This window comes from Hymenobacter setariae (assembly GCF_007713685.1).
Classification (GTDB): domain Bacteria; phylum Bacteroidota; class Bacteroidia; order Cytophagales; family Hymenobacteraceae; genus Hymenobacter; species Hymenobacter setariae.
The window spans coordinates 1-115343 of the sequence record NZ_VMRJ01000001.1; the positions used below are offsets into that span (position 1 = coordinate 1).

The window sequence follows — 115343 nt, forward strand, 5'->3', positions numbered from 1 at the left end:
GTTCACCTCTTCCCATTCCGAACAGAGTCGTTAAGCCCCGGTGCGCCTATGGTACTGCCTTCACCGGTGGGAGAGTCGGTCGCCGCCAACTTTACAACAACGAGCCCCCTGCCCCTGCGCTTTGACCAGCGCTCGGCAGGGTTCGTTTTAAATGTTAGTTTATAGTATCGGTTCTGTAGCTCAGCTGGTAGAGCAGTACACTTTTAATGTACGGGTCCTGGGTTCGAATCCCAGCGGAGCCACTAAAGGCCATATCCTTGCTTGGATATGGCCTTTTTCTATATGTTCTTCTTGGTGCTTAAGTACTTATAAATAGCATGCCGTCACAAGTAGGCTATTACAGCCACATTGCAACGGTTAACTATTTGCAATGAGTACTTTACGCCGGTTTCACATGTGATGAGCAGATTTGACAGCCTATTTTATAGGTTACGCCTTACTTACAAAAGATGTATAGGTGATTCTCTTCTATACAAGCCAACTGCAACCTGTAAGGACAGTGGTTGCGCACTGACCAATGGGTACCTAATAATGCATATAGTTTTTGTATAATATATTAATAAAGGGTTATATACTAGTTCAGGCCGTAGGCGTGTAAATAGCATAGAGCGGTAAAGTCCACACCGCGGACACCTAGGCAAACAGATGGAGTGTACTTCTGCCAGCGAAGCACTAGCTTTAGCCGCTCATCTATTCTATCGTCTCGCGTGTCTTTCTTATCCTCTATCGGATGGTGGTTGATAGGAGCATTGGTGGCGGTGCTACCTGCCCGTGCCCAAACTCCTTATGCCCCCACCTGGACTTCGCTCGACCGGCGTCCCATTCCGGCCTGGTTTACCGACGCTAAGTTTGGTATCTTCATTCACTGGGGCGTGTACTCGGTACCCGCCTACAGGCCCGTGAGCCCGCGGCCCTATGAAACCTACGCCGAGTGGTACGGCGCCGATGTGTATGGCAATGCTGCCCTGCGACAAAGCTTTCACGATAAGAATTATGGCCCCACATTCACATACCGCGACTTTGGGCCTCTATTTAGGGTCGAGTTGTTTGACCCCGCCCGCTGGGCTGACTTATTTGCCCGCGCCGGCGCCCGCTATGTGGTGCTGACCGCTAAGCACCACGATGGATACTGCCTGTGGCCCACCACCGCCCCCTACAAGCAGCAGTGGCACAGTGGGGTAGTAGGGCCCAAGCGCGACCTAGCCGGCGAGTTGGCTCAGGCAGTGCGGGCCCGGGGCCTGAAAATGGGGTTTTACTATTCATTATTGGAGTGGGAAAGTACCTCTACGGCTAATCGCCCAAGCGGCTACTACCTTCCCAAAGCCGACATCGAGAAATACCGTATCCCCGACGCGCAGTATGTAGAAAAGAACTCACTGTGGCAGTTGAAGGAGTTGGTTACGACCTATCGCCCCGCCTTACTCTTTGCCGACGGCGAATGGGACCGCTCGGCGGCCTACTGGCGTAGCCCTGAGTTTCTGGCCTGGCTCTACAATGAGGCTCCTAATAAGGACGAAGTAATTGTAAATGACCGCTGGGGGCAGGGCACCCGCGGGCAGCACGGTGGCTATTATACTAGTGAATATGCGAGCGACAACGAAAAAGTAGGCGTGCAACACCCTTGGGAGGAAAGCCGAGGCATGGGGCAGTCCTATGGCTTCAACCGAGCCGAAAATATTGAGAACTACAGCACCTCGGCCCAGCTGGTACACCAGCTTATCGACATCGTTAGCCGAGGTGGCAACCTGCTGCTTAACATTGGGCCGGCGGCCGACGGTACTATTCCCGTCCTCATGCAAGAGCGCCTAGTCGATATCGGGCGCTGGCTGGCCATCAATGGCGAGGCCATTTATGGCACGCGAGCATGGGCACCGGGGGCCGCAAAGGGCGCGCCGCAGTCCCTTTACTACACCGCCAAAGGCCAGGATGTATACGTGCTGACTACAAGCTGGCCTACCGCGCCCTTCGTTGTGGCCGGGGTACCGGCGGCCAGCCACCCCACGGTGACACTGCTAGGCAGTGCGGTGCCCGTCACGTACACAACCCAGCGCGGCCAGCTGCTAGTGCAGCCGCCGGTTCTCACTCTAGCCCAGGCGCCTTGTCAATTTGCGTATGTGTTCAAGGTGCACCGTGCCGACCGGTAGGACCTAGGGCATGGTGGTATGCAAAAGGCCGTTAACATCATCTGCCAAAGCAGATGATGTTAACGGCCTCTATACAAAGAGTTAACTAAGCGTGTAGCTCTCCGGCTAAGCTTTCTTAGATATGGTCAGCAGGTTCTTGCGCATATAGGAGGCGCTTTGAGTGATGCTCTGGAAGGCATCGCCGGCAAAATTCTCCTGCTCCATTACAGGGTGCTTGAGCCCCGCCGTGCCGGCGTAGGTCATGATGTTGCGGTAGTCAATCGACCCATTGCCAACTTCCGTATTCAACTCGCGATTGGCTTTGTCCATGTCCTTCACGTGCCAAAGCGGGAAGCGCTTGGGGTGGTCTTTTATTAGCTTAATGGGGTCTTGCCCAGCCCGCACTACCCAGTAGATATCCATTTCAAAGTCTACCAGCGCTGGGTCAGTTTCCTTCAGTAGCACGTCGTAAACGGTGGTGCCTTCGAGGGGCTTAAATTCAAAATCGTGGTTGTGGTATCCTAGGCGCAGGCCGGCGCTTTTGCACCGGGCACCAGCCTTATTAAATTTTGCCGCCAGGGTCCGGCAGTCGGCTACTGTGGCACGCAGCTTCTCATCTAGGTACGGTACAATGACGTACTGCTGGCCGCACGCTTTGGCCGCCTCAATAGTAGCCATGAGCTGGGCCTTGTCGCCGCTTCGTAGAAAATTGCCTAAGTCGTAGTGGCCGCTGGGGGTGGTTAGGCCATTACCCGCGAGCACGGCTTTGAACTCCGTGGGCTTCATGCCCCAGAAGTGCTTTTCGGGGCTGTAGCCAAACGTTTCGACCTCTTGGTAGCCAGCTTTTGCTACCTTAGCCAGCACGCCTTTAGCATCTTGGCCGATATAATCGCGCAGGGTATACAGCTGCAAGCCAGCCTTGTAGGGCGTAGGGGCGGCGAGCAGTAGCTCGGGCCGCACACAAGAAACAGCAGCCAGTAAGCCAACTTGCTTTACAAAATCTCGGCGGTGGGTCATAAGTGGGGAAAGAAGAGAAAAGTGAGGCTACCCACCAAGGCCCCAGGAGAGGTTAGAAATGGGTAAGCGTCGCAAAGTACAGCTTTTTGAACCGAAGCATTGCGGAAGAGACTCAATAGCTAGAAAATATCGTGCCTCTTATGAATACCGAGATAGAGTGGTGCCACGCGCTTCTATAGATACATCAGACCCTAGCGTACTTATTGGCAGGGCTGTATTGTTCGGGTACGGACCTACTCACTATTAAAGGAAACTCTTGTAACGGCGCGCCGAGCCCGGTAGACCCTAGGGGCTTGTGAATCACCTATTTGCTGTATACGGCCAGCGGCTGACAATCAGTAACTAGTATGAGACTCACATAACGTTTTGACTGCAATTAACGGCCGCTACTAGGAAAGGCCCGCGTATATGGCGTTGGTACGGGCGTGTCGGCGTGTAGTACCGTGGCTGCACGTAGCGGAAAATAGGGGTCGCGCAGCAGCTCGCGCGCCAGCATTATGAGGTCAGCCTGGCCAGTGGCAATGAGTTCATTAGCCTGCTCAGGCGTGGTAATGAGACCCACCGCGCCGGTTAAGATACCTGTATCAGCTTTTATTTTTTCGGCGTAGGGTACCTGATACGAAGGCACAAGCTTGGCGCGGTCGGGCGCGCTAAATACGCCGGCTGAGGCTGTAACCACGTCTACGCCGTGCTGCTGTAACACTGCCACCAGCCGCACCGAATCGGCTAAGTGCCAGGCGTGTTCTTCATCTGAAAAGTCAACGGCTGAAAGCCGCACTAGCAGCGGCATCGCCTCGGGAATAACGGCCCGAATTGCATCGACCACCTCAAGTAGCAGCCGAATGCGATTTTCGAAGCTGCCACCGTAGGCGTCGGAGCGATGGTTGGCGAGTGCTGAGTAAAACTGGTGTAGCAGGTAGCCGTGGCCCGCATGCAGCTCGATGGCATCAAAACCGGCATGTACGGCCCTAGTGGCCGCCTGCGCAAAATCGGCCACTAGGGTAGCTATTTCGGTCATGGTCAGTGCCTCCGCTGTATGCTGTTTATCGAGCGACACGGCCGAAGCGCTTTTGGTAACCCAGCCACCGTCGGTAGGCGGCAGGTAGTGAAAGCCTGCCGTGGGGTGCGCGTGGCTGCCCTTGCCGCCCGCGTGCCACAACTGCACGGCTATTTTGGCCCCCTGGGCCTGCACAAACTGTATGATTGGCTTCCAGGCCTCTACCTGTGCTTCGTTCCACAGGCCGGTGTCAAACAAAGTATTGCGCCCTTCTGGCGATACGGCCGTGGCCTCTGTAATTACCAGGCCTACTCCGCCCACTGCCCGGCTACCTAGGTGCACCAAGTGCCAGGCGCCGACTAGGCCATCGGGGCTAAGGTACTGTTGCATAGGCGACATGACCAGTCGATTTTTTAGTAGCAAACTGCGAACTTGGAGCGGCGAAAAGAGAGGAACGTTCATGTTATTTGAAGAGTAATAGGGGAGGCGCTATATCGGCGAACGAATGCTAACGCTAGCTTTGAGCACACTATTCCGGGGCGCTTTTCCTAGCCAACAGGTAGTCAGCAGCGCGCATACTCTTGCAAACCTAAGGGGGGCTTATGGCTACCTTAGCGGTAAAAAAGCCGGAATAAACGGTACTTTTAAGGCAGGGGAGCTTGCCGTTGGTTGCCCCACCCGGCGTGCGGGCGTATTTCACGGCCTTATGCACTTGCGCGCTTCTTTACTTACCCTAGGCCTGCTGGGAGCGCTACACGCAGCTCAGGCCGAGCCCATGACACCGCTGCTAAAGCCAGCAGAGGCCAATCAGCTACGTACCCGGCTGTGGCATACCCCGGCTGGTCACGCCCGACTGCACCTACTGCTTCAGCTGGCCGACGACCAGGTGGCCCGGCACGACGAGCAGGAAACACCTCTCGACAGCGCGGCTAATTATGGGCAAGAAGCCCTGGCACTGAGCACCCGGCTGGCCGACCCAATTAGTCGCATCCGTAGCCTATATGTGCTAGGTCAGCTGCCTGGCACTAGTGGCGCAGCCGACACTACCGGGCGGGCGTTGCTACGCCAAGGTCTGACACTTAGCCAGCAGGCGCGTAGCCTGGCGCTTGAAGCGACCGGCTGGTTTTACTTAGCCAATAGCTACCCGCGCACCACAGCCGGGCTGCCGCGCAAGCTGGCCGACTATGCTCGCGCCGCCGCCCTATTTGCGCAGGCTAAGCGCCCGCTAGAGCACGCCTACGTGTTGAAAACGATGGCCGATATGCACCTGCTGCAAGGCCACTCGGGGCAAGCTGAGCAAGAGCTGCTGCACGTGCTGGCCCTGTACCGCGCCGCCGGCCACCGCGAGCTGCACTACACCTACGACCTGCTGCGCGGCGCCACTCGGCAGGTGGGCAACTATCAGGCGGCTCTGCGCTACAGCTTGGTTGCCGTAGAAAGCGCCCAGGCCACCGGCGATACCACGCTGCTAGATTACCTATATAGCAACGTAGCCAGTATTTATAATGAGCTGCAACAGCCCACTCAGGCCCTGACCTACTACAAACAGGCCCTGCAACACGCCCGCCAGCGGCAGGTGCCAGCCGGCATCGTGAACACGAGCGCTGCCATCAGCCGCATACTGCTTGGACAACACCGGCCGGCACAGGCGCTACGGTTCTTGCAGACTTCGGCCGGCGCTTACCAGGACGCAAGCCCCGGGGGGTATCTACGCGGCCTCGTGGAGTGCTACGTGGCCATAGGGCAGTACGGGTCGGCCGAGCGCAGTCTGCGCCCATTGCTGGCCCGGGCTGCGCAGCCTGGCGTCAGCGATATGGAGCAAATGCTTGCCCACCTCGCAGCCGGGCGGTTTTACCTGGCCGCGGGGCGCTACGCCGAGGCCCGTCCACATTTGCAGCAGGCGCTGGGGCTATGCCAATCGGCGGGCTTCCTGCTGCAAGCGGCCAGCCTGCACCAATTGCTGTTTCGAGCTGACTCGGCACAGGGGCGGTTTCCGGCGGCCATCGCGCACCTGCAGCAGTACAAGCGCCTGAACGACTCGGTCTTTAATGCTGCTCGCAACCAGCAGCTGGCCAGCCTTCAGATTCAGTACGACACCCGCCAGAAGGAGCAAAACATTGCCCTTCTTACCAAGCAAAGCCTCTTGCAGCAGGCGCGCCTGCACCAGCGCGAGCAGCAGCGCAATGCCCTGCTGGTGGGGGCCGGCCTGCTGCTGCTACTACTGGGGCTGGGCTACAACCGCTACCGCCTCAAGCAGCGTAGCAACCACCTGCTGCGCGCCCAACAAGCCGAGATAGAACGACACAGCCAGGACCTAGCCCGCTTGCTAACCGAGCAGCGCGAGCTGCTGACCGAGAAAGAATGGATGCTGCGCGAGATTCACCACCGGGTCAAGAACAACCTGCAAGTAATTGGTAGCTTGCTGCATACGCAGGCCGATTACTCGGCTGAGCCCGCCACGCTGGCCGCCCTCGAGCAAAGTCAGCATCGGGTGCAGGCCATGGCTCTACTGCACCAGCACCTCTACCAGGCCGACCGCGTAGGCTGGGTGCCGCTGCCCACCTACGTGCAGGAGTTGGCCACGCACCTGCTTGATGCCTTTGATGTGGCGGGCCGTGTGCGCTTGCACCTCGACCTGGCTCCGCTGGCCCTGCCCGTAGCTACCGCCACACCCCTAGGGCTGGCGCTCAACGAGCTACTCATTAATGCGCTGAAACATGCCTTTGCTCCCGGCCAGGCGGGCACGCTCACGCTTACCAGCCAGCAGTCGACGCATAACACCTACCTGCTCAGCGTGGCCGACGATGGCCGGGGCCTGCCGCCCGATTTTGACCCTAGCCATGCCCATACGCTAGGCCTCACGCTGGTGACGGGCCTTAGTCGCCAGCTCGATGGCGAGTTTGCGCTGCTGCCCAACCCTGCCGGGCGGGGCACAGTGGCCCGCTTGCGCTTCAGCCTGCCCGGCCAAGTGGCGGCCGAAGTGAGCTCAGCCGCGGGCTAAGTAAAATCCGCTAAAAGTACCGGTAAAGCCGTTTTTTTTACCGTTTGGCACCCTAGGGGGCCGGGTAGTTTTGCAGTGTCAGAGCTACTGTGCAGTCGGTGGCCTGGCTAGTGTTTCACCTCTCTTACTACGTAGCGCTATGCCTAAACTCACGGTTAAAGACGGCACCGAAATTTACTACAAAGACTGGGGTACGGGCCAGCCTCTGTTCTTTCACCACGGCTGGCCGCTTTCCAGCGACGACTGGGATGCGCAGCTCATGTTTTTCCTGACGAAAGGCTACCGCGTCATTGCCCATGACCGCCGTGGGCACGGCCGCTCATCGCAGGCCCCGAACGGCCACGACATGGACACCTACGTGGCCGATGTAGCCGAGCTGACCGCCCACCTCGACCTGAGGAACGCCGTACACATCGGCCACTCCACGGGCGGCGGCGAGGCCATCCACTACGCAGCCCGCGCCGAGCCCGGCCGCGTAGCCAAGGTGGTGCTCATCAGCGCCGTAACGCCCCTGATGGTGCAAGGTCCCACCAACCCCGACGGTGTACCAATGTCGATATTCGACGAAATTCGCGAGGGCACGGCTACCAACCGCGCGCAGTACTTCACTGATTTTTCCATTCCCTTCTACGGTTTCAACCGCGAGGGCGCCAACGTGAAGCAGGGCCTACGCGACAACTGGTTTCGGCAGGGCATGAGCGGCGGGGCCAACGCCCACTACTACGGTATCGCTGCCTTCTCGGAAACCGACTTCACCGAAGACCTCAAAAGCGTAGATATTCCAGTGCTGGTGTTGCACGGCGAAGACGACCAGATTGTGCCCTTCCAAGTAGCTGCCGCCAAAGCCATCAAGCTGCTGAAGCACGGCAAGCTGATTGCCTACCCCGGCTTCCCCCACGGCATGCCTGCCACCGAGGCCGCCACGATAAATGCTGATTTGCTGGCGTTCATCAAAGACTAGAAAACAAGCCATTGCTAATCGACAAGAGCTGCCTCGTCGCCGGGGCAGCTCTTATGCGTTAGTACAAAGTCCAAGCTACTTCCTAGCGCACGCCTAGCTTTTTCATGCGTGCTTCCAGCGTGGTAGGCTTGATACCAAGCAACATAGCCGCGCCGCCGGGACCTCGCACGCGGCCGCCAGCTTGGGTAAGGGCCGCTACAATGGCTTCACGGGCAGCGTCGGCGAAAGGGCGCACTGAGGCAGCAGCCAGAGGAGCGGGCTCGGTGGGGGCTAGGGCTTCGGCCAAACTCAAGATGGGCGAGCGGGCCATGATGGCCGCCCGCTCCAGCACGTGTTCAAGCTCGCGCACGTTGCCGGGCCAGGAGTAGGCTAGTAATTGCTGAGCGGTATCGGTGGCCAGGCCAGTGAGGGGCTTACCCAGCTTTTTGGCGAAGCGGTGCAGGAAGTGGGTGGCCAGGGGCAAGATGTCTTCGGGGCGCTCGCGCAGGGGCGGCACGGCTAGCGGAAACACGTTAAGGCGGTAGTAAAGGTCGGAGCGGAAGCGGCCGGCAGCTACTTCCTGCTTGAGGTCGCGGTTGGTAGCCGCCACAATGCGCACATCCACTGCGATGGGGCCGCGGCCGCCTACGCGCTCAATCTCGCGCTCTTGCAAGGCGCGCAGCAGCTTGGCTTGCAGCTCTAGCGGCAGTTCGCCGATTTCATCTAGGAAAATGGTGCTGCCATCGGCCAGCTCAAACTTGCCTAGGCGCTTGTCAGTGGCTCCGGTGAAGCTGCCCTTCTCGTGGCCAAATAACTCGCTCTCAATCAAGTGTGGCGGTAGGGCGGCGCAATTCACCTTTACCATGGTGCGGCCAGCCCTAGCCGATAGCTCGTGCACGGCCCGCGCGACTAGCTCCTTGCCGGTGCCGGTTTCGCCGGTTATTAGTACTGTGGCATCGGTGCCTGCCACCAGCCCTAGGCTACTGAACAGCGCCTGCATGGCCGGGCCAGTACCGATGATTTCGCCAATGTTGTAGGTGGTGCGGATTTCCTCGGCCAGATAGGTGTTCTCCAGGGCCAACTGCTGCCCTAGAGTCTTAATGCGCTCGAAGGCTAGCAGGTTTTCGAGGGCCAGCGCTAGCGGGCGGCTCAGCTCTTGCAGCAGGCGCAGGTCGCGGGCGGTGTAGGCGTAGGGCGAGCGGCTGGCCACCACCACGGCCGCCACGGGCCGGCCCTGCACGGCCAGTGGCACATACATCGACGAACGCAGCCCTAGGTGCTCGCCGTAGCGCCGGGCCACGGGGTTGCGGGCGCGGCGGGCCTCGCCGGCTTCGCCCACGTTCAGGGTGGGCTGCTGCATCAGGGCCTCTAGCTCTAGCATGGCTTGCTGCCAGGCCAAGCGGGCGGCGGCATCAGGCAGATGCACAAATTCGGCGGCGGGCAGCAGCCGGAAGCTACCGTCGGGCTGGCGGCTGGCGTGGATGCCGTCTTGCACGGAACCCAGCACGCGGTCGACGCCGTGGAGCGTGAGCAGGTCGAGGGGCAGTACCGGCTGCAAGGCCAGGGCTACGGCTGGGGCAATGGCTTCTAGCTCGCGGCCATTGCGGAAGGCGCTGACCAGGGCTAGTTCGGCTGCTTTCTGGCGGCGGCGGGCTTCGATTTCCTCACAAACCAGCAGGTTGTCGAGGGCTAGGGCCAGCTGCGGCAGCAGTAGCTCTACGGTGGCGTACTGCTCGGGAGTAAAGGCGGCCGGGTCGGGGCTGGCCAGCTGCAAGCTAGTGAATGAGTGGCGCTTAAGCAGCACCGGGAACACAGCCAACGCCCGCGCCCCGAACGCCTCGCGAGCGGCGCGAGCCGTGCGTTGGGTGCGGCACAGCTCCTCGAAGGCAGCCCCAGCGAAGGTGCCCGTTTGCTCGCCTACCTCGTCGGGCGGCTGCTCGGTGAGGCGCTGCAACAGCGCGTCGGGCGCATCAGGACCCAGCAGCCGCAACGGGGGCACTTTCTCGAACACGCCCGCGGCATTCTTGTGCAGCACCACCCAGTAAAAAGCTTGTTCCTCGGGTAGCCCAATGCGCAAACTGAGCAAGGTAAATGGCACTAGTTGGTCGAGTTGCGTGGCAATGGCCTGGCTTAGCTCGTCGCGGTTGTGCAGGCGCGCAATGGCATTGTTGACAGCTACTTGCAATTCGCGCTGCCGACGCAGGCGGGCCTCCTCACCGTGGGCGTGGCGGTAGCGGGCCAGCTCTAGGGCCGCCAGCACGTCTTTCTCGCGAAAGGGCTTGTTGAGGAACCCTAGGGGCTGCGTTATTTGGGCGCCGGCTAGCACCTCGTCGTTAAGATTGGCCGAGAGGAAGACGAATGGAATCTGGCGCTCGTGTAGCCAGCCGGCGAGGTCCAGTCCGCTTTCTGGGCCTTTCAGGAAGATGTCAAGCAACACCACAGCCGGTGGGGCGTCGGCTAATAGCTGCCGGGCTTCGTCGGCAGTAGCAGCTAGCCCCAGCACCGCGTAGCCAGCCTTGGTGAGGCGCCGCTGCAGGTCGTCGGCCACAATAAACTCGTCTTCAACAATGAGCACGGTAGCTAAAGGCTCGGCGGGTGAGGAAGCTGGCGACATAAGTAGAAGGGCTAAAAGACACTGTGTAGCATCCAATAAAGTCCAAAGGTGGCCTCCAATATACTGGACGCTCCAATATAGTGGAGGCTATAACAAGGAGTTACCGTCAAATATTATCAGCATAGTTAATTGGTAATCAATGTAATGAGAAGAGTTTGTTCGATGCATTAGCGAGTTGGCATTGTCCTAGCAACTAGATAGGGCATACATATTCTTTTTATCCCGTGTCTATCTCAGCCATTCCACCTCCCGAGCCGCTACACATTGCGGAATGGGTAGTTACTAGTGGCCCATTGCAGGTCCCACCTCAGAGCTACCTAGCGTTGTTGCTAGCGCTTGATGATGCCGGCACCTGCCACAATCAGGAAGGCTTAACTTATGCGTGCCCAGCCGGTACGCTGCTGTTACTCGGTCCCGCCGACCGCTGGCAGCTCAACTCCCAACAGCCTGCCCGCCTAGCTTGGCTGTGCTTCTCGCTCGATTACCTAGCTAGCCAAATTGCCGGCCATTCTCAGGCGGCCGACTGGCAGCTACTGCAAGCGCACGGGGCGGCCCTAGGGTCGGCCGGCCACCTAGCGGCCTCCAAGGTGCCGCCCGCGCTAGTGGCTCTGCTCACGCTGTTGGTAGACTGCTATGCTGGGCGCCGCGGCGTAGCCCAAGACGCATTGGCTAACCCTCTGGCTGGCACGGTACTGCGGGCCCTGGGTCCACTGCTAGCGCCGGTCCATTCAGAGCCAACCGCTACCCACGCAGCGAGCGTGGTACGGCAAGTGCTAGCCTACATTCGGCGGCATGCAGCGGTGCCGGATAGGCTGCATCTAGGGCACCTGGCCCAAGAGTTTGCTTACTCGCCCTCGCACCTGAGCGCCTTGTTTCGGCAGCATATGCGCGAGCCGCTGCATCAGTACATCGTGCGCCACCGGCTACAACTTGTAGAGAATCAACTACAAGCCAGCGTACTCACCGTGTCGCAAATTGCCGACGAGCTGGGTTTTGTGGACGTGTGCCACCTCAACAAGCAGTTTAAGAAGCGCTACCACCTCACACCTACCGAGTATCGGCGGCAGCGCAGGCGCCCTAGCTCCCTAAGCTACGCGTAAGGTCTTCGCGCAGACCGAGCTAGTCCACTTTCTCTCACGATTCTTCGTCGGCTGCGCGGCCGGCTTCACCTTATGCACGATGCCCCTATCACTGTAGCTGGCCAGCCGCTAGCTACGGCTTCTAAAGCTCTCATTTTGCTGCACGGCCGCGGCGGTAGCGCAGCCGATATCCTATCGCTAGCTCGCTACCTACCAGTGGCCGACTACGCCCTGCTAGCCCCGCAGGTCACTGGCCACACCTGGTATCCACAGTCGTTTCTAGCCCCGCTCGCCTACAACGAGCCCTACCTAACGGCGGCCCTAGGGGCAGCGGGCCGCGCCGTAGCGCTGGCTGGCAGCCACGGCATCAGCCCCGAAAACGTGTACCTGCTGGGCTTCTCGCAGGGTGCCTGCCTCACGCTGGAGTACGCGGCCCGCCACGCTATGCGCTACGGTGGGGTAGTGGCCTTCACGGGCGGTCTTATTGGCGACCGACTATACCTCGACAGTTACACTGGTGACTTTGCGGGTACGCCCTGCCTGCTGGCTAGTGGCGACCCCGATGCGCACGTGCCCGCCGCCCGGGTGCGGGCCTCTACGGCCCTGCTCACTACCCTAGGGGCCGCCGTCACGGAGCAGATTACGCCCGGCATGGGCCACACCGTTACGCCGCAGGAGTTGGTGCTGGCTAACCAACTAATCTTCAAACAGCCTGCTGATTAGGCTGCACTTAATCCCACCTTATTTTCTCTTAGCTCTATGGAACCCCGTATTCTAGGCCTACACCACGTCACGGCCATTGCTGGTAATGCGCCGCGCAACTACGACTTCTACACCCGCGTGCTGGGCCTGCGCATGGTGAAGAAAACCGTCAATTTTGACGACCCTGGCACCTACCATTTTTACTTTGGCGACGAGCACGGCTCGGCCGGCACCATCCTCACATTTTTCCCCTGGGAGCACATCACGGCCGGGCGGCGCGGCACCGGTCAGGCCACTGAAATCGGCTACTCAGTGCCGGCTGGCAGCTTCGATTTTTGGATAAAGCGCTTCGAGGCCAATGGAGTAACTTACAATACACCTAGTGAAAAGCTGGGCGAGCGCTACCTGACTTTCCTCGACCCCGACGGGCTGAAATTTGAATTGATAGAGTCGAAAACGCCCGACACGCGCACACCCTGGACCACGCCCGAGGTGGGTGCCGAGGTAGCCACCAAAGGCTTTCACACCGTCACGCTTACGCTGGCCGACCCCGCCCGCACGGCCGAGATTCTGACCGACGTATTTGGGTACACGCTGCTCGAGCAGCACGTCAACCGCAGTCGCTACGTGACCGACGCGGTGCCGACCGCGCGGTACATCGACCTAGTAGCCGCCCCCGGCGAGGCCCGCGCCATCACGGCAGGCGGCTCGGTGCACCACATTGCCTTTCGGGTGAAAGACGACGAAGCCGAGCTGTATTTCCGCCAAAAGCTGGTAGCCAAAGGCCTGCAGCCCACTCCGCAAATCGACCGCGACTACTTCCACTCGGTGTACTTCCGCGAGCCGGGCGGCGTGCTCTTCGAGCTAGCCACCGATAATCCCGGCTTCACGGTAGATGAGCCGCTGGCCGAACTGGGCACCCACCTCATGCTGCCCACTCAGCACGAGCACCTGCGCGCGCAGCTAGAGCAGCGCCTACCCAAGGTGGGGTAGCCTAGCGCAATCAGTTTTTATCAGTCATTAATTGCCGTGCCCTAGGTGGGCGGCGTACCTCGTAGCTACCGGGTACGCCGGCCCTAGGTGCCGGGCCATACCCTACGTTCACGCCATGTCTTCCACGAATTTTCTACGCATTCTTCTTGCTGGCTTGCTGTTGCGGCTGGCTTGGCCCACCATCGCCGCAGCGCAGTCGGCCGCGCTAGCCAGTGCCCCGCGGCCCCTAGGGCAGTTGCAGCAGCAGTTCGTGGACCTGCGCTTCGGGATGTTCATTCACTTCAACATCCCGACATACATGGACCAGGACTGGCCCGACCCGGAGGCGTTGCCGGCCTTGTTCAACCCCAAAAAGCTCGACGCCAATCAGTGGGCCCGCGCAGCCAAGTCGGCTAACATGAGCTACGGCTGCCTCACCACCAAGCACCACAGCGGCTTCTGCATCTGGGACACCAAGAGCACCGACTACAGCGTGATGCACAGCCCCTACAAGAAGGACGTGGTGCGCCAGTTCACAGACGCCTTTCGGGCCAATGGCCTGAAGGTCATGCTCTACTATTCCATCCTGGACACGCACCACAAGCTGCGGCCCAACCAGATTACGCCCGCCCACATTGCCCTAATTAAAACGCAGCTGACCGAGTTACTGACCAACTACGGTAAGATAGAGGCGCTGATAATCGACGGCTGGGACGCGCCTTGGTCACGCATTTCTTATGACGACGTGCCTTTTGCCGACATCTATACCCTTGTAAAATCGCTGCAGCCCGACTGTTTGGTGATGGACTTGAACGGCGCCAAATACCCCGCCGAGGGGCTGTACTACACCGACATCAAAACCTACGAGATGGGCGCTGGCCAGCGCCTAGCCCCCGGCAGCAAGCGCATGCCCTCGCTAGCCTGTCTGCCCATCAACAGCGCTTGGTTTTGGAAAACTGACTTCCCAGCTGTGCCCGTGCGTGACCCAGCCAAGCTGGTGCAGGAAACGCTGGTGCCGCTCAACGAGAACAGCTGCAACTTCATTTTGAACGTGGCGCCCAACCGCGACGGCCTCATTGATGCCAACGCGCTGGCCGGGCTCAAGGAAATAGGCAGGCTCTGGAAAAACCAGGGCCCCACCACACCGCTCACGCCGCTCGAGCCGCCCATCATTGCCAGCAACCTAGCCAAAAATCAGGCGGCCAACTCTAGCTGGAGCGACGACATGAACATTATGGACTTTGCCAACGACGACGATTACCGCACCAGTTGGCAATCCAACAAAACGGTGGCGCAGCCATGGTACGAAATCGACTTTAAGAACGAGCGCAGCTTCAACACGGTAGTGGTGGCCGAGCCCAAAGCCAATATCACCGGCTATACCCTCGACTACTGGAACGGCGTGGCTTGGCTGCCGCTCTTTGATGGCCGCAACGGTGAGCGCATCAAGCTACACCGCTTTGGCCGGGTGTGGGGCAGCAAGGTGCGCATGCAGATTAAAGCCTACGACCACCAGCCCTCCCTCGCCGAGTTTCAGGTGTTTGATGAACGGCGCTAAGACCAAGTTCAGGCATCGCGGCAACTACTGCTTTGGCTAGCCGTGTAGGGCCTAGAAAGCAAAACCTCCGCTATCTTGTCCAAATCGTGCTTGTTGCATTCAGCTACGGCCGCCTTTTTTATGCGCTTACTTTTGATGTTGGCCAGCTCGGCTACTTTACTGGCTGGTTGCCAGTCGGCTAGCCACTTGGCCCAAACGCCCCAGCACCCGCAGGCCACGGCGCTACTACGTACCTGGCGCCACAGCCAGGAAGAAGACCAGGGAACGATGCAAGTATATCGGCCGGCTACCTACACATTTCCGCCCGCAAGGGGCCGCCAGGGGCTTGTTTTTGAGGCCAATGGCCGCCTAACCAAGCTCGCCATTGCGCCCACCGATGGCGCGCTGCCGCTTGCCGGCCACTGGAGTTGGGATAATGCACACGTGCTACACCTACGGGTAGATGGGCCTCCTCCAGAAGATTATCGGCTCGAAGTAGTAGAGCTAACCCCGGACATGCTGAAAGTTAACTTAGTGGAGCCACGTTGAAGGTGCTGCTAGGCTTCGGGCAGCTGACGCTGAAAGTGCAGTTGAAGAATGGTATTGATTTTTTCTGACGTTAGCGGTTTGCTGGCTAGGCCCGCAATTGGGAGCTCATCGAGGCGCGCTAGGTCTTGCGAGTTCATGCTGGTAGTCAGCACCACAATGATGATGCCTTCCCGATAGGCAGCTGGCAGCCGCTGATAAGCTTCCAGAAATTCCATGCCATTGAGAACGGGCATGTTCACATCGAGCAAAATAAGAGCGGGCTTCGAAGAACTCGGTGGCTCGCGCTGCTTTTCTAGCAGGGTCAGCGCCTCGAGGCCGTCGCGGGCGATGGTAACTTGGTCGGCAACGTTCAGCGAGCGTAACAGCGACTCATTTAGGTAGTTGGTGGTGTCGTCGTCATCGACGAGCAGCACTCCGGAGAGCTTTAGCAAGAGCGGGCGTAGAAATAGAGCAGTCTTCTAAGCCGTTGGCAGGGATGAATGTTCGGGCGGTAGCGAAAAAAGTGAGCATGAGGAGGATGCTCACGCCCACTTGGCTACGCGTTTGTGCGCTCCCTCATACTTTCTGCAGTGCGCTAGGTGGGTGGTTACTGCCCCATTGCGTAGCGCAGGCCACCTAGCAAGTGGCGCTGAAACAGCGAATCGGCGTAGTTCTCTGGTAGGTGGCCGCCCGCCGTATAAAAGGCGCGCCCCCCGCCGTAGGTGTGGTACCAGGCAAAGGGATGCTGCTTGCCATTGATGCCTCCAGTGTAAGACGTTTCGTCTACAGTGGCCAGCACCCGCAGGTCGGGCGCTATATCACGGAAGTTGTACCACTCATCGGTGCGCTGCCAGCGCGCGGGCAAGAAGCGGGTGGCGGGGTGGTTGGTATCGGTGACGAGCACAGTGGCGGGCTGCACCTGGGGGTGGCTCTTGAAGTAGGCGCCCACCAGCTTCCCATACCAAGGCCAGTTGTACTCGGTGTCAGAGGCCGCGTGCACGCCCATAAACCCGTGGCCCTGCCCGATGTAGCGCTCAAATGCCACCTGCTGGGTCGAGTCAAGCACATCGCCGGTGGTGTTGAGGAAGACGACGGCGGCGTAGCGGCGCAGCGTATCGGCCACGAAGCGCGTGGCCTGCAGGGTGGTATCTACGCGGAAGTTGTGCGCGCGCCCCAACTGCTGAAAGGCAGCTAGCCCAGCGGGAATGGACGCGTGGTGGAAGCCCTTGGTTTTGTAAAAGACTAGCACAGCCGGCCGCTGGCTACCCAGCGGCGACTGAGGCAATTGATGAGAGCAGCCGGCAAATAGGCTGGCTAACAGCAGCCAGGAGCAAGAAGAAAGGCGCATAGGGTGGGTAAGGAAGGGTGAAGATTCTAGTGCAATCGAATAGTGGCCTCCTGCATCAGCTGGGCGGCAGTGCTCATGGCTAGTAGAGAGCCAAAGCCCACTCATATAAAGTCCCTAGGTGGCTATTTCAGTAGCCGCACGTCGAAGACGCCCCCGGCCGTGGAGCCAGGGTCTGCGGCAAACTTGACGGTGAGCACCTGGCTGGCGGGGCCGCTGCGCAGAGCAGCAGGCAGCGGGTACTCCACATCGAAGAACGTGCTGCCCTTGCTGGCATCGGAAGTGACTTTTTGCAGCAACTTGCCATTGAGGAAAATGGAGAAAGTGCGGCCTCGGTCGCCGCCGAAATACGTCACGCGCAGGGCGCGCGCTTCGGCCTTGGGGTTGCGCAGGTTGTAGCTAAACCAACCGGTGGCATGCCGGTAGTGGCGGTCCTGAAACACACCCGCCTCGGTGCGCTCGCTGGCAAAGCCGTGGTCGGACTCGGGCTGCTGCTCACCGGGGGCTACGCGGTCTACGGTGCGCGCATCTAAGGCCAGCTTCTCGGCATCCTTCTGGCGAATAGCTTCTTTGCGGGCGGTTAGCCCTTCGGGCGTCGTTACGGGCCAGTACACCATGTAGCGCGTGTCGTGCAGCTGGTAGAAGGGCACCAGCTTGACGTTGCGGTACTTCTCAGCGTCAATCAACGTCGAGGCCGTAAAGGTGAGCGGCTCACCGGCTACGGGCCGAATGCCGGCTGTGAGGTCGGCGGGCTGGCGGCTCACCAGTACTGGGGCATCGTCGAGGGGGTAGAGGCGGCCGTTAGCCACGTGGCCCATGCGGCTGCCCCCGGCGCGCAGGCCAGGCTGGTCGGTCGTGTCGGTGGCGGCGGCCAGCACAATGGGGCCGTGCACAAACGACACCCACGGCGAATGGTCTGGCAGGTACTCGGCGGTGATGTGCATGGGTAGCGCCACCGTCACTACATCGCCCGATTTCCACTTGCGCTCTACCGTGACGTAGCCCGGCGTAGCCGAACTGGTGGCTACTGGCTGGCCATTTACTTGCACGGCTAGCTGGCCGGCCGTTACCCACGCTGGCTGCCGGATGCTGAGGGCAAACTTGCGCGACTTCTTGAGCTTAAGTGCCAGCTCCGTTGTTTCGGCAAATGGAAAGCGCGTGCTTTGGGTGAGGGCGACGCCCGCCTCCTGCCACGCCAGGCGCGAGGGCATAAATAGGTTGACAAGCAGCTGCTCTTTGCCGCGGTGCGCGTAGACCAGTTCGCCATACTTGCCGTGGTTTTCTAGCCCCGAGCCCACGCAGCACCAGAAGCTTTCTTGAGGCTGTGAGTACACACGGTAGTGCCGCGGCCGCATCGACGTGAAATACACAAACCCACCCGTGCCCGGGTGCTGCGACGAAAGAATGTGGTTGTAAGTTGCTCGCTCGTAGTAGTCTAGGTACTTGGTGTCGCCGCTGGCTAGGTACAAGTCCTTGCTGAGCTTGAGCATGTTATACGTGTTGCACGTCTCAGGGCCTTCCTTGCTTTCGAGCATCGACGTAAAGTCGGTGGCCGGGTGAAAGTGCTCGCTCACGCTGTTGCCGCCTATCGATACAGTGCGGTGTTCCACCACCGTTTGCCAAAAGAAGGTGGCCGCGTTGCGCCACGTCGGGTCGCCGCCTACCTGGGCCACGCGCTCATAGCCGATTACCTTAGGTATCTGCGTGTTGGCGTGCAGGCCATTAAGCTTGTCTTGGCCTTGTAGCAGGGGTTGCAGCAGGGCCTGCTGCGAAAACCGCTGGGCCAGCTTCAAGTAGCGGGCATCGCCTGTGATGTCAGCCACGTCGGCAAATACTTCGTTGAGGCCGCCCTGCTCGGCGCGCAGCATGTCCTGAATTTGCGCATCGCTGAGGTTGGCCGTAAGGTCGAGGCACCAATCGCTGAGCTTGATGAGCATGGTTTTGGCCTTCGCGTTGCCAGCCAGCAGGTAGGCGTCGCGCAAGCCGGCGTAGGTCTTGTGCAGGTTATACCAGGGCACCCACTTTTGATTGAGCCCAAAGCTGTTGGCTTGAATATTACCCGCTTTTATTTGCTGCCACATGGCTGGCCCACCGGGGATGCCCCCTAGGTAGCCGTTGCCGCTTTTTTGCTGGCACACCTCTAGCTGGTCAATCATGTAAGTGAGGCGCTGCTGCACCTCCTTATCGCCGGTGGCCGCGTAGAGCAGGGCCAGGGCCGAGAGGTAGTGCCCGCCCACGTGGCCATCGAGGCCGGTATTTTCCCAGTTGCCGTAGCGCTCGGCCTTGGGCTTGAGGCCCGCCGATAACTGAAACGGAGCCAGCAGCCGGTCGGGGTCTAGGGCCATGACGTAGGCGCGGTCGGTTTGCTGGGCTTCGCGAAACGGGCTATCGAGCAGCGCTACCGATGACAGAGGAAAGCTTTGCAGCGGCACCGACTGACGCGCCTGACTGCTAGCAAGGGTGGGGAGTAGGAGGGTAGAGGCGAGGAGAAAGGATTTCATAAAAGGCAATACCCGATTGGGAGCGTGCAATCGGCAACGAGGCTAGATGCACTGAGGTGACTAAGCAAGTGCAAGCTACCAGATGAACCTTGATTCTAAGCTTGCTGCAACAGTATATTCATAGCACTACTAGGTTAGCAAATGGTATTTTCTATTGGCCACTAAGTCGAAGAGAGCAGTATTCTTACCCGCTAGCGGCCAACTGTGTAAGGCGGCTGCAGGTACATCGTTTCAAGCATAGGTCAAAAAAAAGTCCGGTCTAGCACGTAGCCAGACCGGATGATAACTGCGCAACCTAGGGAGGATTTATACTGCTAGTTTGCCCTCGATAGAATCGTCGAGGGTTTGGCCGATGGCCGCGCCAATAGCCGTTTTAACCAGCGCTACGGCATTGCCGTGCTTGTTGTCCCAATAATAGCCATCCTGCACGGCTACCTTAATGACGGTAATGCGTGGGTCATCTTCGCCCTCCGTAAACCACGCCTTCAGAATCGGATTCCACAGTTCGTGGATGCGCGCTTTATCGGTTGAGATAGTAGCCGTGCCCACCACACTCAGAAAATCGGAGTGCGCCGAGCCCTGAAACAGCAGTTGTACTTGGTTATCTTCCTGAAGCTCCTGGTTTTTATTGCTGTCGTTGGCGCTGAGAAACCAGAAATTACCTGCTTCATCGACCTCTTGTACAGCCATGGGCCGGGTGGCCGGCACGGTAGTGGCGCGCAGCCGAGTGCTAAAAAAGCAGGTGTTGGTTTTGCCAGCTAGCTCCTGGATTTTCTTCACCGCGTCGGCTTGGTGCAGGTCCTCGTAGTTGTGCTCAGGTTGTTGTTGATTAATGCTATCCATTGGGCGAATACGTTAAAGAATTATTCCTAGGTCACCCGCGCTGGCACTGCATAGGAGAAGTGGAGCCAGTGCGGGTGACCTGGGTGGCCTAGCTTAGTTGCCCGGCCGCATCGGTCAGCAGCTTACCTAGCTGCTGCACTTTGTCGGCCGTAGCGCCCTCGGCGCTTTTGGCAGCGGCGGTTGTGTGCTTGCCAAGCGATTGCAGTGCTTTTTTCAGCTTAGGGCCATTGATGTCGCCTTCGCCTAAAATGACTTCTAGCTGCTTCAACTCGTCGGCAATAGTTTTCAGTGCAGGCTCGTCGCTCGCGCTCAGCGCGGCGCCCCAGCTGTGGAGGCTACGCACGGCCCCGGTTTTGGCGTGGTCCAAGCCTTGGCCCAGCGAGTCAATGGTGGAAGTTAGGTGAGCGAGGTGGTTGCTTGCATCAGCCATGAGAGTATCGAAAAGGAGAAGTGAAATGAGGAATAAGCGCTTGTAGCAGAGGCTTGGTTGAAAGCCACCGATGCTAATTGCTTACGCGGCATAAGCTATATCGTTGTTTATGAAATTGTTTCTGTACATGAACGCTTAGCCGTGAGCTACTATTGAAATAAGCGAGTGCCCAACGCCAGCGGTGTGCGGTTGGACACTTGCTAAATGCAGCGAGGCCAACTAGCGCTTGCGCGACCTGATGCTGAGCAGGGCAAGAAGCGCCAACCCTGGGAGGCCTAGGCCTAAAATGCGGCCCCGGCTTGTTGCGCCAGGCAACCCCTGCGCACCCAGCGGCATCTCAGCTGGCATCTGCATCGTTGTGTACTCATGAAACGCGTTTTTCCTTATACCCTGATGAGCCTACTAGTGGCAGGAGCCACAGCTTGCCACCAAGTAGACTCACCCCCACGGGCAGGCTTTTTTGTGCAGGCCACCCGCGACGCGGCTCCTTGGCTGGCCTCTGGCACCTGCACCCATAGCAGAGCGCAGCACCAATTCGACCTCGTTGGGCAAAGTGGCGACGCGGCCAAAGCCGAAGTCTTGTCGCTAAGCTTCGTGCTGCCCGCCGCGCCGCAACGCGCGCCCGTGCAGGCGTTGCCGGCTGCCTGGCGGGTTTCCGTTGGCTACGACGCGCTCATTGACAGCTACGCCACGGCAGACGGAGAAGGCCTACCTAGGGTAGAAATCACGCGCCTCGATACAGTAAATAAGGTAGTGGAAGGCCGCTTCGAGGCCACCCTAGCGCGAGAAAAGCAGTGGACTGCGAAGACAGAAACGATGAACCTGGACAAGGGCACCTTCCGTGTGCACTACACCGAGGTGCCTTAAGCTGAAAACTTAGGTTTTCGGGAGCTTGAGGTATGCGGCAGCGCTTGCAAGGATGTTTTGAATAACACGAAAGAACGTGCTGTCTAAAAGGTAGTAGCGAGCAGCACAAACTGAGTAGCCAAGGCTTTATGCGTGGGCTGGGCAGGAAATAAAAGCCCATGCACAGGCAGGCGGTACCTCATTCGGTATCTTCGTCGCGCGTGCACTTTGCGCGCTGCCACACCTGTTTCTGAGCTATCACCTTGCTAATGCTGCCTTCTGACGAACAAAGCGCGGCGCTGCTGCATACGCTGCTAGACGTTTCGCTTACCGGCGTCATTCTTTTCCGGCCCGTCTACGACGCGGCGGGCGCGGCTATTGTAGACTTGGCCTACGAGCACCTCAACCCGGCCGCCCAGCACATGTTGCGGCTGCCCGAGCGCCCAGCCGAGTCGTTTTTGGCCTTGTACCCGAGTGCTGCTGCGCAGGAGGGGGTATTTGCGTTTTACTGCGATACCTTCTTGGGTGGGCACCTAGGGCGGCACCAATTTAACTACCAGCACGATGGGCTAGATGGCTATTTCCTACTCGCAGCTCAGCGCCAGGGGGCGCTGCTGGTTGTCAGCTTCACTGACACCAACGACCAGCCCCGCTCGGCCGTCGAGCAGGCGCTGCGCGAAAGCCAAGCTCGCGAGCAGGCCGCCCGCCACGAAGCTGAGCGCCAGCGCCAGCAACTCTACAATATGTTTGAGCAGGCGCCGGCCATGATTTGCATTCTTGACGGCCCCGCGCACACGTTTCAGTTTGTGAACCCGCCGTACCAAGCGCTGGTAGGCACGCGGCCGCTGGTGGGCCAGCCCATTGCCGAGGCCATGCCGGAGCTAGCCGGCCAGCCAATCTTTGGCCTGCTCGACCGCGTGTACCAAACCGGCGAAACGTTCTACGCCTCGGAGATGCTGGTGCAGCTCGACCATCGCAACGAGGGCCATGCCGACCTAGAGCAGCGCTACTACAACTTTATCTACCAAGCGCGCCATAGCCTGGCGGGTGAAATCGATGGCATTCTGGTATTTGCCTACGAGGTAACGTCCCAGGTGCAGGCACGCCAGCAAGTGCAAGACCTTAATGAGGAGCTGGCGGCTATCAATGAAGAACTGCGCGCCAGCAACGAGGAATATCTGCTGGCCAACACGGCCCTGACCCTAACCCAGCAAGAATTGCAGACCCTCAACCATGAGCTAGAAGCCCGCGTGCAAGAGCGCATCAGGCAGCTAGCCCAGGAGCGCGAGGGCTTCTTCCAAATCCTGACCCAAACAACGGCGGCCGTTTGCATTCTGCGCGGGCCCGAGCACCGGTTCTTATTTTACAACCGGGCCTACGAGCGGCTGTTCCCCGGCCGCACTCTGGTAGGTAGAACCATTGCCGAGGTATTCCCCGAAACCATTGCGCAAGGATTAGGCGAATCGTTAGATGGCGTGTATGCCACGGGCGAGCCGTACTACGGCTACGAAGTGCCCGTCTGGTTAAAACGGCCCGACGGACAATCACAGCTTCTTTACCTCAATTTCGCCTACTCGGCCTACCGCGAAGCCGGCGAAATTGTGGGTATCAGCATCTTCGCCTACGATGTAACGGAGGGCGTAGTGGCCAAGCAGCAGCACGAAGCTCAGCAGGGGCAGCTTCAGGAGCTGTTTGAGCAAGCCCCGGTAGCCATCGCCATTTTCCGCGGCCCGCAGTACGTAATTGAGTTTGCCAATCCTGCCGTATGCGCTATTTGGGGGCGCACCCCAGCGCAGGCCCTAGGTACTCCGCTGTTCAAGCTGCTGCCCGAAGCGGCCGGCCAGGGCTTCGAAGCCTTGCTAGATGGCGTAATGGCCACTGGCGAGCCTTTCGTGGCCCATGAGCTGCCTTCCTACATCAACCGCCAGGGCCGCCGCGACCTTGTGTACTGGAACTTTGTGTACCAGCCACTGCGCGAAGACTCTGCACAGATTACGGCCGTGACGGTGGTGGCTACGGAAGTAACCGACCAAGTGCGCGCCCGCCGCCAGGTGCAGGACCTCAACGAAAAACTGGCCGTTATCAACGAAGAGCTGACGGCTACCAATGTGGAGCTTAGCAAGGCAAACACTCGCCTCACCCATACCAACGCCGACCTCGATACCTTCGTGTACACGGCCTCTCATGACCTCAAGGCCCCGATTACCAATATAGAGTCCATTCTACTAGCTTTGCGCGAGCACCTGCCGTCCGCAGTACAGCAAGAGCCGCTGGTGGGGCAGCTACTGCATCTGCTAGGCACTACGGTCGAGCGCTTCCGCTTCACCATTGCCCAGCTCACCGACCTCACCAAGTTGCAGCTGGTGCACGCCGGCCCCCCCGAGGCCGTGCCCCTGGCGGCCCTGGTGCAGGAGGTGCTGCTAGACCTGCACGCCGAAGCCGCCACCGCCCAGCTCACAGTAGCTATCGACCCAGCCCTAGTGGTGCGGTTTGCCCCCAAGAATGCGCGCAGCATTGTGTATAACCTCCTTAGTAACGCCTTCAAGTACCGCGACCCCGCCCGCCCCTCAGTAGTGCAGGTGCGGGCCGAGCAGGCGCCCCACGCTGTGGTGCTAACGGTGCAGGACTATGGTCTCGGGCTGAGCGCCACGCAGCAAAGGCGGCTTTTTGGCTTGTTTCAGCGCCTGCATACCCACGTCGAAGGTACTGGCGTGGGCCTCTATCTTGTGAAGCGCCTCGTCGAAAATGGGGGCGGTACTATCGCCGTCGAAAGCCAACTCGGCGAGGGCACAACTTTCACTGTGGTATTTCCAGCCTAAACTCATTGAGCTTATCTCGCGGGCCGCCATGCGGCCCGCGCTTTCCATTGCTATGCCTAAACTAGCCAGTGTGTTACTCGTGGACGACGATGCAACCACTAACTTTCTGAACAAGCTATTGCTTCAAACAATGGGTGTTGCTGAGCAGCTGCTAGTGGCTGAAAATGGGATGGAAGCTCTACGCATCTTGCACCAAACCTGCGGCCGTGAGGTGGCCGAGACCTGCCCGCAGCTCATTCTGCTCGACATGAACATGCCCATTATGAATGGGTTGGCTTTTCTCGAAACCTACACCCAACAGGCGCAAGCGCATCACCACTCCCCAGTTATCGTGATGCTGACCACTTCGCTGCACGAGCGCGACTTAGCTCGGGCCCAAGCGTTACCTATTGCCAGCTTTCTCAACAAGCCATTAACGCGCGAGAAAGTAACGGCCATTTTGGAGGAGTACTTCGCCTAGGTACCAAGCTAAGCAAAGCCCTTGGCTAAGTCGCTGTTGTCCTTCAGCAGCACGGCCAGCAGCGCCAATGACTAAAACGTAAGGCGTTATTGTAGAACTAAAATCAGAAAGGGAAATAACATAATCGAAAAATGTGCGAACATTTGGCAAGTTAACTTTGTGTGTATTAGAAATATAAACATGCTATTGCCGAAGTTGGATTTATTACTCTTTTTATTATTCTTTTCCATGCCCTGTTATGATGCCACTTGCCGCCGCCCTAGCCGGTTCCCCCAATGAAGCAGAACGCTTACAAGCACTGCTTCAATATGATGTAATGCCAGCGCAGCAGGAGCCCGTGTTCGACGAACTAGTTCGGCTTGCTGCCCAGCTTTTCAGCCTACCTATTTCCTTGATTGCGCTGGTCGATGCACAGGAAGTAGCTTACAAAGCAAATCAGGGGTTGCCGGGGCTGCAGCAGCAGCCCCGCGAAGAGGCCATCTGCGCTATGGTCGTCAGCCAGCGCATGCCACTGATATTTACTAACCTAACTCGGGCCGACCAGCTGCAACGCCTGACCCCAATGGCATCGGCGGCAGCTCAGGCCAAGAATCTGCAGTTCTACGCTGGGGTACCGCTACGCACACCTATTCGCCATCTCATCGGTACGCTGTGCGTGATAGGCAACGAGCCGCGCAGCTTTAGCGGCGATGAGCGGCAATTGTTGACGCAGCTTGCCGGACTGGTCAGCGAGCTAATTATCATTCGGCATATTTGCCTGACGCACCAAAAAGTGACGGCGCACGACCGCTGGCAGTGGCTTCAAACCTTGTTTGCAGGAGAATTGCAGCAGCTGCACGTGCTAGTACATTACTTGCTGGCCGAATTTGGGACTAAGGCGCCCGTGCCCGCTGGGGTACTAAAGCCCGTGGCCCGTCGCCTCGACGACCTTCACCTGTTGCTACAGCACCATCATCCTGGGCCAATCTGGTATTCGCCCGCGGCAGTGGCCTAGGTAGCTATAAATGCTAGGTGCCGGAGGCTAGCGCTTACGGTGCTTGGGGGCAGCTACCTTAAAGCTGCCCCGCACGCTGCCTTGCTGGCCGGTAGCGGGTGGCAGCGTGCCATAAAATCGGCCCGTAAACCCCCCGCTAGGTAGGCGAGTGAGCTTGCCGCGCAAGTCGAGGGTATAGCTCACGCTAGTGTAGCTGTCGGCCGCCTGGTACGTGTAAGTGAGAAGTGACAAGCGGTAGGCAGCCTCAGGGGCATTGCGTGGCTTCTCGTAACTAGCCAAGAACACGCCCTCGCCGGCATTGAGGGGGCGGCGCCCAATTTCGACATCCAAGCCCTCTAAATGGCTTGGGGTGCCCATGCCGGGTATGGCTCTGGCTGGCACGCAAAAACGTTGGTCTTTCAGAGTATAGCTAGCCAAATTATATGCCTTAGGCGTACAGGCTGCTAGCAAGAGAAAGGCCATTAGCAAGGGGGAGGACTTGCGCATGGAGTAGGAGAAACAGGCAAAAGGAAAGAATAGGGTTGCTAAATAACCACATATAGTAGGATTTTTAACGGGGCCAGCTGCGCAAAAGAAGTATAGTAGTGTTACTGTGACTTGAGTTGTGAGCCTGTTTTCGAGCTATAGCCCCCTAGGCAGATTGATATAAATTAAGAAGGGCTGACACTAAGCGCGCGGATGTTATAAAAATTGTAAAAAAAAGTGAGGGGCTTTAGATAAAATAAGCAAATTGTAAGTTGGACAGTTGCGTTTGAAATTTGCTAAGTTGACCAATGCAGTTTGTAGCGCAAGTGGCATTTACGATAGAGCTTGTAGCATTTTATTAAGCATTAAACTGATTGCAAACTGTATTTTTTCTGTAGAAGCTTGCAATATTTATCAGCAATTATCAAGCGTTTGATAGAGCTAAATAAGTAGGCTATAAAAAGCTTGTAGCAATAGGATTATTTGTATTAATTTGGCTGCCGTAATAGCCTCCTCTCTACTAATTGTTCTGGCCCGTGCAAGCTCTATCTCATCCCACCTCCGCCCAGCCCGACGCTACCGTTTATAAGTTTCGCCTCAATGGCTGTGCTATCGTGCTGGTGTTCCAATGCCTGGTGATGACGCTGCCTACTCTTAAGCTTCTGAAGGTGCCTGTAGTAAGCAATTGGTCGTGGCTTTGGGTGACGCTACCTGTATGGGCACCGAGTGTACTGCTAGCCGTGGTGTTAGTGGGGGAGAAAGTAATGCAATGGGGCAAAGCCAAGGCTGCCAGCCCAGCACGTAACTTGGTAGTAGAACCTAGCCCCATCAATTGCTAATACGAGGTAACTGGCTATTGCTACTAGCCGATAACCCAGGCCCGGGCTTCAATTGGCGACGTGAAGTGCCGGAACTCGTAGTTCAGGCCCGGCACGGCCGTTTGGTACATGCCATTGATAGTAAGGCGGTTTAGAACCTCTTCTGATTCTAGGTGCGCAAAGCGCACTAGCCCTAGTTCAGACAGCGGAACCAGGATAGCTTGGTGCGCCCACTCTAAATCTTTGGGGCGCACGGCTCCTAGGTGGCGGTCGTCGGCTACCCAGCCCGTTATGTGGTGCAGCCGCGCTAACCGCAGCGCCTCTGTGAGAGCACTGCGAATGTCTGCGCTCCCGGCAAAGCCTAGCCACTGGGTTTCTAGCACATTGCGGGTGCTGGTGTGCAGTAAAATGTTCAGAAAAGGATAGGAAGCGAGCGTAGTAGTCATGCGGGAGTAGCCTAAGGAGGCGCTTATTCTTCCCGGTGTACGGTAGCTGGGCTAAAAGCAGGTACACATACCGACCAATATTCGCATTCGGCATCGAAGGGATTAGAATACCGCACCCGGGCGCCAGCCCGAATCAGCAGCGACTCGCCAGCTCCTAGCTCCACTACATCGCCATCAATTTCGAAGCGCTTGCGCCCGCGCACCACAATGGTTATCTCGTCAAACTCGGGGCGCTGGTGCGGCTCGCTCCACTGCGGCGGCGCCACCATGTGGGCCAGGCTATACTGCCCGGTGCCAGTGCTGGCTAAGCCCACGTGCTCCTCGATGAGCTTGCCATCGGTAGTGGGTACGCGAAAAGGTTGCGGATTACGAAAGTAGTTTTTAGGAGTAGACATAAGCGTGGAAGAACTTAGGGGCGGGTGGTAGGGCAGGGGCCCTGCGTGAAGGTGCGTACCCCAGCATTGCGGGCCACGCACGGGTTAGAGTAAGTTTTGCCATCGCAGCCGCATACCGGAGCATAGTCCATCGTGCAAATACCGTTGGGGTTAACGCGGGCTGGGTCGATGCAATCGGCGACGGGCGGCGGAGCCTGAGCCGCTGGGCGCTGGCAGCCAAGGGCTAACAAGGTAGTAGCCAGCAGGCCTAGGGTGCTAGCGCGGAATAAATGTGCCATAAGTGAAGGCAAAGTAATGGCGGAGTAGTGAAATGGCTATTTCCGCCGAAAATTTGCCAGTGCCGCCCAACCCCTCTGGGTTGGCCCCGTATAGCTGCCTACCAACGGGTGCAGGGACCCCTTACCTTGTGCCTCTCAAAACACCTTATCACCTTTTTTAACTTCCCATGTCGTACCGCGAAGAAGATAACAACGCAGGCAAAATTGTTCTCGCCGCCCTAGCTGGTGCTAGCGCCGGTATCCTGGCTGGCATCTTGCTGGCTCCCGATAAAGGTTCGGTAACCCTCGAGAACTGGAAAGGCGCCGCGAAAGACTATAGCAATAAGCTGGGCGACCAGTATAAGCAATACAGCGCAGACCTCGAAACGAAGTTCAAAGGTCTGTCGGAAAAGCTCGAAGACCTCGGCATTCTGGGTGCTGGTGGCAGCCTCAACATCAAAGGCAACTGGGATGACATCAAAGGCAAACTGAAGCAGCAGTACGCACAGCTGACCGATGAGGACCTAACCTATGTTGAAGGCAAAGGCGACGAGCTACTCGGCAAGCTGCAAGACAAGCTGGGCAAAGGCAAAGCTGAAGTAACCAAAATCATCAACGACCTCACGGGTAAAGGTGATGACTTGGCCAGCAAAGCAAAAGATGCCGTGAACGAAGGCGCTGACAAAGCAAAAGACGCTGCCGATAAAGGCGCTGATGCTGCTAAAAATGCCGTTAGCTAAGCCAATAGGCCTTAGTTAGTGATAATATAAAACCCTGTGCCGGTTGGTACAGGGTTTTTTGTGTTATGTCTCAACCTCTGAGGCTTCTTCACCGTTAGCCTGCTACTTTAGCTTTCTCTTCTTACTCACCCTTTTACCTCTTTCACCCATGCCAAAGGACAATGGAAAAGTTATTGTTTCGCTGCTGGCGGGCGCTACGGCCGGCATTGTAGCGGGCCTGCTGCTAGCCCCCGAAACCGGCGAGGATGCCCGCAAAAGCCTACGCGAATCGGCGAGCAAGTGGGGCGGCAGCCTCGGCAAACTCGTGCAAGACACCCTAGGCAAGCTACAAGGCCAGCCCCACACCAACCCCGACGCTGCAGTAAGCGAAGACCGCAATGCAGCCGATGCGCTTTTCAACTCGATGAGCAATCGTGAGCAAGCCGAGCCCGGCGACCTTACTACCTCGGCCACCGGTAATGGCCGCTCGATAGGCGGCGACGATTATACCGCCGATGACAATACCCTGGACTACGATGGCGATGGCAGCGATGGCCGCCACCGAGGTATTGTGTAACAGGTAGTTAGTAAGTGCCTGCGAAAATAATTGAAATATTTTTGCTGTCTTTGTAACCCCACTAGCAGCACGCCGTTAAAGACTATGCAAACGGCTTAAGTTTCAAACCTTAGGACGTTGGTCGTAAAATTGCCGATTATAGGAGCTTCTGCTGGTAAGTGGTTTAACATGCCAGTCGTAAAATCAGATAATCCATCGCAAGCTTCTGCCAACAAGCTTTGGTTTAGATTAGGTTAGCTGTTTCAAAGAAAAGCCCGGTACTCTCACAGTGCCGGGCTTTTCGATTTTTAAGGCAATTTGTACGAAGAGTATTGCCGTTCGCATTTGCACAGCCAGGCAAATGCGAACGGCAATACTCTTTGTGCTACAGGGCTTCAGGCCGCATCTGCGGGAAGAAGAGCACCTCCTGAATAGAAGGCGAGTTAGTCATAATCATGCTTAGGCGGTCGATGCCGATACCTAGGCCGGCCGTAGGCGGCATGCCGTACTCAAGGGCGCGTAGGAAGTCGTCGTCGAGCACCATCGCCTCTGTGTCGCCGCGCTTGCCTAGCTCTAGCTGGTCCTCGAAGCGCTGACGCTGGTCGATAGGGTCATTCAGCTCCGAGAAGGCATTGCAAATTTCTTTGCCATTGCAAATGGCTTCGAAGCGCTCCACGAGGCCGGGGCGGTCGCGGTGCTTTTTGGCCAGCGGCGACATCTCGACGGGGTAGTCGGTGATGAAGGTAGGCTGGATGAGCTTGGGCTCGACGTGCTCGCCAAATATCTCATCAATGATTTTAGCTTTGCCCATGCTGGGGTCGAGCTCTACGTGCAGCTTGGTGGCAGTTTCGCGGAGGGCAGCCTCGTCCATCTCGCCGATGGCCACGCCAGTGTACTTCTCGATGGCCTCGAACATGGTGTAGCGCTGCCAGGGCCGCTGGAAGTTGATGAGGTTATCGCCCACCTGCACCTCGGTTTTGCCGTGCAACTGTAGGGCTACGCGCTCTACCATTTCTTCCACTAGGTCCATCATCCAGGCGTAGTCTTTGTAGGCTACGTAGAGCTCCATCTGCGTGAACTCAGGGTTGTGGAAGCGCGACATGCCTTCGTTGCGGAAGTCCTTCGAGAACTCGTACACGCCATCGAAGCCACCCACGATAAGGCGCTTGAGGTACAGCTCGTTGGCAATGCGCAGGTATAGCGTCATGTCCAGCGTGTTGTGGTGCGTCTTGAAGGGGCGCGCCGCCGCGCCGCCGTACAGGGGCTGCAAGATGGGCGTTTCTACTTCTAGGTAGCCTTTGTCATTCAAGTAATTGCGCATGGCCTGCACCAGCTGCGTGCGCTTGATGAACGTCTCGCGCACGTGCGGGTTCACCACGAGGTCTACGTAGCGCTGGCGGTAGCGCTGCTCGGGGTCCGAGAAGGAGTCATACACGACTTCCTCGCCAGTCACCTCATCTTTCTTAGTTTTAACGACTGGCAGTGGGCGCAGCGACTTGGCTAGCAGTTTCAGCTCGGTCACGTGCACCGAGATTTCGCCTACCTGCGTGGTGAACACGTGGCCTTTCACACCGATGAAGTCGCCTAGGTCGAGTAGCTTCTTGAATACCGTGTTATACAGCGTCTTGTCTTCGCCAGGGCAAATTTCATCGCGGTTGATGTAGAGCTGAATGCGGCCCGACGAGTCCATGAGCTCGGCAAACGAGGCCTTGCCCATTACGCGCGATGACATGAGGCGGCCGGCCAGCGATACTTCCTGGAAGTTGTTGAGCTCGGGGCGATAGTTGTCGAGAATCTCCTGCGCGGAGAAATTCACATCGAACAACTCCGATGGGTATGGCTCAACGCCAAGCTCTTGCAGTTGCGTCAGCTTCTGGCGGCGCAATTGCTCTTGTTCACTAAGATGGTGCATAGGTTGTCTGAACCACGGGTTCGTCAGCTTTTTCGGATGAACCGGGTTTACGACCGATTCTGCCCAAAAACCAGCCTGCTAGCCGCAGGCCGCTCCGTGGTGGAGTTAGTAAAAATGAAGTGCAAAAGTACGGTACGAAAAAAGCCGCTCCGAAGAGGAGCGGCTTACTATTCGGTTACAAAATCAGGTTCATCGGAAAAATCAGATGAATCCGTAGCTCAGGCATTACGCAGCCATCTTAAACTCGCGCTCGGGCTCAGCGCCGAGCAACGTGGGCTGCACCCGCGTACGCAGGCGCTCCTGCACAAAGCCACCTTGCAAGTGCGTGGGTAGCTCGCGCACCAACTGCTCGTAGCGCTCCAGACCTAGGGCCTTAGCCACGTAGGTCTCGTGCACGCCATTGAGGTAGCTCACGATATTAAGCAACGAGCTGTGGAACAGACGGAAGTCGATATCGGCTTCTACGTAACGCTCAATCTCGCGGCTGCTCTGCGAAATGCGCAGGCGACCTAGCAAGTCGAAGATGGTAGTGTAGCCTAGGCGCCAAGTAATCTGCTGCCAATGGGCGGCGGTCCACTTATCGAGCGGGCGGCCAGTCTTCTGGCTGCGGATAGCCGTGTTAGGGTTGGCCTGCACCTGCTGGCGCGTGCTGATGGCCTTCTGCTTGCGCGTGGTGCGCAAGAACTGCCCAATTTGGGCCTGGGCGTCAATCTCCTGCGAGGCGATATGTAGGCCAGCCTTATAGCCAGCCAGCGGCAGGCGGTGAATAGAGAAGTCGCCGTAAGCCCCCGCCGCGTAGAACGATACTGGACGCGGATACGCATTCTTCACAACAAGGCGTCCTACCTCGCGGCGAATAACCTGACCGTTGTTGGAGCGTACGCCGGTAGTATAGAGGAAGGCTTGTAAGCCTGATAGAATGGTATGGTAGGCCTGCGGGAAAGTCCAGTGCAAAGCATTGCGCAGGAAGTTGTCATCGCCGAGCTCGGCGGTGGCACGCAGGGCGTACTCGGTGCTCCAGCAGGTATGCAGCAGCTTGGTGAGCGCCGTCACATCAGTGTCGGTGAGCTCGGCTTGGTGCTGGCGGAAGTAGGGTAGGTGACCTAGGCCACCCAGCGGACCTTCGCCGTCCTGCAAGTGATAGTTGATGGCAAAGAAGTAATTGAGAAACACTTGCGCCGGAATAGAGCGACGCCAGTTTTCGTCGGCAAGGCGTTGCTGCTCCTGCTCTTCGGGCGTGAGCACGGCTTCGGCAGCTGCCACGGTCATCGGAGCCTGGTAAGGCTCGGTGGGGATGAGCGGAATAATGCGGGCTTCGGTTTTCGTAGTCATACCAGATAAACCAATAGCCAAGATTTTTAGTTGCTATTTGCTAAAGTTTTTTGTAATCCCATTAGTTGGTAATTATTGTTGGTAATTAGCTAGTTATGTGTAATGCTTGCAAAAGCTAATAAAAATATTTTTTGACTGCTATTTGCTGCCATGATTAGTAAGGGTTTTTAGTAGGAAGGTTAGTCAAAACAATTAGCTAAAGCCGCAGAAGCTACTAAGTGTAACGACGATGATGCTAGCCTAGATGGGGCATAAAAAAGCCCCTAGGCTACAGCCTAGGGGCTTCCTTAAAACAAAACCAATTGACTTACATCTGGTCCTTCAGTACGTTCACGGCTTCACCTAGGGTGATGTCCTTATTCAGGCCGCGCGTGAAGCGCATCGAGCGGTTGATTTTAACTGAATCGCCAGCCAGGGTCTTCGTGTCAGCCACCAGAGGTTTGATAACGAGCGGAGTAGCCGTTTTCTGGATGGTCTCATACTTGTCCGATACTGCCTTGAGGGCCTGCTGCTCGGCGCGGTAAGAGCTGAGTTTCAGCGATACAATGTTTTCGTCTTTACGCTTGCGCAGGGTCTGCACTAGCTCGGTCATCTGCTTGAAGCTGGGGCTGGCTGCTACACGAGCTTTGCTGTTAGCTTCGAGCTTAGTGTAGTTGGGCTGCTGGTCCCAGGCGCGGAAAGAGGCGGGCTTAATCTCATCCCATTTCAGCGGATAATCAGACTCTTTTTCGCCTTGGTCGAGGTACGAATAAATGTCTGGCAGCACGATATCGGAAGCCACACCCTTAAACTGGGTCGAGGCACCAGTTACGCGGTAAAACTTCTGCATTGTGAACTTGAGCGAGCCGAAGGGCTTGAGCGAGTTCAACTCGGCAGGCAGCGTCTCGTCTAGGTCTACTACACGCTGCACGGTGCCTTTGCCATAAGTGCTGGTGGTGCCCATAATAACACCACGCTTATAGTCCTGGATGGCAGCAGCCAAAATCTCAGAAGCCGAAGCACTGTGCTTATTTACGAGCACTACGAGCGGGCCGCTGTACTGCACGCGAGGGTCTTTATCATTAAGCACCTGGGTCATGCCTTGGCTCGAGTGCACCTGCACCATGGGGCCACTAGGCATGAACAGGCCGGCCATCTCAACGGCATCGGTTAGCGAACCGCCACCGTTTTCGCGCAAGTCAAACACTACACCTTGTACACCCTCAGCATTGAGCTTGGCTAGTTCCTTCTTCACATCGTCGGCCGATGAACGCCCGCCATTGTTGTTGAAGTCAGCGTAGAAGCCGGGCAGACGCAGGTAGCCGATTTTCTTACCGCTCGGGTCGTTAATAACGGCCGACTGAGCATAGGTCTCTTCGTTGACTACCACATCGCGGATGATAGGAATGACCTTAGTCGAGCCGTCGGGCTTTTTCACCGTCAGGCGCACTTCAGTGCCCTTCTTGCCGCGAATAAGTGTTACCGCCTTGTTGGTGTGCCAGCCCTCAATGCTAACGGGTTCGGCCGGGCCCTGCGCTACGCGTAGAATGGCATCACCTTTCTTGAGTTGGCCTTGACGGAACGAAGCCGAACCAGGTACTACCTCCTCAATGTAAATTAAGCCGTCCTTCTCGCGCAGAATAGCCCCGATGCCTTCCATGCGACCCGTGAGCTGGTAATCGAACTCTTCTTTATCCTTGGGCGCGAAGTACTCCGTGTGCGGGTCGTAGGTATTGGCAATAGTGTTGGCGTAGTTGGCCAGCGTCGTATTGGCGTCGGGCAAGTCAGCAAACTGCTCGTCGTAATACTTCTGCACACGTTTGCGGGCCTCTACCTCCATTTGAGCGGGGGTGCGGTCGGGCTCAGCAGTAGCAGGCTCTTTGGCTTGGCTGGCAGTTTTGGCGCGGTCATGACGCTTGTCCTGCTCGTCCATCATTTCGGCCACGCGCGTCATGGTCTCATACTTCAGCAGCTTGCGCCACTGCTCACGCTGGTCGGCAGCATTGAGCGGGAAGGTAGCCTTTTCGAAGTCGGTTTGAAACGTCTCATCGGCGTCGAATGTGAACGGCTGAGCTAGAATCTGGTGCGTGAGCTCCTGCACCTGCTTGGTGCGCTCAGCAATGAGCTTGGTGCTCAAATCCAGAAATCCGTGCGTACCAGCCTTGGTTTCGTCGTCAATCTTGGTTTCGTACTGGCGGAGCTGCGTCACATCGGCTTGCGTCAAGAATTTCTTGCGGTAGTCGATGCGCTTGAGATATAAGTCAAATACCCGCTTGCTGAACGCATCGTCGATGCGCTCGGGCTGGTAGTGGGCCGAAGACAGGCCCTGCACCAGCGTACCCACTAGCACCTGCTCCTTAGTGGGCAGCGCTGTGGGGTCATTGTGCCGGTAAAAGCGGTAGGAGGCCAGTCCAAACACGGCCCCGACCATACCCGCGTACATACCAATTTTAAAACGGGAGGAAAGCATCTAGAAAGAATAATAGTATGAAGAAGCCAAATGTAGGAGGCAGCAACCAACCTAGCACTATGTACGATGAAAACGCCGCCAGAGGCCAGAATAGTGCCGACAAACGACGGGAATAATCCCCTCACTTTAGGGTCAGTAAGCACAGTGCTACGCTAGCCCCGCAACGCGCCAAAAAGCCCCAGCTTATGGCTGCCAATTCCTTCCTTTGTTGAACAATAAACGCGCCATAGTGGCAAACCGTTTTTTATGTCAACAACTCTGTTACCTGCCGCCCGCGCTGCGCTCCTAGGTTTGGCCGTGGGCGATGCCCTAGGGGTGCCCGTCGAATTCATCGGCCGCGAGGCGCGTCGTCGCGACCCCGTAACTGATATGCGCGGCTATGGTACTCACCACCAGCCCCCCGGTACTTGGTCCGACGATTCTTCGCTGACATTCTGCTTGGCCGAAACACTGGCTACAGTTGGCTACGATGTAGCTGACGCAGCTCAGCGCTTTGTGCGCTGGCAGGATGAAGCGTACTGGACTGCGCATGGCCGAGTGTTTGATATTGGCATTGCGACAGCTGAGGCTTTGCAGCGGCTGCGCCGAGGAGCAAACCCACAGCAAGCTGGTGGCACCGATGAGTATAGTAATGGAAATGGCTCTCTGATGCGAATCCTGCCTTTGGCATTCATAATCAAAGACTGGACACTAACTGAACGGTTTAGGGCCACGCGCGAGATGTCGAGTATAACTCACGGGCACATTAGGTCTGTGATAGCCTGCTTTATCTACTTGGAAGTAGCTCGGCAGCTACTACTAGGCCTAGGGAAGCATGAAGCGTATACTGCCATGCAGAAAGAGACAAACAGCTTTTTTAAAACGGCGGGTATTGGCTCAGAATTAGAACTGCGTCAGTTCCATCGAATCTTAGAAAATCCTTACGGCGAGTTTAATATCAAACCACTTACTGCTTATCAAGAAGATGAAATCAAGTCTTCTGGCTACGTAGTGCACACCCTAGAAGCGGCGCTTTGGTGCATGCTCACGCACGACACCTATGCAGCCACCGTGCTAGCCGCCGTGAACCTAGGCGAGGACACCGATACGACCGGCGCAGTGGCCGGTGGCTTAGCTGGGTTGGCTTATGGCGAGGCAGCTATTCCGGCAGAGTGGCTGGGCGTGCTGGCCCGCCGCGCCGATATCGAAGACCTAGCAAGCAGGCTGAGCGGGCCACAGTAGCTTGCCACCCGAAAAAGCAACTCGCTCCAACTCTAACTCCCTTCTAGACTATGCCCCAGTTACCACCCCGCCCGCTGCCCAACTCCTACTGGGCTACGCCTACCTTGCTGGCCTGCGAATACCCCGGTGCCCCCACGCCCGCCGAAGCCATTCCGAAGCTAGATGCCCTGTTGGAAGCCGGTATTCGCGATTTTTATGACCTGACCGAGCCCAGCGAGCTTGTACCCTACGAGGCGTTGCTGCACGAGCGGGCCGCCCACGCCGGGCTCAACCCCGCCGATATTCGCTACCATCGCCTGCCCATTCGCGACCTCGACCTGCCTTCAGCTCAGTGCCTGCAAGATGCATTGGCTGGCCTAGCGGCGAGTGCGGCCGCGGGCCGGCGCGCGGCCGTGCACTGCTGGGGTGGCATTGGGCGCACGGGCACCGTGGTGGGCTGCCACTTGGTGCAGGCCCACGGCCTAAGTGGGGCCGAAGCGCTCGCCTACATCGCCCACGAGTGGCAAACAGTGGCTAAGCGCGACCGCGCCCCGCGCTCGCCCGAAACCGATGCCCAGCTGGCTTTTGTGCGCAGCTACCGGCCAGTCGGGCAGTAGCCCGCCCAGGGAGGCTACTCGCCGCCTACGGCTGCCACGGCCGAGCGGGCCGTTAGGGTCGAGCCGGCACTTGCTATTACTACTAAGCCCACGGCTACCCATTGGCCCGTGGTGAGGCGCTCGTGTAAGAACAGCCAGCCGCACAGCGCAGCGGCAGCTGGCTCGATGCTCATCAGAATGCTGAAGGTGCGCGTGGGTAAGCGCTTAAGGGCCTGCATCTCTAGGGTGAAGGGCAAGGCGCTTGACAGCAAGGCTAGGGCCGCCCCCGCCGCTAGTAGGCCCGGCGTGAGCAGGCGCAGTTGGCCCCCAGCTAGCCCAAACGGCAGCACGGCCACCGTGGCAAACAGCATACCCACGGCTACGGCGGTATTACCAGGCAGCACCTGAGCTACGCGCCCACCCAGTACAATGTACACGGCCCAGCACCCGCCCGCCGCTAGCGCGAAAAGCATGCCTACCAAGTCGATACCCTGCCCGTGCCAAGGCGCAATAAGTGCAATGCCCACCGCAGCGAGCACGGCCCAAGCTACATCGAGTACCCGGCGCGAGCCGGCTAGGGCCACCAGCAGCGGCCCCACAAACTCTAGCGTGACGCCTAGCCCCAGCGGTATCCGTGCCAGTGCGCAGTAGAACAAGCCATTCATGGCACCTAGGGCCACGCCATAGGGTACTACTGCTCGCCACTGTGCCGCACTTAGTTGCCGAAGCTTAGGCCGCACGGTTACAAAGAGCATCACGGCAGCCAGACCAATACGTAGGCTAGCAGTGCCCACCGCGCCCACCACCGGAAAAAGCCCTTTAGCAATAGCTGCACCGGCCTGCACACTTAAAATAGCCAATAAGACCGCCGGCACCGGCGGCATAGAAAAACGAGAAGAATTGGCCACTGGGCGAAGATGAGACAAGAGTAGGGTAAGTAGGGTGGTGGCCTAAATGAGTGCCAAGACCTAGCCTAAGCCATTGGGTAGCGGATAAATGAGTAGCGTCACCTTCATCACTTCCTAGTAGGTGATGTATTGCGCCTGAGGGTAGGGAGTCAGGGATGCGGTGTCCTTTGGGTCTAGCTAGTAAGGAGCTGCGTCTGAGTTAAATGAAAGAATCCTTCGCGCTTGACGATGGGCCGGCCTGCCCTATTAAACTGGCTTCCGATTAGCTGAGAAAAAACAGATTGGAGCCGCGCAGAGTGTCATGATAGCCGGCGTAAAGCGGAGCCTTTTCAGTCCCACATGGTGAGTGATGGGGGCATGGTGACCACGAGCCGTTGGGCCGTGGCCGACTATGCAAGTGCGCAAAACAAGAGAATGACTTTCATAGACGACAACAAAGCAGGCAAAGGCTCTGCAAAATAAAGGCCTGCCCGCTGCCTAAGCTATAATGCTGGCCCAGAGCACCCGCTCGCAACTGCTGAATAGGCTATTTATTTAAAGTCCGATTGAGGCCAATTTCATGCCCTAGGGGGTGCGGGTAGCTAGTTGCTGCAACAACATTAATTAGACAAAAAGCCAGCCGCGCGATAGGGCGGCTGGCTACAGCAGTCGGAGGGCATGGTATTACCAGAAGCGGTTATGGCTTAGTAATCTGCCTTTTTACTTGAGCTTAAAGGGAAGCGATAGGTCGTGGCTGCGAAGGGAATAGCGCTTGCCTCTAGGTGCGGCCAGTTATCCTCGGATGCTGGCTGCCAGCGCTTAGTACACTACTGTGAGCGGGCCGCTGTACGACTTACCATTGCCCAGCGTGATAACGTAGTAGTAAGTGCCCACCGGGGCCGGCTGCCCGCTAATGTTGCCGTTCCACTCATTGCCGCGGCGGTAACCTGAGGTTTCAAAAATCTTGTTGCCCCAGCGGTTGAAGACGAGCACGTGGTTGCCGGGATACTCGCCGATATTAGCGATTTCCCAGGTGTCATCGTTGCCATCGCCATTAGGGCTGAGCGCGTTAGGAATGCGTAGGCGCGGTGTTACGGTCACAGTCACCGAGCTTTGGCCAGTGCAGTCACCTAGTTGGGCCGAGAGGGTGTAGGTCGTCGTGACGGCTGGCGCGGCTACGGGCCGTAGTGGATTGCTGGCAATCGTGAGCCCTAGGGCAGGCGCCCAGGTCACCGGGTAGGTGCCATCGGCCGAGCCTTCGAGCTGTACCTGTTCGCCCTCCATGATAGTCTTGTTGGGCCCAGCCTCTACATGAGGCGTGGGGTTGATAGCCACCGTGATAGCATTGGAAACAACCGTAACCGGCCCGCATGCGGTAGTGGTGCGCACAACTAGCGAGACTGCCTGGCCATCGCGCAAGGTGCTGCTAGTGAATATAGTACCCGCCGAGGTAGTTTGAACTCCGCCCACGGCCGTGCCATCTACCTGCCACTGGTACTGCGTGCCAGTGCCAAGGTTAGTCACATTATCGGCCCGGAACGTAACCGGTGCCCCGGCGCACGCTGGTAGCGCCGTTCGCACGCTTATCGCCGCTGTGGGCAGCGCTATTGGTATCAGGCTGACAGTGGCGGTAGCTGCGGGCTGGCCGGTAGCGCAGAAGTTGGCGGTGGGCGTCAGTTCCACGCGTACTAGGTCGCCGTTGGCAAGGGTTGAGCTGGTGAAGGTAGCACTACTGGCTACCAATGTATTATTGACAAACCAGTGATAGGAAGGGGTGGTGCCGGCGTTGGTGGGCACCGGCGTGAAGGTGATGGCCGTGCCCGCGCACTGCGCAGCCGGGGTGGGCAGCGCCACACCCGCCACCACTGGCGCCTGCGGCCGCACCGCCACTACGTTCGAAATGACAGTGCCGCAGGCATCGGTTGCAACGCGCCGGTAGTACAGCAGCGTTGTCACCGGGCCGGGCGAGTAGGTGGTATTGGTAGCGCCTGCCACCGCTGCCCAAGTCGCATTATCGGCCGAGGCCTGCCACTGGTAGGCAAAGGTGCCGGTGCCGCCGCTCGCCTCTGCCGTGCTTGTGAGGGGCGCGGGGGCCGACCCTAGGCATACCGTTTGGTCGGCGCCAATGGTGCCTGGTACTAGCGCCGGCAGCACGGTCACGGCCACGGTGCTCGTGCTGGTGCAACCCACGGCGTTGGTCACAGTGAGAGTATAGGATTGAGTGACAGCTGCCGTAGTGGTATTCGGAAGTGTGAGGGTGGGGTTGGCCACACTGCTGCTGCTCAGACCGGTGGCCGGGCTCCAGCTGTAGGTGAGGCCCGCCACGGGCGCGGCACCTAGGCTAATTGGCACGCCCGTACAAGTACTGCGCGTGGCGGCGCCCGCATCGGCCACGGGCACCGGATTCACCGTCACCGTGACTTGGCCGGTGGCGCCGCAGCTACTGTTTAGGGCTGCCCCCGTGATGGTGTAAGTGGTAGTTTGGGTGGGGCTAACTACAAAAGGCCCGCTGCCGGTAAGGGGAGTGGCCCCTCCCGTTACAGTGTAGGGCGCCGCGCCGCCCACAATGGTTAGGGTAGTGCTGCTGCCCCGGCAAATAGTAAGGTTGCCGGTGGCCGTGAGTGTGCCGGGCTGGGCCACCACCACGCGCTGCACTACCGAGTCGAGCGGGCAGCCATACTGGCTTATCCCTTTAACTGTTACGCTACCAGTGCCAACCTTGGCCCAATTTACGCGCAGCGTGTCGGCGGTGCTGCTGCCCACAATAGTGCCACCCACTACGCGCCAACTTAGCTTGGCGGCAGTGCTGCCGCTAGCCACGTAGCTATGCACCGTATTGAGCTCGCACACAGTAGCATCTCCTTTAATGGCCGTGGGGCCCTTTGGCTTGGTCACCGTAATGTGCAGAATGTCCACTACCGTTTTGCCGGCGCAGCCCATGTCTTTTACTAGCAGCGCCACGTCGTAGGGCGTGGTGCGGGCGTCGGTGCAGGCGGTGTTGAAGGTAAAGGTGCTCGTTACTACACCGTTGGTGCCGGTGGTGGTGGCTGTGCCCGTGGGGTTGCCGGGCGTCACGGTGCCCGGCTGGCCACCTAGGTCCGCATTATAGCCACCCGCCCCATCGAGCAGCACACTATTCAGCGTCATCGACAGCGGGTGGCCGTCGGCCTGGGTCACCGTAATGGGTATGGTCAGGTTGCTGCCGGCCTCGATGGTGTAGTTGCGCGGCATGGTAGCCACCGGGGGCAGCACCGGCGACTTGGTAGTAGGGCACAAAGCCACCACAAGCTGCAAGTCGCGCCGCGTGGTACCAATCAGTACTTCTTGGCCGTTCACAGTGCGGTACTCACTTACATCGACGGCCACGGCGTACTTGGCGCCTACTTTAGTAGACGAGTACTTCGCAATGCCACTGTTGGCATCAAGCTCGGCAAAATTGCCGGTCGTAGTACCGAAGGGAGTGGCCGCCGAATAGCCATTCCCTAGGTTGTAGCTCAACGTCGTCGGCGGGGGCGCAAAGGCGAACACAGGCAGCCTCCCTAGGCCATCTACGGTGCCATAGGGCTGGCCAAACGAGTACACCAGCCGGTCGCCGTCGGCGTCCACGGCATTGTTAAGCAAAAAGGTAGTGTCGTTGGCGCAAATGATGGCTACGGCCAAGTCCGAGAACACCGGCGAGTGGTTGGGTAGGGCCGGCGGCGCTAGGGCCGTGTACAGCGTCAGGGCCTGTCCACCCGCGTTGAAGAGATTGGTAATGTCGACGTTGCGATTACCGTCCGTAAATAAAGCGTAGTAGCCGGCCGTTGACATAGGCAGATTTACCACGCCCACAAACTTCTGAAGCTGATAGGGCTGCGAAACCCCCGAAATAGTGCAGCCCGGCGGAACGGCCGGCTGCTCGCACGCCCCTAGCGACGTCTGCGGAATGCTCATCATCCCGGTTTGCCCCGAGTTGGTAATCGTGTAGTCGTAGTTGGTATTGTTCAAGACAATCCGGGAGCCGGTGGCCTGGTCATAAATCCCTACCGAGGCCGCCGTTCGAATGGCCGAATTGCCGCAGTTGTTGTATATCGCCACCGTTATTTCGTAGCGCAGCGGGGCGGCGGCGGGGCCATTGGCATCGAGGTAGCGGTAGGTCATCTCGCCGCCGAGCAGGTGCGTGGCTAGGGCGGGATGGGCGGCCCCCAGCCCCAGCAGAATAAGCACCAGCCCTGGCACCAAACCTAGGCGGCGTAGTAAAGTTGCAAGCATAGAAGGCAGGGGAGAGGAGCAGAAAAAAGACCGCGTAAACAACCCGCGATAAGCGGCACTAGGCAACCGTAGCACCACCTCGACAAGCGCCAAGCCTGCTCGGGTAGCTCGCAATAGCACTCTCTCGGGAGCATGTAGCTGCCCAGTATCGATGGCAAAAAAAGCGAGCAGGCGGTGGTGCCGCCACGCAGAAGCTGCATAGCGCCAATGAAGCTAGCTCAGCCAGGTGCTCGCCTTGGCGCTACGAGCAGCTAAAGAATGCTGATTAAGAGTTCGTAGCGTCGAGGACATAGGGGCGGGAAAATTGAGAGTTCGGCGTGAAAGTACAAGTTTTCCCCCAAATTAGGATAGCTGTTTTCTAGGTTGGCGCAAAAAAAACCGAACCCCTTGCTGCCTCAGTAGCAAGGGGTTCGGAATGCCCCACTAGCGGGCGGAGGTCATAGTCAGTTCAAGCCCCAGTAGGCGAAGAAGAGCGACCTAACAAGCAAGTGGTTTGGCGCTCATCTTCGCGAGCCAGGCCACTTGTAAGATTACCAGGCGCTAGCCAAATGTGTAGTACGCGCTCAATTGCGCGTTGAGGAAAGCCCGGTCGGTAAAATGCGCTAGCGAGTAGCCGATTACGGCATTCACCAAGGCGTGCGCCGTGAGCTCTACACGGGGCGACACGGTGTAGCGTACCCCCGGCCCCAGCGAGATGTTGCCGGAAATTTGGTTTTGGCGGCGCACCTGCTGGTAGCTAGGCTGCCCCGTCGAGGCGGGCGGAACGGCAGTATAGGTGTAGGTGGTGGCCGCCCGCAGCACCGTGAGACCACCTAGGGCCTCGACATGGAAGCGCTTGGGCGCCGGCGCAAACGTGAAGCGCCCCAGCACAGGTATAATGAGAGTTGCCGTATGCGTGTCGAGCGTTCCGGCTACGGAGGCCGGAACGCCCGGAGCCGAGTAAGGATTCTCGAGTTGATTGCGCCAGGCCAGGGCGGCTCCCGCTTGCACTGCCCAGCGCGGGCTTAGGCGCATGCCAACCGTAAGCGACGGACCTAGGATGGTACTGCTAGTGCCGCTATCCATGAAAGGAGAATCGGTGAGCAGCGATGCACCCACCCCGGCGTAAAAGCGCGACAGAGGAGTGGTAGTCTGGGCAATGCTGACCAAGGGGCAGGCGGCCGCGAGCAAGCCCGTGGCTAGGAGAGTAAAAGAGCGCATAAGCGAATTAGGAATGAGTGGAAAAGGATACCTGCAAGGTAAATGCTTTTTAGCTAGCTCCCATGTTTCAGCCAGCAAGTCCTTCGCCCGCCTCTTATTCGGCTGACCAGTGGCCTCAAATCCTGAATTATATACACGCTACTGAGCCCTGAAGCATGCGCATAATACAGCCTGCCAAGAGCACCGGCCAGCGGCAAAAAGAAACCGCCAGCCCATTCGGTTGCCAGCATCATCTGTCCAACGGCTTGGGCTCAGTCAAGGCAGATAGTACCCACCTAGGGGCCACTTATACTGCACAATGTCAACAGTACTGTCGAGCACCTCGCAAACAGCCAAGGTTATAGGCCGGGCGAGGTAGTTATATCTTTGTAGTTCAGGAAATCTTCACTCAAGCTTTAAGCGTTTAAGCTTCATATTTCCTTCAAGTTTTCTACCAAGTTGTTCGCTCTAGCGTTGTCGTTTTTATCTCCTTCTGCAAAATCAGTTAGCCTAGCTACTATCCTCACCGCCCTTGCTGGCCAAGTAGCCGCCCAGAGTGCGGGCCCGGCCGCCGACAGCTTGACGGTAGCCATTGAGCCTACCTACACCCAAGTAACTAAAGTGCACCGCTGGCTGCTCGGCGACAGCTACCGCCAGCTGTGGGCGGCGCCCGTGCGGCTGCGCGTTTTTCACCTAGGGCGCGAAAAGGGCGGCCTCACTATTTTGCAGCGCGGGGGCGGCCTCCAAACCAAGTCGCTGCGCATGCAGGATACCAGTGGGCAGCAGTGGGTGCTGCGCACCATTCAAAAATACCCCGAGCGGGGCCTGCCGCCCACGCTGCGGGCCACCATCGCCAAAGACATTTTGCAAGACCAAGTGTCGGCCTCGCACCCGTACTCGGCGGTAGTGGTGCCGCCGCTGGCGCAGGCCCTAGGTATTCCGCACGCGCACCCCGAAATCGTGTTTGTGCCCGACGACCCAGCCCTAGGGCAGTATCGCCAGGATTTTGCCAACCAAGTGTTCTTGCTCGAGGAGCGCGAGCCCCTAGATGCCGACAAAACTGACAACACCGAAAAAGCGCAGAACCGGCTCGAAAAAGACCACGACAACCGCGTAGACCAGGTGACCGTGCTGCGGGCTCGCCTGCTTGATATGCTGCTCGGCGACTACGACCGCCACGAAGACCAGTGGCGCTGGGAGCGCCGTGAGGCCGACGGCGGCACTCTCTACGAGCCCGTGCCGCGCGACCGCGACCACGTCTTTTACAAGCCTTCGGGGGCATTCCCGTGGGCTTTGTCGCGCCACATTTTCAAGTCTAATGTACAGGGCTACGACGACCATATTCGGTCTATTAACCGTTGGAACGACAAGGCCCGCGACTTCGACCGCTACTTCCTGAACGCACTGAGCGAGGAAGACTGGAAAGCCCAGGTTGCCTATGTGCAGGCCCACCTGCCCGATAGCCTGTTGGCGCGCGCTGTGCGGCTGCTGCCTCCCAACATCTACCAGCTTAGCGGCCCCCAGATTACGCATAACCTGGTAGCCCGGCGAGCTAACCTAGGGCGGCAGGCCATGCATTACTACCGCTTTTTGGCTAAAAAGGTCAGCATCCCGGCCTCTAATAAGCGCGAGCGTCTCGAAGTAACCCACCTGCTTGGCGGCCAGCTGCGCGTGACCAGCACCGCCCTCAAGAAAGATGGCACCCCCGGCGACCTGCTGTACCAGCGCACGTTTGACCCCGCCGATACCCGCGAGCTGCGTCTCTACGGCCTAGGGGGCGCCGACAACTTCGCGGTGACGGGGGAGGGGCGCTCACGCATCAAGGTGCGGCTAATTGGCGGTGCCGGCGACGACACCTTTGCGGTGGCGCCCGAGGTCGGGCCCAAGCGCAAAGTGTTGATATACGACCGCTCTGACGAGCCCAACACGCTGCCCGCGCCCGGCCTAGCCCGCGTGCGCACCTCGGCCGATACAACGGTGAATAGCTTCAACCGGACCGGCTTTCACTACGACTTCTTGCAGCCGCTCCTGCTGGCGGGCTACAACCGCGACTATGGCGTTCAGCTCATCGGTAACTTCATTTACCAGCGGCAGGGCTTTCGTAAGACGCCCTATGCCAGCCGCCAGAGCCTGCTCGTGAACTACGGTTTCGGCAACAACTCGCTGCTGCTCGGCTACACCGGCGATTTTAAAAAGGTGTTGGGCCAAAACGACTTACTGGTGAATGTGCTGTCGAAAGGCCCCAACTACAACAACAACTTCTTCGGCGTCGGCAACGAAACCGAGTTTGTGAACGAGGGCGGCCGCCGTATTCGCTACTACCGCGGCATCTATAACCTGCTCACGGCTGATGTGCGCCTGAGCCGCACCTACCAACACTGGCGCCTGAGTGGCGGCATAGCGGCCCAGCACTACACCAGTGCCGCCGAAAAGAATGAAAGCCGCTACCTAGGCGTGTACGCCGCCGAGAACCCCGGCGAGGAAGTGTTCAGTCGCCAGATGTACGCTGGGTTGGTGGCCAGCGCCACCTTCGACACCCGCGACCGGGCCCTGGTAGCCCACCGCGGCGTGTACTGGAGCACCAGCATCAGCGGCCTGCGCCGGCTCGATGGCGACCACCATTCCTTCGGGCAGGCCCTCACCGAGTTTACGTTCTACGCCAGCCCCACCCGCGACTCTAGCCTGGTCATTGCCAACCGCACTGGGGGCGGCACCACCCTAGGTAACGCTGCCTACTTCCAGCAGCTCAAGCTAGGCGGCGCCCAAAACCTGCGCGGCTATTACCTGTGGCGCTTCACAGGCAAGAGTATGGTGTACAACAACCTAGAGCTGCGATTTAAGCTACTAGACTTCACTTCGTACCTGCTGCCCGGCACCCTAGGGCTGGTGGCCTTCAACGACGTGGGGCGCGTGTGGTCGCCCGATGAGCGCTCGCAAACCTGGCACACCGGCTACGGGGGCGGGCTGTACTTTTTGCCGGCGCAGTTGGTGCTGGTGCAGGCCGTAGTTGGGTTCTCCAACGAAGGCATGTATCCATACATCTCGGCCGGCTTCCGGTTTTAGCGAGGCCTAGGGCCAGCCGGGGCGGAGCGTGCCTTTCGCAGTAGTTAGATATCTAACGGTAGGTTGTCTAACTTTGCGGTTTGCTCGCGCTCAAAGATGACCTCCCCCGACTCGTTTGTGGCCTTTCTAGATGCCCTGCCGCTGGCGGGCAGCGCCTTTCGGGCGTACTTGCGGCGGCGCTTTCGCGAGTACCGCCTCGACCTAACCTTAGAAATGACCCAGGTGCTGCACTACCTCTGGCAGCACGATGGCGCCAGCCAGCAGGAAATAGCCTGCGCGGCCAACCGCGACAAGGCCACTATGACGGCGATGCTCGACAACCTCGTGCGGCGCGACCTCGTGGAGCGCCGCGCCGATAGCCACGACCGCCGCACCAACCGCGTGGTGCTTACCCCCAAGGGCCAGGCGCTGGAGCGGCAAGTGAAACCCCTTATGCAGGAGATGTTTGCGGTGGCCGGGCAGGACCTGGCGCCCGACCAACTGCGCACCGGCCTGGCCGTGCTCACAAAAATTACGCAAAATCTTACGCAGGCTGAAAAATAAAATAGGACGCCTTGCGTCTGGGTTGCCTTACGCTTACGCGGTAGTGCGGTCGAGCTCCGAGGCCCTAGGTAAAACATTCCCCCTCTACTCGGTTATACCTTCCCGCCGCGGGTGAGATAGCCGGGCAGATGACTCCGACTGGTGGCGCTAAATAAGGCCTAGCGCTCACCACCTACTACCGTTAAAGTGGCCCTCGAATACTAATTAAAAAATGACAGAACAGAAAGGACAACTGGCCCCCGCCAATGGCAAGTTGGGCATCTTGCTGCCCGGCATGGGCGCCGTTGCCACTACCCTCATTGCCGGCGTGTTGGCCGTGCGCAAGGGCGGCGGGCAGCCTATCGGCTCGCTCACCCAAATGGGCAAGCTGCACACCGCGGCGGGTAACCAAAAAATCAAAGACTTTGTACCCCTTGCCGACCTCGAAAATATCGAATTTGGCGGTTGGGACGTGTACGAAGACAACGTGTACCAAGCAGCTGTGAAAGCCGCCGTGCTCGACGAGAAGCTGCTGCAAAGTGTGCGCCCCGAGCTGGAAGCGATGGTGCCCATGAAGGCGGCCTTCGACCCGCACTACGTGAAAAACCTCGACGGCACGCACGTTAAGACTTACACCACCAAGCTCGACCTAGCCGAGCAGGTGATTGCCGACATTCGCAACTTCAAGGCCGAGCGCGGCTGCGAGCGCCTCGTGATGGTGTGGTGCGGCTCTACGGAAATTTACCATGAGTCGGGCGAGCTGCACCGCACGCTGGCGGGCTTCGAAGAAGGCCTGCGTACCAACGCGGCCAACATCGCGCCGAGCATGGTGTACGCCTACGCCGCCCTCAAAGAAGGCGTGCCCTTCGTGAATGGCGCCCCCAACCTGACTGTGGACGTGCCCGCCCTGCTGGAGCTGGCCGCCACTACGCAGACGCCAGTGGCTGGCAAGGACTTTAAAACCGGCCAGACGCTCATGAAAACCATCGTGGCGCCGGGCCTGAGCGCCCGTGCGCTGGGCGTGAAAGGCTGGTTCTCGACCAACATCTTGGGCAACCGCGATGGTCTGGTGCTCGACGACCCCGACAACTTCAAAACCAAGGAAGTATCGAAGCTGAGCGTACTCGACAGTGTGTTCCACCCCGAGGAAAACCCTGAGCTGTACGGTGATATGTACCACAAGGTGCGCATCAACTACTACCCGCCCGCCGGCGACAACAAGGAAAGCTGGGACAACATCGACATCTTCGGCTGGCTGGGCTACCAGATGCAGATTAAGATTAACTTCCTCTGCCGCGACTCCATCTTGGCCGCGCCGCTGGTGCTCGACCTCGCCCTGTTTATCGACCTAGCCAAGCGTGCTGGCATGTCGGGCATTCAGGAGTGGCTCTCCTTCTACCTCAAGTCGCCGCAAACCGACGCCAACATCCGTCCCGAGCACGACATCTTCAAGCAGCTCGTGAACCTGCACAACACCCTGCGCCTGCTCATGAACGAGCCGCCCGTAGAGGCTGCCACCGAAGAAGAATACCAGGACGGCCCCGCGGTGTAATGCCTGGTAAAACAATTTAGTAGAATGTTTAAGCTAATCGCCACCGTGCTGGGCATCGGGTACGTGAAGGGCGGCGGCACGGTGGCGGCCGTGGCCTGCTGCCTGCTGCTGTACCTGGTCCGGCCCGGTGGCGTTTTGCTGCACCTAGGGCCCGCCGCCTTGCTCACGGGCGGCTTGCTAGCCCTGGGCACGCTGGCCGCCCAGCGCGTAGAGGGCGCGTGGGGCAAGGACAGCTACCGCGTAGTTATCGACGAGGTAGCCGGCATGTGGGTGGGCATGCTGCTGGTGCCCCTCACGGGGCCGCGGCTGCTGGTGGGGCTGGTGTTGTTTCGGTTCTTCGACATCGTCAAGCCCTTATTCATTAGAAAGATGGAGCAGCTGCCGGGCGGCGTCGGGGTGATGATGGACGACGTGCTGGCCGGCGTTTATACCAACTTGCTGCTGCACGCTGGGATGTACCTAGGTTACCTCTGAGGCCGTGCGTACTCCCCGTTTCTTGAAGGCCCAGGCGGCCTCTGCGGCCGGCACGGTCATCGATTTTTTGGTGACCATCGTGTGCGTCGAGCTATTCCATAGCTGGTACCTGCTGGGTACGGCGCTGGGCAACGCTGCCGGTGGCCTCACTAACTTTTACCTAGGGCGATACCTCGTATTTAAAGTGCCCGAGCAGCAGGCTGCTGCTCAAGGGGTTCGGTATTTTGTAGTGTGGCTCGGTAGCATGCTACTGAACGCGGGCGGCGTTTACTTGTTTACGCAGCTGCTGCACCTCAACTATGTGTATAGCAAGGTGGTTGTTTCGCTGCTGGTCGGTGTAGGGTTCAACTACTTTTTGCAGCTGCATTTCGTATTTCAAAAATCATGAAACGTCTGCCTCTCAGGCATTCTTACGCCGCCGTGCTCGGCTGGCTGCTGTGGCTGCTGGTGGTGCCTACCGTAGCGCTGGCCCAGGGGGCCACTACCATCACGGGGGTGGTTACCGACGCCAAAACCCGCGAGAAGCTACCCTTCGTGAGTGTGTCGGTGCCGCAGGCCGCCATCGGCACCAATACCGACCAGGATGGGCACTACACCTTGCAGGTGCCGGCGCAGTACACGTCGGTGGTTTACACCTACCTAGGGTACCGCTCGGTCACGAAGACCTTCGAGGCCGGCACGCCGCAGACCATCAACGTGGCGCTGGCTACCAGCTCGGCGCAGCTGGGCGAAGTCGTGATTAAGGGCTCGAAGCCGCCGCGCTACAAGAACAAGGATAATCCGGCGGTGGCGCTCATCCGGCAAGTCATTGCCAACAAGCCCCAAAACCGACCCGAGAGCTACGACTACGTCGAGTATGAAAAGTACGAGAAGATGACCTTCTCTTTCAGTAACTTATCGGAGAAGTTTAAGAACCGCAAGGTCTTCAAAAACTATCAGTTTCTATTCAAGAAGCAAGACTCGACGGCGGCGGGCGGGGTCAATATTCTGCCCATCTACATCGAGGAAAAGCTGGCCAAGGAATACTACCGCAAAAATCCGGAAACGCGCCGTGCCGTGGAGCTAGGCAACAAGCAGGTCGAGTTTGACAAGCATTTTATTGATAACGAAGGCCTCAGCGCCTATTTCAATAGGATGTACCAGGACATCGACATCTACGCCAACAACGTGTCGCTGCTGGGCAACCAGCTCCTGAGCCCCATTGCCGACAACGCGCCCACGTTTTATCAGTTCTACATCTCCGACACGCTGCGCCAACATGTGCCGCAGCTCATTGAGCTTAGCTTTTTTCCGCGCAACAAGGGCGATATGTTGTTTGCGGGCAAGCTCTACGTGACCCTCGACGGGCACTACGCCGTGCAGCAGGCGCACTTGTCAGTAGATAAGCGCATCAACCTCAACTTTGTTAAGAGCCTCGATGCCAACCTAGAGTTTGCCGAAAACCCCGACCGGCGCTACCACCTTAGTAAGACGTTCCTAGGTATCGACTTTGGGGTGACGGAGAAGGGCTCCGGCTTTTATGGCGAGCGCACGGTGTCATTTCAAGACTACCGCGTGAACCAGCCCGCGCCCGCCAGCGTGTACGATGGCCCCGCTCGGGTGGCCCTGACCGACAGTACTAGCCGGCAAAGCGCGGCTTTCTTAGAGCAGAACCGGCCCGACAGCCTCAGCCAAGTAGAGCAATCCATCTACAAAAACGTCGATACGCTGCAGACTATCAAGTCGTTTCAGCGCACGCTTAAGATAGCCTCCTTTTTGTTGTCGGGCTACACGCCGCTTGGGCCATTCGACATTGGCCCGGCCAATACCTTCTACAGCTTTAACCCCGTGGAAGGCTTCCGCCTGCGGGTAGGGGGGCGCAGTACGCCCGAGCTAAGCAAGCGGTTTTACGTCGAAACCTACACCGCCTACGGCTTCAAGGACGAGCAGTGGAAGTACTTTCTGAGCGGCACGTACTCGCTAAATGGTCAGTCCATTTACAAGTTTCCGCAGCACCTGCTACGGGCTAGCTTCCAGCGCGATACCCGTATTCCGGGGCAGGAGCTAGAATTTGTGCAGGAAGACAACTTCCTGCTCTCGTTCAAGCGCGGCGTCAACAACAAGTACCTCTACAACGACGTGTACCGGCTCGACTATGTGCACGAGTTCAACAACCACTTTTCGTATTCACTGGGCTTTCGCAAGCTGCAGCAGTCGCCGGCAGGTGGTCTTTACTTCCGCGACTCGAGCGCCGATACGCCCGACCTCATTGGGCAGCTCACCACGAGCGAGGTATCGCTAGGGTTGCGTTGGGCACCTAGGGAGGCCTTTTACCAAGGCAAGACCTACCGCTCGCCTATCATCAACAAGTACCCCATCTTCACGGCGCGGGCGGCGCGCGGCTTCAAAGGCCTGCTCGATGGGGAATACAGCTATACCAACCTGTCGCTCAATGGCACCAAGCGCTTTTACCTCTCGCAGCTAGGCCACGCCGACGTGGCCGTGGAGGGTGGCTATGTGGTAGGGCAGGTACCGTTTCCGCTGCTCGACATTCACCGGGCCAACCAGACATACTCGTACCAGCTGTACTCGTACAACCTGATGAACTTCCTGGAATTTGCGAGCGACCACTACGCTAGCTTGTTTATCGACCAGAATTTCAACGGCTTCTTCTTCAACAAGCTGCCTGTTATTAAGCACCTTAAGCTGCGCGAAACGGCCTCGTTGAAGCTGCTGTACGGCGGCATTCGGGAAGAGAACAACCCGTATAGTCACCCCGAGCTCTACCAGTTTTTGCAGGATGCCTCGGGGCGGCCGGTTTCGTTCGCCCTAGGTCGCACGCCTTACGTAGAAGCCAGTGTAGGCATCGCCAACATCTTCAAGCTCTTCCGTGTCGATATCGTGAAGCGCTTTACCTATCTCAACAACCCCAATGTGGCCGAATGGGGCCTGCGGGGTCGTTTCAAAGTTGATTTTTAATTTGCCAGACCGCATGACTTTTGATACCATCCGGGCGGCGCTCCAAGCCGGAATTTACAAGGTAATCAACCCGTTTGTACGCTTGCTCATCAAGCTCGGCTTTACCCCCAATGCCGTGACCCTGACAGGCTTACTGCTGAATATTGGCGTAGCCATTATCTTTATTGTGGGCGGCGAGGAAGGCAACCGCGGCGACCTGCGCTACGTGGGCTGGGGCGGCGCGCTCATTTTGTTTGCGGGCCTCTTCGATATGCTCGACGGCCAGGTGGCCCGGCTCGGTAATATGAAGAGCACCTACGGCGCCATGTTCGATTCGGTACTGGACCGTTATAGCGAGCTATTTACCTTCCTAGGTATCTGCTACTACCTCGTGGCGCACCATTACCTCCTAGGGTCACTGTTCGCGTTTATTGCGCTTATTGGCTCGATGATGGTGAGCTACACCCGAGCCCGGGCCGAGGGGCTGGGCGTCGATTCGAAGGGTGGCCTCATGCAACGCCCCGAGCGGGTAGTGCTCATGGGTGTTAGTGCCTTGGCCTGCGGCATTAGCTCGGCTTTTATCGGGGGCGATTACAAGCTCTTCATACCGGGTGTGCCGTTCCACGTTTTCGAAACCATGTCGATTCTGACGCTGCCCATCACCGTGTTGGCAGTACTGGCCAACATCACGGCGGTGTCGCGGCTGCTGCAAGCCCGCAAGGCCTTAGAAGCCAAAGATGCTAAGGACGCGGATGAGGCTGCCGTGGCTGTAACTGCCCCAGTTGCGGTGCCTACGCGGTCGGCGGTGAAAGCATTGGTGATTGGGTTGTTCTTCTGCGGCTTGCCACTGGCCCAGGCCGCGGCGCCGGGCCTAGTATTTCCGGTACCGACGGGGGTGGCCAACCAACTCTTTTACTTGCAGCGCGACCCTAACACCAATACCGTTATCTACCAGCTCAACGTGAATGGTGCTGGCAAACTCGATGAAGACGAGCCCGTGCACGTGTTCTGGATACGCTACGGCGAGCACGGCGAGCGCAAGGACTTGAACTTTATTCAGCGCAAGTTTGCCTACGGCCTCACCGCCAAGAAAGCCGCGGCTGATAAGTATGTCCTCAAGTTTGCTGCCTACGACAAGGTGCCGTTTTACCTCCAAAAAACGAGCGCCGACAATGCCTTCCACGTGGTCACGGTCATCAATAACAAGCAGATTGTGATAAACCGCGTGTACTTGCGCATCGAGGGTGGCACCTTCTGGGTGCCCAATGTGAAGTACATCGAAGTCAAAGGCTGGAACGCTGCCACCCGCGAGCCCGTGGTAGAGCGGCTGAGCGTGTAGCGCGGGCTTCTATAATTCTTTATGTCTCAACTATCTGCCGAGCCGGCTCGCCCCGCCGGGCGCTGGCTCGTGCCGGCGCTGTCGCTGGCTTACCTGCTGTTTTCGCGGTTTCTGATTGGCTTCCGGCCCGAGCAATTGGTGCTGGTAGGGCTGTGCAATGCGTGCTACTTTCTATCGGCCACCACGCGGCGGTTTATCACCGGGTTCTCCATTTTCGTGGTCTTCTGGGTGCTGTACGACTACATGCGGGTATTCCCCAACTACCAGTACCGAGCCGTGGATGTGGCGCAGCTGTACCACACCGAGAAAAGCTTGTTCGGCATTCATACCCTAGGGCAAGTGCTGACACCCAACGAGTTTTGGCTGCAACACCATCAACCCTGGCTTGATGTGCTGTGCGGTATCTTTTACCTATGCTGGGTACCGATTCCGCTGGCATTTGCGGGTTATTTGTTCTTTCGCAATCGCCGGCTATTTTTTGCCTTTGCGCTCACGTTTTTGCTGGTTAACATCCTAGGCTTCATTGTGTATTACCTGCACCCCGCGGCTCCGCCATGGTACGTGCAGCAGCATGGTTTGGCGTTTCAGCCACTCACGATGGGCAGCACGGCGGGCCTGTCCCGGTTCGATAGCTTTTTTGGGGTGCACATCTTCCAGGGCATCTACGCCAAGAACGCGAACATCTTTGCGGCCATGCCCTCGCTGCACTCGGCTTACCCAGCCATCGTCTTGTTTTATGCGCTTAAAAACAAGTCGGGTATCTTCAATGCAGTGTTTCTAGTGATTATGCTAGGTATCTGGTTTGCAGCAGTGTATACCAGCCATCACTACGTGCTGGATGTGCTGGCGGGCATCACTATCGCCCTGACTGGTATCGGTATCATTCGCTTTCTACTGGCAAGGAGTTCGACGTTTAATCGCCTGATTGACGCCTTTATGCAAGCCACGGCGCCGGCCGCCTAGGGGTAGGATTAGAAGGAAAAGAGTCAGGTGCTCAGTGCACTAGCGCGGGTAGCTGGCCAAGTACAGCGTCGGTGTGGGATGCTAGCTGCTGGGGCGTGGGCACTACCTCGATGTCGGGGCGCACGCCGCGGCCCAGCTGCGGGTGCGGGCAAGCCGTGAGTATTCGAAAATGCGGTAGCTGTAGTACCAGGTGAGTTTCGGGCAGCTCTAGGTCCGAGATGGTGCCGCCGTTGCAGCCGGCTTCGGCGCCGCCCGTTTCTTCGCCGATAACCGTAATGCGCCGTTGCGCCAGCAGGCTGGCGGTGAAATTGGAAGCGGCTGAAAACGTACCGCCATCGACCAGCACCACTACCTGGCCCCGGAAATAGCGCCCCCGATAGGGCTGCTGCGGGCCAAGGTCAGAATTGATAAAGCTAATGGTGCCATCGAGCAGGCGCCGGACGCGGGCGGGGTTGAAGTAGTCGGGTTTGAGCGAGTCGGGCTGGGCGAAGAACGGGTATAGTACTGGCGTGAGAGCGCTTTTATTCAGTATAAATTCGGACTTCATCAGGTACTTCAGAATGTCCACCGAAATCTCTTGGTTGCCCCCCGCGTTGCCGCGCAGGTCAATCACCAACTGCTTGATGCGGCGCTTGCTTAGGTCAGCAAATAGCTGCTGATGAAAACGTTTGTAGTCCTCCAGCTCATCGTAACTAAATTCGCGGATGCGAAAAATGGCCGTGCCGGGCAGGTCCTCGGGGTAGCGCATCGACCGCAGTCGGTCGAGCTGGCGGGTGCGATGCTGCTCGGCCGTGAGGGGCGCGGGCATCGAGGTTAGGGGCTTGGGTTTGGCGGGCTTGGGCAGGGGCGTGAGCGGGCGCTGCTGCCCAGTGCTGTCGCGCACCAGCAGCGGGTAGGTGGGCTTGGCCTCATAGAAGCTCCAATAGTAGGAGTCAAAAAAGCCCGTTTCCAATTCCTTGTCCTGAAAGCCGGTGCCGTAGCCATCGGCCGAAATGAGCGAGCGCAGACGTGGCAGTACCTCGGCGGTGGGGTGCCCATCGATGGCTAGAATTTCGGTGCCCGACCGCAATTCGGGCGCGGTGCTCTGGTTTTCGGCCACGAATAGCTGATTGTGGCGCACGGCCACCGTGAAGGGCAGATAGGGGTGCGGCTGCCGCCGAAACCACGCCCGGTAGGCGGCCGACTGCCGCACCCGCGTGTGCCCGCAGTGCACGCGCCCCACCAGGGTTTGCAGCAGCTGCCAGTATTCGGGCTCGGCCATGGGGTGGGTGAGGGCGGCCGCTGTGCGGGTAAACGCACGGTCGAGCGAGTCTTTGGGCGTGTACCAATACAAGCCAGGGTGCACTTCCTCCAGCGCCCGACGCAAGTACGCAAAGTCGCTTTGCAGTTGCGCGACCGCGTAGCGCTGGGCCGGGTCGTAGACGGCGGGCGCCGCCGATTGGGCCACGGCCCCTAGGTGTCCAAGGCAGCAGAAAAAGAAGAGGAGAAGTGCTTTCATAAGATGCGTGGCTTTGCAAGTAGTTAGCCAGTAGCTTAGACTCTGTGAGTCCGAGCGTAGCGAGCATTCCGTGTACGCACACGTAACCTAACGCAATATGCTCGCTACGCTCGCCCTCGGACTCACAGAGTCTAAGCTACTGGCCGAGTAGTCGTTCTAAGCGTTCGCGCCAGCTGGGTGAAAGGGTAGGGAGAGCTAGCAGCGCCCGCACTTTCCCTAGGTCGGCGTAGGCGGGTGCCAGCATTTGCACCATATCGTGGATGGTGACGGCGCAAGTGGAAGGCTCGATGAGCGTAATCGTATCGCCTGCCTGCAAGTGGCCTGGTTGCACCACCCGAAAGTAAATGCCCGGGCGCTGGGCTTCTTCAAACTCGCGCACCAAGCTTGGTCGCTGCCACCGAATGCCCAGCTTCAGGCACGGGCGGCGCGGCTGCACGGCCATGAGCACAGCGGTGCCGATTTGGAAGCAGTCGCCCACCCGCACTTGTGTTTCGAGCAGGCCAGTGGTGGTTAAGTTTTCGCCGAAGGCACCGGGCGCCAGTTGGGCGGCGGGCAGGTGTTGCTGCCAGTAGGTGTGATGCTCTTGGGGGTAGGCATACACGGCCTTGTCTGGGCCGCCGTGCACGCGCAGGTCGGCTTGACCATCGCCGGCTAGGTGCTCGGCGTGCAGCTGCACTGGTCCCACTATGGGCTGCTTAAAGATGCTGGTACGAACGGTGTTACCCCGCCAGGTAACCTCCTGGGGCAGGGCCACATTCAGGGAGAGGAGTTGCATAGCGCGAAGTAAGGGCCGCGCTGGCGTAACGAAAGCCGCAGCCGATTGGTACTGGGCGGGCCTACCTTCGGCTTTGTATTACTTCCGGCTATGAAATTTTTGGTAGTGCTGCTTGGGCTGGTCCTAGGTAGCTCGTTTGCCGGCTACGCCGTGCCCCGCGTGCAGGTGCAGCTCTCGGTAGAGCCCGCTACCCGCGCCTTTACCTGTCAGTACACGTTTGTGCTGCCCGCGGGCGATACCTCGTCGGTGCTGCGCCTCAATTTGAGAAAAGATTTCCGGGTGCAGCGCGGGCAACTTGGTGGCGCCGCAGTGCAGGTGCGGCACGTTTACTATCCTTACTTCACAGATACTGTGCAGCAGGTAGTGGTGCGCTACCCGGCTGGTCGGCCCCGTGCCCGCTCGTTTACGCTGGTCTATGAGGGTATTCTTCAAAAGGAGCGCACCACGGCGCAGGTACTGGAGTTTAGCGGCCATACCATCTGGCTGCCTTTCCGGCCGCTAGAGGAATATGAACTAGTCGATTATACCCTTGATGTGCGCGTGCCGCCCGGCTACCAGGTGCGCAGCACGCGGCCGCCCCTAGGTGCCAAGCCCGGCCGCTTTCGGTTTGAAGGCCAAGCCAGCGCCATCGAGCTGACGGCCATCATTGCCCCGCAGTTTTACCAGGCTGTAGCTAATCGCGGCCCCGCCATTGCGGTGGTGAAAGCCGGAGCGCCCCTAGGTTTCAAAGAAGCGGCCATTCTACCTAAAGCGCAAGACATCATTGCCTTCTACAATCGCACCATTGGCCGCCAGGACTCTATCACTAGGTTCACGGTGCTGCTCACGGGCACCAAGCAAGACGCATTTGGCCTGCTTGACAATGCCACCGTTATCACCTACACCACTGATTTTGATATCGCGCAGCGGGAGGATTTGCTGATACTGGCTCACGAAATCAGCCATAAGTGGTGGGGCTATGGCTCGGTGCACGACGAAAGCGAGTGGTTGAATGAGGCCTTTGCGACCTATTCGAGCATGCTCTATTTGCAGGCCCGCGGCGACACGGCCGGCTATCGCCAAAACTATGAGAAGCTCGCCAAGACCACGGTTAACACGCCGGCCATCACCGGCTTCGACCGCACAAAGTATGAGTCTGGAATGTTCCGGCGCGTGGTGTACAACAAAGGAATGGTAGTGCTGGCCGCCCTGCACGCCCGCGTGGGTACCGAGCAGCTCTATACCATCTTGGCCCGCACGGCGGCCCAACGAGTGGGCACGACTACTGCCTTCCTAGGTGTAGTAGGGCAGGTAGCGGGCCCCGAAACCCGCGCCTGGCTGCTGGCAAGGCTGAGCGAGTAAGGTGCTGTTTGGTTTGGGTTTAGATTGATTTATACTCGTCGCTCGTGGGTACCCCACCCCCGGCCCCTCCCCTCCGGGAGAGGGGTGCCTGACGACCTGAATGACGTAAGCTCACGTCTGCTGACGGTCGGCACCCCTCTCCCGGAGGGGAGGGGCCAGGGTGGGGTACCCACGCTAAATAGACATTATTTGGTAGTCTTAGCTGGTGCCTTTAGGTAACGCAGGGCCGCCGCCAGCACTGGGTCTTGGCCGGCTTGCAGCGCGGCTACGGTGGGGCGCACGGGCACGGTGGGCTGGATGCCAATGCCATTCCACTCGGTGCCATCGGGGTAGGCGTCACGCTTGGTGCACACGCGGGCCATGATGCCGCCGGGCACGGCAAACGCGAACGGCTGCCCGGTGCTGCCGCCGGTAGGTTCGCCTACTAGCGCGCCCCGCTTCAGGCCCACGTAGGCCGAGCAAAAGTCCTCGGCTGCCGAAAACGTTTCGCCGCTGATGAGCACCGCTACGGGCTTGGTATACAGCTTGCCCGCGCCGGCAGGTCCCTCAGTGTAGTCAGTGAAAAGCGGCTCGAACCTAACGCCCGCGCCCCGCGCCCGCCCCAGGGCGCTGTAGGTGCGCGACTGGTAGCTGCCAGGGTGGTAGGTTTTGTCGGTGAGATAGCTCAGAATGCTGTAGCCGTAGCCCGAATTGCCGCCCCCGTTCCGACGCAGGTCGATGATGAGACCAGCGGTGTTTTTGATAGAATCGAACGCTGCCGCAAAGCGCTTGAAGCCCGCGTCGGTTTCAAACTCATTGACTTGCAGATACGCCACGTTGCCGGGCAAAAAGCGTAGCTGTACCGGTGCGGTGGGCGCGTATTTGCCGTAGCCGCGGCGCGGCAGCACGCGCGTGAAGTCGTGGCCCCGCGCATCGCGAAAGGTTAGGTGCACGGGTCGGGTTTTGGGACCACGCAGTAGGTTGTAGATGTAGGTTTGCACATCTACGTTTTGGGTGGTCGAGCCGCTTTGGTAGGGGCGCACGTAGCGGTCGGCATAGGTCTTGACGGGCAGGCCGTCAATCTGCACAATTTCGAGGCCGGGCACGATGCCGGTGCGGCGCAGGCTGTCGTACTGCACATCGCGCACCAGCACGCGGCCCTCTACTAGGTGCGGGCGCAGTGGCGGGCGGGCACCCGTGGAGTCGGCTAGCGGGCCACCGTTGGCCCACACGCCAGTGTGGCCGTCGTGCAACTGGGCGTAGAACTGCTGGAGCAGCCGGAAGTACGCCAAGGTGCTAGTGGCAGCCTGTACCTTAGGTAGATACTCTAAATACAGCTTGTCCCAATCGAAGCCTGGTAGATGGTCGAAATACGCAAAGTTGTACTTGGCCTCTTCCCAAAGCTTCGACAGCCCGGCTACCTTCTCCGCCATAGGCAGGTTGGGCTGGTAGGGCGTAGCCAGGGCCGGCGAGTCGAAAACTTTGCTGAGAGCTGATGCCTTATCTATTAGCGGTTTAATGGAAGGGTCTTGGCGGGCAGTAGCCAAGGCCGGCTGTTTCACTATCCAGGGTATATAGACCTCTTGTTCTTTTGGGGAAACCAGGAGTTGGTGTAGGGAGGCCGCAGCGGCAGCCGGTTGCCCTAGGCGGCCTTGCAGCACGGCCAAGTCGAAGAGTATATCACTTTTACGGTAGAAGAGTGTCTCGCTGGTCTTGGCTAGCGCCACTACGTCGGGGCGCTGGTAGTACCCTAGGGCGGCTTGCAGCAGGCGCACACCCTTTTGCAGGCTGTCCGCGGGCGGGTTTTCAGCTTTGCCCACTACCGCCCGCACGTGGGCCCGCTGGTTTTGCAGATAGTCATAGGCGGCGCTGGCCGTGAGGAGTGCCTGGGCGTGGGCGGCCATTGAGCAGCCAAAAGCCAATAGCACGAATACTACAAACTTCATAAATAGCTGGTTGGGGCAGAAAAAGGAAATGGCGGCTAGAAGCGAGGGGACCTAGATATGCAGAATCTTGCCGCCCTGTTCGCGATGCTCCTGCGTCAGTTGGGCTGGGCCGCTGTATTTGATGGTAGCCTCGTTCACGGCGCTGGCGTCTAAGGTCTTGCTGGCCGCAAACTGCGCCACGCTACCGCTGGAAGCGTAGGCTATACACTGGTCGGCGTGGAGATTGGGGCTACGAAACTTACTGCCCCCGATGGCCCGCACCCGCAGGGTCGGCGCCGCGCCACTGAGGCGGGCTGCTGCCCCTTCACGCAACTGGATATCAAGCGCCTGCACCTGCACCGCGCCGCCTAGGGTGGCGCCCGAGCGCAGCCGCACGGACAGCGTATTTGGCGAGCCGTAAGTAAGGCCGCTGGCTAGGGTGACTTCGGCACCATCAGCGGCCGTGAGGGTGCGCAGCTCGGGCATGATGACTACCACCTTAAACATCTCGCGGGAGTGAACCAAGCCCTGCCAATTCGGCTCGTGCTGGTAATCGAAATATATCTTGAGCACCCCGCCTTCGACCACCGTTTTAGTCATGCGTCGAAATTGGGCGGTGGAGGCATCCACCACCGCTTCGGATGCCGGGCCTGAGCGTACTTCTAACTGGATGCCATCGGTGACGTCGATTGCCGTGAAGGCCGGCAGGGCTCGTGTTTCGGTGCGGGCGGTTGGGGCATTTTGAGACCAGCTAGTGGCCGGCGCAGCTAGGGAAAGCAGGGCGAGTAGCAGGAGGTTTTTCATAGGTTATTGCACGCCGAAAACGTGGTTTTTGTAATCAATAATGACCGTGTTGTGCAAGAAATATGCATTACCCGTGATACCCCAGACGTTTTCTTCCTGGTAGAGCTTATTAAACTTCTGTATGTTGTCCGAAAACATTAAGGCGTCGGACAACTGCTTTGTGCCGAAGTAAATAGCCTGCTTGGGCCGGCGTCCATAGACATAGTAGTACTCGCCCCAGCTAGAGGTTTTGATGGAGTCTTGCACGGCTTCGGTGGCGGCCGCGGTGGCGCGCTGCCGGGTGGTGAGTAGCGCAAATAGGCTGGAGCCCGTATCGAAGAGCAAGTCCTCCGGCTGGCCATTGATGCGCAGCGGAATCTTGATGCGGCCGTCCTTCAGCTTGAAGGGCTGGAACGAAGCTTTAGCATAGGCGGCGGGTACCTGGTCAACCACGCAAAGCCGCTGGTGCGGGTAGTCGATTATCAAGACCCGGTTCTGGAAAAGGTCGGGGGCGATGGTGCCGACGTGCACCTCCGTCTTGTCGGTCAGCGTTTTGGCAGTTAGCTTGTCGCCAAAATTTCTGAAATAACCGAGGTCGCGCAGCCCAAAATCGACGGCCCCTAGCTTGAGCTTGACGCCAACCAGCTTCGGGTTTTTCTGGCTCTGGATGTAGAAAGTGCGGGTGGTATCCAGCTTGGCGGTGAGCGCTGGGTACTTGGGTAGGTAAGGCGCTAGTGGATTGGCATACACGACCGTTGTTGTGGCTCCTAGGTCGAGCTGCATCTTGAATTTGTGCGGCAGGTTATCTAAGGCCACTGGCACCGTGATGGCTACCTTGTCGAAGCGGCGGCCGGCCAGCGTGCCACCTTCCCAGTTGAAGGGTATCCAGGGGAGTTGCTGCGCCTCGGCGGCCGAAGAGAAGAGTAGAAAAAGGAAGATGGTAAGCTTGTTCATATGTAGGGCAGGCCTTCTTGCAGAAGACTGTCTTATTAAGTGCCAAGCTTGTGCCATTCGGACAAGTTGTTCATCCTCAACTGACCGCTAGAATGACCACCGAACAACAAGTGTTCGTTTTCGAACACTTGTTGTTCGGTGGCGAGCAACCGGGGCAGCTACTTGGCGCGTAGGGCCCGGGCGGGCGGCACCAGCGCGGCTCGTAGCGTGCGGTAGCCGATAGTGAGTAGCGTGAGCGTGGCCGTGGCCGCCAGCGCCACCCCAAACAGCAAGGGCCGCAAGCTGATATGGGTGGCAAATTGGTCGAGCCAGCGTTGCATGAGCCAGCTTGTGAGCGGCGCAGCCACCACAAAAGCTACCGCCAGCAGTCCCGCAAACTCGCCCACGAACGAGGCCATAATCTGCCAGGGGCGGGCGCCCATTACCTTACGAATTCCGATTTCGCGGGCCCGGCGCTGCGTGATAAAAGCCACTAGCCCATACAAACCCAGGCACCCGATGGCGATGGCCGTGAGCGCCGCCAGCCGCACAATAGCCAGCTGCGTCTGCTCGCGCTCGTAAAAGGAGGCTACCCGCTCGTCGAGCCGAAGCGGCGCGAAGAGGTACCTAGGAAAATACCGTTCCCACGTGGTGCGGACGGCCAGCGGCAGGGTCGCACTGGGGGCCAACTGCACGGTGATGGAGCGATACTCGCCAGGATTGTGGAAGAGCACCATCGGGAGGGGCTCCTTCTGAAGACCCTGGAGGCGCCAGTCGCGCACCACGCCCACAATGGGCCCGTAAGCTACGTCGTTGCTTCGGCTATTCAGCCCCAGCTCGTGGCCAATGACGGCGGCGGGCGGCCCAACCCCCAGCATGCGGGCAGCGGTTTCATTGAGCAGGAAGCTACTCGGCTTTGAGTCGGCGGTTAGGGGCTGGCCGGCCACCAACTGCAAGCCGAATACGGCTAGGTAGTGGTCGTCAATGGCCAGGCGAGTCACGTCGAACTTTTCGTTGAGTGCCCGGCGATCGTAGGAAAAGTAGGAAGTATTAGTGGTACCCACGGCCGGGCTATCGAAGCCAAACGTGACCCCGGCCACGCCCGGCACCTGCGCCAGCTCGGCCCGCAGGCGCGCTTGGGCGGCGCCAGCTAGCCAGGGCGTGGGCACCACCACCCGCCCAGATGTGGCAAAGCCCGGGTTGGTGTCGAGCCACACCGAAAGCTGCTGGTACATTACCAGTACCCCTAGGGTAAAGCTCTGGCTCAAAGCCAGCTGCGCCACTACCAGCCCGCGCCGCACCCACAGGCCGCCGGCCTGGCCGGGCGTTTGGCCCTTGAGTACCTGCGCCGGCCGAAAGCCCGCCAGCACCCGGCCCGGGTACCAGCCCGCCCCTAGGGTCAAAAACAAGACCAGCCCGGCCAGAAACAGCCACGCCCGCCCATCGAGCCAGTGCGGAATGGGGGTGTTGGTCCACTCGCGTAGGCCTGGTAGGGCCGCGTAGGCCAGCACCAGCCCGGTGCCCGCCGCCAGCAGCACCAGCAGCAGCGTTTCGGCCAGGAACTGCCAAAAAATACCTCGGCTGGTGGCGCCCACCGTGCGCCGCACCCCAATCTCGCGCCCCCTACCTAGGGCCTGCGCCGTGGCTAGGTTCACAAAATTGACGCCTGCGGTAAGGAGCAACAGCCCACCGATACAGCTCAAGATGAGCAAAGTGCTGCGGGCAATGGTGCCATCGTAGTCCATGGCAAAGTGCTGTTCTAGCAAAGGCAGCACTCGGTAGCGGTAAGTAGGCAGCGAAGTTGGGTGGTGGCGTTGGTGTAAGGCCAGCAAAGCGTGCTCTAGCTGGGCGGGTGTGCGGCCGGGTGCCAGCCGCACCCAGCCATGCGTTTGGGAGCTTACGCCTTCCCATAGGGTGAGCGGCGTGCCCGAGTGCCCGTAGTGGAGCAGGGTGGGGTAGGAGATGAAAAACCCGTAGCGTTGGTCGGTGTTGTCGGGAATATCGGCCAGCAAACCCGTCACTGTGAGGTCGATTTGGTTGTTCAGCCGCAGGCGGCGACCTAGGGGGTTGGCGCCGCCAAAATATTGGCGGGCCAGCCGCTGCGTTAAGACTACCGAAAACGGCTGGCGCAGCGTCTGGGCCGCCGAGCCCACCAGCCAGCGGTACGACGTGAATACCGCAAAATATTCGGGCTCGACAAACGCTATGGCGTAGGGCTCGGCGTACTTGGTGCCCGGCTGCCTGCCCGGGCCCAGCACCTGCACCAGCTGGTCTTCCTGCCCAATGCTCATGGCCACGGTACCTAGGCCGGGAAAATCGTGCCGCAGCGCCGGCCCCACCGGCGTCGGGATGCCGGGGTGATAGCCCCGCGAGCCGCCAGCTACGTCCGTGACCAGCCGGTAGATGCGGGCCGACTGCGGGTGGTAGGTATCGAAGCTTTCGTGGAAGCGCACCAGCCAGTACAGCAGCAGGCTGCACGCCAAGGCCAGGGCCAGCCCTAGCACATTGAGGGCCGAGTAGGCGGGGTGGTGGCGCAGCGTGCGCAGCAGGTGGGTGAGGTGCGAAAACATGCTAACCCTCAGTGCGTAGTGAGCAGCACTTGCCCATCGTGCAGCCGCACGGTGCGGTGCGCGTACAGCGCATCGGGTTCCGAGTGCGTCACCATCACCACGGTCATGCCCGCCTCGTTGAGGTCGGTGAGCAGGCGCATCACAGCCTCGCCGTTGGCCGAATCGAGGTTACCGGTGGGTTCGTCGGCTAGCAGCAACCTAGGCTCGCTCACCACGGCCCGCGCAATGGCCGCCCGTTGCTGCTGCCCGCCCGATAGTTGCCCCGGCCGGTGCTGCTCGCGGTGGCGCAGTTGCAAGCGCTCTAGCACGGCCTCGACGCGCTGCCGCCGCTCGGCGGCAGGCACGCGGGCGTAGGTCAGCGGTAGCTCCACATTCTGATACACCGTGAGCTCGTCGATGAGGTTAAATTCTTGAAAAACAAACCCGATGCGCGGCTGCCGAAACAAGTCGCGCTGGCGCTCGCTGAAGCGCGTGACGTCGGTGCCCTCGAACAAATAGCGCCCGCCATCCACAGTATCGAGCAGCCCCAGCACGTTGAGCAGCGTCGATTTGCCGCAGCCACTCGGCCCCATAATGGCTACAAAATCGCCGGCCGCCACCTGCAAGCTCACGTCTTGGAGGGCTGGCGTTTCAACGCCGCCGGCCAGCCAGCCGCTGGGGCGGTACACCTTCTGGACGTTGAGCAGCTCGAGCAAGGACCTAGGATGGGGTAGAGGAGAAAGCACAAAGAAAGCGGCGCGCCCGGGGCTTTTGGTGCGGCGCGCCTCCTGTAAATACCCCACTGCCGCAGCGCCATGCGAGTCCCCCTAGGTTATCTTGCCCTATGAAGCCCCAAGAAATCGAACCGCCGGAAGAGTTGCGAAATGCCATCAAGTGCTTCTGGCACACTACGCTGGACTTCGGCGCGCAGCCCTCCGATTTTGAGGTGCTGCCGGACGGCTACGCCGAAATTATCTTCCACTTTGGCCCCACTTGCAGCGTTGCTACCACCGAAGGTTGGCAGCTATTGCCTTCCCCATTCTTGATGGGATTGCTCAACCAGCCGGTGCGGCTACAATCCACCAACCGCCTAGAAGTCATTGGGGTGCGCTGCTATCCCTGGACCGTGTTCGAGCTACTCGGCCTGGCGGCGGGAAAAGACGGTTTGCGCACCTTCGAGCATCCGATTGCCCAGCTGCAAGCCCCGTTGCAGCAAGCCATTCAGGCGGGCAACGTGGATGATGCGCTAACCCAGGTGAGCCAGTATTTCGTGGCGGCCCACTCGCGGCTGGCCGGCGATAGCACGCTCGGCAAAGCGGGCGGCGCGATGCGGGCCGCCCACGGCACCCTGCCGGTAAGCCAGGTAGCGGCGGCCGCGCACGCCACCGTGCGCACCCTAGAGCGGAAATTCAAGCACGCGGCGGGCCATACCGTAAAAGATGTGTCGAGCCTGATGCGCTTTGAGCAGGCGCGCAACCACTTGTGGCTGACGCCCACGGCCAATTTGGCCGGCTTGGCGCAGGAGCTAGGCTACGTAGACCAAGCCCACCTCAGCCGAGAGTTTAAGCGCTATAGCGGCACCACGCCCGCCGCTTTTGCCCGCCAGGCGCAGCGTGGGCGGCAGGCGCTGCGCACCGATTTTGTCGCGTTTGTACAAGCCTAGCGCAAGTGCCAGCCAGAATTTTGCGGTATGAAAACTACCGTTGCAAAGACAGAAGCTGCCCATAATCAAGCTATTTACGACGTTGTTATTGCCGGCGCAGGACCGGTTGGGCTGTTCTTGGCCAGCGAGCTAGCCTTGGCCAACTGCACTGTGCTGATGCTAGAGAAGGCCGAGCACCCGCACTCGCCCGTAAAGCGGATGCCGTTTGGCATGCGCGGGCTCAATGCTCAGTCGGTGGAGGCGCTCGACCGCCGCGGCCTATTGCATGAGCTAGAAGCGCATAAGCGCCTTAAAATGCCGCCCTTTGCCGGTACCGACAAGTCGGGGTCCAAGCCCCAGGTGGGCGGCCATTTCGCCGGCATCACGTTTAGCGGAGGCAGCATCGACGCCTCTCAGTGGCTGTATCGCCTGCCCAGCTCGACCGCCGTGCAGCTGCTTTCGGAACTGGAGGAGCTGGAAACGGTACTGGCGCGCCGTGCCACCGCCCTAGGTGTCACCATTGCGCGCGGGTTGGCCATCACGGACTTGCAGCAAACCGCGGACGGAGTGACGGTGCAGGCGGGCGGCCGTTCGTTTGCCGGCCACTGGCTCGTGGGCTGTGATGGCGGCCGAAGCGCCGTACGCAAGCTGGCCGGCTTTGACTTTGCCGGCACCGAGCCCGAGTTTACCGGCTACTCAACCCGAGTTGACCTCGCCGACCCTGAAAAGCTCAAGCTGGGCCGCCACGTGACGGCCACCGGCATGTACATGCAGTCGCAGCCCGGCTACCTAATTCTCCAGGACTTCGATGGCGGCGCCTTTCAGAAGTCCGGCCAGCCCGCCACCCTCGAACACCTGCAAACGTTGCTGCGCCGCATCTCCGGCACCGACGTGACTATCACGGCTCTGCACCTCGCCACCACCTGGACCGACCGGGCCCGGCAGGCCACCACCTACCGCCGCGGCCGGGTGCTGCTGGCCGGCGATGCCGCGCACATCCATTCGCCGCTGGGCGGCCAGGGGCTGAACCTCGGGCTGGGCGATGCAATGAACCTGGGCTGGAAGCTCGCCGCCACCATCCAGGGGCAAGCGCCCGCAGGCCTGTTGGATAGCTATCATGCTGAGCGCTACCCCCTAGGAGCCCAGGTGCTGGACTGGTCGCGCGCCCAGGTAGCTCTCATGAAACCAGACCCCGCGGCCCGCGCCCTGCACGCCATCATCCGCGACCTGATGGCTACGCGCGACGGAGCCACCTACGTTGCCGGTCGCGTGTGGGGAATCTCCACGCACTACGACCTAGGGGGCAGTCACCCGCTAGTCGGCCACAGCGTGCCCAACTTCGAGCTGGAGGATGGCCCAACGATAGGCGAGCTCCTCCGCCCCGGCCACGGCATACTGCTTGACTTCCAGAACAATGATGCTCTCCAAGCGCTAGCCAGTGACTACGGCAACCGCTTGAAATATGTCTCAGGCCCGGCCAAAGACCAGCTAGGCCTGCGCGCCGCCTTGATACGCCCCGACGGGTTCGTGGCCTGGGCGGCAGAGAGCGACCTAGATAGCAGTGAACTTCGGCAGGCGGCCGACCGCTGGTTTAGAAGTGATGCTGCTCGCGGTGCCACAAGCCTGTATCAGCCTGCAAAAGAAAGCCTGAGGCAAGATATGGCTACCTAAGGCTCCGCTCAATCGGGTGCGGTGTGCTCATTGAGCCTGCTTGCACCGAAGATTTATTGGGCTACTCGCCGGAGAATATAGCGTGTGCCTGGCCCCTGCTCAAACTGGTAGGGCACAATGGAAATGACCTGCCAGCCGCAGGTAGCCAAGTAGTTAAGGGCATCTACTTCGTAAGAGCAACTGTTCACTTGTGCGGCTTCCATGAGTTGGCCCGAGATGTAGCGATTACCGACCACCAGCTTAATAGCCGCTTTGCCGTCGGCTTGCCCGACTGCATTGACAATGCAATACTGCTCGGTAGCGGTGGCTGGCGCGGTAGCCTTAGCCACTGCTGGCGTAGTATAGCCTGGCGTAGACAATAAAAGCAATAGGCTGAAAGTAAAATACTTGAACATGGCAAAAGAAGGGTGGGAGAGAGGTGTAAGCACTACTTGACTTGCGAAGAGGCAATTACTAAGCCAGTCTGACTTGTAGATAGGCAATAATGGCGGCGCTGGGCCACTGGGCGTCCCCGCTGGCGGGGCTACTTTTGAGTGTGAAACTGCCCCGCACTACTTAATGGCGAGCGCCCCGCTACTATCCAAAGCCACTATTCTGGTAGTCGACGATGACCCCGACGTGCTGCTGGCGCTGGCCCTGCTGCTGCGCCCGCTCGCCGGCCACGTACTCACAGAGAAGAATCCCGAGCGCCTGCCCGCCCTGCTGCGCCAGGAGCGCCCCGACTTGGTGCTGCTCGACATGAACTACCAGAGCGCCGCCAACACCGGCAACGAGGGTTTTTACTGGCTGGCCCAACTCAAAAAGCTGGCGCCCAGCTTAGTCGTGGTACTCATGACAGCCTATGGCGACATCGACCTGGCCGTGCGGGCGCTCAAAGACGGTGCCGCCGACTTCGTAGTCAAGCCCTGGCGCAATGACAAGCTTGTGGCTACGCTGGCCGAGGCCCTAGGTCGCGCCAGCGGCGCGGCACCCATGCAAGCCCTGCCAGCCAATCAGGCCAATGCCGCCCTCATTGGTGAATCGGAAGCCATGCAGGCCGTGCGCTACAAGCTGGAGAAAATCGCCCCGACCGATGCCAACGTGCTCATTATGGGTGAGAACGGCACTGGCAAAGACGTGGTGGCCCGGCTGCTGCACCAGCTCTCGCCGCGGGCGGCGGGCCCGTTCGTGGCCGTGGACCTAGGGGCCATTACCGACAGCTTGTTCGAGTCGGAGTTGTTCGGTCACCTGAAGGGCGCTTTCACCGATGCCCGCCAAGACCGGGCCGGCCGCTTCGAGGCGGCTCAGGGCGGCACGCTTTTTTTAGATGAAATCGGCAACTTGCCCTTGCCCCAGCAAGTGAAGCTGCTGGCCGTGCTGCAAAACCGCCAAGTCGTGCGCCTAGGTAGCAATACACCGGTGCCCATCGATGTGCGCGTGCTCTCGGCCACCAACGCCCCACTCTACCAGCTGGCGGCTGAAGACCGGTTTCGCAAGGACTTAGTTTATCGTCTGAATACCATTGAGATAACGCTGCCGCCCCTGCGTGAGCGGGGCGGCGACGTGCTGCTGCTGGCCCGCCACTTCACGGCGCAGTACGCCGCCAAGTACCACAAGCCGGACCTAGAACTGGCCGATTCGGCTCTGGCGCGGCTGCGGGTGCACGCCTTCCCCGGCAATGTGCGCGAGCTGCAACACACCATCGAGCGGGCCGTGATTATGGCCGAGGGCAGCGTGCTTCACGATAGCGACCTGCTGTTTTCGGCCCTCGAAGCGGCGGCGCCCACCGCGTTTGTGCCGACGTTGCGGCTCGACGAGCTGGAAAAAACGGCTATTCAGCGCGTTATTGACAAGCACCAGGGCAATATCTCGCAGGCCGCCCGCGAGCTGGGCATCACGCGCATGGCCCTGTACCGGAGGTTGGGCAAGCATAACCTGTAGCGCCGTGCGGTATTCCTACCCTTTCGCGCTGCTGGTGCGCACCGGCCTGCTGCTGCTCGTGCTGGTGGGGGTGGCCGCCGCGCTAGTCAGCCACCAGCCTATCTATTGGGTGACTGGCTTGCTGCTCACGGCCGTGCTGCTGGCCGAACTGGTGCACTACCTCAACCGCAGTAACCGCGACCTAGCCGACTTCCTGGCTGGCCTGCGCTACGAGGACTACGCGCTCACCTTCGGCACCCAGGCGGCCCCCGCCACAGTGGGCCAGTTGCGGGCGGCGTTCAACCAAATAAATCAGTCCTTCAAACAGTTGTCGCGTCAAAAGGAAGCGCAGCACGTATACCTACAAAAGGTGCTGGGGCTGGTCAATACTGGTATTCTGTCTTTCTACGACCCGCACGCCGTGGCCGACCTAGGGCCTACCGGCACCGCGCCGGGCGATGTGCGCTGGCTTAATGAGTCACTGAAGCGGTTGCTAGGCGTGCCGTATCTTAAGAATATCCAGGCGCTGCAAAAGCGCGACGCTGCCCTCTACGAGGTACTACTGGCCCTCAAGCCCGGCGATAGCCGCACCGTGCGCCTGCACCAGCAGCCGGTGCTGCTCTCGGCCACCGCCTTCACCGACGAGCACGGCCGCACGGTACTGGTGGCCTTCCAGCCAGTAGGCGAGGTGCTCGAGGAAACCGAGGCCCAGGCCTACCAAAAGCTGCTGCGGGTACTCACCCACGAACTCATGAACTCGGTGGCGCCCATCGCCTCACTGGCCGATACCCTGCATCAACAGTGGGAGGCCGCCGCTGCCGGCCCCGCCCCGCTGCCCGCCTCTGTAGCCGACCTAGGCCGCGGCGTGGCCGTCATTCGGCGGCGTAGCGAGGGGCTGCTGCACTTCACCCAGACCTACCGCCAGCTTAGTAAACTCTCAGCGGCCACCTTCCAGCCGGTGGCGGTGTGGGCGCTGTTCGAGCACGTGGTGGGGCTGCTGGAGCCCACTTTCGAGCAGCGCGGCATTGACCCCGACATTGTGCTGGCCGACACCGACCTGCACATTATGGCCGATGCTACGTTGGTCGAGCAGGTACTCATTAATCTCGTAACTAATGCCCTAGAGGCCATGCAACATGAGCCCGCGCCGCTGTTGCGGCTGGTCGCCTACGCCCAGGAGCCGCACCGTGTGGTGCTCGAAGTAGCCGACAACGGCACCGGCATCGACACCCCGCTGCTCGACGAGATTTTCGTGCCCTTCTTCACCACCAAGAAGACGGGCAGCGGCATCGGCCTGAGCCTGTCGCGCCAGATTATGCAGCTGCACCGCGGCAGCATCCAAGTACAATCGGAGGCCGGCCGTGGCAGCCAATTTCAGCTGCTTTTCCCAAAAGTGTAGCGAGCTGTAGCTTGGACTCTGCGAGTCCGAGTCCGAGTGCGAGCGCAGCGAGCAGCTACGTTAGCAACGGCTGAATGATGGCCCTAGGCGCGGGCTGCTCGCTCCGCTCGCCCTCGGACTCGCAGCGTCCAAGCTACTCCAAATTGATAGACCTTTGTGGCTCGACCTTCCCCACATCCACTTTGTTCTTTTTAAATTCTTACGTGAAACAAGTTCACTTTCCTAGCCGCCGCCTGGCGGGCCGGGTGCTCGTCGTGCTTTGCCTAAGCTGGTTAAGCCAGCAGGTGCGGGCCGAAGAAATCAAGTCGCCTAATCGCAACCTGACGCTCAACTTCAGCCTGCAAGCGGGCGGCGTGCCCACCTACAGCCTCACCTATAAGGGTCGCCCGGTCATCAAGCCCAGCCACCTAGGGCTGGAATTGAAGAATGGCCAGGCCCTCACCAACGGCTTTGCCGTGACGAGCAGCAAAACCCGCGCCTTTGATGAAACCTGGACGCCGGTGTGGGGCGAAACCAAAACCATTCGTAACCACTACAACGAGCTGACCATCACGCTCACGCAGGCGGCCACCAAGCGCGTGATGCTGGTGCACTTCCGGGTGTTCGACGATGGCCTAGGCTTCCGCTACGACTTCCCGAAGCAGCCCGAGCTAGCATACTTTGTGGTGAAGGAGGAGCGCACGCAGTTTGCGCTGGCCGGCGACCACAAGGCCTTTTGGCTGCCCGGCGACTACGACACCCAGGAGTACAGCACCACCACCTCGAAGCTCTCGGAGGTGCGCGGCCTCATGAAAACAGCCGTGACGCCGAACGCCTCGCAAACCACGTTTTCGCCCACCGGCGTGCAAACGCCGCTCATGCTCAAGAGCCAGGACGGCCTGTATATCAACCTGCACGAGGCGGCGCTGATTGACTACTCGACCATGTCCTTGGACCTAGACGACAAGAACATGGTGCTCGAATCGCACCTCACGCCCGATGCGCAGGGCAACAAGGGCTACCTCCAAACGCCCTGCCTGTCGCCCTGGCGCACCATTATCGTGAGCGACCGGGCTGGCGATATACTAGAGTCGAAGCTGGTGCTCAACCTCAACGAGCCTACCAAATACAAAGACGTGTCGTGGATAAAGCCTACCAAGTACGTGGGCGTGTGGTGGGAAATGATAACTGGCAAGAGCACGTGGTCTTACACCAACGCCACCAACATCAAGCTCGATTCCACCGATTATTCCAAGCTCAAGCCCAATGGCACGCACGGCGCCAACACGGCCCACGTGAAGGAGTATATCGACTTCGCGGCCCAGCACCACCTCGACGCCGTGCTGGTAGAGGGCTGGAACACCGGCTGGGAAGATTGGTTTGGCCAGAGCAAGGACTATGTATTTGATTTCGTGACGCCTTATCCCGACTTCGACGTGCAGGAGTTGCACCGCTACGCAGCCAGCAAGGGCGTTAAAATCATCATGCACCACGAAACCAGCGGCTCGGTGCGCAACTACGAGCGCCACCTCGATACTGCCTATAAGTTCATGGCTGACAACGGCTACAGCGCCGTCAAGAGCGGCTACGTGGGCAACATCCTACCTAGGGGCGAGCACCACTACGGGCAGTGGCTCAACAACCACTACCTCTACACCATCACGGAGGCGGCCAAGTACAAGATTATGGTGAACGCCCACGAGGCCGTGCGCCCCACCGGCCTGGCGCGCACCTACCCCAACCTCATCGGCAACGAGGCCGCCCGCGGCACCGAGTACGAGTCGTTTGGCGGCAACAACGCCGACCACACCACCATTCTGCCCTTCACCCGCCTCATCGGCGGGCCGATGGACTACACGCCGGGCATCTTCCAAACCAAAATCAGCGCCTACAACCCGCAGAATACCTCGTTTGTGCACAGCACGCTGGCCCGCCAGCTGGCTTTGTACGTGACCATGTACTCGCCACTGCAAATGGCCGCCGACCTGCCCGAAACCTACAACAAGCACCTCGACGCCTTCCAGTTTATCGAAGACGTGGCCGTGGACTGGGACGACTCGAAGGTGCTCGAAGCCGAGCCCGGCGACTACATCACCATTGCCCGCAAGGCCAAGGGCAAACCCAATTGGTTTGTGGGCAGCACCTGCGACGAGCAGGGCCGCACCTCCACCATCAACCTAGGCTTCCTCGATCCCGGCAAGAAGTACGTAGCCACCGTCTACGCCGATGCCAAGGACGCGCACTACGAAAAAAATCCACAGGCCTACGCCATCCGCAAAGTCAGCGTGACCAGCAAAACCAAGCTCACGCAGTACTGCGCGCCGGGTGGCGGCTACGCCATCAGCCTCGTGCCGAGCGCGGGGAAATAGTTGGCCCTAGGGTTATTTTAGGAAAGAGCGTCAGGCTATGCGGCCTGACGCTCTTTTTTGTGGATTGGCCTGGGCGTCCGTCCCTCGCTGCGAGGCGTATACAAGACTATTCTTCACCTCTCGACCATGCCCCTCCTCGTCGCCCGCCCCGCTGCACCTGCTACTCCCTCCGAAGCCGCCGACCGCCTGCGCTGGGTCGAGGGCGTGGCCCGCCTCATGGACAGTCAGTTCCGGCTGCCCGGCACGCGGTTTCGCTTTGGCCTCGACCCGCTGCTGGGGCTGGTGCCCATCGTGGGCGACTTATCGTCCACGGCCGTGTCAGTGGCGCTACTACTGACGATGATGCGCCACGGTGCCAGCGGCGCGGTGGTGGTGCGCATGGCGCTCAACATCTTCATTGATACCGTAGTGGGCGCCATTCCGCTGATAGGCAACATATTTGACTTTGCTTACAAGAGTAACGAGCGCAACGTGGCTCTGCTGCGCCGCCATTACGCCGAAGGCAAGCACAACGGCAGCGGCAAAGGCTTGGTAGCCCTGTTACTGGTAGCTTTCGTGGCCTTGGCCGGGCTAGTGGGTTGGGGCGGCGTAGAGCTGGTGCGCTGGGTGTGGCACTACTTTGAGGCGCGGCCCGAGGCAGCCACGGGCCCGGTAGCAGCCCTGGTGCGCGGCTGGTACAATAGGGCGTAGGGAGGTAAAATCAGGACCTAGGCAAAGGAGACGGTTGTCATTGCGAGCAACGCGAAGCAATCGCATCAAGACGAGCGCGCCTAGGTACCGTTCGGGTGCGATTGCTTCGCGTTGCTCGCAATGACGGATACCTTCTTCTAAAGCAGATAAAAAATAATATTCAGGAATAAAGACAATTATTCTTGCAAACAGGCGCAACCTCGCGTGAGGCAACGTGTCGTTTAGGTGAACAGGGTTTCAATAAGACAAGGGGTAGTAGCAAGCTAGCTAACTGGTCATAGTGACCAGCTTAGTCGGGTAGTTATTGCCCATTCCGAAGCGCCTGATTCGTCACGTCCACCCTTATTTTCCTGGTTGTTGCCGATGCTGTCCTTTTCCAAAAAGAATAACCTCGTGGGCTGGCTGGTCTTTGCCGTGGCCCTAGGTACCTACCTCAAGACCCTGGAGCCCACGGCCTCGTACTGGGACTGCGGCGAGTTCATTGCCTGCGCCTACAAGCTGCTGGTGCCGCACCCACCCGGTGCCCCCACCTTCCTATTGCTGGGCCGAGTACTGTCGCTGCTGAGCTTCGGCGACCGGCAGGTAGTGGCGCTGCTTATCAACGCCTTATCGGGCCTAAGTAGCGCGTTCACGGTCCTGTTCTTGTTCTGGATAATCACCCACCTAGGGCGCAAGTTGCTGGTGCCGAGCGCAGCAAGGGCGGCGGAGGCCCCGGCGCCCACGGCTGGCCAAACCTGGCTTATCCTGGGGGCGGGCGTGGTGGGCGCGCTGAGTTTCGCCTTCTCCGATTCGTTCTGGTTCAATGCCGTGGAGGGCGAAGTCTACGCCATGTCGAGCCTATGCACGGCCGCCGTAGTCTGGATAATGCTGAAGTGGGAAGCCCGCGCCACCGAGGCCGATTCGGATAAGTGGCTCATCCTCATTGCCTACGTTATCGGCCTCAGCATCGGGGTGCACTTGCTGAATCTGCTGGCGCTGCCGGCCCTGGCCTTTATCTACTACTACCGCCGCACGGCCAACCCAACTACCCTAGGGGGCATCATTACGCTGGTAGTGAGCATGGTTATCGTGGGCTCGGTGCTGGTGGGTATCATTCCGGGCCTGCCTACGCTGGCGGGTGGGTTTGAGGTGTTCTTTATTAATAACCTCGGGTTGCCGTTCAACTCCGGCCTCATCATCTTCCTGGCGCTGTTTGGCGGGCTCATTTACGCCGGTTTCCGGCTGTCGCAGCGGCGCCAGAGCCAGTTGCTGAACACGGCCATGCTGTGCTTCGTGTTCATTCTGATTGGGTATTCGAGCTACCTCATCGTGCCCATTCGGGCCTCGTTTCAGCCCACCATTAATGAGAACAATCCGTCGGACGTGCTCTCCTTCGTGAGCTACCTCAAGCGCGAGCAGTACGGCTCGCGGCCCCTGCTCTACGGCCCGCAGTTCAACGCCCAGCCCGACCACTACGCCGAGGGCACTCCGCGCTACCAGCGCAAAAACGGCCACTATGAAGAGCTGCTGCCCCGCGCCCAGGAGCCCGGCTACGCCGATGCCGACCAGATGCTGCTGCCGCGCCTCTACAGCACGATTCCGGCTCACATTCAAGAATATAATACTTGGCTGCCGGACCTGAATGCTAACCCCAACGAGCCCACCGCCAACCCCAAGCCCACGATGGGCCAGAACCTAAGCTTCCTGTTTAAGTACCAGCTGGGGCACATGTTCTGGCGCTACTTCGGCTGGAACTACATCGGGCGCGAGTCCGATATTCAGCAGGCGGGCGTGCTCACGCCGTTTAGCGCCCGGGCCAATGAGCTGCCCGCCCGGGTAGGGCAGAGCTTTGCGCACAATAATTTCTTTGCTATCCCTTTCATCCTAGGGCTGATAGGGCTGGTAGTGCAGCTGCGCCGCCGCGGCACCGACGCGCTCGTTGTGGGGCTGCTGTTCTTGTTTACGGGCCTGGCCATTGTGGTGTACCTCAATCAGCCGCCCATCGAGCCCCGCGAGCGCGACTACACTTTCACGGGTGCCACCTTCGCGTTTGCCATCTGGATTGGCCTAGGGGTCATCGGAGTGGCCCAGGCGCTCGAAGCGGTGCTGCGGGCCGACCGGCTGCGTACCTCCGTGGCCGTGCTGCTGGGGCTGGCCTCGCCGGCCATCCTGGCCTCGCAGGGCTGGGACGACCACGACCGCTCGGGCCGCTACGGCGCCGTGGATGCGGCCAAGAACATGCTCAATAGCTGCGCCCCCAACGCCATTTTGTTCACCAACGGCGACAACGACACGTTCCCGCTTTGGTATGCCCAGGAGGTGGAGGGCATCCGCACCGACGTGCGCGTGGCCGTGCTGCCCTACCTCAATACCGATTGGTACATCCAGCAACTCAAGCGCCGCGCTAACCTATCGGAGCCGGTGCCGATGTCGATGGGCGACACCACCTACGCGCAGGGCAACAACGACGTGCTGCCCTTCATGCCCAACACCGCCGTGGATAGCCTCGATTTAAAGCAATTCCTAGCCCTAGTAGGCCAAGACAGCCCGCTGCTGCGCTACACCGATGGCACGTTTTCGACCAGCACCTTTCCGACGCCCAACTTCTTTTTGAAGGTAGATAAGGCCGCCGTGCAGCGCGCCGGCCTCGTGGCACCTGAGCGTAAAGACCAGCTAGTGAGCGAGCTGCAATGGAGCATGGGCAAGCGCTCGATGGAAAAGAAAAACCTGGTGATACTCGACGTCATTGCCACCAACAACTGGAAGCGGCCCATCTACTTCAGCTCCACCGTCGCCGCCTCCGATTACATGAACCTAGAGCCGTACTTCCAGCTCGAAGGCATGGCCTACCGCCTGCTGCCCTTCAAAAACCCTGCGCCCGCCGAAGCGCAGGAAGAAGGCTACGTGCCAACTGCCCTTAACGATAAGCAATTGATGCACGATTTCGCGTATCGCGGCCTCAACAACAAGACCATTTTCTACGACGAAAACAGCCTGCGTTACCCGTCGTACTACCGCGATAAGTTTGCCCGCCTCGCCAACGCCTACCTCGCCAAGGGCAATGCCGCCAAAGCCAAGGAAGTGGCCGACTACTGCCTGCAAGTGATACCGCCCGACACGGTGCCCTACGACTCGTTTTCGCCCCTGCTCGCCCCCGCGCTGCTGGCCGGCGGCGAGCGCCAGCGCGCCAATGTGCTGCTCGATACCACCTTGCGCGAGGCCACGCAATCGCTGGACTACTACGCCACCCGCCCCGACGCGGCGCTGTTCGACTTCACCCGCAACCTGAACCTCATGCAGGTGCAGAACGTGTACCGGGCCGCCGCCCAAATGCAGGACACCGTGCGTGCGCAGCGCGCCTTGGCCGTGTTGCAGCCCTACTTGCAGCGCCAGCGCTAGCTTGTAAGCTCAGCCGCAGCCACATACCCAAGGCCCCAACCTGACTGGTCAGGTTGGGGCCTTTGCGTAGCTTCGCCGCCCAGCAAGTACTTCCGGCTTGCTGCTGGCCACACTGGTAAAGGTGAGCCAAGGCGACAAGATGGAAGCGTTTTGAACAGTCGGCGCATCAGTTGTTGCCGTGTTGGTAGTAAATCCCAAGCCCTATTAGCTAAGAACCAGTGAACAAGGACAGCCTTTCTACCAAGCCGCATTACCCGCTGTTGGATGGCCTACGTGGGGTGGCCGCCATTATCGTGGTCACCTTTCACCTGACCGAGCCCCTAGGTACGGGGCACCTCGATATCTTGGTCAACCATGGCTACCTGGCCGTTGACTTCTTCTTTCTGCTATCGGGCTTTGTCATCGGCTATGCCTATGACGACCGCTGGCCGACCATGACAATCGGCACGTTTTTGAAGCGCCGCATCGAACGGCTGCAACCCCTGGTGGTGCTCGGCATGACCCTAGGAGCCCTCGGGTTCTATTTTACTGACTCCACCATCTGGCCGCTCATTCACACCGTTCCGCTGTGGAAGATGCTGTTGGTGCTGCTCATCGGCTACACCATTCTGCCGATTCCCTTGTCGCTGGATATCCGAGGCTGGCAAGAAATGCACCCACTCAATAGCGTTGGGTGGTCCTTGTTCTTTTAGTACCTGGCCAATATCCTCTACGCCCTTGGTATTCGAAAATTCTCCAACACCGTGCTGAGCATCTTAGTGTTACTATCGGCCCTTGTGCTCGCGCACTTGGCCATTACCAGCCCGGCCGGCGATGTGAGCGGGGGGTGGACCCTCAACGTGGAACAGGTGCGCGTGGGGCTGACGCGGACGATGTATCCCTTCTTTGCCGGGCTGCTGCTGTCGCGGGTAGCCAAGCCCGCCCGCATCAAGCACGCCTTTTTGTGGTGCAGTCTCGTGCTGGCCCTCGTCTTATACATGCCGCGCATCGGCGGCGCCGACCATGTGTGGATGAACGGAATCTACGAAGCCATCTGCATCATCCTGATGTTTCCACTCTTGGTGTACGTGGGTGCCAGCGGCGTGCTGCAAACCCAGGTAGAAGGGAAACTATGCAAGTTCTTGGGGGAGATATCCTATCCGCTGTACCTAGTGCATTACCCGCTCGTCTACTTCTACGTTGCCTGGATTAGCAACCATAAAGGCGTAACCCTCGGGCAAGCCTGGCCTTACGCGTTGCTGATTTTGCTAGGGGGTGTTGCGTTGGCGTATGTTAGTCTGAAATGGTACGATGAGCCGGTTCGCCGCTGGCTGCGGACAAAACTGGGGTAAAAACAAACTCAGCTATTCTGCAAATTTGGGTTGCTACAAGCTAGTCGCCTAAGGTCGTCATTACGACACTGGAAAAACCAAGATGTCATAGGCTTGACCCTGGAAATCGATTTCTCCTACTACCTCTAGCCCAAGCTTCTGCGTGTGTACCCAGCGAGAGGCCGCATTCTCAGCGGCAATAAACGCTACCCCTAGGTCGAAGTGCCCCGTCAGCGTCTGTTTCGTGGCAGCGAAAAGCTGCTGAAGTAAGCCTTGGCCCCGATACTCCTGCCGCACCAGCACCGGCCCGTAATAAAACCAGCTGTAGTCCGTAACCGGGCGCTGCTGGTAGAGCAAGTTGGGTAGCAGCGCATTGATGGCTTGTATAAACGGTGGGTACCGCTCAGCCGGAAGCTTGGAATTGATAACGAACCCAGCTAATTCCCCCTGGTAATAGGCCACTTGGCCCGGTACCGAAGCCAGCATGGCACCTAGGGCCGGCGCCGCAAACGAGCCTGTCAGGAAGCCACCCTGCCGGGCTTCTTCGTCCAGGTTCTGGTAGGTGTACTGGTTGGCCAACTCGGCCAAGGCAGGGGCATCGGCCGCGGAGGCTTCTCGGATAGTGAACTCGGACATAGGTGATAAAGGTAAAAGTAGCTTGGACTCTGCGAGTCCGAGTGCGAGCGTAGCGAGCATTTGCGTCCGTTTACGTTCTCCAACGTAGCTGCTCGCTGCGCTCGCACTCGGACTCGCAGAGTCCAAGCTACTTATTCTGCCCGCAACTCGGCTTTAGACGTCCGCAAGCCAGGTGCCGTGAGAGTTACGCCAATGGGGCCAGCGCCCGTAGCCTGCACGTATACCAGCAGGTGGCCTAGGTGGGCGCGGTGCCGAGGCGTGGTAGGCGCATCGTGGTTGGCGAGGTCGCCATTTTCGATACCTAGGAGGCGGGCAGGGCCGGTGAGCGCCACCGTGATTTCATCGGTGGCGGTGGGCACGGGGCGGCCGGCTTCGTCCACGATAGTGACTTCAAACTGGGCGAGGCCACGGGTTTTGGCGGGTAGGGTGCGGCGGTCGGGCGTGAGCTGGATGGCGGTAGGGGCGCCGGCCGTTTGCAGCTTCATCTCGCTCACTACTTTGTCGTTGCGGTAACCTTTGGCCGACAGCTCGCCAGCCGTATAGGGCACGTCCCAGGTGGGCTGGCGGCCGGTTTTCTTGCCCAGCGACTGGTCATTGAGGAACAGCTCGGTAGCCTCGTTGGTGGTGTAGGCGGTCACGCGCACTTGGGTAGCGGCGGGCCAGTTCCAGGTGGCGGTGCCGCGCGGGCGGCGGCCAGCGGCGGGGGCTTCGGCGGCCACTAGGTAGAGCATGGGCGCGGTAGTCCACAGGCTTTGGCGCAGGTAGTACTCGGGCTTGGGAAAGCCGGCCATGTCGAGCAGGCCCGCGCCGTTGGCGCGCTGGGGCCACTTGCCGGCTTCGCCTAGGTAGTCAATGCCGGTCCAGAGGTACTGCGCCGAAACGTAGGCGTTGCTATCGACGGCCGCCCAGGCGTCGCGGGCCATGCCGTTTTCGCTGCCGTAGATGATGCGGTTGGGGTACTGCTTGTGGTCTTCGGGATAGCGAAACTCTTGGTAGTTGTAGCCCACCAGGTCGAGGGCGGCGGGGTAGTCGGTGAAGTTGGACATCACTACGCCGGCCAGCGCCGCCGTGATGGGTCGCGAGCTATCGGCCTGCTTAGCCATGGCCACTAGGCGCTTGGCGATGGGCCCCATTTCGGCGGCGGGCGGGTGGTTGGGCAGGTAGCCCTTGCCGTAAATCTGGGGGTTGCGGCCGGTGTTCAGCACCTCGTGCGAGTAGGGGTCGTTGGGGTAGTCAATTTCGTTGCCGATGCTCCACATGATGATGCTGGGGCGGTTGCGGTTGCGCAGCACCATATCGCGCAGGTCGCGCTCGCCCCACTCCTTAAAGTACTCGTGCGAGCCAAACTGGGCGGGCGTGCCCACGTTCCAGCCGGCCACCCACTTGTTCTTGCCGTGCTCCCACTCGTCGAAGGCTTCATCCATCACCAAGAAGCCTAGGCGGTCGCAGAGCTGGTAGAGGTAGTCGGCGTGCGGGTTGTGGCTCATGCGCAAGGAGTTGCAGCCGCCAGCCTTCAGCAGCTTCAGGCGGCGCTCCCACACCTCAGGCGGCACAGCTACGCCAAGCGCGCCCGCATCATCGTGGATGCAGAGGCCCTTGAGCTTCATATTCTCGCCGTTCAGGAAAAAGCCCTGGTTGGTATCGAAGCGGATGGTGCGCACGCCTACTTCCTCAGTCACTTCGTCGGCGGGCTGGCCGGCCACGCCTAGGGTGGTGCGCAGGCGGTAGAGGTTCGGGTGGTCTACGGACCACAGCGCGGGCTTCTTGATGGGAAAAGTCAGCGTAGCCGTGGCGTCGGTGCCGGGCTTGGCGGCTACCGTTTGCTTAGCCGTGGCTACGACTTGTCCTTTGTTATCGAGCAGGGTGCTGGTAACCGTTACGGTAGTGGCCTTGGCCAAGGCGTTGGTAAACGTCACGGCTACCCGGCCGGTGGCAGCGCTAGCGCTCACCGTGGGCGTGGTGAAGGCCACGCCCCAAGGCCGGATGTGCACCGGCGCAGTGGCCAGCAAGTACACATTGCGGTAGATGCCCGAGCCAGTGTACCAGCGCGAATCGGCTACCTGAGGGTGGTCTACGCGCACGGCTAGCACGTTGCTGCCGGTGGCGCTTAGGTAGGGCGTCAGCTCATATTGAAAGGAGGCGAAGCCGCTCGGCCGCTTGCCCAGCGAATGGCCATTCAGCCACACCTCGCTGTTTTTATACACCCCATCGAAGTAGATGAATACTTTCTTATTGCGGAAGCTAGCGGGCACGCTAAACGACTTGCGGTACCAACCCACGCCCCCCGGCAAAAAGGCCGTGGCGCTGGCCCACTGCTCGCTGTACGGCCCCTCGATGGCCCAGTCGTGCGGCAGCGTCAGGGCGCGCCAGTCCTTATCGGCGGCTTGGGGCTGCTGGCTGCCGGGCACATCGCCTAGGTGAAATTTCCAGTCGTTATTAAACAAGAGCTGCTGGCGCTGGGCGTTGGCTAGGCGGCTGCCAAATAGGTAGCTGGCTAGAAGCAGGAGTAGGGTAGGGGGAAATCTCATGAGGTGGGAAAAGGAATAGTCATTTAGGGCAGAAAAACTGTCTGTCATTGCGAGCGTAGCGAAGCAATCACACCTGTTTAGCCGTGCCTTTCGAGTTCTGTTCGGGTGCGATTGCTTCGCTGCGCTCGCAATGACAGACGGTTTAGATGTTGCTGAAAACCTGTGGTGCTAGCGCAATTCGCTCACCAGCGTGACAACGGAGCGCGGCGCTACTTGCAGCGGCTGGCCCGCTGGCACGGCTGCACCCGGCTGCAAGTCGGCTGTGGCAGAGGTAACGTAAGACTTGCCCGCGCCCAGCCGCTTGCCGCTCAGCACGAGCTGTACGGTGGCGGGCGTGTCGTAGTCGTTCACGACGACCGTTATCAGTTGCTTGCCATTCGAGCTTTTGTAGGCCGACACCAGGGGCTGGCCGGTGCGGGCTGAGTCGGCTAGCTGAGCGTCGAGGCGCACGGCGCCGGGGCGCAGGTAGCGGCTGTAGTTACCTAGGGCCCATAGCATCTTGCTGGGCTGATAGGTGCCGTCGGTCTTGTTTTTGTTGATGTACACGAGGCCGTCTTTGTAGTCGTAGGGCGAAATGGCCAGCCACCACTGCCAGGCGGTGGCGTTGCCCACGGCCAAGTCGTAGTGCACGACTTTAGCCAGGTAGAGCGCTGGTTTCATCCCTAGGTCGCGCGGCCCGCCGTTAATTTCGCCCGCGTTATCGCCCAGGATGCAGTACTCGCTCTGCCAGTAGCTGATGCCTTTCAGCGCCGCCACCCGCGCCGCTAGTCGCTGCCGCGTGGCGATGGCCGTGGCGGCCGGCGAGGTCGTGAAGTAGCTGTGCCCCGCGATGATGGGCGCTACCTGCGGCGTGCCGCCTAGGTGGGTCGGCGCGGCTTTGTCGCCAAAAAAGGCTGCCAGCTGGTCACCTCGGCCGGGCTTGTCGGCGGTGGTGAACAGGTAGTCGAGCTTGCCGGCCTCGGTCACTAGCACTTTAGTGGGGAGTCTCTGGGCGGCCAGGGCGGCGGCCGTGGCTTTGGCTACGCCGGCTATTTCGGGGTTGCGGAAGGGGCTACCTTCCTGGCCGCCGTCACTCCAGTCCCACTGAGGCTCGTTGATGGGGCTGAGGTAGTCGAATGTGATGCCGGTGGCCTGCTTCACGCCCTGCACCACCTTGGCGCAGTAGGTACCTAGGGCCGCATAATTAGCAGGTGGCAGGTTGGTTTCACCGCCTTTGGCGTAGGCCTTGCCAGTGGCGGTCAGCGATACGGGCGGGCTGTTCAAGAACCCTAGGAACTGCTTAACGCCGCGCTGCTGGGCGGCTTTCAAAAACCACAGCTGCCCAGCCTGCCGCGTGAAGTCGTAGCTGCCCGCGGGCGTTAAAAACGACTCGGCCCGCCGCCACTCGTCCTTGATGCCGCTGGCCTCGCCTTGCTCGGCGCTACCCGCCCCAATATTGAAGCGCCACATCGACAAGCCGATGCCTTTTTCTTGGCTAAATAGCAAGTCGGCAATGGCTTCTTTTTTGGCGGCGGGCCAGTTGCCCACAAACTGCCCAGCCCAGGCATCAGAAGCGGCGAAATTGGCAATGGTTTGGTGCGGCTTAGTGGCGTCGATGCGCACTGTAGTGATAGCTGGCGTTTGAGCGCGGGCGGGGCTGGTGGCTGCCAGTAGCCCAACGGCCAGCGGCGCTACAGCCTTCAAGGTGAAGGAGAAAGACATGTAGAAAAGACTTGAAATAGGTAGTCCGGCTGCTCCTCCGGGTAAGGTGAGCAGCCGGACTAGTAAAATGGGACTAGGTGGCAGTTGCGCAGATTTCGTAGTCAGCGACTTATGGGAGGAAAATGCAGACTATAAATTCCGCACAACTAACCTAGTAGCCAGGGTTCTGGGTTACGTTACCGCCCGAGAGTTGAATCTGGGGAGTCGGAATCGGGAAGAGGTTATTCTTCTCCGAAATCTGGTCCTTCACCTTGCCCTTGTCGTAGGGGTCGGTACTGGTGAGCTGCGCTTTATTGAAGGCCGTCATCACGTCAACCAGGCGCTTCTGGCGCACTAGGTCGTAGTAGCGGTGGCCTTCCATGGCCAGCTCGAGGCGGCGCTCCAGCCAGATGTCATTCAGCAGCTGCGTGCCCGACGAAGTGCGGGGTAGCACTGTGCCGGGGCTGAGGCGGTTGGCGCGGGCGCGCACCAAGTTCAGCGAAGCTAGAGCTTTGGGGTCCTGGCCCAGTTTGTTCGAGGCCTCGGCATGGATGAGCAGCAGGTCGGCCAAGCGCATCTCGATGCGGTTGAGCGGCGCGTGGTTTTGCTCGTTGGCGGGGCGGTCGGCCAAGGGCAGGAACATCTTGCGGCTAATGCGGCCCGACTCGTTTTCGCTCACCTTGGTGTCGTAGTTCGAGTAGTCGAAGTTGGCCGTTTTGGGCCCCACGTTGTCGCCTTGCTTGATGATGGTCCACTGGCGGCGCGGGTCGTTGCCGAAGGCCTGCTCTAGGTTGCTGCTGGGCGTGTTGAAGCCCCAGCCGCCATCGGCGCGGCTGCGCATTACCACCGTGAGGGCGGTGCCGAGGTTGAAGGTCTGGTTGGCGTTGTAATTGAGCTCAAAAATCGACTCTACACCGTTGGGGTTGCTCACGCTCCACACCTTGTCGAAGTCACCCAGGCTGTACTGGTTCGAGTTGATAACCGTCTCGGCGGCCGTCTGGGCCAGGGCCCACTGCTCGGTAAAGAGATAGGCTTTGGCTAGGTAGGCATTGGCGGCGCCTTTGGTAGCGCGGCCTTTGTCAGCGCTGGCGCGGGCGTTTTTCTCGGGCAGCGCAGCAGCGGCTTCCTGAAGGTCCTTAATAATCTGAGTGTAGCACTCGGCGGCCGTAGCGCGCTTGAGGGTCACGGCATCGGCGGGCGACACGGGCGTGAGCACCAGCGGCACCCCGCCGTAGCCCTTCACTAGCTCGAAGTAGTTGTAGGCTCGGATAAACTTGAGCTCGCCAATGAGCTGCTGCTGCAAGGTGGGGTCGATGGGCGCCTTGGCGATGCCCACTAGCGCGGCGTTGCAGTTGCCAATCGACTGGTAGATGTGCGTGTAGCGGTTGTCGAACCACTCGTTGTTGGGCAGCCAGAAGAAGCGGGCAAAATCGCCAAACTCGCGCTGGTCGCCGGCAATGGCGTTGCCTTTCCAGGCATCGTCCGAGCCCGCATCGCCAAACATGCGGGTGCGGTCAATCTGCCACCAGTCGCTTTGGTCGGCCAGGGCGTAGCAGCCCATCACGGCCGCCTTGCACTCGTCGGCGTTGGTGTAGTAGTTATCGGTAGTCTGCTGGCCCTGGGGCGATTGGTCCAGGAAATTAGAGCACGACTGCGTGCCTAGGCTCAAGCTCAGGCCCAGCGCCAGGGTGAATAGGCGGGAGTAATTTTTCATGACTTTGGCGGGTGGGGAGAGTTAGAAGCTGATGTTGGCGCCCACCAGGTAGGTGCGGTTGGTGGGGTAGTTGCCGAGGTCGATACCGCGGTTCAGGGCCGACGAAGCATCGGTGTACGAGCGGCCGTAGCCAATTTCGGGGTCGGCACCGCTGTACTTGGTGAAGGTGAATAGGTTCTGACCGCTCACGTAGAGGCGCAGGCCGGCCATGTGCATGGCGTTGGTTACCTCCTTGCGGAAGGTGTAGCCTACTTGCAGGTTGCGGACGCGGGCGTAGGAGCCGTTCTCCACGTAGAAGTTGTTGAAGCGCGTCAGGTTCTGGTTGTTGTCGTTGGCCGTGATGCGGGGCACCGTGTTGGAGGTGCCTTCGCCGTGCCAGGCAGTGTTTTCGAGGCCGGCTATCTTGTTGTAGTTGTAGCTGCCCGAGTACCACCAGCCTTTGCTGGCGTTCACGATGTCGTTGCCTAGGCTACCCACCAACGAGGCTTGCAGGTCGAAGCCCTTGTAGCCCATGTTCAGGTTCACGCCGAAGGTCATGGCCGGCGTGGGGTTGCCGATGTATTTCTGGTCGTCGGCATTAATCACGCCGTCGCCGTTGAGGTCCGCGAAGCGGAAGTCGCCGGGCTTAGCATTGGGCTGAATGACGGTGCCGTTGGCTGCCTTGTAGGAGTCAATCTCGCCCTGGTTTTGGAAGATACCCGTGTTCTGGTAGCCGTAGAAGGCGCCCACGTAGCCGCCTTCCTCAGTTTTGGAAGGGCGCCCGAAGATGGGCGTATTGCCCGAATACAGGGCTTGGCCGTTGGCCAGCGTACCAATCTTGCTGATGGCGCGGGTGCCGTTGATGCTCAAGCCGTAGGTGAAGGCGCCCTTGTTTTCGGCGTAGCCCACCGTGAAGTCAAGGCCGTTGGTTTTCATGCTGCCGATGTTGGTCACCGGGCTGTTGTAGCCGTAGCCGGCGTGGCCTGGAATGGCCTGGGCCATTAGCATGTCGGTGGTGTTGCGGCGGAACACGTCGAAGGTGGCTGTCAGTCGGTTCTGGAAGAAGCCAAAATCAATACCTAGGTCGTAGTCCTCCACGGTTTCCCACTTCACGTTGGGGTTGGGCACGTTGCTCTGGATAACCGCCACTTGCGCCGTGCGGTCGTCGCCGGTCACGTAGTAAGTCTTGGAGAACGTGCCGGTGTAGGCCGAGTTGGTGATGCCATTGAAGCCAGCGCCACTGAAGGTGCTGATGTTCTGGTTACCCACGCGGCCCCAGCTGGCGCGCAGCTTCAGGAAGTTAAGCGTTTCAAACGACTTCATAAACTCCTCGTCGGTGATGAGCCAGCCTGCCGACAGCGAGGGGAACGTGCCCCAGCGGTTGTTGGTCGGGAATACCGAGGCTCCGTCGCGGCGAATGCTGGCCGACAGCAGGTAGCGGCCCTTGTAGTCGTAAGTCAGACGCCCGATAAGCGAGGCAATCGTGTTGGTGTAGGTGTTGCCGTTGGCGTTGTAGTTGGCCGTGGCCGCGTCGAGCTGGCGCAGGCTAGGGTCGTTGCTCGGAATGGCCTGGCCCGAAGCCACCTCATTGTTCAGCCTGAACTTCTCGAACGTAGCAGCAGCCAAGGCCGTGAAGTTGTGGTCGCCCAGCGACTTCGTGTAAGTCAGCGTGTTGGTGTTGTTCCAGTAGAGGTACAGGTTGTGCTCGCGCGTCACCTGGTTTACTTGGTTGCGCTCGTTGGCGTCGATGGTATAGAACGGCGAAAACGCGTTGCGCTCGTAGAAATTGGTGTTCGTACCAAAGCGCGTTTCGGCAATCAGGCCCGGAATAAACTCGTAGTTGGCGTACACGTTGCCCACCAAGAAGTACTGGTTGCGCTTGTCGTCGTTGCGCTCTACCACGGCCAGCGGGTTGCCAATGTCGGTGGGCGAAGCGCCGTAGTTATCGTAGGGGTTGCCCGTGTTGCGGTCCTGGCGGGGCGAGGTGATGGGGTCATCGTTGAACGCATCCCGAAACAGACTACCATTATTGAGGTACTTCTGGTTGGTCATCGAGATGTTCAAATCCTGGCCCACCTTGAGGTGTTTGGCGGCTTGGTACTGAGTTTTCACGCGCAGCACGAGGCGGTCGAAGTCGGTGCCGCGTACCAGGCCACGCTCCTTATAGTAGCTCAGGCCCGTGGAGTACTGCACCTTGTCGGAGCCGCCTGACAGACCTAGGGAGTAGTTTTGGGTGATGCCGCGCTGCCGAATCTGGTCCCACCAGTTGGTGCTTTGAGTGTACTGGTCGGGGTTGGCGTACACGGGCTGGTTGCCCGAGTTGGTAGCCGCTAGGTTCATGATGCGGGCGTACTCGCTGGCCGACGCCATGTGGGGCACCCGCGTGGGGTTCGACACGCCGTAGGTGGCATCTACCGTAATCACCGGCGCGCTCACCGAGCCCGCCTTGGTCGTGATGAGCACCACGCCATTGGCCGCCCGCGAGCCGTAGATGGCCGCCGAAGCCGCATCTTTGAGCACCGTGAGGGTGGCGATATCCTTCGGGTTGAGGTAGTTGATGTCATTCACCGGCAGGCCGTCTACCACGTAGAGCGGGCTGTTGCCGTTGATGGTCGAGATACCGCGCACCAGAATTTGGGGCTGGCTGCCCGGCTCCGAGCCGGCACTAGTTACGGTAACGCCGGCGGCCTTGCCTTGCAGGGCCGAGCCTACATCGCTCACCGTCAGCTTCGAGAGCTCGGCGCCCTGCACCGTGGTTACGGCGTTAGTAACAGTACGCTTTTCCTGCGAGCCGAAGCCGATGACTACGGCCTCGTCGAGGGCCTGGGCGCTCGCGGTGAGCTTTATGCTTAGACCCTGGCCAGTAGCGGCCACTTCCTGGCGCTCATAGCCGATGTAGGAAATGACGAGGGTAGGGTTGGCCGTGCCCTCAGGCACCCGCAGCGAGAAGCGGCCGTCGGCGTCGGTGGAGGTGCCGATGGTGGTGCCTTTGAGCACCACTGTTACGCCGGGTAGGCCGGCGCCTTTTTCATCAAGTACGGTACCGCTCACGGGCGTGTCGGCGGCTGGCGCGCGGCGGGCGGTACCTAGGGCGGCACCCTCGGTGGGGAGGGCAGCAGCGGGTGCGGCGGCCACCGCCAAGGGCAGCAATGCTCCGCACAGGAGTATAGATTTTGCTTGCATCAGCAAGAAGGTATGCGACGAGCCAAAGCCCGCCTGGGTGGGGAAAATGTGGAAATCAGCTCGACTTGCGTTCCGAAGCAAGCGGTGGGCACCAGCTCGGAAAGGGGGCGCAAAAGAGGATGTAAAAGTACCGGCCGCCCTGCCCCCCAAGGGGAGCATTTTTCGGCAGAAGGGGGGCCAAAACCTGCCATTTTCCAGCGGCTATTAAAAGCTCCTTATTAGGTAATATGCTATAAATAAAACGCATAGTGCATTTTAGCAGTGTTCCAAAAAAGAAGTACCATAGTCCTGCCATGCAAAAGGGAGCAACCCTGCGCCTGGCAGAGTTGCTCCCTTTTGCAGCGCCGAGCGCCTGGGTTAACGAGGAGCTTTTAGCTAGCACTACCCCTTATATTCGGAGGGGCTAGCAGCCCTATGAGTCTACAAAGACCCTAGCGGTTTTAGCTCGCTGAGGATGGGATGGTCGAGGCCGGCCAAGCTAGTTTGCTGGGGCTTAAGTAGCTCCAGGACAGTTATCTCATTGGCGCCTTTTTTCAGCCACTCGGCCGGCACGTACAGCGTTTGCTGGGGGCCGATGCCCCAGTAGCGCCCTAGGTTGTGGCCGTTGACCCACACGCTACCCTTGCCCCACTGGCGTAGGTCGAGGTAGGTGTCGGTGGGCGTGGCTACGGTGAAGGTGCCGGTGCGCAGCACTGGGCCGGTGGTAGCGGTGGGGGCCGCCGCGCTAGCCTTGGCCACGGCCGGGGCTTGGTCGAAGGGGAGGCCGTACTGCTGCCAGCCGGTAAGCTCTTTGCCACCTAGGGTCACGCTTTTGGTGATGCCCTTGTTATTCTGGAGCAGGTACTCGCCAAAATTGACGCGGCCCAGGTTCTCGACCAGGATGTCGAGCTGCACTTTGCCGGCGGGCAGTGTCACGCGCATGCTGTCTTGGCGCTCGCGGCGGTCGAGGGTGCCCACGCGCTGGCCGTTTACCATTACCACGGCGTAGTCGCGCAGGTCACGCAGCTTGAGCACTTGCGCGCCGCCACCACCGGCCACGGTAGTGCGGTAGAGCACAAAGCCGTAGGCCTGCTTGAGGGCCTCAAACGTGAGCGGCTTTTGGCTAGCCACGGGGGCCGGCAGACGCTCTAGTAGGGGCTGACTCTTGGTGAGCTGTACGGCCGGCAGGGCCACGCTGGGCTTGGCGGCGGGCACAGGCGGCAGAGGCTGGTTCTTTGGCCGATACTTGGCAATGACCTCGCGGAAAGCCCGGAACTTGGCCGTGGGGTTGCCGGCCTCGTCGAGGGGCGCGTCGTAGTCGTAGGAGCTGATTTGAGGCTCGTAGTGGCTGGTGTCGCCCTTGAAGTTGGCCCCGTTCATGAAGCCCCGGGTGGTGCCGCCGTGGAACATGTACATATTGATGCTCATGCCGGCGCGCAGCACCGAATCGAGGCCTGGCGTGTAGCGGGCGGCGGGCACCGTGTGGTGCGGCGCGCCCCACCAGTCGAACCACGCTGGGTACCACTCGGCCACGTAGTAAGGGCCCTTGCCGTCGTGGTTGGTGTTCACGAGCTTGCGAATCTGGCTGGGCTTGTCGGTGCCATTGACGGCGGGTAGCAGGCCGGGCAGGTGACCCTTGGCTACATCATTTACCGGGTCGCAGGTATAAAGCAACCCATCAAAGCCGGCTTGCTCAAACAGGCGCTTGTTTTGGGCTAGGTACACTTTATCAGACCCATACGACCCGTATTCGTTCTCGACCTGCACCATCAAGACCGGGCCTCCGTGGTTGACTTGCAGCGGGGCCAACTGCTTGCCTACGGCTTGGAGGTAGCGGGTGTAGGCAGCAATGTACTGAGGCTCCTGGCTGCGCACCTTCAGGCCGGACACGTTCTGGAGCCAGTAGGGGTAGCCTCCAAATTCCCATTCGGCGCACACGTAGGGGCTGGGGCGCAAAATCACCCACAAGCCTTCTTCCTGGGCCATTTTCACGAAGGCCGCCACGTCGTTGTTGCCCGCAAAGTCGTACTTGCCCGGCTGGGGCTCGTGCACGTTCCAAAACACGTAGGTGCCTATCGTGTTTAGGCCCATCGCCTTGGCCATCTTGAGGCGACTGCGCCAAGCCTCGCGCGGAATGCGGGGATAGTGCAACTCGCCAGAAATCATTTGCAAGGGCTTGCCATCGAGCAAAAACTGGTTGTTGCCCAGCGCAAAGGTGTGGGTAGGCGCTGGGGCTGGCTTGGGCGCGGCCGCGGTGGTGCGCTTGCGGGGCGGCCGGGCCGCGGGTGGGGTAGCGGGGGCGGCTTCGGCCAGGCCGGCAGCCAGCAACAGCAAAACCAGGTTTTGCGAGAAAGTAGTTTTTCTCATAAGGGCGAAAAGTGGCAGGCCGCGGCGGGACCGGGTAGCCGGGTGGGAAATGCCCCGCGACAGCCAGCGCAGGGGAGATGTATAGAATTGTGAAGGGACAAAAGTACCCGCCTGCGCGACCGGCAAAGGGGGCTTTTTTCGGCAAAAAACGCCCTAAATACCCTGCAAAAGGCCTATTAAAGGGTATCTCACCTGCGGTGGCAGTTAGCAGCCTAGCGCCTAGCTAATGGCCCGAGCCGCCGGGGCGCGAGCCTGGCCGGGGCCGCCGGTAAGCTGCTCGCTGGGCGGTTCGGTGCTATCTTTCCTTAGCGGATAGCAAGTCCGCTACGGTATTTTAGCATGAATAGGCTGCGTAGGTTTCAATGGGTCAGGCTGCTGCTGGGGCTACTCCTGTGGGGTGCTGGCTTGGGCGCGCAGGCCCAGGATACGCCCCCCGGCGAGTTTCGCTTCGAGCACATCACCGTCGACCAGGGCCTCTCGCACAGCGACGCCATGTGCATGGCGCAGGACTACGACGGCTTCATTTGGATAGGCACCAACCGGGGCATCGACCGCTACGATGGCTACGGCCTCAAGTCGTACGCGCTGCCCATCAACCCCCGCAACGGGCAATCGAGCAACCGCATCTCGGCGCTGCTGGCCGCTCCCGGCAGGCAGCTGTGGGTGGGCACCGAAAACTCAGGCCTGAGCCGCTACGACGCCGACCACGATACGTTTGAACCCCTAGGTACCCGCAGTTTTCCGGGGGCCTACCGCGCTCTAGGTGCCCGCCTGGCCCAGGCCGACGTGAAAGCGCTGACTACCGACGCACAGGGCCGCCTCTGGGTGGGCACGGCTCAGGATGGCTTATTCGTGCTAACCCTCGATAAGCAAGGCCAGCCGTCGGCCCTACGTCAACTGCCGCCCACTGCTGCTGACCGGCCTCCGCTGGCGGGCATTACGAGCCTAGCCATTGATGCCGACGGCCAGGCCTGGGTAGGTACGAAGAGCGCAGGACTGGTGCTAGTGCGCACCACCGAGCCAGCGCTGCCGGTAGAAGCTACCTCGCTGACCATGCCCGTGAGCGCGCTTACCCTCGACCGACGCGGCGACTTGTGGGTGGGCACCGAACGGCAGATTTTCTGGATACCGGCGGCCAGCCGCCGCACCGGGCACGCGCTGGCTGGCCACGCGCTGCCGCATCACTACCCGCTCATTCAGGCGCTGCACCTCGACTCGCTGGGGCGGCTATGGGCGGGCACGCTCTACGGCCTCTATGTGTGGGAGGCAGGCGTAGTGACGGGCACCGCCCCGCCGCTGCGCACGGCGCGGCCCACCCTGTTCTTGCCCCGCGATGGCGAAGTGCACGGCCTAAACTCGGAGCGCGTGCACCAGATTTTTGAGGGCCGCGACCAACTGGTGTGGCTGTGTGCCTCGGCGGGCGGCCTCAACAAGGTAGACCTGCGGCAGCGCGCCTTTGGGCACCTGCGGCACCAGCTCACGGGTCAGCCGGCCCTCTCCAATGCTAATAACTATATCAACGCCATTTATAAGGAGGAGGCGACGAACACGCTGTGGCTGGGCTCGCGCAATGGAGTGTCGGCCTACGACCTAGGGCGCCACACCTACCGCAGCTACCTCAACCAGCAGTCGGACACAGTGCGGGGCGTGGACGTGGCTACCATCTTCCGTACTGCCGATGGCACGCTCTGGTTTGGCACCCGCGACAACGGGCTGGTGGCCCTACGCCGCACCGGCGGGCGCGAGCAACTTACTACCTACCGGCGCCTGCCGGGCGGCTTCGACTTGGCCGCTAGCAGTATCGAGCACCTAGCCCAAGATGGCCAGGGCACGCTCTGGGTAGCTACGTTTTCGCAGGGCTTGTTTCGCCTAGGTCCCGATGGGCGCCTGCTGGCGCACTACGATGCCCCACACGCCGGGCTGCCCACCAGCCGCTTTACCTACCTGCTCTACGACGCCAGGCGCGACGTGCTGTGGGCCAGTACCCGCAACGCGGGCCTGCTCAAGCTGCGCCCCACCGCCGACTCGCTGCTTCTGCTGCGGCAGTTTGCCTACGATGCGCACGCGGCCGAGGGCTTGCGCGTGAACTACGTATGGCCGCTGCTGCTGGGTAAGAATGGCGACCTCTGGCTAGGTACCATCGGCGGTGGCCTGCACCAGCTCACCACCGATGCGCAAGGCCGCGACGTGGTGCGGCCCTACAGCCGCTATCTGCCCGAGAGCGACGTGGAAAGCCTGCTGGCCGACGAGGCCGGCAACCTCTGGGTAGGCGGCACTGGTCTCTACCGTTTCACACCGACCACCCGCCGCTACCTGCGCTACGATGTGGCCGACGGCCTGCAAAGCAACGCTTTTAAAATAGGGGCCGCCGCCCGCGGGGCCGACGGCACGCTCTACTTCGGCGGCATCAATGGCATCAATTACTTCCAGCCCTGGGCCATTCAGGCCAACCCGACGCCGCCGGTGGTGCAGTTCACGGGACTGCGCGTGGTCAACCAGCCGGTGGCAGTGGGCCAGCCGTTTAATGGCCGCGTGCTGCTACCTAGGGCATTGAGCCAACCTCAAACCGTGACCATCCGGGCGGCCGAAAACGACTTCTCGGTCGAGTTCGTGGCCCTCAACTATACCAATCCGCAGAAAAACCACTACGCTTACCGCCTGCTGGGTTACAACGAAGGATGGGTACGGCCCGGCCCCGGCCAGCGTACGGCCAGCTTCGCCAACCTGCCGCCCGGCCGCTACACCCTGGAGGTAAAGGCCGACAATGGCGAGGGCGTATGGTCGCCGCGGCCGGCCACCATGCAGTTTGAGGTGTTGGCCCCGTGGTATAAAACCTGGTGGGCTTACCTGCTGTACGCCAGCGCGCTGGTAGGAGCCGTTGCCCTCTATCGACGCACCGAAATCACCAAGCAAAACCTGCGCAACAAGCTGGCGCTGGAGCACTTGATGGTAGAAAAAGAAAAGGAGCTGACCAACCTCAAGCTCGGCTTCTTCACCAACGTGAGCCACGAGCTACGCACGCCGCTTACGCTCATCTTGGGGCCGATGGAGGAGATAATTGGCTCGTCGGCACCCATCCACCACCTGCGCGACAAGGTGCTGCTCATGCACCGGCAAACGCGCAAGCTCTTTGACCTGGTTAATCAGCTGCTCGATTTTCGGAAGGTGGAAACCGGCAACGTACCGCTGCGCGCCAGCTACGCCAACGTGGTGCGGGCGCTGACTGATATTTTCTCCGTATTTGAGCAAAAAGCCGCCGAGCGCCGCATTACCTACCTGCTCGACGTGCCTGCCGAGGCCGTGCGGCTGTATTTCGACCGCAGCAAGCTCGAAATCATCCTGACCAACCTGCTGGCCAATTCCTTTAAGTACACCCCCGAGGTCGGGCGCATCGAGCTGGCGGCCACGGTGGTAGGCACACCGGGCAGCGAAGCTGTGTTTGAGCAGGGGCAGCCGGTAGGTAACTACCTAGAGATAAGCGTAGTCGATACTGGCGCTGGCATTCAGGCCAGCGAGCTGGCGCACATCTTCGACCCCTACTACCAGGCCTCGCACACCGATACGCTGCGCATGACGGGCACCGGCATTGGGCTGTCCTTGGTCAAGCAGTTTGCCGAGCGGCATGGGGGCAGCATAGCGGTGGCGAGCGAGGTAGGAGTGGGCACCACGTTCCGGCTGCGGCTGCCCTTCGGCCAAGCCCACTTGCAGCCCGGCGACCTAGTGCCCGACACCGAGCAGCCCGAGCCGCTGGCTCCCGCGCTCCTGGCGCCCGAGTCGCTGGACCTGCCCAACGAGCCCGTGACCCTGGCCACGCGCCCCCGCCTACTGGTGGTGGAAGACAACGACGAGGTGCGCCAGTACTTGCAGCAGCTCTTTGCCGCCGACTACGAGGTGCTGGCCGCCGCCGATGGTCTCGAAGGTTGGCAGCTGGCCCTAGGTCAGGCCCCAGCCTTGGTTATCAGCGATGTGATGATGCCCAACAGCGATGGCCTGGAGCTGTGTCAGCGCCTCAAGCAGCACCCCAAAACCAGCCACGTGCCGATACTACTGCTCACGGCGCGCACGGCCGCCCTGCACGAGGTCGAAGGCCTCGACCTAGGGGCCGACGACTACGTGCCCAAGCCCTTCAACCCGCTGGTGCTGCAAGCCAAGGTAGCCGCGCTGCTGCGCAATCGCCACCAGCTGCGCGAGTACTACCAGCGCCAGCTGCTGCTCGAACCCACTGAAGTCGTCATTCCCGATGCCGACCGCACCTTCCTGGAGCAGGCCATGCGCACCGTGGAGGCCCACCTCACCGACCCGGCCTTTAGCGTATTGGTGCTGGCCGAGGCGCTGTGCATGAGCCAGTCGGTGATGTACCGCCGCATCAAGAGTATCACTGGCCAAACCACGGTCGAATTTATCCGCGATGTGCGTATGAAGCGCGCTGCCCAGTTGCTGGCCCACAGCAGTTTGCGGGTGTCCGAAATAGCTTTCGAGGTAGGGGTGGAGAACGTGAAGTACTTCCGCAAAACCTTCCAGAAAATCTACGGCATGGCCCCCACCGAGTACGCCCGCCAGCACCGCCCCGCCCGCGAGGCCGCGCTGGTTGACGAGGACGAGTAGGACTGAAATACGATTGTCATGCAGAGCGAAGCGACGCATCTCGCGTGGTTACGCCTGCGAACGTCAGGGTTTACTGCGCCACGCGAGATGCTTCGCTACGCTCTGCATGACAATCGTACTTCAGCTCTGCACTAGCTCCACACCCGAGCGCACTGGCACGGGGCGACGGTGCTCATCGACGGCCACAAACGTGAAGAGGCCCGTTACGGCCAGCTGGCGGTCTTCTGAGTACATCTGCTCGACGTAGAGCTCGACGCGCACCTGCACGCTGGTATTGCCTACGCGGGCTATGTTGCCGATGAGTTCGACGAGCGAGCCACCCGGAATGGGATGCGTAAAATCGACTTTGTCGGACGAAACGGTCACCATCTTGAGACGCGAAAAGCGCGTGGCCGTGATGAAGGCCACCTCATCCATGAGCATGAGCGTGGCACCGCCAAAGAGGGTGTCGTAGTGGTTAGTAGTGTTAGGAAATACAGCTTTGAAAATGCGCGTTTCGGCGCGGGCAATCTGGTCAGCGAGGGAGTTCATAAAACTTAAAAAACAGCTTTAACACGTAAAATAACGGCTTAGTGAGGGCACGCAGCGCCCTAAAAGGCCGGGCGGCGCGGTGGCCGCCCGGCCCCTAGGTAGATGCCAGGCTAGCTAACGGGCTGCAACGCGGCCACTTGCCGCAGCTGCGTGGCGGCCTCTACCATTTGGCGTAGAGCGGCCTCCGTTTCGGGCCATTTGCGGGTCTTGAGGCCGCAGTCGGGGTTCACCCACAGGTTCTCGGCGGGCAAGATGGCCTGGGCTTTTTCGAGCAGCGCCACCATCTCCTCCACGGTGGGCACGCGGGGCGAGTGAATGTCGTACACGCCCGGCCCAATCTGGTTGGGGTATTGGAAGTCGGCGAAGGCGGCGAGTAGCTCCATCTGCGAGCGCGAGGTTTCCATGGTTATCACGTCGGCATCGAGCGCCGCGATGGCGGGCAGCATGTCGTTGAACTCCGAGTAGCACATGTGAGTGTGAATCTGGGTGTCGTCGCGCACGCCCGACGCGGCCACCCCAAAGGCCCGCACCGCCCAAGCCAAGTAGGTCGGCCAGTCGGCCCGGCGCAGCGGCAAACCTTCCCGAATGGCAGGCTCGTCAATTTGAATAATGCCGATGTCAGCGGCTTCAAGCGCCTGCACTTCCTCCCGAATGGCCAGCGCCAGTTGCAAGGCTGTGAGAGCGCGGGGCTGGTCGTCGCGCACAAACGACCACTGCAAGATGGTCACCGGCCCGGTCAGCATACCTTTCATGGGCTTGGTGGTCAAGGACTGCGCGTAGGTGGTCCAGGCCACCGTCATGTCTTGCGGGCGGTGAATGTCGCCGTACAAGATGGGCGGTTTCACGCAGCGGCTGCCGTAGCTCTGCACCCAGCCGTAGGCGGTGAAGGCGAATCCATCGAGTAGCTCGCCGAAGTATTCCACCATGTCGTTGCGCTCAAACTCGCCGTGCACCAGCACATCGAGCCCTAGGTCCTCCTGCCACTGCACTACCTCGGCCGTGGCCTGGCGCAGGGCTGTTTGGTAAGCGTCGTCGGTGAGGTCGCCCTTTTTCCAGCGCGCCCGCAGCTGCCGAATGTCCTCGGTCTGCGGAAACGAGCCGATGGTAGTGGTCGGAAACAGCGGCAGTTGCAGCCGTGCTTGCTGTACCACAATACGCTCGGCAAAGGGGCTTTGGCGGCGGGCGTTGGCCTCGGTCACGGCCGCCGTGCGCTCCTTTATATGCGGCCGGTGGATGCGCGCAGACTGACGCCGGCTGGCCAATGCCGCCTGGTTGTGGGTCAGCAGCTCGGCGCTGCCCGGCGCCTGAGTAGCCAGTTGGTGCAGGTCGCGTACCTCGCCGAGCTTCTGCTTAGCAAAAGACAGCCAAGGCTTGATTTCGGCTAACAAACTAGTGGTGCTCGTCTCCAGGTCGAGGTCGCAGGGGCTGTGCAGTAGCGAGCAGCTGGGCGCCAGCAGCACCCGTTCGGGGCCGAGTAGCGCTACAGCCACGTCGATGAGAGCCAGCGAGGCTTGGTAGTCGTTCTTCCAGATATTGCGGCCGTCCACTACACCTAGGGAAAGCGACAGCCAGCCCGGCACCAGCGGCAGCACCGTCGCCAGCTGCTCGGGGGCGCGCACTAGGTCGAGGTGCAGCGCATGGATGGGCAGCTTAAGGGCCGTTTCCACATTATCGCGCAGACCTTCAAAATACGTGGTTACCAATAGCTTTAGGCCGGGGCAGCGGCGCGCTAAGTGGGCGTAGGCCCGCTGGTAAGCTTCGCGCTCGGCTAGCGTCAGGTCGAGGGCCAGGCAGGGCTCATCTAGCTGCACCCAGGCGGCGCCTTGCTGGTGCAGGCGGTTCAGGGCCAGTTCGTATACAGGCAGCAGGCGGTTCAGCAGCTCTAGTCGGTGAAAGCCGCTTTCCTTCTCTTTGCCCAGCAGCAGGTACGAAACCGGACCTAGGAGCATGGGCTTGGCCGCGGCGCCCAGCACTTGGCTGGCTTGGTTAAACTCATTGAAGAGGCGCGTCGAAAACAGGCTAAACTGCTGGTCCTTGGTAAACTCCGGCACCAGGTAGTGGTAGTTGGTATCAAACCACTTCGTCATTTCGAGGGCCGTGAGGTCGAGGCCGCCGTGCTGGTAGCCCCGCGCCATGGCGAAGTACAAATCCAGTTCGGTGGCGTCGCGGTTTTGGGTTACCAGCGGCGTGTAGCGGGCCGGAATGTTGCCCACCAGCATGCTCGTGTCCAGTACGTGGTCGTAGTAGCTGAAGTCGTGGCACGGAATCAGGTCGAGGCCGGCGGCTTGTTGCAGCTGCCAGTTTTGCTGTCTGATGCGGGTGCCTACTTGGTGCAGCTCGGCCGCGCTGAGCGTGCCAGCCCAGTATTTTTCGCTGGCCTTTTTTAGTTCGCGCTGGCTACCAATGCGCGGGTAGCCTAGGTTGTGCGTAAGCATAAAAGCTTGGGGGTAAGAATGAAAGAAACTCATTCTCAGCAAGGGCGCCGCCCCCGCACACTGCCGCAGCACGCCAGCCAAGCCGAACTACGGTACACCTAGGGCGTGCGCACGCCCGCTGGCCCCGGGGCGGCGTCCCGCCCGGCCAGTGTGTTACACCGCAATTCAATCAGCCAGACTACTGCCCCAGTTCGCGAGGGCATACGTCTAAAGTCGTAGGCAGGCAAGTCTCCTGGCTTGTACCATTATAGTCCTCCTTCTCACCCGGCGGGCAATGGAGATAACTTGACTATAACTTGTTGCGGTACTTACAGTTGCGCGACAGCCCGTGATTCTCACACGGTTCCTTATTAATCTCGGTATTACCCGAAAACCTTCCTACGGCAATTGAATATTGCAAAGAATTCGGCGTGAAGATACACGCTGCCCTTCGACCATGCCTAGCCGTCTGCCCTTGGTACCTAGGCGCCAGTCAGAGTTCTCTGCCTTTAAGTGCGGTAAAAAGCTAGGAAAAGACGGTACTAAAGCTAGGTGACGGTACCGTCGTTTGAACATCGGGCCAGTACTTTGCGACTGCTGCCTAGGTAGCCCTGTGTTGCAAAAGCAACTGGTTGACGAATAACTTTTCCCACTAATCTATCCTATCTATATGAATGCACCTTGCCAGCACCTACAGGCGCTCGACCTGCACCATCTCAAGCACGATACCCAGCACGTGTGCCCCGAGTGTGTGGCCCTAGGCGACACCTGGGTGCACCTGCGCATCTGCCAGCAGTGCGGCCACGTGGGCTGCTGCGACGATTCGAAGAACAAGCACGCTACCAAACACTTCCACGCTACACAGCACCCCGTCATCACCTCCGCGCAGCCCGGCGAGCGCTGGGCCTGGTGCTACCTCGACCAGTCGTTTGGGGAGTATTAGCCAAAAGAGTAGTGGCCGGGGGGAGGGGCCACTACTCTCAAAATGAGCTTACTTGTCGCCGCGTTGCGACCCGTACTGCTTTATCATGGCCTCTTCCTGCTTCACGTGGTTGGCGACAAACTCCTTGCGCTGCTCCTCCGTGCGCGTAGTGCCTAGGTCGGCAAGCTGCTTTTTGAGCTCCGCACCCGGCAGGTCGGCACCGTATACCGGCGTGCCGGGCTGCTGCCGCCACGACTCATGTAGGCTACCATCGTCGATGGCGTCGAAGCCTAACTCCTCGACTAGCGCCATTACTTTCTGTTTGGCAGCGGCATCGTCGCTGGCCACGGGCAGCCCTATGCGGCCGGGCGTGCCAGCGGGTTTGCCCGCGCTGCCCAGGCTCGTGAAGGAGATATTATTGAACACCTTCACCACCGGGCGACCTATGTGCTGCTGCACCCACTCGCTCTCGGTGAGGTCGCCCTGCTCTAGCTCGGGCAGGTGGCCATCGCGCAGCAGCGGGTAGTAGTTGCTGGTGTCAATAATGGGCACATCGGCAGGCACGCCTTCGAACAAGTCTTGGGGCAGCTTCGGGATGCTTATCAGCGGGATAGTCACAATAACAATTTCGCCGGCGCGAGCGGCTTCGTGGGCCGTCACGGCGGTAGCCCCCGTTTTTTGGGCTAGGTCTTGTAGCGTTTCGGGGCCACGCGAGTTGGCAATAGATACGGTGTGGCCCAGCTTGGTGAGGCGACCAGCGAGGGTGCCGCCAATGTAGCCGGCCCCGATAATTCCTATTTTCATTTTACTTAAATTAGAAGGTTGACCAGCGGCCGTGCGCCGCTGCAAGAGTTAACAACAGCTAAAAGCGCTGTTTGCTTAGGGCCGGTCGCTAGGCCGCACCCTATGGCTGGGGCGTGAAAAGAAGTTTTTCTACCGGGAAGCCCAGGTCGCGGGCCTTTTCGATGAGGCGTTGCTGGATGTCGGAGGCCAGTTGCGGCTGGCGGCTCAGCAGCCAAAGGCTCTTGCGGCTCGGCTCGCCCACTAGTGCGTACTGATAATCGGCTTGGTCAAGGTCTAGTATCCAGTAGTCGCCCTCAAAAGGCCAGAAAAACTGCACCTTAAGCTTGGCATTGGTGGCATCGATGGCGCGGGCAGTGGCAGTGGCTGTTTTCACTGGGCCATACACGTCGCCCTTGTGGCAGGTGTTGAGTACCTGTACTTTGCCATTGGCACGGCGCGAATAGTCAGCCGTGACATGCTCGCAATTTTTCTCGAAGGGTACCGGCAGGCGGGCTACTTCGTACCAGCGCCCTAAGTAGCGCGCTAGGTCAACATGCGCCATAGTGGGCAGCGGCGCATAGCTTTTGCGCCGCAGGTACAAGTAAGCAGCCCCGGCAGTAGCTACGGCGGCTGCAGCCGCGAGTAGGGCTACCGGCCGGTGGGAAGTTTGGTTGGTCATGGTGCGTTATATGAAAAAAACAATTGGCTTGGAAGCTCAGCTGTGTCATATACGGCACCTATACTATAAGCGCCACACGATAATAGACCCAGCTAGGAAAGTGAGCTTATCTAAGCCAACTCGCTGCATCTAGGTGGCTTATCACTAAGCAGTTGTCGTTAGCAGTAGTCGCGATAGCCGTGCCGCCAATGATAAAACCTATCCGTGCACCGCCGCTACTATAAAGCGCTGCTTTGAGCTGGTGCCTATTGTCTTGGCCACAGCTCGTTGCTAGGATAATTAAATTAATTATTGGCGCGCCGCAGCTAAAACCGAGTGGCTAGCACACAGCGTATGTATGGGCCGCTAGTAGTTGCTATATTCAGCGCGCCTCTCTATATTTAAATTATTAAAATAATGTCGACTATATTTTTTTCCTGCTATCGATTACTTACTACTTGTCATGCCGATGACTCCCTTTTCCCTGCTGCCGGCCAATGAGACTACACGTTTACAAACACTCCAGAATTATGATATTCTGCATTCGCTGCCGGAAGCGCTCTTTACCGAGGTCGTCGAGCTAGCGGCTACGCTGTTCAATGTCCCTATTTCGTTGATAGCCCTCGTTGCTGCCGACGAAGTACAGTACAAAGCCGTGCATGGCCTACCCGGCCTGCGGAGCCAGCCGCGCGTTGAGGCCGTGTGCGCACTCGCCGTCAAGGAAGAGCAGGCCGTCGTGTTTACCGACCTAGCGCACAGCCACGCCCTTACGCTGGAGGCCGAGGTAGCTGCCCACTCCAAAGGGCTGCGCTTTTATGCCGGTGCGCCCCTTCGCGCGCCCGATGGGCACTGCATCGGTACGTTTTGTATCATCGACCGGCAGCCGCGCCCTTTTAGTGCAGCCGAGCAGCTAGTACTTGAGCAGCATGCGCAGCTAGTAGCGGGGCTTATTGCCATTCGCCAGCAGTGCCTAACTCATCCAACTCACGGCGAAGCGCACTGGGAGGTGGTGCGCACGGAACTGGCCTGGGAAGTACAAGCCTTAATAGCGCTAGTGCGATACCTAGCCACATACTCGGGCACGCACATTCCTGTGCCCGCCGATGTGCTGGCGCTAGTAGACCGTCGGCTTCAAGAGCTGCGCGGCAAGCTGGCCGACTATTATTCGGAGTCGCTGTAGCCAGAAGTGTGATAGGGCAGGAGTGACCACTAGCTGCCAGCCTCCTGGGCTAAGCCACCTAGTACCTATTTAGTTACCTAAGAACTGCGGCTGCAAGCGGTATGAGCGCCTCTTTTGTTGAGAGTGGGACGGTTAGTTTTGCCCTATTCTACTACAAAATGGCCAAGTGCTGTAGCCTCTGACATTGGCGGCTGTGGCACTGGGCTTCTCTTCTGCCGCTTATGAAATTTTTTGCTTTGGCGGCCCGTCGTGCGGGCCTAGTGCTTGGGGCTGCTTGGTGCGCCGCTTCGCTGCTAGCCGCGCCCGCCACCGCCCAAACATTCGCCAAGGGTGCCGACGTAGGTTGGCTCCAGCAGATGGAAGCCACTGGCTACGTGTTCTACAACGAAAAAGGCGTGGCTCAGGACTGCTTTGCCATTCTGAAAGCGCAAGGTATCAATTCGATACGTCTGCGGGTGTTCGTCAATCCCTCCGACGACAAGGCCAGCGGGCATTGCAGCCCCGCCGAGGTAGTGGCCATGGCCAAGCGCGCGCACGACCTAGGGTTTCGGGTCATGATAGACTTCCACTATAGCGATACCTGGGCCGACCCCGGCAAGCAGGCCAAGCCCGCCGCCTGGGCTAGCCACCCCTTCCCGCAGCTGCTCACCGATGTGTACGACCACACCTTCAGCACGATGACCATGCTGAAAACTGCCGGCGTCACGCCCGAGTGGGTGCAGGTAGGCAACGAAATACCGGGCGGTATGCTTTGGCCCGAAGGCAGCACCAAAAATTTTGCGCAGCTGGCCCAGCTTATCACCAAAGGCTACGAGGCCGTGAAGGCGGTGAGCCCAACTTCTAAAGTAATCGTGCACCTAGACCGCGGCAACGACAACGCCATGTACCGGTCGTTTTTTGACAACCTGACCAGCCTAGGCGGCAAGTTCGACGTCATTGGCATGTCGTACTACCCGTACTGGCTCAAGCAAGATTACACGGCTTCCATCGCCAACCTGCAGGCTAATCTGCTCGACATGGTGAGCCGCTACCCCGGCAAGGAGGTAGTGGTGGCCGAGGTCGGCGGCGACTATACTCTGGTAAAGAACACTTACGACATGCTAGTGGCCACGCAGCAAGCCGTGCGCGCCGTGCCCCAGGGAAAGGGCCTAGGCGTATTTTATTGGGAGCCGGAAGGTGCCAAAAGCTGGAGTGGCTACCAGCTCAACGCATGGGGAGACGATGGCAAGCCCTCGCCGGCCCTCAAAGCTTTTTTGGTAGACAAGCCCAACGTCAAGGCAGCCAAGCCACAGCCGGCCAAAAAGAAGGCTAAGTAGCACTGTGCGAGTCGCTGCTCAGATAAAATAACTGCCCCTTAATATAGACTGGCTTGTTGTTTTAATAGGCTACGCCATTAACTACGCACTGCTCGCCACAGTAGCATTTTCGGCCAGCGCCGCTAGTTGACCGTGCCTGAGGGCTTGGTGATGCTGGCGCCAGTCGGGCATCGCTTGGGACAGCAAGTGCCAGAAGCGTGCATTGTGTAAGCGCTCGTGCAAGTGCGTAAGCTCGTGCACCACCACATATTCGAGGCAGGCAACGGGCCAGTGACTCAGTTCTAGGCTCAGCCAAATACGCCGGGCGCGGATGCTGCATGTGCCCCAGCGTGTTTTCATTTGTTTGATGCCCCAGGCCGCTGCTTGCGCGCCCACAATAGGCTCCCACTTAGCCAATAGCGCAGGCACCTGGGCCTGTAGCTGTGCGCGGCGCCACCGCGCTACTGCTTGCGCCCGTTGCGCCGCGGTAGCACCTAGGGGCACGTGCAGGTGTAGCTCGCCGGCCAGCAGGCGCACTTGGGCTCGCCCTGCTTGCTCGTGCACGCATAGGCGCAGCGCCTGGCCCTGGTAGTAGTGTATTTCGCCCGATTCGTAGTGCAGAGTTGGGGCAGGTACGCGCTGTCGAAAAGCGGCTTGGTGCTTCCTAATCCAACCTTGCTTGCGCAACACTACTTCGCGAATAGTAGCCTCAGTGGTACGCAGCGGCACGGTGATACGCAGGCTGCCCAGCGGCGGCAAAATGGAAAGCCGCAACTGGCGCACGGATTTGCGAACTACTTCCGCACGGATATCATCAATGAGTAGCTCGCGCATAACCTAGGGCAAGGGGCAAAGTAAAAAGCCCAGCAACTGAGCAACCAGGGGCAAAAATAGCAAGCGTCCCTATCCCTTTAGATTATGCGCGACTCATGCAAACATTGCATTCTGCTCATGTTGCGGCCGTAGCTAGCGCTTTGGGCTACCTAGGTAACCGGCCCATACCAGGCACAACGAAGCCGATTCTGTATCCCTAAAGCGCCTAGTGGAGAAGGCTATGTTGGGCGGCTTCCCGGCGGCGTAGTACTTCGTCGTAGGACTGGTCGGGATAGAGGTGGGCAATGGCTACCGAGGCCAAGGCTGCGCGAGCAGCCTGCGCCGCAGCGTCAAACTGCAAGGCCACGTCGGCAGGCAGCGACTCTGCAAGCGTGTCGGCGTCGGAATGAATATTAATCCGGGCCCGATTGCCATCGGGCACTACACTCGTTGCGTGGAGCCCAAGCCGTATTGCCTCCCCTTTAACGGTCACATCGTAAAACCTTTCCATAAGAGCGAAGCCGCAAGACAGACGGCGAACTGACTAACTACATACATAAAGCCGACGGGCAGCCAGTAGCCAGCGAAGCTCTAGCTGCCCCCTGCGGCTGGTAAACTTACTTCGGAATCGGTTTGCCCGGCGATGGCGGGGCTGGCTTGCTCTCGCGAATCATTTTATCACCTAAGGCCTTCGTGTCTTTTACCACTTTAGGCCCTTTATAAGTAGCAGCGCGTTGCTCAGCCGATTTTGGCGTTGGTTTGGCCGGGGCTGATTTAGCGGGGGTTTGGCCTGAAGCTGCCACAGCAGCTAGGCAAAGACTGCCCGTAACAACCAAGAGCGTTCTCATAAGGGACAGGGTAATGAGTTAATGAAAAAGATGTAGCCTCCTAGGTGAGTCTCTCTACCAAATTAAGGCTCAAGAGGTCGCGCTAGTATCGGCCGCGCTAACGCGCCGACTCGCATACGCAAAAAAGCGGTGACTAGGGTAGAACACCCAGCGCTTACCCTCAGCTGCTAGAGAAGCTGCTCGTTACTTAATAGGAATGTGGAGTCCATCGGTGGGCTTACTTTTTTCAACAAACTTGCGTCCCATCGCTTTGCTCCCGGCCGGGGCAGGAGTCTTCTTAGGAGTCGTACCGCGTTGGGTAGTAGGCTTTGGAGTCGGCTGAGCGGGGTTTGGATTATCGTGCGTAGTAGCTGGCGTTTGGGCCTGGGCCGGCAGTAGCAGCGTAGCAAGGGCAATACTAGTGGCGAGAGCTAGAAGCGTTTTCATATAAGTGACTTACTAAGTGAAACAGTAGACCGCTGTCATGAGGCTACTTTGCCAAAAAAAGCTGACAAGCAGCGCGTAGGTATCAAAGAGCCAAAAAATACGCAACTGGTTGCAGGCCGGAGGCTTAACTCAGAAAAAGTAAGTTGCACCAAAGAGTAGTGCTAAACTAGCGCTCTGGCGGCCAGCGGTGTAAGTGGATACACTGTGCCACCGATGCTTTTGGCGGTTTAGGCAATAAAAAAAGGCCCTTCCTGAGTAGGAAGGGCCTTTTTTAACGGTTGCGGTCTGGACGGGACTCGAACCCGCGACCTCCGCCGTGACAGGGCGGCATTCTAACCAACTGAACTACCAAACCGTTTACCTCGACCAGAAAACGCTGCCGTTTTCCGCTTTGGTGGCGCAAAGGTAAGCGCTTAAAAATTGCTTTTACAAGCAATGGAACGAAAATAATTAATAAAAAAAGCTAACGTTGTGCGAATGAGTGCCTTTAAAAATGGCGAACGGCAGAAGAGGTGCATGTCCTAAGGTGCAGTTTTGCCTAGGCAATAAAAAAGGCCCTTCCTGAGTAGGAAGGGCCTTTTTTAACGGTTGCGGTCTGGACGGGACTCGAACCCGCGACCTCCGCCGTGACAGGGCGGCATTCTAACCAACTGAACTACCAAACCGTTTACCTCGACCAGAAAACGCTGCCGTTTTCCGCTTTGGTGCTGCAAAGGTAGGGCGAACTAATCGGCAGCAGCAAGCAAAGCCAGTAAAAAAGTGCGTATTTGGGTCGTTGGCGCACGTTGATGGTTGTTTCTCAGGCCGATTATTTTCGGGGTGGGCAGCTGGCAAGGTTTAGGTTTACCTTTGCCGCCCGGTGTTTGGCGGCGTAAGCGCCCGCAAGCAAGCGCACCTATCAAACCCGCTACTCTATCAGACCCTAGGAAACTATTTCCCTGACTTTATGCTGCTCGATTTTGAACAACCCATCGCCGCGCTTGAAGGCAAGCTCCACGAAATGCAGAAGCTGGCCGCCGATAGTGACGTTGATGTAACGGAGGCGGTATTGGCGCTAGAAGCCAAAATCCAAAACCTCAAAAAGGAAACCTACGCCAACCTTACGCGCTGGCAGCGCGTGCAGCTCTCGCGCCACCCCGAACGCCCCTACACGCTCGACTACGTGAGTGGCATGGCTTCAACATTTGTGGAGCTGCATGGCGACCGCACCGTGCGCGATGATAAGGCCATGGTGGGTGGCTTCGCCGAAATAGGGGGGCGCACCATCATGGTCATTGGCCAGCAAAAGGGGCATAATACCAAGCAGCGGCAGTTTCGCAACTTCGGCATGCCCAACCCCGAGGGCTACCGCAAGGCTCTGCGCCTGATGAAACTGGCCGAAAAATTCGACAAGCCCATTGTCACCTTTATCGATACGCCGGGGGCTTTTCCGGGCCTCGAAGCAGAGGAGCGGGGCCAAGGCGAGGCCATTGCCCGCAATCTCAAGGAGATGTTCATGCTGAAGGTACCCGTTATCTGCGTCATCATCGGCGAGGGCGCCAGTGGTGGAGCGTTGGGTATCGGCATCGGTGACCGCGTGCTGATGCTAGAAAATACCTGGTATTCAGTTATTTCTCCCGAAAACTGCTCGACTATTTTGTGGCGCTCGTGGGACTACAAGGAGCAGGCCGCCGAGGCCATGAAGCCTACTGCCAACGATATGCTACAGGCCGGGCTGGTCGATGGCATCGTGAAGGAGCCACTAGGCGGGGCCCATACCAACCCGCAGCAAATGATTGAGACGCTAAAAGAAACGCTGCTTAGTACGCTAGCCGAGCTGGATGCCATTCCGGCTGAGGAGCGCATTTCGCAGCGCATCGACAAGTTCTCGGCAATGGGTGTGGTAGTAGAGTAAGGCCATTTAACAGCTATCAATTAATAGTTAGTAGCATCTATCCACCGGAGGCTCCATTAATTGATTGGTTGTTAACTGTTAATTGATAGCTGTTAAATGAAAATCCATTCGCTCGATACCGGCCTTTTTAAACTTGATGGGGGAGCCATGTTTGGGGTGGTACCCAAAAGCATGTGGCAGAAGCTTAATCCGCCTGATGCCAACAACATGTGCACCTGGGCCATGCGCTGCCTATTGGTAGAAGATGGCAACCGACTGCTGCTCATTGATAACGGCATCGGCGACAAGCAAGATGAGAAATTTCGCGGGCACTTCTACCTGCACGGCGACGACACGCTAGAAAAGTCTTTGCAGAAGCTGGGCTTCACCAGTGCCGACATCACCGATGTGTTTTTGACGCACTTGCACTTCGACCATTGCGGTGGCTCAGTAGTGCGGCGGCCCGATGGCGCTTTGCAAACGGCCTTCGCTAACGCTACTTACTGGAGTAACCAAGCACACTGGGACTGGGCTGTGCACCCCAATCCGCGCGAAAAAGCCAGCTTCCTGCGTGAGAATATCTTACCGATTCAGGAAAGCGGCCAGCTGCAGTTTGTGGACCCGGCCCTAGGGGTACCGGCTGCCTTGCCCATGTTGCACGACATCTTGTTTGCCGACGGCCACACCGAAAAAATGATGGTGCCAGTGATGCAGTACAAAGGCCGCACGCTGGCGTACATGGCCGATTTGCTGCCTAGTACGGGCCACATTCCGCTGCCCTACGTGATGAGCTATGATATGCGCCCGCTCGTGACGATGAGCGAAAAAGAAGCCGTGCTGCGCCGCGCCGCCGAAGAAAACTGGGTGCTGCTGCTCGAACACGACCCCACCCACGAAGCCTGTACCGTGCAGCTCACCGACAAAGGCGTGCGCCTAGCTGACACGCTGCGCATCGCGGAGCTATAGAATGTGGTCGATACTGCAAAGGTGCCAGGGGCTGGGTAGCACCAGTGGCTAGCCCTGCTGTACTGGCTCTTGGTCGAGCAGCAAAGCGTCCGTTGTTAAAAGAGCTTGCTTTAAAAAATGTCAGTTCTCCAACCGTACCGGCACTATATCTCGTTGGTTTTGCTGCTGGTGCCGCCTGCTTTGTTTGGCTTGCTGCTCTTGCTGTTTCGACATAATGCTCATTTGCAGCTTAATAGCGAGTTTCCTTACTTACCGTGGCAGTTTTTGGTGGTTGGGCTGGCGGGCACGGTCGCCACCCTAGGTGGCATTCTGGACTGGCGCTACCATCGCAACCCGCTCAATCTAAAAATTCCGAAGAAAGAGCGTGATGCAGAAGCCGCCGCGCTGGGCCTAGGTGGGGTACCGATGTTCTTGCTGATGAGCATTGCTACGCTGCACCACAAACCCACCATATTGCTAATTCCTATTGTAATCGTGTTGATTTACACCGTGGTGGCCATCAGCTACGATGAGTTTGTGTTCCATATCAAGCGCTGCGGACCGGTTGAGAATGCTTATCACCGGATGCTCGTGTTTGGCAATGGGGCAGCTTGGCTCGCTTGGTTTCACTATATCTACTGCTAAGCAGCAGCTTATATGACAGTTGGCCACTTGCTTAGGCAGAGTACTCGGCAATTTGCCGAGCAGCCAACGCAGGTGCAGCGGCCGCTTTCGCCAGTCATTTTCACCACGGGTGCCCACTGGATGTGGGCGCACCTGCCCTCTCAGACTGGGCAACCGACTAGGTTTGACCAAGAAATTAGGTTTGGGTGGTACGGCAGCTTCAAGTATGGATGTAGCTTGCTAGCTATGCTCGCCACGGCCGCCGCGCTGGCCAAGCTGCACTTGTTGTGGCTACTACCCCTAGCTGGGCTGGCGTTTTACGTTGTAGAAGTCCATTTTCTATTTCTGTTTCCGTTGCTGCTCGACCGCGTGGCACATCCTCTGCGCACTAGCATTTGGGCAACGTACCAGGTTGGTTTTATGAGGGCGCTCACATGGACACTGGCCATTGCGGCCTTCATGCTAGCCGGGCTGCTAAATCGCCGGCAGCCGTGGCGTAATTGGCATATTGGCTGCTTAGCCCTCATTCACTGGTATCATCATGAAGTTAGACCTAGGGTATAATTCGGACTTTGAGGTTCGGCACCTAGACTATCACTGCGCCAGTGTTGGCAGCTTCACGGTGCTTTACCTTTCCGACTTACACCTGACGCGGTTTGGTGGCCCCCTTGTGGCCCGGCTCGAAGTCACGATAAGTCAGCTTAACCCGCAGGTGATTTTGCTCGGTGGCGACTACCTAGATGGGCCCCGGGGCGTGGCACATTTCGGCCGCCTGCTAAGGTTTCTGGCTGGCCGGCCGCACGTGTTTGTAGTTGCCGGCAACCACGATGAGTGGTTTGGGCTGGCGAAGGTGAAAGCAATGGTTGAAGCCAATAGCTTGGTTTGGTTAGGTAAGGACGCTGTCGAAATCAAGCTGGCGGGACACCGGATTGCAGTAGGCGGCAAAGGGGTAGCCAGCCGGGCCGAAGGCATAGATTTTAGCATCTTATGCTTGCACCAGCCTATCGCCCCGAATCGGCTGCAAGCAGTTCATAATCTGATTTTTGCTGGTCACCTGCACGGCGGCCAAGTGGTGCTCTGGCGCTCGGCACGGGGACTATACCCGGGGCGGTTGTTCTATCGCTGGAATATCTTGCAGGCCCAGCTTGGCAACTGCCTCTATATAATCAGTAAAGGCTTGGGCGACACGCTTCCTGTGCGCTACAACTGTCCGAAAGACGTGGTATTCGTGCGGGTCAACCCAGCTTAAAAGCATCTTATGAAATCGTTGTTCGCTATTGCTCTAGCAGCTGTTTATGGGTTAGTAATTCGGCTTTTGTTTGGCTTCGCCAATGGGCTGATGGAAATTATGAGCATTACGTTCCTCTTTCTGGTGCCCATGGGTGTCGGTTATCTCACGGTGCTGCTGTTGCCTGCTGTCAGCGTCCGCACGCGCGTGGGCGCTTTTTTTATGCCTTGGCTGACCAGCTTAGTGTTGCTGATTATTACGTTGGCGCTTAATGTGGAAGGTACCATTTGTTGGCTGATGGTCTTTCCGATATTTGCCACGTTTGCGGGCATTGGCGGCATCATCGCTTTCTCCCAACGGTCGCGTGGTAATAAGGGCTCGGACAACTCACAACAGCCTACCAGCCTGAATGTGTCCTTTTTGGTGGCTGGGCCACTGGTGCTAGGGTTTATTGAAGGCGAGAAAGCGCTTATACCTAAGCAGCTTACGATTAGCCGGGAGGTAGTGGTGGAGGCGCCGCCCACCGTGGTTTGGCAGCAGTTGACCAGCCGAAAGACCAGCGCGCCCCCAGCTAGTACCCACTCGCTAGCCGCGCTATTTGGGTTTCCGCGGCATCTGACCACCACCCTCGATACCTTCAAGGTAGGCGGCAAGCGGGTAGCGCACTACGAGAAAGGCTTGTACTTTGAAGAAACTGTGGCCAGCTACCAGCCGGCTCGCCAACTGGTATTGCAAGTGAATGCCAACCCAAGTGCCGTGCCGCCCGCCGTGATGGATGAGCACATCATGATTGGAGGAAAGCACCTAGACATTTTACAAGACACGTATCAGCTACAACCCTTGGCTGGCGGGCGCACCCGACTGCATCTGGCGAGTCAGTTTTACATTAACACGCCCTTCAATTGGTACGCCGAAATATGGGCACACTACCTGATGGCCGACATTCTGGACGGAGAATTGGCCGGCCTCAAAGTCCGGGCCAGTGCTAATTGAGGTTAACCGTCACGCTCGGGCTACGGGGTGTAGCTTTATGGTTCTGTTTTTAATGAAATCACTTTTGCAGCGTGTATGCAGCCTAACTGCCTAAGCTTGGCCCTGTCGGGGGGCGGGGCGCGGGGTATTGCGCACCTAGGCGTGCTGGCCGCCCTCGACGAACTGGGCCTGCCAGTGGGAGCGCTGGCGGGTGCCAGCTCGGGCGCCATTGTCAGCACCTTTTATGCGGCCGGCATGGCGCCGCGCGAAGTGCTGCGGCTGCTGCAAGCCACCAGTATTCCGCGCCTTACGCGGCCCGTGTTTGGGAGCCAGGGGCTGCTGGGGCTCGATGCCGTGGGGCAGCTGCTAGAGCGACACCTCGGGGTGGGATTACGCTTTGAAGACCTGCGGCTGCCGCTGACGCTGGTGGCTACGGACCTCGAAGCCGGCGAGTCGGTATACTTCAGCGAGGGGCCGCTCTTGCTGCCATTGCTGGGCTCGGCGGCGGTGCCCATCGTGTACCGGCCCATCGAGTACCAGGGGCGGCAGCTCGTAGATGGCGGCTTGCTCAATAACCTGCCCGTGGAACCGCTGCTGCCCCTAGGGGCGCCCATTGTGGGCGTGCACTGCAATCCCATCAACCGCGAAGGACGGGTGCCCAACCTGCGCCGGGTGGTGGAGCGCACCCTGCAAATCGCGCTCAGCGCCAATGTGGCCACCCGCAAAACCCAGTGCGCACTGCTGCTCGAACCACCCGAGCTGCGGCAGTACCGCCCGCTCGACTTCCGCAAGGCCAATGAGCTTTTCGAGATTGGCTACCGCCACACGCTGAGCCGCGCCGCCGAATTGCGCGCTCTGCTGGCGGGCAACTAATCATGTAGTGTATACCTACAAGCCGTGGACTGCTAGGTATGGGCAAGAGCCTATATGGCTGTGCCGCGCTTGCACTGGCAGTTTTTGCCTAGCTTTGGGGTTCCAAGATTCGCTTTGCTTAGATGGCTGCCCGCAAAACCTCTACCTTCTGGTACTATATCGCTAAGGCTATTTTCGGTGTGGCTGGCTGGAAACAGACTGGCCAGATTCCGCCCGACATCAAAAAGTGCATGATGATTGCGGCCCCGCACACAAGTAACTGGGACTTCATCATGGCGCGCGCTGCCTTCTACATCATGGATGTGGATGTGCGCTTTACAGTGAAAAGTGAGTGGACCGAAAACCCTGCCCTAGGTTGGCTGGTGAAGGCCTTAGGCGCGCTGCCCGTAAACCGCAGCCGCAACAACAGCCTAGTCGATGGCATGGTGCAGCTCTTTAAGCAGCACGAAGAGCTAGTTATCCTTATTACCCCTGAGGGCACTCGCGCCTACCAGCCCAAGTGGCGCAAGGGCTTTTACTACGCCGCTCTCGAAGCAGGCGTGCCCATCTTACTAGGTTTTCTCGACTACGAGAAAAAAGAAGCCGGCGTAGGCCCGGCCGTGTGGCCCACCGGCGACTATGAAAAGGACCTAGAAGAAATAAAAGCCTTCTACCGCACCAAGAAGGGCCGCTTCCCGGAGAAAGGCGTGCGGTAACTTATGCCCATGCGGGCCCAACGAAGTGGAGCGCGGCAATCTTTCCTTAGGCAAAAGCAACGTTTGCTATGCGTAAAGGAAAGGTTACCGCGCTCCACTTCGTTGGGCCCGCACAGGCAATTTTAATCCTGCGTCAGCGCGTAGCTTACGAGGTTGGCGCCCATGCGCAGGGCGGCGTCGTGCACAGCAGGTGTGTCCTCGGGGTAGGTACCCACGTCTTCCCAGCCGTTGCCTAGGTCGCACTCGAAGGTATAGAAGCACACTAAACGGCCTTTATACACAAGGCCAAAGCCCTGGGGCCGCTTACCATCGTGCTCGTGCACCTTAGGCAAGCCTTTAGCAAACTGATACTTCTGGTGGTAGATGGGGTGGGAGAAGGGCAGTTCCACAAATTCCAGCTCGGGGAATACCTTTTTCATCTCGGGCCGGATGAACTTGTCGAGGCCGTAGTTGTCGTCGATGTGCAAGAACCCGCCGCCGATGAGGTAGCGGCGCAGGTTCTGGGCTTCTGCAGTGGTAAAGCTCACGTTACCGTGCCCAGTCATGTGCAGGAAGGGATAGGTGAGCAGCTCGGGCTGGTCGAGCTCTACAGTGGCCTCATCGGGGGCCAGATTAGTATGCAGCGCCTGGTTGCAGAAGTTGATGAGGTTGGGTAGGCTAGTCTTGTTAGCGTACCAGTCGCCTCCACCACCATAGTGCAGCTTAGCCAGTTGGTAGCTCGGCGCGGTGGGCGGGGTGGCCGCGGTAGTGAAGAGTAGGAGAAAGGCAGCGAGAAGCAGATGTTTTAACATAGCAAAAAGCCGGGCAAACCGACTTATTTCACAAAGAAAAGCCTATGTAAGAAAGTTTCGGTAGCTACGCTAAAACAGTTTGTATGTACGACTGCTAATTGAAAAACGCGGTAACTGACAACCCTGCATTAATTTTTGGTGTCAATGCAGCCGATTAAGTTAAAATTTGCAATGACAATGCGCCTTCGGCTTCTGTACTTATTTTTTTTAGTGCCAACGATGGTCTTTGGCCAAAAACCGAGGGCACGGAATATTGGTATCCCTTTTAATGGCGGCACGGGCAAGTTCAACGCAATTACAGATGTCAAGGGCGTTGAGGTTGGGTATAGTACTATTATCTCGGGGCAAGGGAAAAATGTGCGAGGAAAAGGCCCCGTGAGGACGGGAGTTACAGCGATTTTACCGCGAGGCAAGAACAACAATCCGGTTTATGCCAACTGGTATTCGCTAAACGGGAACGGAGAAATGACAGGAACGACTTGGGTAACTGAGTCAGGATTTTTGGAAACCCCCATCATGTTAACCAACACCAACAGTGTTGGCGTTGTGCGAGATGCCGTAACGAAGTGGTTTATAAAAATAGGCTGGCACAAAGATGATTTTTGGTTTGCCTATCCCGTGGTAGCCGAAACATATGACGGGTTTTTAAATGATATTTATGGCTTTCATATAAAAGAATCTAATGTGTATGAGGCATTGAATAGCGCTACTACAGGTCCGATAAAAGAGGGAAACGTAGGGGGGGGCACGGGCATGATGTGCCTGGGCTTCAAAGGAGGAACGGGAACATCTTCGCGGGTAGTTAAAGTAGGCGACTCAACCTATACTGTTGGGGTTTTGGTGCAATCGAACTTTGGAAAAAGAAGGAATCTTACTATTGCAGGCGTGCCTGTCGGCAAAGAGCTTAGAGACACTTTGGATTATGACTTTAAGGCGGCGCCATCTTACCGGCAGGAAGGTGATGGGTCAATCATCGTGGTAGTTGCGACGGATGCCCCCGTGTTACCGCATCAGCTCAAAAGAATTGCTGCACGAGTGCCGATTGGTATAGGCTTGGTGGGTGGCCGAGGTGAAAATGGCTCAGGCGATATTTTTATTGCTTTCTCTACCGCTAATCGAACAGCATTTCAGCGAAAAGATTTCGTCAAGGTTGAACAGCTGCCTAACGATATGATAGACCCTCTATTCGACGCCACAATTCAAGCGGTGGAAGAAGCTATTATAAACGCTATGGTTGCAGCAGAGACACTGGAAGGTATAAACGGTAACAAGGTTTATAAGCTTCCGCAGCATGCGGTTCTTAGAATACTTAAAAAGTATAATCGATTAAAGTAATACTTAATCTTAGCTGCTTAAATCAGTCTAGAAATTATAAAAATAACCATGACCACTGGCAAAGACCTCATCGACCTAGGCTTCAAATCGGGCAAGTGGTTTAAGGAGGCGGAGGCCCTCGAACACATCAACACCCACGCCCTAGAAGGCGAGGCTATGCTTGCGTATCTGCGCGAAGTGGGTCCACCGCCCGCGCTGCCGCTACTACCCGAGCCGCGGCCGTTCTTTGAGAATATCCAGGCCGATACAGCTGTGGAGCAGCAGAATATCGACTATGTGCGGCTGTCGATGCAGCAGCTCATGCGCACGCCCACGGTGGTAACGGGCGCCGTGATGCCCGATTCCTGCCCGGCCGGGCCCCTAGGTACCATTCCGGTGGGTGGTGTGGTGGTAACGCGCAATGCCATCCACCCAGGCATGCACTCGGCCGACATTTGCTGCTCGGTAATGCTGACGAACCTAGGGCACATAGACCCCAAAGCCGTGCTCGACGTGGCCCAGCAAGTAACGCATTTTGGGCCGGGCGGCCGCCAACCTGAAAGGCAATATTCGTTGCCCGCCGAACTGATGGCCGAGTTTCAGGCTAATCCTTTCCTAGATTCTGAGAAGAGCCTGAGTTTGGCCCAGGAGCACCTAGGTACCCAGGGCGATGGCAATCACTTCCTGTTCGTGGGTACGTCGCGCCGCACCGGCGAAACCATGCTTGTGACGCATCACGGCTCGCGCGGGGTAGGGGCGCGGCTTTACACGGCTGGCATGAAAGTGGCCGAGCGCTTCCGCCAGCAGCTGTCGCCCGAAACGGCTCCGGCCAATGCCTGGCTACCCGCCGACTCGCCGGAGGGCGAGGCCTACTGGGCGGCGTTGCAAACCGTGCGTAAGTGGACCAAGCTCAACCACCTGTGCCTGCACGACGACATTGTGCAGCGGCTGCAAGCTGCAGTGCAACAGCGTTATTGGAACGAGCACAACTTCGTATTCAAGGCTGGCGACTTGTATTACCACGCCAAGGGCGCTACACCGCTCGACCCACAGTTTATGCCCGATATCACGGGGCCGCGCATTATTCCGCTCAACATGGCGCAGCCCATCCTTATCGTGGAGGGCGAGACAACCGAGAGCAACCTAGGGTTTGCCCCGCACGGTGCGGGCCGCAACCTCAGCCGTACCCGTCACAAATACAGCAAAGCCGACAAGACCAAAGAAGAGTGGTTTGCGGAAGAAACCCAAGGCATCGACGCACGCTTTTTCTTCAACGAAATCGACATCTCGGAGCTGCCTAGCGCCTA

The 115343-nt window shown here is 59.2% G+C and carries 87 protein-coding genes, 3 tRNA genes, 1 rRNA gene, 1 pseudogene and 1 riboswitch (1 of these 93 running past the window's edge); of the genes and pseudogenes, 50 read left to right on the top strand and 42 right to left on the bottom strand.

Annotated features, from left to right (window positions below):
- The 3 genes from rrf to FNT36_RS00010 all read left to right on the top strand — a co-directional run.
- Positions 1-91 (top strand): 5S ribosomal RNA (gene rrf / locus FNT36_RS26080); the annotation flags it as partial.
- A 78-nt stretch (positions 92-169) separates the two neighbouring features.
- A tRNA-Lys gene (locus FNT36_RS00005) sits at positions 170-242 on the top strand.
- A 465-nt stretch (positions 243-707) separates the two neighbouring features.
- Positions 708-2144, top strand: coding sequence for an alpha-L-fucosidase (locus tag FNT36_RS00010; protein WP_233635557.1), 1437 nt, complete (start codon positions 708-710; stop codon positions 2142-2144).
- 105 nt (positions 2145-2249) lie between these two features.
- Here the strand turns inward: FNT36_RS00010 and FNT36_RS00015 are convergent, their stop codons facing one another.
- Both FNT36_RS00015 and FNT36_RS00020 read right to left on the bottom strand, forming a co-directional pair.
- Complete coding sequence (locus tag FNT36_RS00015; protein WP_144842720.1) at positions 2250-3140, bottom strand: sugar phosphate isomerase/epimerase family protein; 891 nt, start codon at positions 3138-3140, stop codon at positions 2250-2252.
- 376 nt (positions 3141-3516) lie between these two features.
- Positions 3517-4599 (bottom strand): NADH:flavin oxidoreductase/NADH oxidase, encoded by a 1083-nt coding sequence (locus FNT36_RS00020; RefSeq protein ID WP_144842722.1) that lies wholly within the window; start codon positions 4597-4599, stop codon positions 3517-3519.
- A 244-nt stretch (positions 4600-4843) separates the two neighbouring features.
- On the opposite strand from FNT36_RS00020, the gene FNT36_RS00025 reads away from it, so the two are divergent.
- Together FNT36_RS00025 and FNT36_RS00030 are read left to right on the top strand one after the other, a co-directional pair.
- The gene (locus FNT36_RS00025; protein WP_233635559.1) at positions 4844-7138 is read left to right on the top strand and encodes a sensor histidine kinase; all 2295 of its coding nucleotides are present in this window, start codon (positions 4844-4846) and stop codon (positions 7136-7138) included.
- A 139-nt stretch (positions 7139-7277) separates the two neighbouring features.
- Positions 7278-8099, top strand: coding sequence for an alpha/beta fold hydrolase (locus FNT36_RS00030; protein WP_144842727.1), 822 nt, complete (start codon positions 7278-7280; stop codon positions 8097-8099).
- Positions 8100-8181: 82 nt separating this feature from the next.
- Here FNT36_RS00030 and FNT36_RS00035 read toward each other — a convergent pair whose 3' ends face one another.
- A complete protein-coding gene (locus FNT36_RS00035; RefSeq protein ID WP_144842729.1) occupies positions 8182-10692 on the bottom strand; it encodes a sigma 54-interacting transcriptional regulator in 2511 nt (836 codons plus the stop codon).
- Between the two features lie 224 nt (positions 10693-10916).
- Between FNT36_RS00035 and FNT36_RS00040 the strand changes: the two genes are divergently transcribed.
- The 5 genes from FNT36_RS00040 (at position 10917) to FNT36_RS00060 (ending at position 15531) form a co-directional block, all read left to right on the top strand.
- Positions 10917-11792 (top strand): AraC family transcriptional regulator, encoded by an 876-nt coding sequence (locus FNT36_RS00040; RefSeq protein WP_233635560.1) that lies wholly within the window; start codon positions 10917-10919, stop codon positions 11790-11792.
- A gap of 72 nt (positions 11793-11864) precedes the next feature.
- Entirely contained in the window at positions 11865-12494 is a 630-nt protein-coding gene (locus FNT36_RS00045; RefSeq protein ID WP_144842733.1) for an alpha/beta hydrolase, read from the top strand.
- A 36-nt stretch (positions 12495-12530) separates the two neighbouring features.
- Complete coding sequence (locus FNT36_RS00050; protein ID WP_144842735.1) at positions 12531-13466, top strand: ring-cleaving dioxygenase; 936 nt, start codon at positions 12531-12533, stop codon at positions 13464-13466.
- 115 nt (positions 13467-13581) lie between these two features.
- The gene (locus FNT36_RS00055) at positions 13582-15003 is read left to right on the top strand and encodes an alpha-L-fucosidase (protein WP_144842737.1); all 1422 of its coding nucleotides are present in this window, start codon (positions 13582-13584) and stop codon (positions 15001-15003) included.
- Positions 15004-15123: 120 nt separating this feature from the next.
- Positions 15124-15531, top strand: a complete 408-nt coding sequence (locus tag FNT36_RS00060; protein WP_144842740.1) for a hypothetical protein — start codon at positions 15124-15126, stop codon at positions 15529-15531.
- Positions 15532-15539: 8 nt separating this feature from the next.
- Here the strand turns inward: FNT36_RS00060 and FNT36_RS00065 are convergent, their stop codons facing one another.
- From FNT36_RS00065 to FNT36_RS00085, 5 genes are all read right to left on the bottom strand, one after another.
- A complete protein-coding gene (locus FNT36_RS00065; RefSeq protein WP_144842742.1) occupies positions 15540-15962 on the bottom strand; it encodes a response regulator in 423 nt (140 codons plus the stop codon).
- A gap of 155 nt (positions 15963-16117) precedes the next feature.
- Positions 16118-16858: a ThuA domain-containing protein gene (locus FNT36_RS00070; RefSeq protein ID WP_144842744.1), complete on the bottom strand. Its 741-nt coding sequence runs from the start codon at positions 16856-16858 to the stop codon at positions 16118-16120.
- A 122-nt stretch (positions 16859-16980) separates the two neighbouring features.
- Entirely contained in the window at positions 16981-19356 is a 2376-nt protein-coding gene (locus FNT36_RS00075) for a glycoside hydrolase family 127 protein (protein ID WP_144842746.1), read from the bottom strand.
- A 306-nt stretch (positions 19357-19662) separates the two neighbouring features.
- The gene (locus tag FNT36_RS00080) at positions 19663-20199 is read right to left on the bottom strand and encodes a pyridoxamine 5'-phosphate oxidase family protein (RefSeq protein ID WP_144842748.1); all 537 of its coding nucleotides are present in this window, start codon (positions 20197-20199) and stop codon (positions 19663-19665) included.
- A gap of 88 nt (positions 20200-20287) precedes the next feature.
- Entirely contained in the window at positions 20288-20629 is a 342-nt protein-coding gene (locus FNT36_RS00085) for a hypothetical protein (RefSeq protein WP_144842750.1), read from the bottom strand.
- A gap of 366 nt (positions 20630-20995) precedes the next feature.
- Here FNT36_RS00085 and FNT36_RS00090 point away from each other — a divergent pair, with 366 nt between their 5' ends.
- The 4 genes from FNT36_RS00090 (at position 20996) to FNT36_RS00105 (ending at position 25748) form a co-directional block, all read left to right on the top strand.
- Positions 20996-21496 (top strand): hypothetical protein, encoded by a 501-nt coding sequence (locus tag FNT36_RS00090; RefSeq protein WP_144842752.1) that lies wholly within the window; start codon positions 20996-20998, stop codon positions 21494-21496.
- 248 nt (positions 21497-21744) lie between these two features.
- Positions 21745-24294, top strand: a complete 2550-nt coding sequence (locus FNT36_RS00095; RefSeq protein WP_144842754.1) for a PAS domain-containing protein — start codon at positions 21745-21747, stop codon at positions 24292-24294.
- Positions 24295-24346: 52 nt separating this feature from the next.
- Positions 24347-24754 (top strand): response regulator, encoded by a 408-nt coding sequence (locus tag FNT36_RS00100; RefSeq protein ID WP_144842756.1) that lies wholly within the window; start codon positions 24347-24349, stop codon positions 24752-24754.
- Positions 24755-24992: 238 nt separating this feature from the next.
- Positions 24993-25748, top strand: coding sequence for a GAF domain-containing protein (locus FNT36_RS00105; protein WP_144842758.1), 756 nt, complete (start codon positions 24993-24995; stop codon positions 25746-25748).
- A gap of 27 nt (positions 25749-25775) precedes the next feature.
- Here the strand turns inward: FNT36_RS00105 and FNT36_RS00110 are convergent, their stop codons facing one another.
- Positions 25776-26105 carry a hypothetical protein gene (locus FNT36_RS00110; RefSeq protein ID WP_144842760.1) on the bottom strand — a complete coding sequence of 110 codons (330 nt, stop codon included), beginning with the start codon at positions 26103-26105 and terminating at the stop codon, positions 25776-25778.
- A gap of 644 nt (positions 26106-26749) precedes the next feature.
- Here FNT36_RS00110 and FNT36_RS00115 point away from each other — a divergent pair.
- Entirely contained in the window at positions 26750-27052 is a 303-nt protein-coding gene (locus tag FNT36_RS00115) for a hypothetical protein (RefSeq protein WP_144842762.1), read from the top strand.
- 23 nt (positions 27053-27075) lie between these two features.
- Here FNT36_RS00115 and FNT36_RS00120 read toward each other — a convergent pair whose 3' ends face one another.
- Genes FNT36_RS00120 through FNT36_RS00130 form a run of 3 tightly spaced genes read right to left on the bottom strand, consistent with a single transcriptional unit; the run spans position 27076 to position 28150 of the window.
- Positions 27076-27477 (bottom strand): hypothetical protein, encoded by a 402-nt coding sequence (locus FNT36_RS00120; RefSeq protein ID WP_144842764.1) that lies wholly within the window; start codon positions 27475-27477, stop codon positions 27076-27078.
- 23 nt (positions 27478-27500) lie between these two features.
- Positions 27501-27872: a cupin domain-containing protein gene (locus tag FNT36_RS00125; protein ID WP_144842766.1), complete on the bottom strand. Its 372-nt coding sequence runs from the start codon at positions 27870-27872 to the stop codon at positions 27501-27503.
- A 14-nt stretch (positions 27873-27886) separates the two neighbouring features.
- Positions 27887-28150 (bottom strand): Kazal-type serine protease inhibitor family protein, encoded by a 264-nt coding sequence (locus tag FNT36_RS00130; RefSeq protein ID WP_144842768.1) that lies wholly within the window; start codon positions 28148-28150, stop codon positions 27887-27889.
- Positions 28151-28317: 167 nt separating this feature from the next.
- Between FNT36_RS00130 and FNT36_RS00135 the strand changes: the two genes are divergently transcribed.
- Both FNT36_RS00135 and FNT36_RS00140 read left to right on the top strand, forming a co-directional pair.
- Positions 28318-28869, top strand: a complete 552-nt coding sequence (locus FNT36_RS00135; protein WP_144842770.1) for a CsbD family protein — start codon at positions 28318-28320, stop codon at positions 28867-28869.
- Positions 28870-29017: 148 nt separating this feature from the next.
- Positions 29018-29425 carry a YtxH domain-containing protein gene (locus FNT36_RS00140; RefSeq protein ID WP_144842772.1) on the top strand — a complete coding sequence of 136 codons (408 nt, stop codon included), beginning with the start codon at positions 29018-29020 and terminating at the stop codon, positions 29423-29425.
- Positions 29426-29789: 364 nt separating this feature from the next.
- Here FNT36_RS00140 and lysS read toward each other — a convergent pair whose 3' ends face one another.
- The 3 genes from lysS to FNT36_RS00155 all read right to left on the bottom strand — a co-directional run bounded on the left by lysS (position 29790) and on the right by FNT36_RS00155 (position 35097).
- Complete coding sequence (gene lysS, locus FNT36_RS00145) at positions 29790-31316, bottom strand: lysine--tRNA ligase (protein WP_144842774.1); 1527 nt, start codon at positions 31314-31316, stop codon at positions 29790-29792.
- 225 nt (positions 31317-31541) lie between these two features.
- Complete coding sequence (locus FNT36_RS00150; RefSeq protein ID WP_233635561.1) at positions 31542-32648, bottom strand: hypothetical protein; 1107 nt, start codon at positions 32646-32648, stop codon at positions 31542-31544.
- 307 nt (positions 32649-32955) lie between these two features.
- Positions 32956-35097 (bottom strand): carboxy terminal-processing peptidase, encoded by a 2142-nt coding sequence (locus tag FNT36_RS00155; RefSeq protein WP_144842776.1) that lies wholly within the window; start codon positions 35095-35097, stop codon positions 32956-32958.
- Positions 35098-35343: 246 nt separating this feature from the next.
- On the opposite strand from FNT36_RS00155, the gene FNT36_RS00160 reads away from it, so the two are divergent.
- The gene (locus tag FNT36_RS00160) at positions 35344-36318 is read left to right on the top strand and encodes an ADP-ribosylglycohydrolase family protein (protein ID WP_144842778.1); all 975 of its coding nucleotides are present in this window, start codon (positions 35344-35346) and stop codon (positions 36316-36318) included.
- 50 nt (positions 36319-36368) lie between these two features.
- Entirely contained in the window at positions 36369-36914 is a 546-nt protein-coding gene (locus FNT36_RS00165) for a protein-tyrosine phosphatase family protein (protein WP_144842779.1), read from the top strand.
- 14 nt (positions 36915-36928) lie between these two features.
- Here the strand turns inward: FNT36_RS00165 and FNT36_RS00170 are convergent, their stop codons facing one another.
- From FNT36_RS00170 to FNT36_RS00180, 3 genes are all read right to left on the bottom strand, one after another.
- Positions 36929-37819, bottom strand: a complete 891-nt coding sequence (locus FNT36_RS00170; protein ID WP_233635562.1) for an EamA family transporter — start codon at positions 37817-37819, stop codon at positions 36929-36931.
- Positions 37820-38599: 780 nt separating this feature from the next.
- The gene (locus tag FNT36_RS00175) at positions 38600-42031 is read right to left on the bottom strand and encodes a gliding motility-associated C-terminal domain-containing protein (protein ID WP_144842781.1); all 3432 of its coding nucleotides are present in this window, start codon (positions 42029-42031) and stop codon (positions 38600-38602) included.
- 540 nt (positions 42032-42571) lie between these two features.
- Entirely contained in the window at positions 42572-43231 is a 660-nt protein-coding gene (locus FNT36_RS00180) for an outer membrane beta-barrel protein (protein WP_144842783.1), read from the bottom strand.
- 438 nt (positions 43232-43669) lie between these two features.
- On the opposite strand from FNT36_RS00180, the gene FNT36_RS00185 reads away from it, so the two are divergent.
- The 8 genes from FNT36_RS00185 (at position 43670) to FNT36_RS00220 (ending at position 54060) form a co-directional block, all read left to right on the top strand.
- Complete coding sequence (locus FNT36_RS00185) at positions 43670-46273, top strand: BamA/TamA family outer membrane protein (RefSeq protein ID WP_233635563.1); 2604 nt, start codon at positions 43670-43672, stop codon at positions 46271-46273.
- A gap of 96 nt (positions 46274-46369) precedes the next feature.
- The gene (locus tag FNT36_RS00190) at positions 46370-46816 is read left to right on the top strand and encodes a MarR family winged helix-turn-helix transcriptional regulator (protein WP_144842785.1); all 447 of its coding nucleotides are present in this window, start codon (positions 46370-46372) and stop codon (positions 46814-46816) included.
- A gap of 211 nt (positions 46817-47027) precedes the next feature.
- On the top strand, positions 47028-48347 hold the full coding sequence (locus tag FNT36_RS00195) for an inositol-3-phosphate synthase (RefSeq protein WP_144842787.1): 1320 nt from the start codon (positions 47028-47030) through the stop codon (positions 48345-48347).
- Between the two features lie 24 nt (positions 48348-48371).
- Positions 48372-48821, top strand: a complete 450-nt coding sequence (locus FNT36_RS00200; protein WP_144842789.1) for a phosphatidylglycerophosphatase A family protein — start codon at positions 48372-48374, stop codon at positions 48819-48821.
- Positions 48822-48825: 4 nt separating this feature from the next.
- Positions 48826-49209 carry a GtrA family protein gene (locus FNT36_RS00205; RefSeq protein ID WP_144842791.1) on the top strand — a complete coding sequence of 128 codons (384 nt, stop codon included), beginning with the start codon at positions 48826-48828 and terminating at the stop codon, positions 49207-49209.
- Positions 49206-51779, top strand: a complete 2574-nt coding sequence (locus tag FNT36_RS00210; RefSeq protein WP_144842793.1) for a DUF5686 and carboxypeptidase-like regulatory domain-containing protein — start codon at positions 49206-49208, stop codon at positions 51777-51779. Before FNT36_RS00205 ends, FNT36_RS00210 begins: the two co-directional genes overlap by 4 nt.
- Before the next feature lie 13 nt (positions 51780-51792).
- The gene (locus tag FNT36_RS00215) at positions 51793-53097 is read left to right on the top strand and encodes a DUF4833 domain-containing protein (protein WP_144842795.1); all 1305 of its coding nucleotides are present in this window, start codon (positions 51793-51795) and stop codon (positions 53095-53097) included.
- A 21-nt stretch (positions 53098-53118) separates the two neighbouring features.
- Complete coding sequence (locus tag FNT36_RS00220; protein ID WP_144842797.1) at positions 53119-54060, top strand: phosphatase PAP2 family protein; 942 nt, start codon at positions 53119-53121, stop codon at positions 54058-54060.
- Positions 54061-54091: 31 nt separating this feature from the next.
- On the opposite strand, the gene FNT36_RS00225 is transcribed toward FNT36_RS00220, so the two are convergent.
- Positions 54092-55558 carry a S41 family peptidase gene (locus FNT36_RS00225; protein ID WP_144842799.1) on the bottom strand — a complete coding sequence of 489 codons (1467 nt, stop codon included), beginning with the start codon at positions 55556-55558 and terminating at the stop codon, positions 54092-54094.
- Between the two features lie 136 nt (positions 55559-55694).
- Positions 55695-56333 (bottom strand): MOSC domain-containing protein, encoded by a 639-nt coding sequence (locus FNT36_RS00230; protein WP_144842801.1) that lies wholly within the window; start codon positions 56331-56333, stop codon positions 55695-55697.
- A gap of 90 nt (positions 56334-56423) precedes the next feature.
- Between FNT36_RS00230 and FNT36_RS00235 the strand changes: the two genes are divergently transcribed.
- Complete coding sequence (locus FNT36_RS00235; RefSeq protein ID WP_144842803.1) at positions 56424-57674, top strand: M1 family aminopeptidase; 1251 nt, start codon at positions 56424-56426, stop codon at positions 57672-57674.
- A 185-nt stretch (positions 57675-57859) separates the two neighbouring features.
- On the opposite strand, the gene FNT36_RS00240 is transcribed toward FNT36_RS00235, so the two are convergent.
- The 5 genes from FNT36_RS00240 to FNT36_RS00260 all read right to left on the bottom strand — a co-directional run bounded on the left by FNT36_RS00240 (position 57860) and on the right by FNT36_RS00260 (position 64559).
- The gene (locus FNT36_RS00240) at positions 57860-59599 is read right to left on the bottom strand and encodes a S41 family peptidase (protein ID WP_144842806.1); all 1740 of its coding nucleotides are present in this window, start codon (positions 59597-59599) and stop codon (positions 57860-57862) included.
- Positions 59600-59650: 51 nt separating this feature from the next.
- Positions 59651-60382 carry a GIN domain-containing protein gene (locus FNT36_RS00245; protein WP_144842809.1) on the bottom strand — a complete coding sequence of 244 codons (732 nt, stop codon included), beginning with the start codon at positions 60380-60382 and terminating at the stop codon, positions 59651-59653.
- A gap of 3 nt (positions 60383-60385) precedes the next feature.
- Positions 60386-61315 carry a hypothetical protein gene (locus FNT36_RS00250; protein ID WP_144842811.1) on the bottom strand — a complete coding sequence of 310 codons (930 nt, stop codon included), beginning with the start codon at positions 61313-61315 and terminating at the stop codon, positions 60386-60388.
- A 158-nt stretch (positions 61316-61473) separates the two neighbouring features.
- Positions 61474-63864, bottom strand: a complete 2391-nt coding sequence (locus FNT36_RS00255) for an FtsX-like permease family protein (protein ID WP_144842813.1) — start codon at positions 63862-63864, stop codon at positions 61474-61476.
- Positions 63865-63872: 8 nt separating this feature from the next.
- The gene (locus FNT36_RS00260; RefSeq protein ID WP_144845566.1) at positions 63873-64559 is read right to left on the bottom strand and encodes an ABC transporter ATP-binding protein; all 687 of its coding nucleotides are present in this window, start codon (positions 64557-64559) and stop codon (positions 63873-63875) included.
- Positions 64560-64687: 128 nt separating this feature from the next.
- Between FNT36_RS00260 and FNT36_RS00265 the strand changes: the two genes are divergently transcribed.
- A complete protein-coding gene (locus FNT36_RS00265; RefSeq protein WP_144842815.1) occupies positions 64688-65506 on the top strand; it encodes a helix-turn-helix domain-containing protein in 819 nt (272 codons plus the stop codon).
- Between the two features lie 27 nt (positions 65507-65533).
- Entirely contained in the window at positions 65534-67156 is a 1623-nt protein-coding gene (locus tag FNT36_RS00270; protein ID WP_144842817.1) for an FAD-dependent monooxygenase, read from the top strand.
- Between the two features lie 53 nt (positions 67157-67209).
- Here FNT36_RS00270 and FNT36_RS00275 read toward each other — a convergent pair whose 3' ends face one another.
- On the bottom strand, positions 67210-67551 hold the full coding sequence (locus tag FNT36_RS00275) for a hypothetical protein (RefSeq protein WP_144842819.1): 342 nt from the start codon (positions 67549-67551) through the stop codon (positions 67210-67212).
- Between the two features lie 163 nt (positions 67552-67714).
- Here FNT36_RS00275 and FNT36_RS00280 point away from each other — a divergent pair, with 163 nt between their 5' ends.
- The 6 genes and pseudogenes from FNT36_RS00280 to FNT36_RS00305 all read left to right on the top strand — a co-directional run bounded on the left by FNT36_RS00280 (position 67715) and on the right by FNT36_RS00305 (position 78201).
- The gene (locus FNT36_RS00280) at positions 67715-69076 is read left to right on the top strand and encodes a sigma-54-dependent transcriptional regulator (RefSeq protein WP_144842821.1); all 1362 of its coding nucleotides are present in this window, start codon (positions 67715-67717) and stop codon (positions 69074-69076) included.
- Positions 69077-69080: 4 nt separating this feature from the next.
- Positions 69081-70454 (top strand): sensor histidine kinase, encoded by a 1374-nt coding sequence (locus tag FNT36_RS00285; RefSeq protein ID WP_144842824.1) that lies wholly within the window; start codon positions 69081-69083, stop codon positions 70452-70454.
- Positions 70455-70699: 245 nt separating this feature from the next.
- A complete protein-coding gene (locus FNT36_RS00290; RefSeq protein WP_233635720.1) occupies positions 70700-72802 on the top strand; it encodes a glycoside hydrolase family 97 protein in 2103 nt (700 codons plus the stop codon).
- 126 nt (positions 72803-72928) lie between these two features.
- On the top strand, positions 72929-73492 hold the full coding sequence (locus FNT36_RS00295; RefSeq protein ID WP_144842826.1) for a DUF4112 domain-containing protein: 564 nt from the start codon (positions 72929-72931) through the stop codon (positions 73490-73492).
- 363 nt (positions 73493-73855) lie between these two features.
- Complete coding sequence (locus FNT36_RS00300; protein ID WP_144842828.1) at positions 73856-76870, top strand: glycosyltransferase family 117 protein; 3015 nt, start codon at positions 73856-73858, stop codon at positions 76868-76870.
- 218 nt (positions 76871-77088) lie between these two features.
- Positions 77089-78201: pseudogene (locus FNT36_RS00305) on the top strand (acyltransferase family protein).
- A 60-nt stretch (positions 78202-78261) separates the two neighbouring features.
- Here FNT36_RS00305 and FNT36_RS00310 read toward each other — a convergent pair.
- From FNT36_RS00310 to FNT36_RS00335, 6 genes are all read right to left on the bottom strand, one after another.
- Positions 78262-78816, bottom strand: coding sequence for a GNAT family N-acetyltransferase (locus FNT36_RS00310; protein ID WP_144842831.1), 555 nt, complete (start codon positions 78814-78816; stop codon positions 78262-78264).
- 131 nt (positions 78817-78947) lie between these two features.
- A complete protein-coding gene (locus tag FNT36_RS00315; protein ID WP_233635564.1) occupies positions 78948-81344 on the bottom strand; it encodes a sugar-binding domain-containing protein in 2397 nt (798 codons plus the stop codon).
- A gap of 168 nt (positions 81345-81512) precedes the next feature.
- Complete coding sequence (locus FNT36_RS00320) at positions 81513-83045, bottom strand: glycoside hydrolase (RefSeq protein ID WP_144842835.1); 1533 nt, start codon at positions 83043-83045, stop codon at positions 81513-81515.
- A gap of 151 nt (positions 83046-83196) precedes the next feature.
- The gene (locus tag FNT36_RS00325) at positions 83197-84738 is read right to left on the bottom strand and encodes a RagB/SusD family nutrient uptake outer membrane protein (RefSeq protein WP_144842837.1); all 1542 of its coding nucleotides are present in this window, start codon (positions 84736-84738) and stop codon (positions 83197-83199) included.
- Between the two features lie 21 nt (positions 84739-84759).
- Entirely contained in the window at positions 84760-87900 is a 3141-nt protein-coding gene (locus tag FNT36_RS00330; protein ID WP_233635565.1) for a SusC/RagA family TonB-linked outer membrane protein, read from the bottom strand.
- A gap of 420 nt (positions 87901-88320) precedes the next feature.
- The gene (locus FNT36_RS00335) at positions 88321-90246 is read right to left on the bottom strand and encodes a glycoside hydrolase family 35 protein (RefSeq protein ID WP_144842841.1); all 1926 of its coding nucleotides are present in this window, start codon (positions 90244-90246) and stop codon (positions 88321-88323) included.
- A gap of 339 nt (positions 90247-90585) precedes the next feature.
- On the opposite strand from FNT36_RS00335, the gene FNT36_RS00340 reads away from it, so the two are divergent.
- A complete protein-coding gene (locus tag FNT36_RS00340) occupies positions 90586-94851 on the top strand; it encodes a hybrid sensor histidine kinase/response regulator transcription factor (RefSeq protein ID WP_144842843.1) in 4266 nt (1421 codons plus the stop codon).
- A gap of 120 nt (positions 94852-94971) precedes the next feature.
- Here the strand turns inward: FNT36_RS00340 and FNT36_RS00345 are convergent, their stop codons facing one another.
- The gene (locus FNT36_RS00345; RefSeq protein ID WP_144842845.1) at positions 94972-95382 is read right to left on the bottom strand and encodes an acyl-CoA thioesterase; all 411 of its coding nucleotides are present in this window, start codon (positions 95380-95382) and stop codon (positions 94972-94974) included.
- 110 nt (positions 95383-95492) lie between these two features.
- Positions 95493-97817, bottom strand: a complete 2325-nt coding sequence (gene metE / locus FNT36_RS00350) for a 5-methyltetrahydropteroyltriglutamate--homocysteine S-methyltransferase (protein WP_144842847.1) — start codon at positions 97815-97817, stop codon at positions 95493-95495.
- A gap of 205 nt (positions 97818-98022) precedes the next feature.
- Positions 98023-98210: riboswitch (cobalamin riboswitch) on the bottom strand.
- A gap of 256 nt (positions 98211-98466) precedes the next feature.
- Between metE and FNT36_RS00355 the strand changes: the two genes are divergently transcribed.
- Entirely contained in the window at positions 98467-98739 is a 273-nt protein-coding gene (locus FNT36_RS00355) for a UBP-type zinc finger domain-containing protein (RefSeq protein ID WP_144842849.1), read from the top strand.
- A 48-nt stretch (positions 98740-98787) separates the two neighbouring features.
- Here the strand turns inward: FNT36_RS00355 and FNT36_RS00360 are convergent, their stop codons facing one another.
- On the bottom strand, positions 98788-99567 hold the full coding sequence (locus FNT36_RS00360; RefSeq protein WP_262712145.1) for an NADPH-dependent F420 reductase: 780 nt from the start codon (positions 99565-99567) through the stop codon (positions 98788-98790).
- 55 nt (positions 99568-99622) lie between these two features.
- A complete protein-coding gene (locus tag FNT36_RS00365) occupies positions 99623-100180 on the bottom strand; it encodes a lipocalin family protein (protein WP_144842853.1) in 558 nt (185 codons plus the stop codon).
- Between the two features lie 448 nt (positions 100181-100628).
- Between FNT36_RS00365 and FNT36_RS00370 the strand changes: the two genes are divergently transcribed.
- Both FNT36_RS00370 and FNT36_RS00375 read left to right on the top strand, forming a co-directional pair.
- Positions 100629-101339: a GAF domain-containing protein gene (locus tag FNT36_RS00370; protein ID WP_233635566.1), complete on the top strand. Its 711-nt coding sequence runs from the start codon at positions 100629-100631 to the stop codon at positions 101337-101339.
- Between the two features lie 221 nt (positions 101340-101560).
- Positions 101561-102655, top strand: a complete 1095-nt coding sequence (locus FNT36_RS00375; protein ID WP_144842858.1) for a glycoside hydrolase family 53 protein — start codon at positions 101561-101563, stop codon at positions 102653-102655.
- Between the two features lie 81 nt (positions 102656-102736).
- Here FNT36_RS00375 and FNT36_RS00380 read toward each other — a convergent pair whose 3' ends face one another.
- The 5 genes from FNT36_RS00380 to FNT36_RS00400 form a co-directional block, all read right to left on the bottom strand.
- Positions 102737-103468, bottom strand: coding sequence for a M48 family metallopeptidase (locus tag FNT36_RS00380; protein ID WP_144842860.1), 732 nt, complete (start codon positions 103466-103468; stop codon positions 102737-102739).
- 205 nt (positions 103469-103673) lie between these two features.
- Positions 103674-103958: a hypothetical protein gene (locus FNT36_RS00385; protein ID WP_144842862.1), complete on the bottom strand. Its 285-nt coding sequence runs from the start codon at positions 103956-103958 to the stop codon at positions 103674-103676.
- Between the two features lie 520 nt (positions 103959-104478).
- Positions 104479-104721 carry a hypothetical protein gene (locus tag FNT36_RS00390; RefSeq protein ID WP_144842864.1) on the bottom strand — a complete coding sequence of 81 codons (243 nt, stop codon included), beginning with the start codon at positions 104719-104721 and terminating at the stop codon, positions 104479-104481.
- Positions 104722-105002: 281 nt separating this feature from the next.
- Positions 105003-105076: transfer RNA gene (locus FNT36_RS00395), tRNA-Asp, on the bottom strand.
- 236 nt (positions 105077-105312) lie between these two features.
- A tRNA-Asp gene (locus FNT36_RS00400) sits at positions 105313-105386 on the bottom strand.
- A gap of 281 nt (positions 105387-105667) precedes the next feature.
- Here FNT36_RS00400 and FNT36_RS00405 point away from each other — a divergent pair.
- The 8 genes from FNT36_RS00405 (at position 105668) to FNT36_RS00440 (ending at position 111931) form a co-directional block, all read left to right on the top strand.
- A complete protein-coding gene (locus FNT36_RS00405; RefSeq protein ID WP_144842866.1) occupies positions 105668-106615 on the top strand; it encodes an acetyl-CoA carboxylase carboxyltransferase subunit alpha in 948 nt (315 codons plus the stop codon).
- 96 nt (positions 106616-106711) lie between these two features.
- Complete coding sequence (locus FNT36_RS00410) at positions 106712-107560, top strand: MBL fold metallo-hydrolase (RefSeq protein WP_144842868.1); 849 nt, start codon at positions 106712-106714, stop codon at positions 107558-107560.
- A 117-nt stretch (positions 107561-107677) separates the two neighbouring features.
- Complete coding sequence (locus FNT36_RS00415; protein WP_233635567.1) at positions 107678-108184, top strand: hypothetical protein; 507 nt, start codon at positions 107678-107680, stop codon at positions 108182-108184.
- Positions 108185-108409: 225 nt separating this feature from the next.
- Entirely contained in the window at positions 108410-108727 is a 318-nt protein-coding gene (locus FNT36_RS00420) for a hypothetical protein (protein ID WP_144842870.1), read from the top strand.
- Positions 108705-109412 (top strand): metallophosphoesterase, encoded by a 708-nt coding sequence (locus FNT36_RS00425; protein WP_144842872.1) that lies wholly within the window; start codon positions 108705-108707, stop codon positions 109410-109412. The genes FNT36_RS00420 and FNT36_RS00425 overlap by 23 nt, the downstream gene beginning before the upstream one ends.
- Positions 109413-109421: 9 nt before the next feature.
- Complete coding sequence (locus tag FNT36_RS00430) at positions 109422-110384, top strand: SRPBCC family protein (protein ID WP_144842874.1); 963 nt, start codon at positions 109422-109424, stop codon at positions 110382-110384.
- A 75-nt stretch (positions 110385-110459) separates the two neighbouring features.
- Complete coding sequence (locus FNT36_RS00435) at positions 110460-111236, top strand: patatin-like phospholipase family protein (protein ID WP_144842876.1); 777 nt, start codon at positions 110460-110462, stop codon at positions 111234-111236.
- A gap of 122 nt (positions 111237-111358) precedes the next feature.
- A complete protein-coding gene (locus FNT36_RS00440; RefSeq protein WP_144842878.1) occupies positions 111359-111931 on the top strand; it encodes a 1-acyl-sn-glycerol-3-phosphate acyltransferase in 573 nt (190 codons plus the stop codon).
- 122 nt (positions 111932-112053) lie between these two features.
- Here the strand turns inward: FNT36_RS00440 and FNT36_RS00445 are convergent, their stop codons facing one another.
- Complete coding sequence (locus FNT36_RS00445; RefSeq protein WP_144842881.1) at positions 112054-112722, bottom strand: DUF4159 domain-containing protein; 669 nt, start codon at positions 112720-112722, stop codon at positions 112054-112056.
- A 144-nt stretch (positions 112723-112866) separates the two neighbouring features.
- Between FNT36_RS00445 and FNT36_RS00450 the strand changes: the two genes are divergently transcribed.
- Both FNT36_RS00450 and FNT36_RS00455 read left to right on the top strand, forming a co-directional pair.
- A complete protein-coding gene (locus FNT36_RS00450) occupies positions 112867-114057 on the top strand; it encodes a DmpA family aminopeptidase (RefSeq protein ID WP_317129584.1) in 1191 nt (396 codons plus the stop codon).
- Positions 114058-114105: 48 nt separating this feature from the next.
- Positions 114106-115343: the 5' portion of an RtcB family protein gene (locus tag FNT36_RS00455; RefSeq protein ID WP_144842883.1), read on the top strand. Its footprint extends 199 nt past the window's final position; only the first 1238 of its 1437 coding nucleotides appear in the window; its start codon is at positions 114106-114108; the stop codon falls past the right edge of the window.

Coding starts and splice junctions, on each gene's coding strand:
- FNT36_RS00015 (WP_144842720.1), bottom strand. CDS start 3,140: ATGACCCACCGCCGAGATTTTGTAAAGCAAGTTGGCTTACTGGCTGCT.
- FNT36_RS00020 (WP_144842722.1), bottom strand. CDS start 4,599: ATGAACGTTCCTCTCTTTTCGCCGCTCCAAGTTCGCAGTTTGCTACTA.
- FNT36_RS00025 (WP_233635559.1), top strand. CDS start 4,844: ATGCACTTGCGCGCTTCTTTACTTACCCTAGGCCTGCTGGGAGCGCTA.
- FNT36_RS00030 (WP_144842727.1), top strand. CDS start 7,278: ATGCCTAAACTCACGGTTAAAGACGGCACCGAAATTTACTACAAAGAC.
- FNT36_RS00035 (WP_144842729.1), bottom strand. CDS start 10,692: ATGTCGCCAGCTTCCTCACCCGCCGAGCCTTTAGCTACCGTGCTCATT.
- FNT36_RS00045 (WP_144842733.1), top strand. CDS start 11,865: ATGCACGATGCCCCTATCACTGTAGCTGGCCAGCCGCTAGCTACGGCT.
- FNT36_RS00050 (WP_144842735.1), top strand. CDS start 12,531: ATGGAACCCCGTATTCTAGGCCTACACCACGTCACGGCCATTGCTGGT.
- FNT36_RS00055 (WP_144842737.1), top strand. CDS start 13,582: ATGTCTTCCACGAATTTTCTACGCATTCTTCTTGCTGGCTTGCTGTTG.
- FNT36_RS00060 (WP_144842740.1), top strand. CDS start 15,124: ATGCGCTTACTTTTGATGTTGGCCAGCTCGGCTACTTTACTGGCTGGT.
- FNT36_RS00070 (WP_144842744.1), bottom strand. CDS start 16,858: ATGCGCCTTTCTTCTTGCTCCTGGCTGCTGTTAGCCAGCCTATTTGCC.
- FNT36_RS00075 (WP_144842746.1), bottom strand. CDS start 19,356: ATGAAATCCTTTCTCCTCGCCTCTACCCTCCTACTCCCCACCCTTGCT.
- FNT36_RS00080 (WP_144842748.1), bottom strand. CDS start 20,199: ATGGATAGCATTAATCAACAACAACCTGAGCACAACTACGAGGACCTG.
- FNT36_RS00085 (WP_144842750.1), bottom strand. CDS start 20,629: ATGGCTGATGCAAGCAACCACCTCGCTCACCTAACTTCCACCATTGAC.
- FNT36_RS00090 (WP_144842752.1), top strand. CDS start 20,996: ATGAAACGCGTTTTTCCTTATACCCTGATGAGCCTACTAGTGGCAGGA.
- FNT36_RS00095 (WP_144842754.1), top strand. CDS start 21,745: ATGCTGCCTTCTGACGAACAAAGCGCGGCGCTGCTGCATACGCTGCTA.
- FNT36_RS00100 (WP_144842756.1), top strand. CDS start 24,347: ATGCCTAAACTAGCCAGTGTGTTACTCGTGGACGACGATGCAACCACT.
- FNT36_RS00105 (WP_144842758.1), top strand. CDS start 24,993: ATGATGCCACTTGCCGCCGCCCTAGCCGGTTCCCCCAATGAAGCAGAA.
- FNT36_RS00110 (WP_144842760.1), bottom strand. CDS start 26,105: ATGGGCACCCCAAGCCATTTAGAGGGCTTGGATGTCGAAATTGGGCGC.
- FNT36_RS00120 (WP_144842764.1), bottom strand. CDS start 27,477: ATGACTACTACGCTCGCTTCCTATCCTTTTCTGAACATTTTACTGCAC.
- FNT36_RS00125 (WP_144842766.1), bottom strand. CDS start 27,872: ATGTCTACTCCTAAAAACTACTTTCGTAATCCGCAACCTTTTCGCGTA.
- FNT36_RS00130 (WP_144842768.1), bottom strand. CDS start 28,150: ATGGCACATTTATTCCGCGCTAGCACCCTAGGCCTGCTGGCTACTACC.
- FNT36_RS00135 (WP_144842770.1), top strand. CDS start 28,318: ATGTCGTACCGCGAAGAAGATAACAACGCAGGCAAAATTGTTCTCGCC.
- FNT36_RS00140 (WP_144842772.1), top strand. CDS start 29,018: ATGCCAAAGGACAATGGAAAAGTTATTGTTTCGCTGCTGGCGGGCGCT.
- lysS (WP_144842774.1), bottom strand. CDS start 31,316: ATGCACCATCTTAGTGAACAAGAGCAATTGCGCCGCCAGAAGCTGACG.
- FNT36_RS00150 (WP_233635561.1), bottom strand. CDS start 32,648: ATGACTACGAAAACCGAAGCCCGCATTATTCCGCTCATCCCCACCGAG.
- FNT36_RS00155 (WP_144842776.1), bottom strand. CDS start 35,097: ATGCTTTCCTCCCGTTTTAAAATTGGTATGTACGCGGGTATGGTCGGG.
- FNT36_RS00160 (WP_144842778.1), top strand. CDS start 35,344: ATGTCAACAACTCTGTTACCTGCCGCCCGCGCTGCGCTCCTAGGTTTG.
- FNT36_RS00165 (WP_144842779.1), top strand. CDS start 36,369: ATGCCCCAGTTACCACCCCGCCCGCTGCCCAACTCCTACTGGGCTACG.
- FNT36_RS00175 (WP_144842781.1), bottom strand. CDS start 42,031: ATGCTTGCAACTTTACTACGCCGCCTAGGTTTGGTGCCAGGGCTGGTG.
- FNT36_RS00180 (WP_144842783.1), bottom strand. CDS start 43,231: ATGCGCTCTTTTACTCTCCTAGCCACGGGCTTGCTCGCGGCCGCCTGC.
- FNT36_RS00190 (WP_144842785.1), top strand. CDS start 46,370: ATGACCTCCCCCGACTCGTTTGTGGCCTTTCTAGATGCCCTGCCGCTG.
- FNT36_RS00195 (WP_144842787.1), top strand. CDS start 47,028: ATGACAGAACAGAAAGGACAACTGGCCCCCGCCAATGGCAAGTTGGGC.
- FNT36_RS00200 (WP_144842789.1), top strand. CDS start 48,372: ATGTTTAAGCTAATCGCCACCGTGCTGGGCATCGGGTACGTGAAGGGC.
- FNT36_RS00210 (WP_144842793.1), top strand. CDS start 49,206: ATGAAACGTCTGCCTCTCAGGCATTCTTACGCCGCCGTGCTCGGCTGG.
- FNT36_RS00215 (WP_144842795.1), top strand. CDS start 51,793: ATGACTTTTGATACCATCCGGGCGGCGCTCCAAGCCGGAATTTACAAG.
- FNT36_RS00220 (WP_144842797.1), top strand. CDS start 53,119: ATGTCTCAACTATCTGCCGAGCCGGCTCGCCCCGCCGGGCGCTGGCTC.
- FNT36_RS00225 (WP_144842799.1), bottom strand. CDS start 55,558: ATGAAAGCACTTCTCCTCTTCTTTTTCTGCTGCCTTGGACACCTAGGG.
- FNT36_RS00230 (WP_144842801.1), bottom strand. CDS start 56,333: ATGCAACTCCTCTCCCTGAATGTGGCCCTGCCCCAGGAGGTTACCTGG.
- FNT36_RS00235 (WP_144842803.1), top strand. CDS start 56,424: ATGAAATTTTTGGTAGTGCTGCTTGGGCTGGTCCTAGGTAGCTCGTTT.
- FNT36_RS00240 (WP_144842806.1), bottom strand. CDS start 59,599: ATGAAGTTTGTAGTATTCGTGCTATTGGCTTTTGGCTGCTCAATGGCC.
- FNT36_RS00245 (WP_144842809.1), bottom strand. CDS start 60,382: ATGAAAAACCTCCTGCTACTCGCCCTGCTTTCCCTAGCTGCGCCGGCC.
- FNT36_RS00250 (WP_144842811.1), bottom strand. CDS start 61,315: ATGAACAAGCTTACCATCTTCCTTTTTCTACTCTTCTCTTCGGCCGCC.
- FNT36_RS00255 (WP_144842813.1), bottom strand. CDS start 63,864: ATGTTTTCGCACCTCACCCACCTGCTGCGCACGCTGCGCCACCACCCC.
- FNT36_RS00265 (WP_144842815.1), top strand. CDS start 64,688: ATGAAGCCCCAAGAAATCGAACCGCCGGAAGAGTTGCGAAATGCCATC.
- FNT36_RS00270 (WP_144842817.1), top strand. CDS start 65,534: ATGAAAACTACCGTTGCAAAGACAGAAGCTGCCCATAATCAAGCTATT.
- FNT36_RS00275 (WP_144842819.1), bottom strand. CDS start 67,551: ATGTTCAAGTATTTTACTTTCAGCCTATTGCTTTTATTGTCTACGCCA.
- FNT36_RS00280 (WP_144842821.1), top strand. CDS start 67,715: ATGGCGAGCGCCCCGCTACTATCCAAAGCCACTATTCTGGTAGTCGAC.
- FNT36_RS00295 (WP_144842826.1), top strand. CDS start 72,929: ATGCCCCTCCTCGTCGCCCGCCCCGCTGCACCTGCTACTCCCTCCGAA.
- FNT36_RS00300 (WP_144842828.1), top strand. CDS start 73,856: ATGCTGTCCTTTTCCAAAAAGAATAACCTCGTGGGCTGGCTGGTCTTT.
- FNT36_RS00310 (WP_144842831.1), bottom strand. CDS start 78,816: ATGTCCGAGTTCACTATCCGAGAAGCCTCCGCGGCCGATGCCCCTGCC.
- FNT36_RS00315 (WP_233635564.1), bottom strand. CDS start 81,344: ATGAGATTTCCCCCTACCCTACTCCTGCTTCTAGCCAGCTACCTATTT.
- FNT36_RS00320 (WP_144842835.1), bottom strand. CDS start 83,045: ATGTCTTTCTCCTTCACCTTGAAGGCTGTAGCGCCGCTGGCCGTTGGG.
- FNT36_RS00325 (WP_144842837.1), bottom strand. CDS start 84,738: ATGAAAAATTACTCCCGCCTATTCACCCTGGCGCTGGGCCTGAGCTTG.
- FNT36_RS00330 (WP_233635565.1), bottom strand. CDS start 87,900: ATGCAAGCAAAATCTATACTCCTGTGCGGAGCATTGCTGCCCTTGGCG.
- FNT36_RS00335 (WP_144842841.1), bottom strand. CDS start 90,246: ATGAGAAAAACTACTTTCTCGCAAAACCTGGTTTTGCTGTTGCTGGCT.
- FNT36_RS00340 (WP_144842843.1), top strand. CDS start 90,586: ATGAATAGGCTGCGTAGGTTTCAATGGGTCAGGCTGCTGCTGGGGCTA.
- FNT36_RS00345 (WP_144842845.1), bottom strand. CDS start 95,382: ATGAACTCCCTCGCTGACCAGATTGCCCGCGCCGAAACGCGCATTTTC.
- metE (WP_144842847.1), bottom strand. CDS start 97,817: ATGCTTACGCACAACCTAGGCTACCCGCGCATTGGTAGCCAGCGCGAA.
- FNT36_RS00355 (WP_144842849.1), top strand. CDS start 98,467: ATGAATGCACCTTGCCAGCACCTACAGGCGCTCGACCTGCACCATCTC.
- FNT36_RS00365 (WP_144842853.1), bottom strand. CDS start 100,180: ATGACCAACCAAACTTCCCACCGGCCGGTAGCCCTACTCGCGGCTGCA.
- FNT36_RS00370 (WP_233635566.1), top strand. CDS start 100,629: ATGACTCCCTTTTCCCTGCTGCCGGCCAATGAGACTACACGTTTACAA.
- FNT36_RS00375 (WP_144842858.1), top strand. CDS start 101,561: ATGAAATTTTTTGCTTTGGCGGCCCGTCGTGCGGGCCTAGTGCTTGGG.
- FNT36_RS00380 (WP_144842860.1), bottom strand. CDS start 103,468: ATGCGCGAGCTACTCATTGATGATATCCGTGCGGAAGTAGTTCGCAAA.
- FNT36_RS00385 (WP_144842862.1), bottom strand. CDS start 103,958: ATGGAAAGGTTTTACGATGTGACCGTTAAAGGGGAGGCAATACGGCTT.
- FNT36_RS00390 (WP_144842864.1), bottom strand. CDS start 104,721: ATGAAAACGCTTCTAGCTCTCGCCACTAGTATTGCCCTTGCTACGCTG.
- FNT36_RS00405 (WP_144842866.1), top strand. CDS start 105,668: ATGCTGCTCGATTTTGAACAACCCATCGCCGCGCTTGAAGGCAAGCTC.
- FNT36_RS00410 (WP_144842868.1), top strand. CDS start 106,712: ATGAAAATCCATTCGCTCGATACCGGCCTTTTTAAACTTGATGGGGGA.
- FNT36_RS00415 (WP_233635567.1), top strand. CDS start 107,678: ATGTCAGTTCTCCAACCGTACCGGCACTATATCTCGTTGGTTTTGCTG.
- FNT36_RS00420 (WP_144842870.1), top strand. CDS start 108,410: ATGCTCGCCACGGCCGCCGCGCTGGCCAAGCTGCACTTGTTGTGGCTA.
- FNT36_RS00425 (WP_144842872.1), top strand. CDS start 108,705: ATGAAGTTAGACCTAGGGTATAATTCGGACTTTGAGGTTCGGCACCTA.
- FNT36_RS00430 (WP_144842874.1), top strand. CDS start 109,422: ATGAAATCGTTGTTCGCTATTGCTCTAGCAGCTGTTTATGGGTTAGTA.
- FNT36_RS00435 (WP_144842876.1), top strand. CDS start 110,460: ATGCAGCCTAACTGCCTAAGCTTGGCCCTGTCGGGGGGCGGGGCGCGG.
- FNT36_RS00440 (WP_144842878.1), top strand. CDS start 111,359: ATGGCTGCCCGCAAAACCTCTACCTTCTGGTACTATATCGCTAAGGCT.
- FNT36_RS00445 (WP_144842881.1), bottom strand. CDS start 112,722: ATGTTAAAACATCTGCTTCTCGCTGCCTTTCTCCTACTCTTCACTACC.
- FNT36_RS00450 (WP_317129584.1), top strand. CDS start 112,867: ATGCAGCCGATTAAGTTAAAATTTGCAATGACAATGCGCCTTCGGCTT.